Origin of the sequence: Nocardioides palaemonis (assembly GCF_018275325.1) — a bacterium.
Lineage (GTDB): Bacteria > Actinomycetota > Actinomycetes > Propionibacteriales > Nocardioidaceae > Nocardioides > Nocardioides palaemonis.
The window spans coordinates 1177291-1290616 of sequence record NZ_JAGVQR010000001.1; the positions used below are offsets into that span (position 1 = coordinate 1177291).

Here is a 113326-nt window from a genome sequence, read left to right on the forward strand (position 1 = left end):
GCCGCTCCGGTCGGGCGCTCACTGGATGCTCGCCACCGGGATTCGCTTCTCCGTGCCGTCCGACCAGGGAACTGAGGACCATGCGATCCGCAGGGTCGTGCCGGCGTCGATGGTTGCGGGATAGGACAGGTCCATGTCGCACAGGTGCAGGACGTCGATGGGGACGACCTCTGACTCCACGACGTCATCCTCGTGCACGGCGATGATGGCTTGGTGGGTGTCAGTGCTGTCCAACTTGTCGGCCAGCCCTGCGGCGCCGCGCCACCTGAACCCGAGCTCGTCTCTGATTGCCTTGGCCCCGGTGTACGCGCACACGATCACCACTCCGGAGACGTCGTGATCGTAGATGTCGGACAGGGCAAGCGTGTTCACCTCACTCGTCGACTCCATGAAGTCGTGCACCGACGTGCCCGCCTCCTCCTCACCACAAGCGGACACGATCGGGAGGAGTGCCGTCAGAGCCAGCCAGCTGATCGCCGATCCCCGCCGAGACGTCGACATCAGCATGTGTGGCACGAGGACAGTATGTAGTTGAGCATCCGCACACACCGCGTGGAGCGCGCGGATCTGGCACCCCTCTGTGTCAAGACGCAGCCGGTATTGGGGTTCTAGGGTTGGCGGTGACGGGTCCGGGAAGTGACTTGTCCGAAGAGCTGGTTCGGGGATGTGAGCCGGTCGCGCTGGATTCAGAGACGTTTCCCCGTTGTCCTCCCGGGCCTGTCCTCGGGCGTGCGGCGACGGCGTCGTTGAGCATCGTTTGGAACACGATGTCGGAGAGCCGACGTTTGACGCAGCGCATCGCTTCCATCGGAGCTTTCCCGTCGGCCTTCTTGCGGTCGTAGTACTCACGTCCAGGTGTCGGGTTGCGGAGCTGGACTCTGGCCATGGTGTGCAGGACCCGGTTGATCTGGCGGTTGCCTCGTCGTGAGAGTCGATGGCGGACGTTGTCGCCCGAGGAAGCGTCGATCGGTGCGGTGCCGTTCCAGGACGCGAAGTGCGCCTTGTTCGGGAACCGGGTGATGTCACCGACCTCGACCAACAACCGGGCAGCACCGGTGGGTCCGATGCCGTGGAGATCGAGCAGGGTCGTGCCGGTTTCGGTGACCAGTTCGGTGAGCTCTTTGTTCGCGGCCTTCTTGCGGGCGTAGATCTTCTCGAGGTCCGCGATGAGCTCGGCAGCGACCCGGCGGCGGGTCTTCCCGGCGATGTCGCGTGGCCGAACTCCTGCGAGCAGGGCTTTGGCCTGGGCCGCGGAGAGATCGCGCTTTGCCCCACCGGGGATGAGTTCCAGCAGCAGCTGGTGCAGTTGGGAGACCTTGCGGGTGTGCTCCTCGCCCAAGGACCTGCGTCGGTCGACCAGGAGCCGCAGGACCGCGAGCTGTTCGTCGTTGACGACCGGCCTTAGTCCGCTCATCCGGGTGCCGACCACCGCGACCGAGTGCGCGTCGGTCTCATCGGTCTTGCGTCCCTGGCCGGTGGAGAAGACCCGGGTCCGTGCCGACAGTTTCGGTGGGACATCGACCACCTGCTCGCCGTCGGCGAGGAGCCGGACCGCGATGTGTTTGCCGATGCCGGCGCAGCCCTCGACAGCCCAGACCCGGTCAGGCCACTGCCCGGCGTAGCGCAGCATCTGCGCATAGCCCTCGCTGTCGGTAGCGAACCGGCCGCCACCCAGAACCGCTTCGTCGGCTGTCATCACCTCGATCGTTGCCGACCTCTTGTGCGGGTCCATCCCGATCACTACTCGTGCTGGAACTGATGTGCTCACGCCTTCCTCCGATGCTCTGACCTATTCGGTTGGCGAGCCGGGAGGGCAACGCTGCTTCGAGCTGGGCAAACCCCTCTTGAGCCTCTCCGGGCCCTGACGACGCCCGGGCTGCGCAGGCCAGATGAGAGCCACACGACCAGCGTGGGCAGCCGAAATGAGAACGACAACCCGGGCGCCTGGACCGAGCCTCGCCAGGCACCAGTCCTAGGTCAATGGAACAAGCAGCCGAGATGCGGTCTCAGCGGCCGCGCTGAAAGAGTGGCAGCATCGGCGCATGGCTCCGGTATCGCGTCGACTCGCTCGACGGATCGAGCACGACTTCAACCCGGACGTCGCAGAAACCGTCACCCGGGTTGTCGTACGTGCCTCTCAGTCCGAGAGGGTGCAAGCAGCGATCGTGCTGGTCGCCGACGGCGACGCGCGCGAAGTCGCACGACAGGCCGAGCTGGCTCGGGTCGACTGGCGGGACGTCCTCGTCAACGCAGGTCTGGCGACCGAGAACTGGAAGACAGCCTTGGACCAGCAGCTGGGTCGATAGGCGCCCCCGGTCGCCGCGTTGCGCGGCGCATCTGCCGATGAGCGTGCGTCCACGGGGGTGATACTCGCACCGTGACCGAGGACGATCTGGTCGAGGCCGTCATGCTCTGGACCGGTCGCGGGACCCGATCGCGGCCTGGCCGCGACGACGCAGCGCTGGTTGAGGAGTTCGGGGAGGCCCGAGGGCTCGACTTGCTCACGACGCTCCGGTCCCTGCAGCCGACTTCTACCGCTTCGAGGCGCACCTGAGGGAATCGGACCTCAACGCGATGACAGACCGGGCCACCGAGGAGTTCAGGTCGCGGCACCCAGAGGCGCCGCCCGCTGTAGTCGACACCCTCGCGTGGTGATACTCGTTCGACTACAAGTAACGGCCCGGATCTGCCGGTGATGAGCTCACGGACCTGCCGATGAACGGTCTGTCGACGTGACTATCGGCCCGCGGCCACCTCGGCGGCTACGCGGGAGGACTCTGTCGGCATGTCGCCGCTGACCCGTCGCGCCGAGATGTCCGTCGCCAGTGCCTCCACCACTTCGTCATGAAAGGCGAGGAAGTAGTGGTTGAGGCCGTCCCACGTGGCGTCGGAGTGGTAGTCGTGGACCGAGTTGATTCGACGGTGCTCTTCGAGCCATGGCGAGTTGTGGACGACGTGGGCCTCGTCGAACGAGAGACCCCTTCCCCAGAACGGGTGTCCGTGCAGGACCTCGTCGTTCGGATGCCCCATCCGGACGTTCGAGCAGCCCTCGAAGCGGATCTCGATGACGTGCTCGTCCACACCCGTCGCCAAGGACTCGTAGCAGAGCACGATCGCGCTGCGGGCACCCGCGATGAGCATCGGCAACGGCGCACCGGCGTCCCACTTCACGCCCAGGTCGAGGACTTCCAGCTGGACTCGGCGCCTCATGGCGACAGGGTTCCACGGGTTTCAGCGGGTCACGCGGATACCGCTTCTACGCGCGATCAGGTCGTCCTAGCACGCAGATCGGCGGACGTCGCTCAGCGGTCCAGGTGTCCACAGACCAGCGGTGCACGTGCGGCCCCGGTGAGGCCGCGTCGTACACGTGTCCGAGATCCTGTCCTCGAGCTGCTGGACAGAGGGCGACAGGTCGGACACGTGTACCAGAACGGGCAGCTTGCCAACATCCGCTCGTGCCGCTGCTGGTGCGCACATGTACCGATGTCGGTCATCCGTTAGGACCTGTCCGACTGCCGTGAGAGTTTCGACGCATGTCTTCACTCGGGCGCGACTTCCGGTGGCTGTGGGCCGGGAACGCTGCGGGCAACATGGCCGACGGCGTGGCGTTCGTGGCGATCCCACTGGTTGCCACGACCATCACCACGAACCCGACCGCGATCGCCGGACTGGCGCTGGTGTACTCCGCGGTCCGGATCCTGTTGGTCGTGCCCGTCGGGGTCGTCGTCGACCGGGTGGATCGGCGGCTGCTCATGTGGCTGCCGAACGTGCTCAGGGGGTTGATCCTCCTCGCGCTGTCGCTGTCCTTTGCTGCCGGTGTCGAGTCGTTGCTGCTCCTCTACGTCGCGTTCGCCCTGGTCGGGATGATGGAGATCGCGGCTGACAACGCCGCCATCTCGGTCCTGCCGGACCTCGTCGGGCCGGACGACCTGGACCGTGCGAACGGCCGGATCGCCACCGCTCAGCTGGTGGCCGACGAGTTCGTCGGCCCTCCCTTCGGAGGCTTCCTGTTCGCTCTCGCAGTGGCCGCGCCTCTCGCTGCGACGGGGGGCTTGTACGCGGCGGCGGGGCTGCTGTTCCTGGCCATCCCGCGCCAGCCGCGCCCGGCAGCGGCCGAGGAGGCCGCGGCCGAGCGCCCGTCCATGTGGCGCGACGCGGCGGCAGGTGCCACGTGGATTCGCGGCCAGCAGCTGCTCCTCGGCCTGGCCGTCACCGGTGGCCTCGCGAGCGTCGCGTACATGATGACCTTCTCGATCATCGTCCTCTACGCCACCGACACCCTCGGTGTCACTCCTGCCGGCTACGGCCTGATCCTCGCCGTCTCGTCCCTCGGTGGCCTCCTCGCCTCCACCTCCACCGCCAGGATGAGGCAGGCACTCGGCTACCGACTCCTCGTGCCGGGGGCTCTCGCCCTCGGGGCGATCACCATGCTCGGTCTCTACGTCACCACCAGCCCCTATGTCGCCGCCCTCCTGCTGGCGGCGTACATCTTCCACGTGACGGTCTGGAACATCTGCGTGGTGTCACTGCGTCAGCGACTGGTCCCCGATGCCATGCGCGGACGGCAGAACAGCCTGTTCAAGCTCTCCGGACTCCTCGGTCTCGTCGTCGGAGCGGCCATCGCAGGCCCCATCGCCTCGGCCTCCGGGCTCGCCACACCCTTCGGGATCGCCGGACTCGTCTTCGTCGGATGTGCCGCCTACACGGCGTGGCTGCTGCGCACCGAGCCCGGTACTGGCGAGCCGTCCAGCAGTCGCCGACCCACCTCAGCGTCCGTACGCGCGGATCAACGCGCCAGGCGCATGCCCAGCGACCTCGGCGCCGTCTCGACGAAGCCCATCGACTCGTAGAGCCGGCGGCCCGGAGCATCGGCCATGAGCGTCACGTAGGGATCCGGCGGGGCGGCGTCGTCGATCTGCGCGAGGAGGTCGGCCAGCACCCGGCGGCCCAGCCCGCGGCCCTGGTGCTCGGGCAGCGTCGCCATGTCGGCGATGTGGAAGTACCACGCTCCGTCGCCGATCACGCGACCCATGGCGACGGCTCGTCCCTCGTGCTGCACGACGCTCCACCGCCAGCTCCCGGTCACCGCGCCCCTGCCCTGGGCCTCGGACCTCGGCGTGAGCCCGGAGGCGGCCCTGAGGTGCAGGTAGTCCGCCAGCGTCGGTGGCGTCCCGACGAGCTCGTCGGGAGTGGCAGTCACCCGGTCGAGGATAGGCGGGCGTCCCTCCAGCCGCGTACCCACGACCCCAGCACCGCGAGTCCCGCGAGCGGGGGCAGCGAGGCGGCGGTGGCGACACCGTGCACCGAGGTGAGCACCGACAGCACCAGGGTCACCAGCGCGAGCGGCAGGACGAGGAGCACGGCGGACACCACGAGCCGCAGGACCTCGCGAGGTCCCGGCTGCCTCGGTCCCAGGACGAACACGCCCGCGAGCGCGGCGAAGGACGCACCTGCCCACCAGAGCAACCACGCCCGACGCCATCTCTCGGGGTCCTCCAGCGTGCCGCACGGCGCGAGCTGGCACGCGCCGCCGGTGTCTATCAGCTCCGGCTGGAGCGGCGCCCACGCGCTGGCGACGACCATCGCCGCGAGCCCCGCCGCGCCCACCAGCACCCACGTCCCCCGCGCCATGGCGTCATCATGCCCGCCTCGTCCGCGACCCAGGCGATATACATGGCTCGTGGACCCACGACCGCCTGCGCACCGACTCGAGGTCGACGGAGAGGTCTTCGAGGTCCGGCCGAGCGAGCACCAGCAGGGGTTCGACGTCGACTGGGTCAGCGGACCCAACGCCGGCTACGGGTTCTCGTGCGGCGTCCAGGTCACCGCCTCGGCCGCCGACGAGGTGCCGAGGAAGGCGCCGGACATCGAGGACCACGACCTCGTTGCCAGCATCAGGTCGTTCCTCCGGCAGATCGACCCGCAGACCGGCTACATCGCGGACTGACGGACCACGTCCCACCACTCCCAGGTGCTGCCGTGGTCACCCCGGACGTGGCCTGCGGGCCGCAGCAGGACGGGGTGGCAACCCGGTGCCAGGGGGTCGCCGTCGAGGAACGACGGCGTGCCCAGGCCGCCGACCAGGGCGGGGAACGTGACCACGTGGAGCTCGTCGACGAGCCCGGCGCGCAGCAGCGCGCCGTTGATGCCGCCACCGCCATCGGCGACGACGGCGGTGGCACCGAACGTCGTCGCCAGGCGCTGGAGGGCGACCGCGAGGTCGACGGTCCGGTCGCCGACGACGAGGTGGGCGACGCCCCGCCGCTCGAGCTCGTCGAGGTACTCCGCGGGGGTGGCCCAGCAGACGAGGACCACCAGCGACGTCTCGTCGTCGCCCGTGTAGGACCAGTCGACGCGACCGCGACCGTCGACGACCGCGAAGACCCGCGGCGTGGACCTCGGGACGTGGTCGGGTCGCCCGGCGCCCGCCGGTGGGCCGCTCCACCGCGAGACGGCGTCGCGCGCGACGAACGTGCCGCTCCCCTCGAGGACGACGGTCGGCGCGTGGCGTTCGCGGATCCAGCGCTCCCGCTGCTCGAGCAGCGGCTCGACGTCGGGCGGCCACGCGTCGCGCCACCGCCGGGCGACGTCGGGCTGCAGCAGCCGCTCCGACGGCGACAGCGTCACCCGGCCGTCGACGCTCGCCGTGGTGGTCATCACGACCCGGGGCCGGTGCGGGCGAGGTGCGCTCATCGCTCGACCGTAGGGGCGGCGACCGACAGTCGAGCGGGCTACAGCGAGCCGGTGACGGGAGCGAGCCCGCGTTCCGCACGGGCGCGGTTGACGATGTCGGTCACGAACGCGGTCTTGCGGGCTGTGTAGTCGCCGGACTCCCACGCTCCGTCCTCAAGGAGGCGGGTCTTCAGCTGCTGGTAGGCGTCGCGGTCCGCCGGGTGGCGCCTCAGCCAGTCGGGGAACAGGCGTACGTGCGCCTCGTCCCACTGCTCGGCGGTGAACAGGTGGGCGATCGCGCGGCGCACCTCCCCTTCGAGAAGCAAGCTGGCGGTGTGGTCGCCGAGCGGCCGCGGCGCGGTCCAGCCCGCCGCGACGAACCGCGCGTCGTACGTCGGCACGTCAGCGTTCGCGGGGACCCGGATCGCGACGTCGATCACCGGTTTGGCGGCGAGTCCCGGCACTGACGTGGAGCCGACGTGCTCCAGCTCCCACGCCGGCCCCAGGTCGCGGCGGAGCCCGGCTGTCATCGTCGCGTAGTCCTCGGCCCATCGAGGGGTGAACGGCACCAGCCCGTCGGACGGGTAGCGCGCGGACCAGATCATCCGACGTCCTCGGAGGCACGGTCGTGGGCCGGCACCCCGACGGGGTGCTGCCGCCGCAGCAGCATCCGCTGCTGGACCTCCCGCTCGGCCGACCCGTCCTCGGTCCTGTCGTTGCCGTCCATCCCCACCAGCCACACCAGCCCGCGGCCGTGGCCGGGGTTCGCCCGCTCCCGCGCCTCGTCGTCGACGACCAGCGCCACGGCGTAGGTCAGCCGGTCCCCGGCCTGCTGCTGGGCCCAGTCGACGACCTGCATCACGTCGGCGCCGGTGACGTCGTAGGTGTCGGTGGACCCGTGGGTCGAGACCTCGCCGCTGTCGTGCAGGTAGACCCGGAACCGGGGTGCGGCGTCCTCCCACGAGCTGTCCCGCTCGTCGACCTGCCGCACCTCCATGTCCACCGCGTCACCGTAGCCAGCGGTCGGCGTCGAGGCGCGCACGTGCGGCGGATGTCGTCCCCGAAACGGCCGGACGAGGGCCACGACCGCCGCACGTGCGGGCGTACGCGGCGGGGCGCAGGGCGTCAGGCCCCCGCGCCACCCTCGAACGCGGCCTCCTCGGCCAGCCACTCGTCGACCGGCTGGTAGGTGCGCTTGAGCGCCAGCACGACCCGCTCGGCGGCGTGCCCGTCGCTGTGGACGTGCAGCGCGCGCCCCCACGACACGTAGGCCGGGTCGGGGGCGGAGCCGAGCGCCGCATCGATCGCAGGCAGGAGGCCTTCGGAGGAGACGGCCGGCAGCGGCACCTTCGCCGCGTCGTCCGCAGCCAGCATGCTGACCGCGGGGCGCGCGAGCACGGCCCAGTCGGCGAGGTCCGCCGCGGAGCCGGAGACGAGCACGTCCGCGAGGCGCCACGCGGTCTCGGGGTGCACCGGCTGGCGATTCCTGGCCGAGTCGGAGATCAGCTGCTCGTCGCCGAGGTCGAGCAGCGGCTCCGGAAGCGGGCTCGACTCGGAACCGGGGCGGCGTACGCCGACGGCGACCTCCGGGTGCTGTTGCGCCCAGTCGGCGAGGGAGGACAGGTGGACCGGTCGGTCCCACGGCTCGACCACGACCAGCCGTCGGCCGCCGAGCAGGTGGCGCAGCCGGCCGATCTCGCCGACGTGCTCCTTGGCGAGGCTCGCCTCCTCCCGCACCAGCAGGTCGATCCGCGGGGAGCCGAGGGCCCACACCCCGTCGGCGTCGACGCGCTCGAGGCCGGCGGCGGCGTCGGATCCTGCCGGGCCGGACGTCACCACGACGCGGGTGAGCTGGTCGTCCAGCCGCACCGCTGCGGGGTCGCGCAGGCCCCAGGTGTCGCCGCTGCCCGCGAGCCCGACGTCGGGCGCGGCCAGCCCGGCGGGCCGACCGAGCTGGGTGAAGCGGTGGTGGCGCGGTGACAGCGGGTGGTTGACGTCCGACCGGGGGCCGACGTGGGTCAGGATCGTGCCCATCCGCAGGCTGTACATCTGTCCGGGCGGGCTCTCCGTGGCGACCCGCACGACGTTCTGGCCGGACGCGTCGAGCGGGCGCGACCCCTCGAGCACGATCTTCTTCACCGAGGCGTCGTCGCGCACCGCGTCGAAGACCGCGCGCACCGCGCCCGACAGCAGCCCGGTGCGGGGGTCGGCGGGGAAGCCCCACCAGTGGTCGAACGACGGCACCCAGCGGTCCTCGTCGGCGAAGGTGTCCGACCCGAGCGGCTCGGGGAGGACGGCGGTGCCGTCGGGGCCCGACCGGATGGCGAAGCTGCGGTGCAGGCTCCAGGCCGGCGCGATCCGGCGCAGGTTGCGCTCCATCGACTCGACATCGGCGGCGGGCGCCTTCTCCAGCACCCGCGACTTCCAGTGCTTGAGGTCGGGCGCGGAGAAGGGGTTCTCGTAGAGGAACTGCCGCTTGAGCAGCGGGAACCCGTCGGCCAGCACGTCGAAGGCGGTCGCGCGGTAGACGGGGTGGTAGGGGAGGATCCCGTCGACGAACGTCGCGAGGTGGTAGCCCTCGAGGATGAGGTAGCGGGAGAAGCCGATCTCGTACTTGAGGATGATCGCGGTCTTGTCGCGCTGCTTGGCCACCGTGTCCAGCCGGCGTCGGAACTCCGGGTCCTGCAGCACCCGGCGGCGGTAGACGAGGAAGTACGAGCCGACGTGGATGAAGTCGGAGTAGCGCCACAGGTCCTGCTGGCGCATCTGGTCCTCGACCTCGCCGAGCGCCAGCGGCCGGCCGAGCCGCTCGAAGTCGGTGACGTCGAAGTCCTCGTAGGTCGCCTGGAGGCCCCACCAGTCGCAGGTCGTGGCGTCCATCTTGGCGAAGACCCGGTCGAGCGGCTGGACGAGCCAGGCCGAGTCGTTCGCGAGCATCATCTCGTCGTAGGTGTCGATGACGTCCCAGCCGACGAGCTCGGTGGCGAGCATCGAGTACGAGCCGAAGTCGTAGCGGCCGTGCCGGATCGCCCAGGCACCCTTGGTGTGGGGCGCGAGCTTCTCGAGCTCGCCCTCCTCGAGCTCGCAGTCGGCGAGGTAGTAGATGTCGGCGAACCGGCTCAGGTCCGCGAGGTAGGTCACGACCGTCGGGTCCACCACGCCGTCGACGTCGAAGCCCGCGAAGAGGCACACCCGCCGAGGCGCCTCACGGGGCGCCGCGGGCGCGGGCTTCTCGCGCACCGGCGGCAGGGTCGCGAGGTCGTGGCGCCGACCCTCGAGCGCGTAGTGGACGACGGGGTTGACTGCGTCGTCCTCGGGGTCGAGGTGCGCGTTGGTGTAGTACCAGAGGTCGAAGCCGGGGGACGGGTGGCGCATCTCGTGCCAGCCGCGCTCGGCGAAGTGGATCGCCTGCTCCGGGCCGTGGCACAGGTGCCAGCGCAGGTCGGGGTTGTGCCACATGTAGCCGAACTCGTCGAACACGCCGCTCGCACGGACGACCTCCACCTCGGCGGCGAGGACGGCGTCCGGGTCGACCGGATCGGGCGTCTCGGCGGCCGGCAGGCCGTCGCGCATCGCGTCGTCGAGCAGGCGCGTGCGCGCGGCGTCGTCGGCCTCGACCCAGCGGGCCACGAAGGCGTGCCAGCGGGTGGTGAACTCGGCGGCGGACAGCGCGGCGCCGGCCGGGGCGTCGCCCGTCACAGGTGGACGTCGTTGGCCGGGGACGCGGCGGCGTCCTGGTGGCTGGGCTCACCGAGGTTGCCGTGGCGGGTGGCGTGCAGCAGCGCCGGCAGCCCGTCGGCCGCGTCGGGGTGCCGCTCGAGGTAGTGGGCGGTGCTGAAGCGCGGGCCGGGGTCGAGGCGCTTGCGGTTGCCGTGGCGTACGTAGTGGAGCGCGGGGCTCAGCCCCGACGCGACCGCCTTGCGGTGGGAGCGGAGGTACCAGCCGCCGTCGAAGAGGTCGTTGGCCTCGACCTCGCGCACCAGCTCGGCCTCCGGGTCCGCGCCACCGCGACCGAGCAGCCGGCCCACACCCGACGCCGGCTCCTGGGCGGCCCAGTAGGAGGCGGACAGTGACGCGGCGAGCGCGTCGGACAGAGCGTCGACCTGGTCGCGCAGGCGGGCCCGCTGGCGACGCGCGCGCTGGAGGTCCTCGGCGGTGTGCTCGAGCTCGATCTGCCACCACTTGAGCTCGCGCCCCGACTGGCGCAGCGCCTTCTCGGCGCGTGCCAGCCGGAGGGCCTCGTCGCTCTGGTCTCCCCGCGTCTCCACGGTGCAGCACCCTACCCTCGGCCCCGGTCCGGGGGGCGTCCCGGCCCCGCGCCCCGCTGTCGTCGCGGCCGGTGCGGACTACCTATGCTGTCGCCGGACCTGACACCCACCGCTGGAGGACCCGGTGCCCGACACCTTTGACCACGTCGTCGTCGGCGGCGGCATCGTCGGCGCGGCGACCGCCTGGACGCTCAGCCAGCGCCACCCCGACCGCAGCGTGCTGCTGCTGGACAAGGAGTCGGAGTTCGGGCGGCACCAGACGGGGCACAACAGCGGGGTGATCCACTCGGGGATCTACTACCAGCCCGGCAGCCTCAAGGCCGAGCTGTGCCGCGCCGGCGCCGCCGCGACCGAGGCGTTCGCCGAGGAGCACGGCATCCCGTGGCGGCGCATCGGCAAGCTGCTCGTCGCCACCGACGAGCGCGAGCTCGCCGGGATGCGCGCGCTCGCCGAGCGGGCCGAGGTCAACCAGATCGACGCGACGGTGCTGTCCGCCGCCGAGCTGCGCGAGCGCGAGCCGCACGTGGCCGGCCTCGGCGCACTCTTCGTCTCCGCCACCGGCATCACCGACTACGGCATGATCAACCGCCGCCTCGCCGAGCTGGTCGAGGCCGCCGGCGGCACGCTGATGCGCGACACCCGGGTGCTCGGCATCCGGGAGACCGCGCAGGCGGTCGTCCTCACCACCAGCCGGGGCGAGGTCCGCGGCTCGCACGTGGTGTTCTGCGCCGGGGTGCAGGCCGACCGGGTCGCGGCGATGGCCGGCATCGAGGTCGACTTCGCGATGGTGCCGTTCCGTGGGGAGTACTACGACGTGCGCCCCGAGCGCGCCGACCTCGTCGACACCCTCGTCTACCCGATCCCCGACCCCGAGCTGCCGTTCCTCGGGGTCCACCTGACGCCGACCGTCGACGGCGGCCTCAACGTCGGCCCCAACGCCGTCCTCGGCCTCTCCCGCGAGGGCTACCCCAAGCTCTCCTTCGACCGCCGCGACTTCCGCGACATCGTCACCTTCCCCGGCATGTGGCACGTCGCGCGCGCCAACGTCCGCACCGGCGCGAGGGAGATGTGGAACTCGGTGTCCAAGCGCGGCTACCTGCGGCTGTGCCAGAAGTACTGCCCCGACCTGCGCCTCGACGACCTCACGCCGCGCGAGGCCGGGATCCGCGCTCAGGCGGTCATGCGCGACGGCTCGTTCGTCCACGACTTCCTGCTGCGCGACACCCCGCGCACCCTCCACGTGGTCAACGCACCGTCGCCGGCCGCGACGTCGGCGCTGCCGATCGCGGGGCTGATCGTCGACCGCGTCGACGGCATCGAGCGACCGGACCTCGCCGGGGCCTGAGCCCGGATCGAGCGGGGCCCTGGCGGGGCTCAGACCTCGTCGTCGTCGACGCCCTGGTCGTGCGGGATCGGGCCGAAGTGGCGCCGCTCCCACCACCCCAGGCCGGCCGCGGTCGCGGCCGTGACGACGTCGGCCAGGATGATCAGCACGCGGGAGACCGCGGCGAGGGCGATCGCCTCTCCCGACCCGATGGTGGGGGCGAGGGCGGTGACGATGACCAGCTCGCGGACCCCGGCCCCGGACGGGAGCAGGAAGAAGAAGAGCCCCGAGATCATCGCGATCGCCATCGTGCCGATGCACACGAGCAGGAACGACCCGCTGCCGTCGACGTCGGAGACGCCGCGGACCAGAAGCCACAGGTGCACGCCGAAGAAGCAGTAGGACGCCACGGCCGCCAGCAGGGACAGCGCGATCGCCCGCATCCGCACCGGGTGGTCGGGCTGCGGCCGGCGCAGCACCTTGAACCCCATCGACACGATCCACTGCAGGATCCGCGGGTGCAGGCACACGATGCCGATCGGCAGGAGCAGGTAGAGCCAGACGAGTCCGCGCAGCGCCTCGTAGTCCCGCACGAAGCCCGGGAGCACCAGCGAGCCGGCCAGCAGGGCGGCCACGACCGCGACGGCCAGGGAGAAGAGCGTGGCGGTGAAGATGCGCGCGCGGGCCAGGCCGGCGCGGCGGCCGAGCTCGATCTGCAGGAGGTAGGCCCACACCGAGCCGGGGAGGTACTTGCCCAGCTGACCCACGAGGAAGATCTGGGCACCGCGGGCGACGCCGATCGGCTCACCGAGCTCGTCGACGAGCAGCTGCCAGCTCCAGGTGGACAGCAGGATCGCGATCGGCAGCGCGACGAAGGACGGCAGCCAGTCGTGCCACGACAGCTCGGCGAGCGTCTCCTGCACGACCTCGTGGTTGGACCAGAGGGCGTAGCCGGCGGCGAGCACGACCGCGACCACGAGGAGGATGCGCGCCCAGTGGATGAGCCGGCCGCGCAGGGTGTGCGCGGGCTGGACTTCGGCGGACGTGGCGGATCCTTTCGTCGGGCGGCCGCTTCCCGAGGGCCACCGGTGGCGGACGCACGCGCGCGGATGGCGCCGTCCGGACCGCCATCTTGCCCCACGGGGTCGCGATGTGGTCAAAACGAGGGGCGTGGATAAGGTGCGGGCCATGTCTGGAGCACTGCGCATCGCCCTCGTCGGATCCGGGTCCATGGGACGCAACCACGCGCGCGTCATCGCCACCGGTCCCCGCACCGAGCTCGCGGCGGTCATCGACCCGCACGAGGAGAGCGGCCGGGCCGTGGCCGACCAGTACGGCTCCGCGTGGCAGCCCGACCTCGACGGCATCGGCGGCTTCGACGCCGTGGTCGTCGCCGCGGCCACCGAGGCCCACCACGACATCGCCGCCCAGGTCATCGACGCCGGACGGCCGCTGCTGGTCGAGAAGCCGCTGTGCCCCTCGCTCGAGCAGTCCGAGGACCTGGTGCGCGCCTCCGAGGCGGCAGGCACCCCGCTGATGTGCGGCTTCCTCGAGCGCTTCAACCCGGCGGTGATGACCGCGATGAGGATGATCGACGAGCCGGTCTACGTCCGCGCCCAGCGCCACTCGCCCTACGCGCCGCGCATCAAGACCGGCGTCGCCTGGGACCTGCTGGTCCACGACGTCGACCTGGTGGTCCGCGCGTTCGGCGAGCAGCAGCCCGAGTCGTTCGACGTCAGCGTCGGCCAGTTCCACCCGAGCAGCGTCCCGGGCGCCGAGGACGTCGTGGAGGCGGGCGTCCGGTTCACCGGAGGCGGCATCGCGTCGGTGTCGGCCAGCCGGCTCGGCCAGGTCAAGGTGCGCTCGATGGTCATCCAGGAGCTCGACCGGATGATCGAGATCGACCTGCTGCGCCGCGGGCTGACCAGCTATCGCCACTCCAGCATCGAGCCCGACGACGACTTCGTCGGCTTCCGCCAGTTCACCGAGATCGAGGTCCCCGAGATCGGGGGCGCCGAGCCGCTGGTGTCCCAGCTGGCCCACTTCGTCGAGCTGGTGGAGGGCCGGGTCGACGTCGACGCCGAGCGGGCCAGCATCCTGCCGGCCCACCGCGTGGTCGACGAGGTCCTCCGGACCCGGTGACTCAGGACCCGGTGACTCAGGACCCGGTGACGAACCTCGGGTCGGTCGGGTCGTCGAGGTCGACCCGACCGATCTGACGCGCCGGCACGCCGCCGACGATGGCCCGGGCGGGCACGTCGGCCGTGACGACGGCGCCCGCGCCCACCACGGCCTCGTCGCCGATCGTGACGCCCATGTTGACCACGGCGTTCGCGCCGATGAAGACGTGGTCGCCGATGGTCACCGGCGCCCGCTCCACCTCGGCGAAGCGGCGGCCCGAGACGCACCGCTTCGCCGAGGAGTGGGTGTAGATGTGCACGCCGGAGGAGATGTCGCACCCCCGGCCGATCGTGAGTCCGCCGGAGGCGTCGATCATCGTGAAGGCACCGATCCAGGTGCCCTCGCCGACGACGGGCTCGCCCACCACCCAGGCGTGCTCGTTCCAGGGGTTGGGCGGCAGTCCGGCGCTCACGCTCGGGTCACTGACCGCGGATGAGCTCGGTCATGCCGGTGCGCACGTCGATCGTCGGCTCGAAGCCGAGGACCTCCTTGGCCCGGGTGGTGTCGGCCGCGCGGCGGCTCACCAGCACGTCGCGGGGGTTGAACTGCGGCTCCACGTCGGCGCCGACGGCGTCGATGAGGATGCGGGCCAGGTCGGCGATCGAGGTGTCGATGCCGGTGCCGATGTTGACCGGCACGTTGGCCTGCTCCGACTCCAGCGCCAGCACGACCGAGCGCGCGATGTCGTGGACGTGGATGAAGTCCATCGACTGCTCGCCCTTGCCGTCGATGACCGGCGGCTCGCCGTTCTTGATCCGGTTGACGAAGTGGTTGATGACCGACGTGTAGTAGGCGGTGGTCTTCTGACCGGGGCCGTAGACGTTGAAGAAGCGCAGCGCGACCCACGACAGGTTCGCCCGACGCTGGTAGTAGGCCAGGAGGTCCTCGCCGGCGCGCTTGGCGATGCAGTAGGGGGTGATCGGGAGGAGCTTGTCGTCCTCGTGCATCGGCAGCCGCTCCGGGTCGCCGTAGACCGACGCGGAGGAGCAGTAGACGAGACGGTCCACGCCGTGGTCGGCCGCGGCCGCGAACACGTTGTGGTTGCCGATCATGTTGATGTCCATCGACTCGTACGGGTCGGCCTGGCTCTTGTTGATCGACACCGCGGCCGCGTGGATGACCTTGGAGCAGCCCTTCATCGCGGCGTGCACGGCACCGCCGTAGCGCACGTCCTGGTCGATGAGCTCGACGTCGTCACCGAGCTTCGCGACGGCGTCGCGGTCGCCGCGGAACATGTTGTCGAAGATCCGGACCTTGTAGTCCTTCTCGAGCAGCATGGGGACGACGTGCATGCCGATGAAGCCGGCACCGCCGGTGAAGAAGACGGTTTCCTTCGAGCTCATCTGATGGTTCTCCTCAGGTGGATGGTGCGGTGGGTACGGGGGAGTGCGGGGGTCAGCGGCCGGCCGAGGCGGGCGCCGGGGCGGCGGCGAGGCCCTCGAGGACCTCGAGGTGCTTGTCGAGCACCCGCTCGAGCGCGAAGTGCTCGTCGACGATCGCGGCCGCCTTCTCGCCGACCACGCGGGTCGCCTCGGGGTCGTCGAGGGCGAGGGTGATCCGCTCGGCCAGCCCGGACACGTCGCCGGGCGGACACATGAAGATGTCGTCGCCGTCGACCATCGGGACGCCGGGGAAGTTGTCGATGCGACCCCAGGCGACCACCGGCGTGCCGGCGGCCATCGACTCCAGGGTCGCCGTGCCGAGGCCGAGGCCCTGCTCGTGGGTCTCCACGGTCGCGGCCGCGAGCAGGTGCGGGATGTCGGCCTTGGGCATCGCCCCGAGGGCGGTCACCGCGTGCGCGACGCCGAGCTCCTCGGCGCGCTGCAGGAACAGGTCGTAGTAGACGCGCCCGACGACGACCAGGCGGGCGTCCGGGTGGCGCTCCAGGACGGCGGGCAGCGCCTCGACGACGCCGAGCCGGTCGCGGACCGGGATGACGTGGCCGATGGACAGGATGATCGGCGCGTCCGGGCCGACGCCCGCGAGCTCGCGGCCGCGGGCGGCGTCGCCGGCACGGACCCACGCGGGGTCGACGCCGACGGGGATGGCCACCAGGTCGCGGAAGCGGCCGGCGTAGCGCTCCTTGATGTAGTCGTCCATGTAGGAGTCCATGACGACCAGCGACGGGCGGTAGCGCCGCAGGCGCGGCGCGACGAGCGTGGCGTCGAGGAAGCGGAACGCGTGCCGGTAGGCGGCCGCGGGGTTCTCCAGGCGGGTGTGGATGCTGAGGAGCACCGGGATGTCGTTGCGTCGCGCGTAGGCGCCGGTGGCCCACGTCAGGTCCATGAACTGCCCGTGCTGGTGGATCACGTCGGGGCGGAAGTCGTCGAGCAGGCGGGCCAGGCGGCGGCGCAGGCTGGGCCGGGTGGCGAAGGAGATGTCGAACGACACCGCCAGCCGGCTTTCGGGGAGCACGAACGCCGGGAAGCGGACGACCCGGACACCGTCGCGCCACTCCTCCGCCGGCGCGTCCTGGTAGGCCGCGGTGACGACGAGCACCTCGTGCCCGCGGGCTGCGTAGCCACGCGCGAGGGCGTCGCTGAGGTGGGCGCTGCCTCCCACACGCGGCGGGTAGAAGTTGTTCACCACGACGATGCGCACTCAGGGACCCCGATCGATTTTGGCGCCGACAAACCCGCTCACCATAACGAGGTCGCACACCCACCTCCCAATCGATCGCGGGTCGTCGCGGAAGTCCGGACCGCAGGCGAGGTGCAGTAGCCTGACCGCCGCTCGGACCGCGACATGGGGAGGCCGTCATCACCAGCACGTCAGGGGAGTCGACGACTCTGCCCGAGCCCTCCACGGACCCGACCACCGTGACCGCGTCGACCACGGCGCGCAGCGCCGAGCGCGCGCCGGCGACCCCGGGCTGGCGCCTGCGGGGCACGTGGGCCGATCGGCTCGAGGTGCTGCTGCCGCTGCTGGCCTACGCGGTGATCACGCTCGGCGGCCTCACCACCTCCTCGCTCGGCCTGCTCTCGGTCGCCGGCGACGCCAGCGGCGCCGACCAGTGGGGCGACCCGCTGCCGATCCGCAGCGACGAGTGGCTGACCCAGGCGCCGATCGACCTGTCCGTCCTCGCCACGGGATCATCGACCGCGCCCGCGCTCTCCCAGGACCCCGACCTGATCTACCAGATCTCGTCCGGGCAGGTCGTGGAGTCCGTGCTGTTCCACGAGGGCAACCTGCTGCGGCTGGGGGAGTGGCTTCCCGACGCCATGCTCTTCGCCGCCTTCCGTGCCTGGCCGTGGCTGCTGCTCGTGCTCTCGCTGCCGCCGCTGCTGAGGCGCCTGGGCGCGAACCGGCCGTTGTCCTGGCTCGGGGTCGTCCTGGTCTTCCTCGCGCCCGCGTCGCTGTGGTGGTCGTTCATGCCGGTGCGGATCATGGCGTTCGCCGCTGCCGGCAGCTACCTGCTGTTCCTCGCGCGGGACCGGATGGTCGCCGGCCGTCGGGTCACGGCCGTGCTCCAGGCCGGGCTGGCCGGGATCATGCTGGCCCGCCTGGTGACCTACTACGTGCCCTGGTCGCTGACCCTCGGCGTGCCGCTGGTCGTCGCGACCGGCGTCTACCTCGTGGCCGACCGGACCACCCGGCGCCCGGCGCTGCTGACGATCGGTGCCGGCGCTCTCGTCTCGATCGCCGTGCTGGCCGGCACGCTGCTGGAGAACGCCGCCTCCCTGTCGGCCGAGCTCAACACGGTCTACCCGGGCCTGCGTCGGGTCACCGGCGCCACCCAGACACCCGCGCAGCTGTTCGGCGGTCCGGGGTTGTTCGAGATGGAGTCGTCCGACGGTCCGACCATCCTCAACCAGAGCGAGATCTCCTCGGCCTTCCTCGTGTGCGGGCTGTGGGCCGTCGTGATCTGGCGCCGGGCCTGGACCGGCGCGACGACCGCCCAGCGCGGCGCGATCGTCACCCTCGCCGTCGCCACCGGGCTGTGGAGCTCGTGGGCGATGGTCCCGTGGGGTGCCGTCGGCGAGCACCTGCCGCTGCTCAGCTCGGTGCTGCCGGTGCGCGCCGCGCAGACCGTCGGCTACCCCGCCGCCCTGCTCCTCGTCCTGCTGGCCTCCCGGCTCGAGGGCTCCACGGCCCGGCTCGCGACCGGTGCCGCCGCCGTGACCGCGGCCGTGACCGCCTTCGGGGTGGGCGACGTCCAGCGACTGATCCCGACCGTGCCGACCTGGCAGGTCTGGCTGTCCGTGCTCGCCACGACCGGCGTGGCCTACGCCGTCACCCGCTGGCCGACCCGGGCCTGGCCCGTCGCCGGGACGCTGGTGGTGTGCCTGCTCGCCGGGGCCGACACCAACCCGGTCGTCCACGGTGTCGGCCAGCTGCGCACCAGCCCCGCCGCCGACGCGGCTCGCTCGCTGGCCGACCGGGCAGAGACCGACGGCACCCTCGTCGCGACCAACTCGATGGCGGCGAACGCCCTGCTCATCGCGAACGGAGCACCGACGCTGACCGGCAACCAGGTCACCGGCCCGATCGTCTCGGAGTGGGAGAAGGTCGACCCCGACCACGAGTACGAGGAGGTCTGGAACCGGGGGGCGAGCTACCTCTACGTCGCCTTCGACGGCGAGCGGGACGCGCCGTGGGTCGAGGCTGCGGCCCCCGACGTCATCGTCATCCACGCGCACCCGTGCTGGCTGGCCGAGAGCGACCTCGACGTCGGCTACGTCGTCTCGACGCTCGAGATCCCCGGCCCGTGCGTCCGGCCGATGCGCACCTTCACGTGGAACGGTGGCTCCCAGTACGTCTACGCCCTGCGCGACCGCGGCTGACCACACCGCACCCTGCAGACGCAGAACGGCCGGCACCCCGGAGGGTGCCGGCCGCTCGTCCGTCGTGGCTCGGGCCTCAGGCGCCCGCGCGGACCGTGGTGTTGACCGCGGTCACGATCCGCTCGAGGTCGGCCTCGGTGAGCGAGGGGTGGACCGGGAGCGAGATGACCTCGCGCGCGACCTGCTGGGTCACCGGCAGCTCGAGGCCCTCGGCGTAGCGGGTGAGCGACGCGAGCTGGTGATTCGGGATCGGGTAGTAGACGCCCGAGCCGACCTGGTGCTCCTCGCGCATCGCGGCGACGATGCGGTCGCGCTCGTCGCCGTCGACCTTGATCGTGTACTGGTGGTAGACGTGCGTCGCGTCGGCGGCCACCGGCGGCACGACGACGCCCTCGAGGTGGCGGTCCAGGTAGGCGGCGTTGTCCTGGCGGACCTTGGTCCAGCCCTCGACCTTGGTGAGCTGGACGCGGCCGATGGCGGCGTGGATGTCGGTCATGCGGGCGTTGAAGCCGACGACCTCGTTGGCGTACTGGCGCTCCATGCCCTGGTTGCGCAGCAGGCGCACCATCCGCGCGATCTCCTCGGTGGCGCAGGAGACCATGCCGCCCTCGCCCGAGGTCATGTTCTTGGTCGGGTAGAGGCTGAACATCGCGAAGTCGCCGAAGGTGCCGACCTGGGCGCCCTTCCACGTCGCGAGGTGGGCCTGGGCGGCGTCCTCGAAGAGCCGCAGGTCGTGCTCGTCGGCGACCGCCTGCAGCGCGTCGACGTCGGCCGGGTGGCCGTAGAGGTGCACCGGCATGATCGCCGCGGTGCGCTCGGTGACGGCGGCGCGGACGCTGTCGGCGTCGAGGCAGAAGTAGTCGGCCTCGACGTCGGCGAAGACCGGGGTGGCGCCGGTGAGGGCGACGGAGTTGGCCGTGGCGGCGAAGGTGAACGACGGGACGATGACCTCGTCGCCCGGGCCGATCCCCGCGGCCAGCAGGCCGAGGTGCAGGGCCGAGGTGCCGGAGTTGACCGCGACGGCGGTGCGGCCGCCCGTGACCGCGGCGCCGAACTCCTGCTCGAAGGCGGCGACCTCGGGGCCCTGCGCGATCATGCCGGAGCGCATCACGCGGTCCACGGCAGCGCGCTCGTCGTCGCCGACGATCGGCTTGGCGGGCGGGATGAACGGGAGGGAGTCGGCGGACATGTGGTGCCTTTCGGTGCTGGCGTCTGCTGCTGGTGCTGGGGACTGGTGCGGGGGACTGGGGCCGGGGTCAGCCGGCGGTGCGCTCGAGCCAGGCCTCGACGGGGCCGCGCAGCGGGTCCTGCAGCGCGGAGGTGTCGCGCGAGCCCTCGAGCAGGACGGCCGCGAGGGGCGCGTGCTGCTCGGCCGGCACGCCGAGGCGGTCGAGGCGGTAGGTGTTGAGGCGGGCCGGTCGGGCCGGGACGCCCATGCTCACCACGAACGGCGGCAGCTCGCGGGTGACGGCGGACTGCATGCCGATCATCGAGCCCTCGGGGACGGTGAGCCGCTGGTGCACGACGGTGCCGAGGCCGAGGTTGGCGCCGTCGCCGATCCTCACGTGACCGGCCGCCACCACCATCGCGGAGATCGTGACCTCGTCGCCGATGCGGCAGTCGTGGTTGACGTGGGCCTTCGACATGAGGAACCCGTCGTCACCGACGGAGGTCTCGTGGGCCCAGCCGCCGCTGACCGTCACCATCTCCTTGAACACGTTGCGCGAGCCGATGACGACCGGGTTGCCGTCGAACGGCTCCTCCCACGACGCGGTCATGTCGTGGCCGCGGACCTCCGCGGCGCCGCCGATGACGACGTGGGAGGCGAGGTAGTTGCCGTCGCCGAGGGTGACCCGGCCCTGCAGCACGCAGAAGGGTCCGACGACGTTGTCCTCGCCGAGGGTGACCTCGGGGCCGATGACGGCGGTGGGGTGGATCCGGTTGCTCACGGGGCTGGTGCTCCTCTGCGCCGGGTCAGCGGCGGACGGCCGGGTCGGCGAGGACGGCGCGCAGCTGCTCGGCGACGTAGTCGAGGTCGTCCTGCACCAGGTTGGCGTGCATCGGGAGCGCGAACTGCGAGGTGAACAGGTGCGCCGACACCGGGCAGACGTCCGAGGTGCCGTAGACGGGCTGGACGTGGGAGGCGTACGTCCCGAAGTTGCTGCCGACGCCCCGCTCGCGCAGCGCCACCACGACGGCGTCGCGGTCGACGGAGTCGTGGGTGGTGACGAGGTAGGACTGGTAGGGGTGGGTGCGGTCCTCGCCGACGACGGGGAGGTCGATGCCCTCGACGTCGCCGAGCCGCTCGGCGTAGCCGGCGGCGGCGGCGGTGCGGGCCGCGACCAGGTCGGGGAGCCGCTTGAGCTGCACGCGCATCATCGCCGCCTGCACGTCCGACATCCGGTAGTTGTAGCCGGCGGTGTCGAAGGACGGGACGGCGAGGCCGGCGGAGCCCTCGCGGCTCACGGCGGGCGCGATGCCGTAGGTGTGCAGCTTGCGGGCGAGGTCCATCTTCTCGGTGTCGTCGCCGACCAGCGCGCCGCCCTCGCCGGCGGTGATCCCCTTGCGGCCGTGGAAGCTGAAGGCGGCCAGGTCGGCCAGGCTCCCGGCCGGGCGGCCCTTGTAGGTCGCGCCGGCGGAGCACGCGGCGTCCTCGACCACCCAGAGACCGTGGCGGCGAGCCAGCGCGTTGAGCTCGTCGTAGTCGGCTGGCTGGCCGACCATGTCGACCGCGATGATGCCGACGGTGCGCTCGTTGACCAGCGCGGCCGCGGCGTCGACGTCGATCGTGCCGGTGTCGGGGCGGACGTCGGCGAAGCGCGGGGTCGCGCCGGTCCACACGACCGAGTGACCGGTCGCGGGGAAGGTGTAGTCGGCCACGATGACCTCGTCGCCGGGGCCCGCGCCGAGCACCTGCAGCGCGAGGTGCAGCGACGAGCCGCAGTTCGACGTCGCCAGTGCGTGGGCCGTGCCGGCGCTCGCGGCGAGCTCGCCCTCGAAGGCCACGCAGGTCGGGCCGGCTCCGGAGAGCCAGCCGCTCGCGAACACCTCGCGCAGTGCCTCGATCTCCTCCTCGCCCACCGTGGGCTGACCGAGTGCGACCTGACGGGTGGCGTTCATACGAGACCTTCCGGATGTGTGGCCGCGGATGCGAGCCGGGTGTGGCGGACGATCCAACCTAGACGCTGGTGAGGAGGGATCGGAAAATGACAGGGGCTCACCACGCGGTCACGCACCAGGCGACGACGGCGACGGTGCTGACGGTCCCGAGCACGCGCGCGAACCACGGGTGGTCGCGCGCCAGGAGGAGGACCACGAGGACGAACAGCGGCGCGAGGGAGATCGAGTAGCGCGAGACGACCGGGAAGTCGATCCCCACGTTGATGGCGTTGAGCAGGCGCAGCAGGGGCGGGTAGGCGAGCAGGCCCAGCAGGGTCGAGGCGGCCGCCAGCTGGAGCACCCGCACCGGGGCCGCCGGCGTGGTCGCCGCGACTGGCCGGCGGGCGGGGGCGGGGTCGCGGCGCCGCAGCACCCCCGTGGCGGCGGCCACCAGGCCGCCGGTGACGATCGCGGTGACCAGCAGCGGCATGCCGACGCCGGCGGAGCGGATCCAGACCCGGACCGTGCCGAGGTCGGGGCGCACCAGGCTGCCGTCCTCGACCCACGGCAGGTGGGAGGCGAAGACCTCCGCCCAGACGCCGAGGGCGATCTTGTCCCAGCCGGTGGCGGCGTACGCGGCGTAGATCACGTCGTTGCCGACGGTCGCCCGGGCGCTGATGAAGACCCCGAACGCGAGGATCGGGACGACGAGGAGGGCGGCCAGCACCGCGGCGTGCCACCACTGGGGGTCCCAGGCGCTGTTGAAGCGGCGACCGCGTGCCTTCAGCACCAGCCCGAGCAGCACGGCGAGCAGGAACACGCCCGCCGGCAACGACGCCGTCACCGCGACCGCGGCGGCCACAGCGGTCGCGCCGGCCAGCCAGCCGAACCCGCGGCCGGTCATCATCCAGCGCAGGCCCGCACCGGCGACCAGGGCGCCGCACAGCACCGCGGCCGACATCGGGTTGACCATCGTGGAGTAGACGAGCACGGACGGTGCGGCGACCGGCGTGAAGGCGGCCGCCACCTGGCCGGCCGGGCCGAGCCCGAGGCGACGCGCCACCCAGGCGCAGAGTGCCATGCCGGCGGCTGCGACGACCGCGGCGAACTGCCGGTAGGTGTCGATGTCCCAGCGCGGGTCCGGCGTGACCAGGTCGACCGCGCGCCGGAACACCTCGCCGGCGACGAAGTAGGTCGGGTAGTGGATGTAGCCGGTCGTCAGGGGACCGGACGACATCGGCAGCCGGTCGGCGCGCGCCTTCGGTGAGTCGCACGCGGCCTTGAAGGTGATGGTCTGGTGGCCGGTGTAGCAGGTCCACGTGTCGACCAGCGGGCGCCCGAACTCGGCGCCGCGGTAGGGGTAGGTGCCGCGGTGCACCTTGAACGCGGTGTCGGCGTGCGCGACCTCGTCGACGGGGGAGAGCGGCTTGCCCTCGCTGGCGAGCCGCCAGGTCGTCACGAGGGTCAGCAGCAGCCCCGCGACGAGGACCCCGACACCCAAGGCCGACGCGGCCCTGGAGCGGAGCCGCCCGCGGGCGGCGGCCGTCGGCGTCCTCACCAGACCGCCAGCGTCACGCCGAGGACGCCGCCGACGCCCAGCAGCGCGAGTGCGCGGGCCAGGGCGGGGCGTCCCGGGGTGGACAGCAGCACCAGCCACACGAGCAGCGGGGTGAACGACATCGCGTAGCGAGCCACGACCGGGTAGTCGAAGCCGAGGTTCACGGCGTTGCTGACCCGCATGGCGGGTGGGAACAGCAGCAGCGCGACGAGTGAGGAGAGGACCAGCAGCGGCACGACGGCGATCGTACGAGCGTGGGTGCGCGGGTCGCGCGGCGCGGTCGCCCCGCGTGCAGCGGCGACCACGAGGCAGCCGAAGACCGCGATCGTCACCCAGAGCGGCACGCCCTGGACCGCCGAGCGCGCCAGGTGCTGCACGAGCGGGGCGTCCTGGCCGGCCGACAGGGACGACGTCTCGTACCACGGGGTGTGCAGGATCGAGAGCTCCCAGACCCCTCCCGACACGACGTTCCCGAGCCCGCCGAGCGGCGCGAAGGCGTAGAGCTCGGCGTTGCTGAGCGTGGCACGCGAGGAGATGAACGCGCCGTAGGCGATGACCGGCGCGACCACCAGGGCCGTCAGGAGCCCCAGCTGCCACCAGCGCGGCTGCCAGGCGCCGCCCACCTGCCAGCCGAGGCGACGCAGCACCAGCACGGCCGTCATCGCCACCATGAACGCCCCCGCGGGCAGCGAGTCGACCACCGCGACCGACGCGCCGAGCGCGGTCGCCGCGGCGAGCGGCCAGAACCCGCCCCGGTCGAGGGCCCACCGCAGGCCGGCCCACGCGATCAGCGCGCCGCTGAGCACCGCGGTGGACTGCGGGTTGGCGATCGTGCCGTAGAGCAGGATCCCGGCCGTCGCGGAGGGCACGAAGGTCGCCGCCACGAGCGCCGTGCCGCGGAACCCGAGGCGCCACCCGCCGAGCAGGCACAGCGCGACCCCCAGGACGCTCATCAGCGTGGCGAAGTGGCGGTAGGTGTCGACGAACGAGTCCGCGTCGTCGGTGTCGCTCACCGCGTCGACGACGGCCCGGTAGCCCTCGGCCGCGACGAAGTAGGTGGGGTAGTGGATGTAGCCGGAGCTGTAGATCCCGGACGGGAGCGAGTTCGGGCCCAGGTCGGGGTGGTCGCACGGCGCCATCGCCTCGCCGGACTCGTGCCCGACGCCGCAGGCCCACTCGCGCACGACGTCCATCGTCATCAGCGACCCGCGGTGGGGGAAGTCGCCCCGGTGCACGTGCGCGTGGGTGTCGAGGTGCATGTGCTCGTCGACGGCGCTCATCGGCCGGTTCGACCCGGCCTCGCGCCACAGTGCGGTCAGCAGGATCACCAAGGTCCCCGCCACCACCACCGGGACCAGCCATGGGCGCGACGGTGTGTCCTTGCGCACGGATCTCTCCCCCTTCAGCGTCCGGCGACGGTCAGCACCTAACCACAGACCGCGGGCGACTACCGTTTCCCCTCGTGCCCCAGCAGCAGCCCGAGCAGCAGGCCCCGCCCGTCCAGCGCCTCCGCGTGCGCTACGCCAAGCGCGGCCGGCTCCGCTTCACCAGCCACCGCGACTTCAGCCGCGCCTTCGAGCGCGCGGTCTTCCGCGCCCGGGTCCCGATGGCGTACTCGTCGGGCTTCAACCCGCACCCCCGGATCTCCTACGCCGGCGCGGCGCCCACCGGCTCCGCGAGCGAGGCGGAGTACCTCGAGCTCGCGCTCGCCGAGGTGGTCGACCCGGCCGCGATCCACGCCGTCCTCGACGAGGCGCTGCCGCCCGGCCTCGACGTGCTCGAGGTCGTCGAGTCGCCCGGCGGGTCGCTCGCCGACCTGCTCGAGGCCAGCCGCTGGCGCATCGACGTCGCGGCCGGTCCCGACGTCACGACCGCGGCCGTGGAGCGGTTCCTCGCCGCGGACGAGGCGCTGGTCGAGCGGATGACCAAGAAGGGGATGCGGGAGTTCGACGCCCGCGGCGCGGTGGTCGCGCTCAGCGTCCTGGCGGACGCCCCGGCGACCGGGCGTACGTCCCTCGACGTGGTGCTGCGCCACGGGACCCCGGCCGTCCGCCCCGACGACGTCCTGCGCGGCCTCGCCGCCGTGGCCGGGCTCGACGCGGGGGAGGCGCCGCTGATGACCCGCCTGGCGCAGGGGCCGCTGCTGGCCTCCGGCGAGGTCGGCGACCCGCTGGCGACTCGCGCATAGGGCCAGCCGGCCGCCCGTGTGCGATACTCGCCACGTTCGACGCCCTGACGACCGTCAGGATCCCGTCGAGCCGACGACGTTCTCGCCGGTCGCACCACGTGGCCGGCACCCCGGACGGGTGGACGTCACCGGACCGCGACGCGGCCTGAGGAGTCGGTGACAGCGACTCCCACTGGGCCCGGCGACCGCGGCGGGTGGCGGAAGGCCGCCGGAGACGCACCCGCGGAGGGGGTCGCCGCCACAGAATCTTTGCGTCCCCCGGGATCGCCGTGCGAGAGCGGTGGACGCCGTATCGGCACCCTCAGGTGCCCGAGGAGCACCGCATGCTCGATTCCGACCAGCCCGACACCACCACCGAGACCGCGAATGGCGAGGTGAGCGCGGCGTCGGAGACGCCCGCGGCGCCCGTCGTCACGCGCCGGACGCGCTCGTCGCGCACCGCGAAGAAGGCCGCCGCGGCACCCGAGGCGGCCGAGACGACCGAGGCGACCGAGGCGACCGCCGAGGCGCCGGCCGAGGCCGCGCCGGTGAAGAAGGCCGCCGCCAAGCGCGCACCCGCCAAGAAGACGGCTGCCAAGCGGACCACCAAGAAGGCCGCCGCGGCACCTGAGGCGTCCGAGACGACCGAGGCCCCTGAGGCCCCCGCCGCGGAGTCGCCCGAGGCCGTGCCGGCGAAGAAGGCCGCCGCCAAGCGCGCGCCGGCCAAGAAGGCCGCCGCCAAGCGGACCACGAAGAAGGCCGCTGCCACCCCTGCCGCCGACGAGGCGCCGGCGGCCGAGGCCACCGCGGCCCCCGACGCCCCCGCGACCGACGCCGACACCGGCCACGCCGTCCTGTTCCAGGCGCCGGTCGTCACCACCACGCGCCGCACCCGCACGAAGGCGGCGCCCGCAGCAGCCGCCGCCGCGACGGACGACGCGCCCGCCGGCCAGGCTGCCGACGTCGCTGCTGACGTCGCTGCCGACGCCGCGCCTGCCAGGAAGTCCGGCGCCAAGAAGTCCAGCAAGAAGTCGGGCGCCAGGAAGTCCGGCTCGGCGACGGACGCCGACACCGCCGTGGACCCTGCTGCCGCAGCAGCCGACGAGACCGCGGCCGAGGACACGGCTGCCGCCTCGTCGCCGGAGGCTGCGCCCACCACCCGCTCGCGCAGCCGCAAGCGCGGAGGCAAGAAGGCCGCCGAGGCGGTGCCCGCCGAGGTCGCCGAGGACGAGGACGCCGAGGCCGAGGCCGAGGCCACGCCGGACGAGGCGACGGCCGAGACCGCGTCCGACGACGCCGCTGCGGATGACGCCGAGCAGGCCGACTCCGACGCCGGGTCCGAGACCGACGACGAGCAGTCCGACGACGACGCCGAGGGCGGCGCGCCGCGTCGCCGCCGTCGCCGTGGCGGCCGCCGGCGCCGCAAGTCCTCCGACGCGTCCGCCGAGGGCGGGGAGGGCAGCGAGGGCGCCGAGGGTGACTCGTCGGCGGAGTCGACCGACGCGACCGACGCCGCCGAGGGCGGCTCGACCGGCCCCGACCAGTCCGACGCCGGCGACGACAGCGGGGGCTCCTCGCGACGCCGCCGTCGCCGCCGCCGCGCCGGTGACGACAGCGGGGGCGACGACGACGACCCGAACACCGTCACGCGGGTCCGCAAGGCACGCAGCGCCGAGGACCAGATCACCGCGGTGTCGGGGTCGACGCGCCTCGAGGCCAAGAAGCAGCGCCGCCGCGAGGGCCGCGAGGCCGGACGCCGGCGTGCGCCGATCGTGAGCGAGGCCGAGTTCCTGGCGCGCCGCGAGTCGGTCGACCGCGTGATGGTCATCCGCCAGCGTGAGGACCTCACCCAGATCGGCGTCCTCGAGGACCGCGTGCTCGTCGAGCACTACGTGGCCCGCGAGTCGCAGACCTCGCTCATCGGCAACGTCTACCTCGGCCGGGTGCAGAACGTGCTCCCCTCGATGGAGGCGGCGTTCATCGACATCGGCAAGGGCCGCAACGCGGTCCTCTACGCCGGCGAGGTCAACTGGTCCGCGCTGGGCCACAAGGACGGCCAGCCGCGCAAGATCGAGTCGGTCCTCACCAGCGGCCAGATGGTCCTGGTCCAGGTCACCAAGGACCCGGTCGGCCACAAGGGCGCCCGCCTCACCAGCCAGGTCAGCCTGGCCGGGCGGTTCCTCGTCTACGTCCCCGACGGCACCACCTCCGGCATCTCGCGCAAGCTCCCCGACACCGAGCGCAACCGCCTCAAGACCCTCCTCAAGGAGATCGTCCCCGACACGGCCGGCGTCATCGTGCGCACCGCGGCCGAGGGCGCAAGCGAGGAGGAGCTGACCCGCGACGTCGAGCGGCTCAAGGCGCGCTGGGAGGAGATCGAGAAGAAGGCGACCCACAAGGGCTCCGGCCCGCAGCTGCTCTACGGCGAGCCGGACCTCACCCTCAAGGTCGTCCGCGACCTGTTCACCGAGGACTTCTCCAAGCTCGTCATCGAGGGCGACGACGTCTGGGACACCGTCCGCGGCTACGTCGAGTCGGTCGCCCCCGACCTCGCCGATCGCGTGGAGAAGTACCAGCGCAACGGTGCCGGCGACGTGTTCTCGACCTACCGGATCGACGAGCAGATCAGCAAGGGCCTCGACCGCAAGGTCTGGCTGCCGTCCGGTGGCTCGCTGATCATCGACCGCACCGAGGCGATGACGGTCGTCGACGTCAACACCGGCAAGTTCACCGGCTCCGGCGGCAACCTCGAGGAGACCGTCACCAAGAACAACCTCGAGGCCGCGGAGGAGATCGTGCGCCAGCTCCGGCTGCGCGACATCGGCGGCATCATCGTCGTCGACTTCATCGACATGGTCCTCGAGTCCAACCGCGACCTGGTGGTGCGCCGCCTCGTCGAGTGCCTGGGCCGCGACCGCACCCGCCACCAGGTCGCCGAGGTGACCTCGCTCGGCCTGGTGCAGATGACCCGCAAGCGCATCGGTACCGGTCTGCTCGAGGCGTTCAGCGAGAACTGCGAGCACTGCCACGGCCGCGGCGTCGTCGTCCGCGACCAGCCGGTCGACCCGCACGCCAGGTCCGACGACGGCGAGGGTCGACGCGCCGGCCGCCGTCGCGGGCGGCGTGGGGCGAACGGCGAGAACGGCAGCGAGCAGCATCCGGCCGACCAGCCGGCCGCCGCCGCTCCCTCGCCCAAGGACGTGGCGGCCATGGCGCGCCACGACAAGCCGGCCGAGGAGATCGCCGAGGAGTCCGCCGAGGAGTCCGCCGAGGCTCCCGAGGAGACCACGGAGTCGAGCGTCGAGGCGACCGCCGACGAGACGGCCGTCGAGACCGCCGCCGCGCCTGTCGCCGAGCCCGAGCAGGCTCCGGAGGCCGAGGTGGCGCCCGAGCCCGAGCGGGCCCCCGAGCCCGAGCAGGCCCCCGAGGCCGACCAGGCTCCCGAGGCCGAGGTGGCGCCCGAGCCGGAGAAGCCGCGGGTGGTGACGCGTACGCGCCGTCGTTCCGCGAGCCGACCGGCCGGCCCGCCGTCCGCGCTGGCGTCGGCGACGACGAGCTCCGGGGTCGCGGGGACGCTGCCCGAGTCGGGTGCGGTCGAGCCCGGCACGGCGGGCGTCGAGCCCGGTGGTGCGGCCGCGAGCGACGGCGCGGAGGCGCCCGCCGCGGAGGCGTCGAGCGTCGAGCACGTCCCGATCAAGCGCAAGGGTTCGCGCAAGCGCTGACCCCGGGGAGGTGGCCGGGCCTCGTTTTGCCCGGTCGCCACCCCATCGCGTACTGTTGTTCCTCGGTGTTCGACACACCGATTCTGCGCGCCCGCCACGTGGCGTACTCGCCCGAAGTCCAGGCGGTGTCGTGCGCAGTCCCGCAATTTTCATCACCTGTAGTTCTGAGGAGAGTGACTCGCCGTGTACGCAGTCGTGCGCAGTGGCAGCAAGCAGCAGAAGGTTGCCGTCGGCGACGTCATCGAGATCGACGCGATGGCTGCCACCGGTGACACCATGACCCTTCCCGTGGTGATGGTCGTCGACGGCGACAAGGTCACCGCGACCGGCCTCGACAAGGCCAGCGTGACCGTCGAGGTCACCGGCCGCACCAAGGGCCCGAAGATCGTCATCCAGAAGTACAAGAACAAGACCGGCTACAAGAAGCGCCAGGGTCACCGCCAGAAGTACACCCAGGTCAAGGTCACCGACATCTCCCTCTGAGCCCTGCGCTCGAGGACGATCCCACTCTCCGAGAAGGACTGAACAATGGCTCACAAGAAGGGTGCCGCGAGCACCAAGAACGGTCGTGACTCCAACGCCCAGCGCCTCGGCGTGAAGCGCTTCGGCGGCCAGGTCGTCGGCGCCGGCGAGATCATCGTCCGCCAGCGCGGCACGCACTTCCACCCGGGCACCGGAGTGGGTCGCGGTGGCGACGACACGCTGTTCGCCCTGCAGGCCGGCGCCGTCGAGTTCGGCACCCGCCGCGGTCGCAAGGTCGTGAACATCGTTCCCGGCGAGTGACGCTCCCGCGACACTGAACGTCTTCACCGAAGGGCGCCCCTAGACTCGGGGCGCCCTTCGCCATTTCAGCAGCAGAAGGATCAGTCATGGCCATCCCCACGTTCGTCGACCAGGCCACGCTCCACCTCGCGGCCGGACGAGGTGGCAACGGCGTCGCCTCGGTCAAGCGGGAGAAGTTCAAGCCGCTCGGTGGCCCCGACGGCGGCAACGGCGGTCAGGGCGGCTCGATCATCCTGCAGGTCGACACGAGCGTGACGACGCTCGTCGACTACCACCACAGCCCCAAGCGCCGCGCCGACAACGGTGGCCAGGGCGCCGGCGACCACAAGAACGGTGGCAACGGCAAGGACCTCGTCCTCGCGGTCCCCGACGGCACGCTGGTCAAGGACCAGGACGGCACCGTGCTCGCCGACCTCGTCGGCCACGGCACCACGGTCGTGGTCGCGCAGGGCGGTCGAGGCGGTCTCGGCAACGCCGCGCTGGCCTCCTCCAAGCGCAAGGCCCCCGGCTTCGCGCTCCTCGGGGAGCCGGGCGACGAGCTCGTCGTGCGCCTCGAGCTGAAGGTCGTCGCCGACATCGGTCTCGTCGGGTTCCCCAGCGCCGGCAAGTCGTCGCTGATCGCGGCGATCTCCCGGGCGCGGCCGAAGATCGCGGACTACCCGTTCACGACGCTCATCCCCAACCTCGGGGTCGTCACCGCAGGCGAGACCACCTTCGTGGTCGCCGACGTCCCCGGGCTGATCGAGGGCGCGGCCGACGGTCGCGGCCTCGGGCACGACTTCCTGCGCCACGTGGAGCGGTGCGCGGCGATCGTCCACGTCGTCGACACGGCCTCGATCGAGCCGGGCCGCAACCCGCTCGACGACCTCGAGGTGATCGAGGGCGAGCTGGCGCGCTACGGCGGTCTCGAGGACCGCCCGCGGCTGGTCGCACTCAACAAGGTGGACGTCCCCGACGGCCAGGACATCGCGGACATGGTGGTCGAGGAGCTCCGCGCCCGCGACCTGCGGGTCTTCGAGGTCAGCGCGGCCTCCGGCGCCGGCCTGCGCGAGCTCACCTTCGCGATGGCCGAGATCGTCGTGGCGGCCCGCGCGGCCGTCCCGGCCGTCGAGCCCGAGCGGATCGTGATCCGCCCGCGCGCGGTCGACGGCGGCGACGACTTCGAGGTGGTCGCCACGGAGGAGGGCTGGCGGGTCCGGGGCACCAAGCCCGAGCGCTGGGTGCGCCAGACCGACTTCAGCAACGAGGAGGCCGTCGGGTTCCTCGCCGACCGGCTCAACCGGCTCGGCGTCGAGGTCAAGCTGGCCCAGATGGGCGCCCAGGAGGGCGACACCGTCATCATCGGCCCCGAGGCCAACTCGGTCGTCTTCGACTTCAAGCCGAGCATCGAGGCCGGCGCGGAGATGCTCGGCCGTCGCGGAGAGGACGAGCGGCTGCGCGAGGAGCGTCCGGCCCGCGGCCGTCGCCGCGACATCGCCGAGGGCATGGAGACCAAGGCCGAGGAGGAGGCGCGCGCCGACGTGGCCCGCCGCCTCGACGCCGAGCGCGCCAAGAAGGGCCCGAACCGGAGCACCGGCAGCTCCGGCGTGGGTCCGATGGCCTACGAGATCGGCAGCAAGGACGATCCCGACTGGGACGGCAGTGACGACTGAGACCCCGACCGCCCGGGCCGACCTCGTGTCGGCGGCGCGGCGGATCGTGGTCAAGGTCGGGTCGTCGTCGCTGACGACCGCGGCGGGCGGCATCGACCCGGCGCGCGTACGCCGCCTGGTGGAGGTGCTCGCCGCGGCGCGCGACGGCGGCGCGGAGGTCGTGCTGGTCTCGTCGGGCGCGATCGCGGCCGGCCTCGCGCCGCTCGGGCTGACCCGTCGGCCGACCGTGCTGGCCGCCCAGCAGGCGGCCGCGTCGGTCGGCCAGGGCCTGCTGGCCCACCGCTACCAGGAGGAGTTCGCCCGCCACGGCATCGTCACCGGCCAGGTGCTGCTGACCGTCGACGACGTGATGCGCCGGGCGAGCTATCGCAACGCCCACCAGACGTTCGCCAAGCTGCTCGAGCTCGGGGTGGTGCCGATCGTCAACGAGAACGACACCGTCGCCACCTCGGAGATCCGCTTCGGCGACAACGACCGGCTGGCGGCGCTCGTCGCCCACCTGGTCCACGCCGACCTGCTGGTCCTGCTCTCCGACGTCGACGGGCTCTACGACGGGCCGCCCAGCCGTCCCGGCGCCCGACTGGTCCCGGTGGTGCGCTCGGAGGAGGACCTCGCGGCGGTGACCGTCGGCGCGGCGGGGGCCGCAGGCGTCGGCACCGGTGGCATGGCCACCAAGGTCGACGCGGCGCGGATCGCGACCGGCGCGGGCATCGACGTCGTCCTCACCTCGGCCGACCAGGCCGCCGCCGCGCTGGCCGGCTCGGAGGTCGGCACGCTGTTCGAGGCGACCGGCAGGCGCCGCCCGACCCGGCTGCTGTGGCTCGCCCACGCCACGTCCGGCCAAGGCAACCTGACCCTCGACGCGGGAGCCGTGCGAGCGCTCGTCGAGCGGGGGGCGTCGCTGCTCCCGGCCGGCATCACCGGCGTCGAGGGCACCTTCGTGGCGGGCGACGCCGTCGACCTGCTCGGCCCGGACGGAGCCCTCGTGGGCCGCGGCCTGGTCAACTTCGACGCCGACGAGGTGCCGGCGCTCCTCGGCCGCACCACCGGCGAGCTCAAGGCCTCGCTCGGCGCGGCCTACGAGCGCGAGGTCGTGCACCGCGACGACCTCGTCCTGCTCTAGCGGGCACGCCGCTCAGTCCGCCTGCCCAGCTGCTCCACGCACTCAGCCACGCTCGGTAGTCCAGTGGCGAACCGTCGTCGGGACGACCGCACATCGACGTTTCGCCACTGGACTACCCCGGGTTCGGTCGGTCGGCCGGTCTGCCGGGGGGTCGTCTCGCCCGTTCCCGGGTCAGTCCTCCGCGGCGAGGGCGGCGTCCAGCTCGTCCATGGTCGAGGTGAAGGCCGCGGCGAGGTCGACGTCGTAGGCGTCGGCCAGGGTCATCACGCACCACAGGCAGTCGGCGAGCTCGTGGGCCAGCGCCTCGTCGAGATCCTCCCGCGGCCGCACGCCGGCCTTGCCCTGCACCAGCTTGGCCAGGTCGCCGACGTCGCCGAGGAACCCGAGCATCACCTCCTCGGTGGTCCACGACCGGCCGTAGGCGTCGGCCTCCACCTGGGCGTATCTGGCCCGGATGGCGCGTGCCCGCTCGCGCATCTGCTCGAAGTCCATGGCGGCACCCTCCCTCACAGGGCGGCGGAGGGCCACAGCTGGACGCCCGCGCCGCGTACGTCGGCGTGTCGTGGCGGGCGTGCGGCGTGTCGCGACGGGGTGCCGGGGAAAGCGGCCCCGGCTAGCCTGCCGGTGTGCACTGGACACCGAGCGAGGCAGACGAGGCGGAGCAGGCCGCCTTCGAGCGGCTGTGGGGCGAGTGGCGGGCGCTGGACCCCGCCGGGCTCGCCGCGTTCATGGCCGACTACGACCGCGAGTGGTGGGTGGTCGGCGGCTGGGCCGTCGACGCGTTCACCGGCCGGCACCGCCCGCACGAGGACATCGACGCGGTGATCTGGCTGCGCGACCTGCCCCGGTTCCTCGAGCTGGTGGGGGACCGGCACCACGTCTGGTCGGCCGGCAGCGGGATGATCCGGCCGGTCAACGCGCAGTGGCCCGAGCCGCACCCGGGGGCCGGTCAGGTGTGGCTGCGCGACCACGCGCAGGCGCCGTGGTTCCTCGACTGCCTGCTGTCCGAGGACCGCGACGGGCTGTGGGTGTCGCGCCGCGAGGACGACCACGTCGTGCCGCTCGAGGACGTCACGTGGGTGGCCGACGACGGCATCCGCTACATGCGGCCCGAGGTGGTGCTGCACCACAAGGCGCGGCACGCCCGCACGAAGGACACCGCCGACCTCGCGGTCGCCTGGCCGCTGCTCGGCGCGGCCGAGCAGGACTGGCTGCGCGAGGCCGTACGCCGTGAGCGCGCGGACCACCCGTGGCTGGAGCAGATGGCCTGACTCAGGCCGAGCGTGCCCAGGCGAGCGCCTCGGAGACGAGCTGCTCGGTCGACATGCCGACCTCGGCGCGGACCAGGTCCTCCACGTCACCGGGGAGCAGCGCCTCACGCCGACGGAAGCTCCGCACCAGGTCCCAGAGCGCGTCCTCGCCCCCGGTGCTGGCGAGGTAGGCGCAGGCGAGGTGCGCGAGGTCGTAGTTGACCCGAGGGTCGCGCTGGTAGAAGTCGCGTCCGGTGGCGAGGCTGCGGGGCGTGACGCCGGCGAGGGCGCCGGCGAGGATCCGGCGCCGGGTGACCTCGTCGTACGCGGCGGCGTACGCGACGTGCTCCGCCGCGCCCTCGGTCAGCCAGGTCGGGCTGCGGTCGTCGGCGTCGCCGAGGGCGACGTGGACCAGCTCGTGACGGAACAGGATGCCGCGCCACGCCCCGCCGGCCGTGTGGACCGGGTTGACGGCGAACCGGTAGGCCACGGACCGCCGGCTGCCCGGCCGGCGGGTCACCGGGAAGGCGACACCGCCGGTGTCGTCCACGGTCATCGCGCTCATCTCGTCGATGGCGTCGACGTCGGAGATGTCGTAGGCCACGACCCTGCCGGACCAGGGCGGGAGGAGGGGGCGGATCGCATCGCGTGCGGCCACGATGTCGGCGTGCACCCGGTCGGCGTCGGCCCGCGTCCCGTCGTCGAAGACGGCGAGCACGCCGTCGGACTCCTCGACCGTGATCGCGGTGACGTCCCAGGGCGCCGGGACCCAGCCGGTGAAGGCGTCGCTCTGGAGGTTGCGGTCGCTGGTGAGGTGCACCTCGTCGGCGTCGCCGACGAACGTGTAGACCAGCGGCTGCGTGACAGCGCCCTCGTCGTAGCCGTCGAGGCGCATGGTGAAGTCGACCGGCAGCTGGAGGTCGCCGGCGCCCGCCACGCGGGTCATCACGTCCTCGTCCCCGAGGTCGAGCGCGAAGTCGCTCGCCGGGAGCTGGGCCACGTTGTCCCACCAGCGTGCCTGGCTGCGGGCGAAGGCGTCGGCCGCCGGGTCGATGGTGGCGAGGAAGGCCTCGCGGTCGCCGTCGACCAAAGCCTGCTCGCGGGCCTCGACGAGGGCCAGCGCGGCGTCGCGCAACGACTCGTTCATGCCCGCGGGCGCGGTGCGCTCGGGGAGGACGGCCTCGCCGTCGCGGCCGCCCCCGTCGTCCTGGCACCCGGCGAGCGGCAGCAGCAGGAGGGAGGCGAGCCAGGCCCGGGACGCACGCATGGGCCGGAGCCTAGGTGCACGACGGGGCACGCGGGGCAGGATCGCCGATGCCGTCCGCGTAGGCTTGGCAGGTCATGAGCGAGCGCATCGTCTACCTCGACCACGCCGCGACCACGCCGATGCTGCCGGTCGCGGTCGAGGCCATGACGCGCCACCTCTCCGGTGTCGGCAACGCCAGCTCGCTGCACGCCTCGGGCCGCGGCGCCCGTCGGGTGGTCGAGGAGTCGCGCGAGGCGATCGCGGGCGTGGTCGGGGCGCGGCCGGGCGACATCGTCTTCACCTCCGGCGGCACCGAGTCCGACAACCTCGCGCTCAAGGGGATCTTCTGGGCGCGCCGCGCCGAGGACCCCCGCCGCACCCGCATCCTGTCCACCTCCGTCGAGCACCACGCGGTGCTCGACCCGCTGCACTGGCTGGCCGACAACGACGACGCCGAGGTCGAGCTGCTGCCGGTCTCGAGCGAGGGCGTGCTCGACGTCGACGCGCTGCGGGCCTCGATCGAGCACGACCCGGAGTCGGTCGCGCTCGTCTCGGTGATGTGGGCCAACAACGAGGTCGGCTCGCTCCAGCCGCTCGACGAGGTGGTCGCCCTCGCCGCCGAGCACCGCATCCCGGTCCACACCGACGCGGTGCAGGCACTCGGCCAGGTGCCGGTCGACTTCGGCGCCTCGGGCGTCGACGCGCTGACCTTCACCGGCCACAAGGTCGGCGGCCCCTACGGCGTCGGCGCGCTCGTCGTGCGCCGCGACCTGCCGGTGAGCGCGCTGGTGCACGGCGGCGGCCAGGAGCGCGACATCCGCAGCGGCACCCTCGACGTGCCCGCCATCGCCGGCCTGGCGGCCGCGGTGGAGGCGTCGGTCAAGGGCCAGCACGACCACGCCGTGCGGGTCGCCGCGCTGCGCGACGACCTGGTGAGGCGGGTGCTGGACGTCGTGCCCGACGCCCACCTGCACGGTGCTCCGGTCGGCCCGCTGCGTCTGCCCGGCAACGCCCACATCGGCTTCCCGGGCTGCGAGGGCGACTCGCTGCTGATGCTGCTCGACGCCCGGGGCATCGAGTGCTCCACCGGGTCGGCGTGCTCGGCCGGCGTCCCGCAGCCCTCCCACGTGCTGCTCGCGATGGGGTGCGACCCCGACCAGGCGCGCCACTCGCTGCGCTTCTCGCTCGGCCACACCACCACCCCCGCCGACGTCGACGCCCTCGTCGAGGCCATCGGGCCCGTCGTCGAGCGCGCCCGCGCCGCGCGGGCCCGCTGAGGGGACGTCGCACCGATGAGGGTGGTCGCCGCCATGTCCGGCGGGGTGGACTCGGCCGTCGCCGCCGCGCGCGCCGTCGAGGCCGGGCACGACGTGACCGGCGTGCACCTCGCGCTCAGCCGCAACCCGGCGTCGTACCGCACGGGCGCCCGCGGCTGCTGCACCATCGAGGACAGCAACGACGCCCGTCGGGCCGCCGACGTCATCGGCATCCCGTTCTACGTCTGGGACCTGTCCGACCGCTTCCACGAGGACGTCGTGGAGGACTTCATGGACGAGTACGCCGCCGGCCGCACGCCCAACCCGTGCCTGCGCTGCAACGAGAAGATCAAGTTCGCCGCGGTGCTCGACCGGGCGCTGGCGCTGGGCTTCGACGCCGTGGCGACCGGTCACTACGCGCAGCTGCGGACCGGGGCCGACGGGCTGATCGAGATGCACCGCGCCGTCGACCACGGCAAGGACCAGTCCTACGTCCTCGGCGTCCTCGACCAGTCGCAGCTGCGGCACTCGCTGTTCCCGCTCGGTGACACCGACAAGCCGACCGTACGGCGCGAGGCCGAGGCCCGGGGGCTGCTGGTCGCTGACAAGCCCGACTCCCACGACATCTGCTTCGTCGCCGACGGCGACAACGCCGGCTGGCTGCGCGAGAAGCTCGGCGACCGGGCGCCCAACCACGGCGGCGACATCGTCGACGCGACGACGGGGGAGACCGTCGGCTCCCACCCCGGCACCTACGGCTTCACCATCGGCCAGCGCCGCGGGCTGCGGCTCGGCGTCCCGGCCGCGGACGGCAAGCCCCGCTTCGTGCTCGACATCGAGCCGGTCAGCGGCACCGTCACCGTCGGTCCGCGCGAGCGGCTCGCGGTCGACCAGGTCGTCGGGATCCGCCCGCGCTGGTGCGGCACCGTCCCCGAGCGGGTCGAGGGCACCGTCCAGCTCCGCGCCCACGGCGCCGAGCACCGCGCCGTCGTCACCGTCGACGGCGACCGCGTCGAGATCGAGCTGCTCGACCCGGCCGAGGGCATCGCACCCGGCCAGGCGGCGGTCGTCTACGACGGCACCCGCGTGGTCGGGTCGGCCACCATCGCCTCGACCCGGGCGGTGGGCGCCGCGTGAGCCTGGCGACCGGGGTCGGGTCGATGCCCGGCACGACGGACGCCGACCACGCCGAGGCCGTACGCCTCGTGCTGGGCGAGCTGCCGGACCTGCCGTTCGTGCCCGAGGTCCCGGGGCGCGGCGTGGCCGCCGGCATGACCGGCCGGGCGCTCGCGGTCGTCGACGGGCTCGGCGCCGACCTGCAGCCCGCCGGATGGCGGCTCACCGACACCAGCGGGGTCGACCACCGCAGGGCCCGCTCCCTGCTCGCCCAGGACCTCGACACCGTCGAGGAGCTCGCCCAGGGCTACGCGGGCGCGTTCAAGACCCAGGTCGCCGGCCCGTGGACCCTCGCCGCGACGGTCGAGAAGCCGCGGGGCGACAAGGTGCTGAGCGACCACGGGGCCCGCCGCGAGCTCGCCCAGGCGCTGGCCGAGGGGCTGCGCACCCACGTCGCCGACCTGCGGCGCCGGCTCCCGGACGTCGACCGCCTCGTGGTCCAGGTCGACGAGCCGGCGCTCGCCGCAGTGGTGGGCGGCCAGGTCCCCACGGCGAGCGGCTACGGACGCCACCGCAGCGTCGACCTGCCGGAGGCGTCGGCCCACCTCGAGTGGGTGGTGTCGGCCGTGACCGACGCGGGTGCCGAGGCCTGGGTGCACTCGTGCGCGCCGCAGACGCCGTGGTCGCTGGTCGTCGGGACCGGCGTGTCCGGGCTGTCGGCCGACCTGGCGATGCTCGGGCCCGCCGACCTCGACACCTTCGCCGAGGCGCTCGAGCAGGGCCGCACGGCGGCGCTCGGCGTCGTGCCGTCGACCGACCCGGCCGCCGTGGTCTCCGACGCCCGCGTGGTCGAGCGGGTGCAGCGCTGGCTCGACATGCTCGGCCTCGACCCCGAGGAGGTCGGTGACCGGCTCGTGGTCACCCCGACCTGCGGGCTGGCGGGCGCGTCGGGCGGATGGGCCCGCGAGGCGCTGCAGGTCCTGCGGCGCGGCGCTGACGGCCTGTCTGGTCGCTGAGCCTCAGCGGTCGCCGGACGGGACCGCGGCGCCGAGCACGTCGAGGGTGAGCCCGACCGCCACGTCGTGCCAGCGCTGCGAGCCGGACAGCATGTAGTGGCCGAGGGCTCCCATGTCGCGCAGCTCGACGCTGTCGGCGACGGCGCGGGCGCGCTCGACGTAGCGCGTGGTCTCCCTGAACGACGTGATCCGGTCACGCCGTCCGTGTGCCGCGCGCAGCGTCCGCCCGGCCAGGGTCGCGACGGGGTCCTCGGCCGACCACCACGGCGCCAGGCCGACGACGCCGACCACCGACGGGTCGTCGGCCACGTGGACCGCCACCCGGGCGCCCATCGAGTGGCCGAGCAGGACGACCGGGACGTCGCCGTGGGCGGCGCGCAGCTCGTCGAGCGCCTGTCGGGCGTCCGCCACCCGGTCGGCGCCGCCGTTCCAGCCGCGCTGGTCGTAGCGGACCAGCCAGACGCCCGCACCCGCGTCGGCGGCACGTGGCGCCACCGACCGCGCCAGCCAGGCGGCCCGGCGCCACGACGCGCTGCGTCCGTCGACGGACTGGCGCGAGCGGGGCTTGCCGCCGTGCAGGACGAGCACCATCGCGGTCGGGTGCGCGGGGACGTCGTAGGTGGTCACGTGGAGGTCGGGCACGTCGGTCCTTCGGAGCCGGGGTGGTCGTGGATGGGCTGGGCTGGCCGCGGATGTGCCGGGGGATGGCGCGAGGGAGGACCCCCGGGTCACCGGAGATCCTCCCTCGCCGCTGGTCGTGGGTCGGTGTCAGTGGACGCCGACACCCTCGGGGGCGTCCTCGGTGGCGAGCTCCTCGTGCTTGACGTCGAGGAACAGCCAGGTGATGGCCGACGCGACGAGCATCATCGCGAAGCCGACGAGGAATGCGTGGGTCGCGCCCTCGGAGAAGCCCGACAGGTAGGCGAACTGCCCGACCTGCTCCTGGGTCAGCGCCCCCTGGGCCGCTGCGCCGATCTGCGGAGCGATCTCCTCGGTGCGGGCGTTGGTGAAGTGGAGCGCGACCGTGCTGAGGGTGGCGAGGCCGAGGGCGCCGCCGACCTGCTGCATGGTGTTGAGCACGCCCGAGCCGATGCCGGAGTCCTGGGCCCGCAGGCGGTGGACCGCCACGAGGGTCAGCGGCACGAAGTTGAGTCCCATGCCGAAGGCCATCAGCACGATGAAGGGCAGGACGTGCGTCCAGTAGTTGACGCCGTCGCCGAGGTGGCCGGTGGTCGTGATCGTCTCGATGATGCCCGACGCGCTCTGCGGCACGTCGAGGCGGCTGAACCCGAAGAGCGCGGCTGCGGAGAGCAGCGTGCCGACACCGGACAGGAAGCGCGGGTCGACCGTGCTGACCAGCTTGGAGGCAGCGGTGGCGGAGATGATCATCGCGATCGAGAACGGCAGGAACGCGAAGCCCGTGTGCAGCGGGGAGTAGCCGACGACCAGCTGGATGAACAGCGACAGGAAGAAGAACATCGCGAACATCGCGGCCGGGACGATCATCATCACCGCGAACGCGGTGGCGCGGTTCTTGCTGGCGAAGATCCGGAACGGCAGCAGCGGGTGGGCGACGCGCGACTCGATCAGCACGAACACGCCGAGCAGGGCCACGCCCGCGACGAGGCTGACGATCGTGCTGGTGGCGTCCCAGCCGTAGTCCTCCTGGCCGGCGCGGCTCAGGCCGAACACGATGGCGAGCAGGCCGGCGGTGCCGGTGATGGCGCCCGGGACGTCGAGCTCACCGGCGTGGCGCTCGGACTCGTCGAAGAAGCGGGGCGCGAACAGCGCGGCACCGAGCCCGATCGGGACGACGATCAGGAAGGTGTAGCGCCACCCCTCGATGCCGAGGGGGGAGTCGAGGCCGGTGAGCCAGCCACCGAGGATCAGGCCCACGGCGGCGCCGACGCCGGCCATCGCGGCGTAGACCGCGAACGCGCGGTTGCGCTCCTTGCCGGCCGGGAAGGTGGTGGCGATCAGGGCGAGGGCGGCGGGGGAGGCCATCGCCGCGCCGAGGCCCTGGAAGGCCCGGGCACCGAGCAGCATGGCCTCGTTCTGGGCGGCGCCGCCGACGAGGGAGGCGACGGCGAAGAGCAGCACGCCGGCCATGAAGATCCGGCGCCGTCCCATCAGGTCGGCGAGGCGGCCGCCGAGGAGCAGGAAGCCGCCGAAGGTCAGGGCGTAGCCGGTGACGATCCACTGCAGGTTGGCCTGGTCGATCGACAGGTCGCGGCCGATGAACGGCAGCGCGATGTTGGCGATGGTGGAGTCGAGCACCACCATCAGCTGGGCGAGCGAGATGAGCACGAGCGCCCAGCGCAGGCGCTTGTGCTGCTCGGGGGTCACCTCGTCGGTGGCCGGAGCGAGGTCGGTCATGTGCGGGTCCTTCGTGACGTGGGTCTGGGTCGAGTGGAGCAGAGGGGTCTGACAGTCAGGCCCTGGAGGGGCGCGGCCGGGCCGGGCCGGCCGGTCCGTGGAGCGCAGCGGGCAGGATCACCTCGTCGAGCACGCGCCCGACCAGGTCGGTGGTGACCTGCTCGCCGAGGAGGAACGCGCGATGCAGCACGATCCCGGCGAGCGAGGGGGCGAGCACGTCGAGGTCGACGTCGGGGTGCACCTCGCCGCGGGCCCGGGCACGCTCGTAGAGCACCCGGGAAGCCGCGACCTTGGGCCCGATGAACTCGCGGCGGTAGACCTCGGCGAACTCGGGGTCGCGGCCCATCGCGGTCACGACGGCGGCGAGCACCGACTGCGCGAGCGGGTCGTCGATCCCGCCGGCGCCGCAGTAGGCCGCCAGCAGGTCGCCGCGCAGGGTGCCGGTGTCAGGGGTGGTGGCCTCGCCCTTGCGGGCCGTGATCGCCGCGACCACGAGCTCGGGCTTGCCGCGCCAGCGGCGGTAGAGCGTGGCCTTGGACGCCTTCGCGCGGGTGGCGACGGCGTCCATGGTGAGCAGGTCGTAGCCCACGTCCGCGAGCACGTCGAGCGTCGCGTCGAGGATCTCCATCTCGCGCTCGCCCACCACGCGGGGGCGGGTGCCGGTCTCGGTCGGGGTCATGCGGCCTCTCACAGATGATGAAACGAAACGGTTTCGTTTCGACCAACCGCAAGGGTCGCACGCCCATTCCCGCCGCACCGGATCTTTTCCGGACCGGTCCAGACCACTGGCGCGGGCACCGGTGTCGGCGGCGACCGGCAGACTGTGCCCATGAGCACGACCGACGGGCCGCCCTCCACGTCCTCCTCCTCCGCCACCACCTCCGGCGACCTCGCGCCCGCGCCGCCCGAGGCGCGCGAGCGCCACCGCGAGCTGAGCGAGCAGGTCGAGGACGCGCGCTGGCGCTACTACGTGCTCGACGACCCGACGCTCTCCGACGCCGACTTCGACGTCCGGCTGCGCGAGATCGAGGGTCTGGAGGAGCAGTTCCCCGAGCTCCGCACGCCCGACTCACCGACGCAGAAGGTCGGCGGTGCGGTCTCGACCGAGTTCACCGCGGTCGACCACCTCCAGCGCATGGAGTCGCTCGACAACGCGTTCTCCTTCGAGGAGCTCGGCGCGTGGTACGCCCGGATCCTGCGCGAGGGCATCGAGGCGCCCGCGCTGCTGTGCGAGCTCAAGGTCGACGGCCTCGCGATCAACCTGCTCTACGAGGACGGCCGCCTGGTCCGCGCGCTCACCCGCGGCGACGGGCGCACCGGTGAGGACGTGACCCCCAACGTCAAGACCATCGCCTCGGTCCCGCACCGGCTCACCGGCACCGACGAGCACCCGGTGCCCGCGCTGGTCGAGGTGCGCGGCGAGGTCTTCTTGACCACCGACGCCTTCGAGCGGCTCAACGCCTCCATGGTCGACGCCGGCAAGCCGATGTTCGCCAACCCGCGCAACGCCGCCGCCGGGTCGCTGCGCCAGAAGGACCCGCGGGTCACCGCGACCCGCGACCTCGGCATGGTCTGCCACGGCATCGGTGCCCGCGAGGGCTTCGACCCGCCCGCCCAGAGCGCGGCCTACGCGGCCCTGCGCGCGTGGGGACTGCCGACCTCCGACGAGGTCCGGGTCGTGGACACGATCGCGGAGGTCGAGGCGCGCATCGAGCACGTCGGCGAGCACCGTCACACGATCGTCGGCCACGAGATCGACGGCCTGGTCGTGAAGGTCGACGACGTCTCCCTGCAGCGCCGGCTCGGCTCCACCAGCCGGGCGCCGCGCTGGGCGATCGCCTTCAAGTACCCGCCGGAGGAGGTCAACACCCTCCTCAAGTCGATCGAGGTCAACGTCGGCCGCACCGGCCGGGTGACCCCCTACGGCGTGATGGAGCCGACCAAGGTCGCCGGCTCGACGGTGGAGAACGCGACGCTCCACAACGCCCACGAGGTGAAGCGCAAGGACGTCCGTCCCGGCGACACGGTCATCCTGCGCAAGGCGGGGGACGTGATCCCCGAGATCCTCGGCCCGGTCCTCGCGCTGCGTCCCGAGGGGCTCGCGGAGTGGGTGATGCCCACCGAGTGCCCGGCCTGCGGCACGCCGCTGGCCCAGCAGAAGGAGGGCGACAAGGACCTGCGCTGCCCCAACCACGAGCAGTGCCCCGCCCAGGTCCGCGAGCGGGTCTTCCACGTCGCCGGCCGCGGTGCGTTCGACATCGAGGGACTCGGCTACGAGGCGGCGGTCGCGCTGCTCGAGGCCGGGGTGATCACCAACGAGGGCGACCTGTTCGACCTCGACGAGGCGGCGCTGCTGCAGGCGCCGCTCTTCACCCGCGCGCCGAAGAAGGACGAGACCGGCCCCCAGCTCAGCGCCAACGGGGTCCGCCTGCTCGCCAACCTCCACGAGCGCAAGGCGAAGGTCCCGCTGTGGCGGGTGCTGGTCGCGCTCTCGATCCGCCACGTCGGCCCGACCGCCGCGCGCGCCCTCGCCACCGAGCTCGGCTCGATGCAGGCGGTCCGCGAGGCCGACGAGGAGACGCTCGCGGCCACCGAGGGCGTCGGCCCGACGATCGCGGCGTCGGTGCGCGAGTGGTTCCACGGCGCGAGCGAGGGCGACGCCGACACCGAGGAGATCGGCGACAACGCGGCCTGGCACACCGAGATCGTGGAGAAGTGGGCGGCCGCCGGCGTCGCGATGGCCGACGAGCGCGACGACTCGGTGCCCCGGACGCTGGAGGGACTGACCGTCGTCGCGACCGGCTCGCTGGAGGGCTTCACCCGCGACTCGGTCAAGGAGGCGATCATCTCCCGCGGCGGCAAGGCGGCCGGGTCGGTGTCGAAGAAGACCGACTACGTGGTGGTCGGGGACAACGCGGGGTCGAAGGCCGACAAGGCCGAGCAGCTCGGTGTCCCGGTCCTCGACGAGGCGCAGTTCGTGCGGCTCCTCGAGGGCGGCCCGGACGCCCTCGCCTGACGCGCCACGTCGACGTGCGAGGCGGTCAGCTGTCGTAGCTGCGACCCCCGAGGACGAGGTGGTTCGCGGAGCGGTCGCTGCGGTCTGGCGCCCCGGTGTGTACGCCTGCGCGGAACGGGTAGGGGAGGAGGAGGGACGGGCCTTCGACAACCAACCGGCCGCGGGCGTGGTCCCACTCCTGAGGTGCCGTCTCGGGCACTCACCAGCGAAAGGTCGTCCGATGTCCCCCAGCTCTCGCAGGTTCCTCGCCGCCGCGGCCGCCGCGGTCGTCCTCACCCCGCTCTCCGGGACGGTGCTCGTGCCCGCCGAGGCGGCTCGCCCGACCTGCGGCGGCCTGAAGGCGACGATGGTCGGGAACGACAAGGCCAACACGATCACCGGCACGCCCAAGCGCGACGTCATCGTCGCCCGCGGCGGCAACGACACCATCCGCGGTCTCGGCGGCAACGACGTCATCTGCGGTGGCGACGGGGCCGACACGATCTTCGGCGGCGACGGCAACGACCGGCTCGACGGCGGAGCCGACCTGGTGCGGCTCGACCGGTTCGGTCGGGTGGTGAAGAAGGGCGACACCCTCATCGGTGGCGCCGGCAACGACACCATCGAGCTCGGCTACGACCCGCGGCCCGCGACCGAGGGCACCGCCTCCGTCCTCGACGGCGTCTCCTACCGCGACGCGCCGGCCCCGATGGTCGTCGACTTCAGCTCGGGACAGACCGTCGCGATCGCGGCCGACGGCAGCGACACGGTGTCCGGTGTGCTCGGCGGCATCCGCGTCATCGGCACCGCGTTCGGCGACACCGTCAAGGGCACCAACAAGGCCGACGTCATCCTCGCTCGCGGCGGCGACGACACGATCTTCGGCCGTGGCGGTGACGACACGATCGCCGCCGACTCCTCCGGTGCGCCCGGCAACGACCGGCTCTACGGCGACGCGGGAGACGACAGGATCACCGGCAGCCTGGGCTCTGACCTCTTCGTCGGCGGCAGCGGCAGCGACGTGCTGACCTCGTCGTCCGAGATCCACCAGCAGCTCCGCGGCGGCAGCGGCTCGGACACGATCACCTTCCCGCTCCCGGTGGACTCCGGGTTCGTCGCCAAGGGCTTCGGCGGGCAGGACCGGCTGCGGCTGCTGCCCAGCTCGAACCCGGCGCTCAAGCCGACGCTGCGCATCGACCAGCTGAAGAAGACCACGATCCGCGGCCTCCAGCCCTACACGCTCGAGGGCAAGGTCAGCGGGTTCAACGACGTCCAGCTGCCGGCCCGGGCGAAGTCGGTCTTCAAGGGCAGCAACGAGTCCGAGATCGTGGCCGCCAACCCCGACTACCGCGTCGAGCTCTACGGACGCGGCGGCGCCGACGTGCTGATCGGCTCCGACGAGCCCGACCGGCTCGACGGCGGCAAGGGCTTCGACATCGTCCGCGGGCGCGGCGGCAACGACACCTGCAAGAACGCGGAGAAGCGCTCCAGCTGCTGAGCCGTCGGTGCCGCGTCGGAGGAGGTCCCGGGACTCTCCTAGGATCACCCCATGCCTGAGATCTCCCGGGAGGAAGTGGCCCACCTCGCCACCCTCGCCCGCATCGACCTCTCCGACGCCGAGCTCGACCACCTCGCGCCCCAGCTGAGCGTGATCCTCGAGTCCGTCGCGTCCATCAACGGAGTCGCCGGTGACGACGTGCCGCCCACCTCGCACGCCATCCCGCTGACCAACGTCTTCCGCGAGGACGTCGTGGTGCCGGGCCTGACCGCCGAGGAGGCGCTGTCGGGCGCCCCGGCGGTGGAGGAGCAGCGCTTCTCCGTCCCGCGGATCCTGGGTGAGGAGGCCTGATGAGCGACCTGACCCGGCGCACCGCCGCCGACCTCGCGGACGCGCTCGCCTCCGGCGACGTCACCTCGGTCGAGCTCACCGAGGCCCACCTGGACCGCATCGGGGCCGTCGACACCGACGTCCACGCCTTCCTGCACGTCGACCGCGACGGTGCGCTCGCCGACGCCGCCGACTCCGACGCCCGCCGCGCCCGCGGCGAGGCCCGCGGCGCCCTCGACGGCGTACCGATCGCGGTCAAGGACGTGCTCGCGACCCGGGGCCTGCCGACCACCTGCGGCTCGAAGATCCTCGAGGGCTGGGTGCCGCCCTACGACGCCACCGTCGTCACGCGGCTGCGCGAGGCCGGCCTCCCGATCCTCGGCAAGACCAACATGGACGAGTTCGCGATGGGCTCCTCCACCGAGCACTCCGCCTACGGCCCGACCCGCAACCCGTGGGACCTGGACCGGATCCCCGGCGGCTCCGGCGGTGGCTCGGCCGCGGCCGTGGCCGCCTTCGAGGCGCCGCTGGCCATCGGCACCGACACCGGTGGCTCGATCCGCCAGCCCGGCGCGGTCACCGGCACCGTGGGCGTCAAGCCCACCTACGGCGGCGTCTCGCGCTACGGCCTGGTCGCGCTCGCCAACAGCCTCGACCAGGCGGGCCCCGTGACCCGCACCGTCCTCGACGCGGCGATGCTGCACGACGTGATCGGCGGGCACGACCCGCGCGACTCCACCTCGATCGCGCAGGACTGGCCGTCGTTCACCGGGGCCGCCCGCACCGGGTCCACCGGCGACCTGACCGGCGTCAGGGTCGGCGTCATCACCGAGCTGGCCGGCGAGGGCTGGCAGTCCGGTGTGATGGCTCGCTTCCAGGAGTCCGTCGACCTGATGGTCGCCGCGGGCGCCGAGGTCGTCGAGGTGTCGTGCCCCTCGTTCGTGCACGCGCTGGCCGCCTACTACCTGATCCTGCCGGCCGAGGCGTCGAGCAACCTCGCGAAGTTCGACGCGATGCGCTACGGCCTGCGGGTCACGCCCGACGGCGACCCGTCGGCCGAGGAGGTCATGCGGGCCACCCGCGACGCCGGCTTCGGCGACGAGGTCAAGCGCCGGATCATCCTCGGCACCTACGCCCTGTCCAGCGGCTACTACGACGCCTACTACGGCCAGGCGCAGAAGATCCGCACGCTCATCAGTCGCGACTTCGACGCCGCCTTCGCCCGGGTAGACGTGCTGGTCTCGCCGACCGCGCCGACGACGGCGTTCCGGCTGGGGGAGAAGCTCGACGACCCGATGGCGATGTACCTCAACGACCTCGCCACCATCCCCGCCAACCTGGCCGGCGTCCCGGGCATCTCGGTGCCCAACGGCCTCGCCGAGGAGGACGGCCTGCCCGTCGGCCTCCAGGTCCTGGCCCCGGCGCTCGCCGACGACCGCGTCTACCGCGTCGGCGCCGCACTGGAGACGCTGCACGAGAAGACGTGGGGAGCGCCCCTCATCGAGAAGGCGCCCGCCCTGCCCACGAAGGAGTCGGACCGATGACCTCCACCACCGACACGGCCCTCGTGCCGTTCGACGACGTGCTCGCGTCCTACGACCCCGCGCTGGGCCTCGAGGTGCACGTCGAGCTCAACACCGCCTCGAAGATGTTCTGCGGCTGCCCGGCCGTCTTCGGCGGCGAGCCCAACGCCGGCGTGTGCCCGACCTGCCTCGGCCTGCCCGGCGCGATGCCGGTGGTCAACGGCAAGGCGGTGGAGTCGGCCATCCGGATCGGCCTCGCGCTCAACTGCGACATCGCCGAGTGGTGCCGGTTCGCCCGGAAGAACTACTTCTACCCGGACATGCCGAAGAACTTCCAGACCTCGCAGTACGACGAGCCGATTGCCTTCGACGGCTACATGGACGTCACGGTGCCGGTCGAGGGGGGCGATGACGAGACCTACCGCGTCGAGATCGAGCGCGCCCACATGGAGGAGGACACCGGCAAGTCGCTGCACGTCGGTGGCGCCACCGGCCGCATCCACGGCGCCGACCACTCGCTGGTCGACTACAACCGCGCCGGCATCCCGCTCATCGAGATCGTCACCCGGCCGATCCTCGGCGCGGGCGCGAAGGCACCCGAGGTCGCGAAGGCGTACGTCGCCCAGCTGCGCGAGCTGATCGTCGCGCTCGGCGTCTCCGAGGCCCGGATGGACCAGGGCAACCTGCGCGCCGACGTCAACCTCTCGCTGTCGCCCAAGGGCAGCGGCGTGCTCGGCACCCGCACCGAGACCAAGAACGTCAACTCGTTCCGCTCCGTGGAGCGGGCCGTGCGCTACGAGATGCAGCGCCACGCCGCGATCCTCGACGGCGGCGGCTCGATCCTGCAGGAGACCCGTCACTGGCACGAGGACACCGGCATCACGACCAGCGGCCGGGAGAAGTCGGACGCCGAGGACTACCGCTACTTCCCCGAGCCCGACCTGGTGCCGGTCGCTCCGAGTCGCGAGTGGGTCGAGGAGCTGCGCGCCACGCTCCCGGAGAACCCGACCGCGAAGCGCGCCCGGCTGCAGGCCGAGTGGGGCTTCAGCGACATGGAGATGCGCGACACCATCGGTGCCGGCGCACTCGGCCTGGTCGAGGAGACCATCGCCGAGGGCACCGCCCCGCAGGCCGCCCGCAAGTGGTGGCTCGGCGAGCTCGCCCGGCGCAGCAACGAGGACGGCGTCGACCTCGTCGACCTGCCGATCACCCCCGCGCAGGTCGCGCGGATCCAGGCGCTCGTGGACGAGAAGGTCGTCAACGACAAGCTGGCGCGGCAGGTCTTCGAGGGCGTGCTGGCGGGCGAGGGGTCGCCCGACGAGGTCGTCGAGAAGCGCGGCCTCGCGGTCGTGTCCGACGACGGGGCGCTCGGCGTGGCGGTCGACAACGCCATCGCGGCCAACCCCGACGTCGCCGACAAGATCCGCGACGGCAAGGTCGCGGCGGCCGGTGCGCTCATCGGTGCGGTGATGAAGGAGATGCGTGGACAGGCCGACGCCGGACGGGTCCGCGAGCTGATCCTGGAAAAGTTGGCTGTCTAGACAACTTGTTAGGGTGCGAGCGAGTCACACAGGTCACATCACCAACCAACGCTCGCACCACGTGGGGGAGCGCAGGGGCCGGACCCGGCGCCTGCTCCCGGCGGGCGGGAAGGAAAGCATGCTTCATCGCAACCGACCTCTCCGGACGGCCACCGCCGTCCTCGCGACCGCCGCCCTGGGCGCCGGCGTCCTCGGCGCGGCCCCCGCCTCGGCGGACCCGTCCCCGGCGCTGCGCTCGGCCAAGGCCGCGGTCAGCACCGACAGCACGCCGTCGACCATCGCCGCCGAGTGGATGGCCGGTGAGCTCGAGAACGGCCTGCTCATCAGCGGGACCAACCCTGACTTCGGCCTCACCATCGACACCGGCATGGCGCTGTCGACCATCGCCAGCCAGGGCGGCACCGTCACGGCGATCAACAACACCCTCGAGCCCCGCATCGCCGAGTACGTCGGCAACGGGACCGAGGAGTCGTACGCCGGTCCGCTGGCCAAGGCAGCGACCTTCGCCCGGATCGCCAAGAAGAACCCGACGAGCTACGGGGGGATCAACCTGATCACCCGCCTCGAGGAGCGCACCGCCGACGTCCCGGCCGACCCGGCCGCGGAGCCGCAGAAGGCCGCCATCGCCGGCCGGATCTTCGACAAGTCCGCGTCGGGCAACTACGCCAACGTGGTCGGCCAGTCCTACGCCGTGCGCGCCCTCACGCTCGCGCAGTCGACCGAGGCGGCCGCCGCCCGCGACTTCCTGCTCAAGCAGCAGTGCGCGTCCGGCGCCTTCCGCGTCGACTTCGCCAACGCCGACCAGCCCGTCCAGGCCTGCACCGACGGTGCGGCCGGCAGCGAGGCCGACCCGGACGCCACCGCGTTCGCGGTGATCAACCTCGTCGAGTCGGGCGACAAGTCCGCGGCCGTCGTCGGCGCGCTCGCCAAGGCCGGCACCTGGCTGGCCGCCCGCCAGCGCAACAGCGGGGCGTTCCGCGCCGCCGCGCCGGTGAGCCAGATCAACACCAACACCACGGCCATCGCGGGCTACGCCCTCGGCCTGCTGAAGAACCGCGACGCGTCGCAGAAGGCCGCCCTGTGGGTGCGCAAGAACCAGCCGGTCGACAAGTACAAGTGCCGCACCGCGCTGACCAAGGACACGGGTGCCGTGGCCTACCGCAAGGACCGGGTCAAGGCCTCGACGACCAGCGGCATCCCGGCGGACGCCCGCAGCGAGTGGCGCCGTGCCACCTCGCAGGCGATCCTCGGCCTGCAGTTCGCCCCCGCGAGCAAGGACAAGCTGCGCATCGTCTCGGTGCGCAAGCAGGCCCGCTCGGGCGAGCGCGTGCAGTTCCGCGTCTTCGGCCTCGCGCCGAGCGAGAGCGCCTGCATGCAGGTCAAGGGTGACTTCCTGCGCGTGAAGGGCAAGAAGTCGGGCGACAAGATCGTGCGCAAGCTCCAGCTGCCCGCCGGCAACCAGCGCCGCGTCGGCCTGGTGAAGACCTCGGACGACGAGGCCCGCACCTCGCTGCGCGTGCGCAACTGACGCACCTGCGCCACCCGCACGACCCCGCACCACCTCGTACGACCACCCCGGCCCGGCGTCTCGGACGCCGGGCCGGGGTGCGTCCGGGCCCGGGTGGGGGTTACGCTTCGCGAGCCGCGCCCGACCGGGCCGGCACCACACACGCCCGAGGTGGGGAAAGCCGGTCCGAAGCCGGCGCTGACCCGCAACCGTGGGCACGGGAGCGATCCCGTGCGAGCCGGAACACCCGCCCCGACGCGTCTTGACCACCATCGCTGTCGAGGAATGCAGCGGGGGCGAACCCGGCGCGTGCCGTCTTCCTTCCCGTTGTCGCAGCGAGGAAGGAACCATGAAGCTCTCCCTGTCCCGCAGCGTCGTGCTCGGGGTGGCGGTGTCGCTCGGCACGTCCGTGCTCGCGCAGCCGCTGCTGACCGCTCCCGCCACGGCCGCGGCCACCGATCCGGCGTCGTCCGCGGCCCGCTCCGGCACCGGCTGGCTGGCCACCCAGCTCACCGACGGCGTCATCCACAACCCGAACTTCGGCGGCTTCGACGACTACGGCCTCACCGTCGACATCGCGCTGAGCATGGACGAGGTCGGCGGGGACCAGGCGCTCGTGCGCCAGGTCCGCCAGGCCATGTCCACCCGCGTGGCCAGCTATGCCACCGGCGTCGACTACGGCGTGCCGGACGACCTCTACTCCGGCTCCTTCGCCAAGGCCCTCGTCTTCGCCGAGGTCTCCGGTGCCGACCCGCGGGCCTACGGCGGCTTCGACCTCGTCCAGCAGGTCGAGGACCGGGTCATCACGTCCGGCCCGACGGCGGGCCGCCTCGCCGACCAGGTCGACGGCGGCGCCGACTACGCCAACACCTTCGGCCAGGCGTTCGCTGCCCGTGGCCTCTCGGCCGCCGGGTCCGCGCAGGCCGCCCCGGTGACCGACTTCCTGCTGCGCCAGCAGTGCTCCTCGGGCTACTTCCGGGTCTTCTTCAGCGCCGCCGACGCGGCCGAGCAGTCGTGCGTCGACGGGACCGACCCGACCGACACCGACACCACCGCGCTCGTGGTCTCGCAGCTCGCCGCGATCTCGCCGCGACCGGCGAAGGTGCAGGGCGCGATCGACCGCGCGGTCGCGTGGCTGGCCTCGACCCAGCGCACCGACGGCTCGTTCGTCGGCAGCGAGTTCACCCCCGACCCCAACTCCAACAGCACCGGCCTCGCCGCCGCGGCGCTGGCCTGGGGCGGACGCTGCGAGCAGGCCGGCCGGGCCGCCGAGTGGGTCGAGGGGCGCCAGGTCGCTCCCGGCGCCACCGCGCCGCTCGCCGGCGAGGACGGCGCGATCGCCTACTCCGACGACGCGCTCACCACCGCCCGCGCCGACGGCATCACCGACGCGACGCGCGACCAGTGGTGGCGCGCGACGGTCCAGGCCGTCGCCGGCCTGACCCAGGCCCGCGGCACCGTCGCCGGCGTCACGCTGGGCGCGACCCCCGCCGAGTCCGGCGCGACGTCCACCGTCACGGTGGCCGGCGGCCGCACCGGTGACCGCTTCTGCCTCTCCGGTCCGGGCATCACCGGCACCCGCACCCTCGTCGTCGGTGCCGACGGGACCGCGACCGCCCGCGTCACCGTGCCCGCCTCGGGACAGCCCACCTGGACGGTGAGCGGCCGCGACGGTTCCCGCACGGCGAAGGCCGGCTCCGCCCGCGGTGCCATCACCGGCGTGACGCTGTCCGGTCCGTCCGGCTTCCAGCGGGCGCGCGGGCGGGTCTCGCTCGACGTCGCCGGCGCCACCGCAGGTGCCGGCTTCGTGCTCGAGGGTCCCGGACTGGCCGGCGTGACCGTCTACGCCGGCTCCGACGGCACGCTCACCCGCACCGTCACCCTGCCGAAGGGCACCGGCACCGCCACCTGGACGCTCGTCGGGGCCGACGGTCGCGTCTCCGCCGAGACCAGCGTGCTCGGCAAGCGCCGCCTGAAGGTCACCACGCCGAAGGGGAAGGGTGCCAAGGCGCGGGTCCTGGTCCGCCGGCTGGTCGCCGGTGAGAAGGTCCGCCTGCGCGTCGCCGGCCGGACCGTCGCCAAGGGCCGCGCCAACGCCAAGGGTCGCTTCGTCGGCCGGGTCGCCCTCCCGGAGGGGCGGTCGAAGGTCCGCGTGCGCGCCGTCGGCCAGTTCGCCGACCTGCGCACCGGCTCGACCGTGCTGCGGGCACGATGACCTCCGGACGTCTCGTACGCCGCCTCGCCGCGGCACTCGCCGTCCTGGTGGCCGGTCCGGGGCTCGCCCTCGGGCCGGCCCCGGCCGCGTCCGCCGCGACCTGTACCTCCGCCGGCGGGGTCAGCGTCGTCGTGGACTACCGCGAGCTCGGGGGCAGCACCGTCACGGCGTGCGCCGCCGACGGCGGCGGCAAGAGCGCCGCCGCGATCTTCGCGTCGGTCGGCGTCTCGATCACCTACGCCACCCGCCAGCCCGGCTTCGTGTGCCGGGTCAACGGCGTCCCGACCAGCGACCCGTGCGTCAACACCTCCCCGGCCAACGCCTACTGGGGCCTGTGGTGGGCCGACGGGAGCCGCGGGTCGTGGACCTACTCCAGCTCCGGCGTCGGCACGCTGACGGTGCCGGCCGGTGGCTCGGTCGGCTGGTCGTGGCAGCAGGACCGCACCGCCGGCACGAGCGTGCCCCCGGCCGTCGCGCCGCCGGTCACCCGGTCGGCCACGCCGAGCCCGACGCCCACCCCGTCCTCGACCCCCACGTCGTCGCCGACCGCCACGCCGTCGTCCGGCGGTGGCACGACCGGCGGCTCGGGCGGTGGCTCGGGCGGTGGCTCGGGCACGGGCTCCGGGACCGGGTCCGGCAACGGGTCGGGCAACGGGTCCGGCAACGGGTCCGGCGGCAGCACGGGCGGCGGCGCCGGCAACGGCTCGACCGGCAGCCCGGGCGGGTCGTCCCCCCAGCCGAGCCCGTCCGCCACGCCGTCGTCCGGCTCGTCCGCGACGCCGTCCGCGTCCGCGAGCCCGTCGGAGCCCGCCTCCGGTGCGAACGACGCGCGCCGGAAGACCGGGTCGCGGGAGCGCGGCTCCGCCGGGGGCAGTGGCCGCAAGGGCGGCTCCGGTGGCTCCGCAGACGACCCGTCCGAGGAGTCGTCGCCGATCCCCTCGGACGAGGCGTCCGCGACCGTCGACCCCGACGCGCCGTCGCCCGACGCGCAGGCCGCCGCCACGCCGGAGCGCGTGCCCGCCGCCGTGACGTGGGGCGTCGTCGGCCTGCTCGCCGTGGCGCTCGCGGGTGCCGCCCTGGTCGCGCGTCGCAGACGGGGGGTCTGACGCGCTGTGACCGGACCGGCCCTGCCGCGTGACCTGCACCCGATCGCCTGGTGGACCTGGGCGATCGGGCTGGCCACCGCGGCGTCGCTCACCACCAACCCGCTGCTGCTCCTCCTCGTGATGGGCACGGCGTCGGTGGTGGTCGTGGCACGCCGGTCCGGTCACCCCTTCGGCCGCTCGTTCCGCCTCTACGTCTCGCTCGCCGTCCTGACGGTCGTGCTGCGCGTCGTCTTCCGGATCGTCTTCGGCGGCCAGGAGGTCGGTCACGTGCTGCTCGACCTTCCCGAGGTGCCGCTGCCGGACTGGGCGGCCGGCGTCCGGCTGCTCGGCCCGGTCACCAGCGAGGCGCTGCTCGCGGGCCTCTACGACGGCATGCGCCTCGCCGCGATCATCATCTGCGTCGGCGCCGCCAACTCGCTCGCCAACCCCAAGCGGCTGCTGGCCTCGGTGCCGCCGGCGCTCTACGAGATCGGCACCGCGCTCGTCGTCGCGGTGACGATCTTCCCCCAGCTCGCCGACAGCGCCCGCCGGGTGCGCGCGGCGCAGGCCCTGCGCGGGGGAGCGACGAAGGGCGTGGGTCGGCTGCGGCGGTTCCTCGTGCCCGTCCTCGAGGACGCGCTGGAGCGTTCGCTCGCGCTCGCCGCGGGCATGGACACCCGCGGCTACGGCCGGTCGGGCGGCGCCACGCCCCGCCAGCGCCGGACCACCGGCGCCCTGCTCATGCTCGCCCTCGCCGGCATCTGCGTCGGGACCTACGCCTGGCTCGACCCGACCGCGCCCCGGGTGCTCGCGCTGCCGATGCTCGGCGCCGGAGCCGTGGTCGCGGTGGTCGGGCTGGTCAGCGCCGGTCGGCGGGTCGAGCGCACCCGCTACCGCCCCGACCCGTGGAACCCGCCCGAGCTGCTCACGGTCGCCGTCGGCGTCGCGGTCGCGGCGCTCGGCTGGCACCTCGGTCGCACGCAGGTGGTGGTCGCCTACCCGACGGTCGACGTGATGCCCTACCTCTCCCCGCTGGCCCTCGCCGTCGGCCTGCTCGGTGTCGTCCCGGCGGTCGCGACACCGCTCCCCGCGACCACGCCCGTACGGACCGCGCAGGAGCCCGAGGCCGTGCCGACCCACGACCACGCCGACCAGGAGGTGGCCGCATGATCGGGCGCGACGTGGTCGAGCTGCGCGGGATCGGGCTGCGCTACGACCGCCACCACGTGCTGCGCGACGTCGACCTCACCCTCGAGGAGGGCGAGCTCGTCGTCGTCTCGGGCCGCACCGGCGTGGGGAAGTCGTCCCTCCTCGGCGTCGTGACCGGGCTGGTGCCGCGCTTCACCGGCGGCGAGCTGACCGGCGACGTGCTGCTCGACGGCCGCAGCATCCTCGACCAGCCGCCGCGCGAGCGCGCGCACCGGGTCGGCTACGTCGGCCAGGACCCGCTCGCCGGGTTCGTGACCGACACGGTCGAGGAGGAGCTCGCCTACGGGATGGAGCAGCTCGGCGTGCCGGCCGAGACGATGCGCCGCCGGGTCGAGGAGACCCTCGACCTGCTCGGCATCGCCGACCTGCGCGCCCGCGACCTCCGGACCCTGTCGGGCGGGCAGCAGCAGCGCGTCGCGATCGGCTCCGTGCTCACGACCCACCCGCGGGTCCTCGTGCTGGACGAGCCCACGTCGGCGCTCGACCCGACGGCCGCCGAGGACGTCCTGGCCACCATCACCCGACTGGTCCACGACCTCGGGCTGACCGTGCTGCTCGCCGAGCACCGCCTCGAGCGGGTCGTGCCGTTCGCCGATCGGATCTGCCTGGTGACCGGCGACGGCGGGATCCGTACGGCCGCGCCCGAGGTCGTCCTGGCCGACTCGCCGGTGGCCCCGCCGCTGGTCGACCTCGGCCGCCTCGCCGGCTGGGACCCGCTGCCGCTCACGGTGCGCGACGCCCGTCGGCACGCCCGGTCGTTGCCGGACCTCCGGCCGCCCACGGACCCCGTGCTGACCGCCGCCGAGCCCCTGGTCGAGGCGCGTGGCGTCACCGTCGTGCACGGCCGCACCGTGGCGGTGCGCGAGGTCGACCTGACCCTCTCCGCCGGTCGGGTGACGGTCCTGATGGGCCGCAACGGCTCGGGCAAGTCCAGCCTGATCTGGACCCTCCAGGGGTCCGGGAAGCGTCGGTCGGGCACGCTGTCGGTGGGCGGCGACGACCCCGCCTCGCTGTCGGCCGCCGAGCGCCGCGCCCACGTCGGGCTGGTCCCGCAGACGGCCGCCGACCTGCTCTACCTCGAGTCGGTCGCCGACGAGTGCGCCGCCGCGGACTCCGGCGCCGAGGCGCGCCCCGACACCTGCCGCGGGCTGCTCGACCGGCTGGCGCCGGGCATCGACCCCGCGACCCACCCCCGCGACCTCTCGGAGGGCCAGCGCCTCGCCCTGGCGCTCGCGATCGTGCTGACCGCGCGTCCGCCGGTCGTCCTGCTCGACGAGCCGACCCGCGGCCTCGACTACGCCGGCAAGGCCGAGCTGGCGCGGATCGTGGCCGACCTCGCCGCCGACGGCCACGCCGTCCTGCTCGCCACCCACGACGTGGAGTTCGCCGCGCACGTGGCCGACGACGTCGTCGTGATGGCCGAGGGCGAGGTGGTCTCCAGCGGGCCGCCGCGGCGCGTGCTCGCCGAGTCGCCGTCGTTCGCCCCGCAGGTCACCAAGGTCCTCGGTGCGCCGTGGCTCGTGGTGGAGGAAGTGGCCGACGCGCTGGCGGGGGTGACGGCGCGATGAGCCTCCTCGACCGGGCAGCACCCGCCCGCGACGACCGCCGCGACGAGCACCCCGGTGTGGCGCTGCCGATCGGCCCGCGCACGGCCGCCGTGCTCGTCCTCGCGTCGCTCGCCGGACTGATGATGCTGTGCTGGCCGCTGCTCCTCGAGGCCCAGCCCGGCCAGCGGGTCGAGCCGCCGTTCCTCTTCCTCGCCCTGCTGCCGCTGGTGATGGTCGTCGTCCTGGCCGAGATGGGCGAGGGCGGGATGGACTCCCGGGTGCTGGCCGTGCTCGGCGTGCTCTCGGCCATCAACGCGGTGATGCGCGGCCTCGGCGCCGGGACGGCCGGCATCGAGATGGTGTTCTTCCTCCTCGTGCTGGGGGGCCGGGTGTTCGGCGCCGGCTTCGGCTTCGTGCTCGGCTGCACCTCGCTCTTCGCCTCGGCGCTGCTCACCGCCGGCGTCGGGCCGTGGCTGCCGTTCCAGATGATCTGCGCCGCGTGGGTGGGGATGGGCGCCGGGATGCTGCCGCGGCGGGTCGGTGGCCGCGCCGAGATCGCGATGCTCGTCGGCTACGCGGTCGTCGCGTCCTACCTCTACGGCCTGCTGATGAACCTCAGCTACTGGCCCTTCACCCTCGGCATCGTGGTCCCCGGCCACGAGGGCTCGCTGGCCTACGTCGCGGGCGCGCCGGTGCTGGAGAACGCCCACCGCTTCGGTGTCTACACCCTGCTCACCTCGACCGGCGGCTGGGACACCGGGCGCGCGATCACCACGGGCGTGGCGATCGTGGTGCTCGGGCCGGCGATCCTCACCACCCTGCGCCGTGCGGCTCGCCGCGCGGTGGTCAGGGGCGCAGCACGATGATCCGGTCGTCGGCCGGGGTCGGCTGACCGCGACCGTCCCGGTTCGACGTGGTCAGCCAGAGCCGCCCGTCGGGGGCGGTGACGACGGTGCGCAGCCGGCCGTAGTCGCCGGTGAGGAACGCCTTCGGGGCCGACGCCGTGCCGTCGGCGGAGACGTCGATGCGCCACAGCCGCTGACCGCGCAGGCCCGCCATCCACAGGTGGCCGTCGGCCCACGCCAGTCCGCTGGGGGAGGCCTCCTCGACCGGCCAGACCAGCTGCGGGTCGATGAACCGGCGTCCGCCGCCGGCACCCTCGACCTCGGGCCAGCCGTAGTTGCCGCCCTTCTCGACCAGGTTGAGCTCGTCCCACTCGGAGTCGCCGAACTCGGAGGCCCACAGGCGGCCCTCGTCGTCCCAGGCGAGGCCCTGCACGTTGCGGTGCCCGAGCGACCACACCGGTGACGCCGGGTCGGGATTGCCGGGCGCGGGGTCGCCGTCGGCGGTGATCCGCAGGATCTTGCCCGCCAGGCTGTCGGGGTCCTGCGCGAGCTCCGGGTCGCCGGTCTCGCCGGTGGTGACGTAGAGGTAGCCGTCCGGCCCGAACGCGATCCGGCCGCCGTCGTGGATGAAGCCGCGCGGGATGCCCTGCAGCACCACCTGCGGCTCGCCGAGCGTCGTGCCGTCGAGCCGCGCGCGCACGACCCGGTTGTCGGTGCCGGTCGTGACGTAGAGGAAGAGCGTCCGGTCGCGGGTGAAGTCGGGGGAGACGGCGACGCCGAGCAGCCCCGCCTCGCCCTCGGGGACCGTCGCGGCCACACCGCCGAGCCGGGTCAGCGCGCCGTCCGCGTCGACCCCGAGGACCCGGCCGCTGATCCGCTCGGTGACGACAGCGCTGCCGTCGGGGAGGAAGTCCACCCCCCACGGCACCTCGAGCTGGTCGACCAGCGTGCGGACCACGCGAGGCGAGCGCTGTCCCCCCGAGCCGCCGGTCGAGCCGCCGGTCGAGCCGCCGTCGTCCCCGTCGGGGCCGGCGGTCGGCTGGCTGGGGAGGTCGGTGGGCTGGGTGACCCGCGGGATCGGCTGCTGCTCGTTGCCCGCGCACCCGGTGGCGGCACCCAGCACGACCGCCAGCGAGGTGAGGGCGAGGCGCGATCTCATGTCGCGATTGTGCCGGGTGCGTCCTGACGGGCGCCGGTGCGCGTGGCGCCGACCGACGCGGCGACGACGCACGCCACGGCCAGCCACTGGACGGGCGACAGGGTCTCGTGGAGCACCGCGATCGCCGCCAGGGCCGCGGCTGCGGGCTCGAGGCTCATCAGGATGCCGAAGACGGCCGGGCGCAGCGAGCGCAGCGCGACCAGCTCGCAGCTGTAGGGGATCACCGAGCTCAGCAGGCCGACGAGCGCGCCGAGCAGCAGCACCCGCCCGTCCCACAGGTCCGAGCCGGCGGTGAGCAGCGCGGGGAGGGTCATCGCCGTGGCGGCGACCAGGCTGGCGACGGCGAGGCCGTCGAACCCGGCCCAGCGGCGCCCGGTGCCGGCGCTCAGCAGGATGTAGGCCGCCCACGCGGCGCCGGCGAGCAGGGCGAACAGCACGCCCGCGAGGTCGAGGTCGGTGCGCTCGAACCCGAGCAGGAGCACGCCGACGCCGGCGAGGAGCACCCAGGCCAGGTCGCGGGCCCGGCGCGAGCCGAGCACGGCGAGCGTGAGCGGGCCGATGAACTCGATGGTCACCGCGATGCCCAGCGGGATCCGGGCGAAGGACTGGTAGATCGCCCAGTTCATCGTCGCCAGGCTCGCGCCGAAGCCGACGACCACCAGCCAGTCCTCCCGGGAACGCCCACGCAGGCGGGGCCGGGCGAGCGCCACCAGCACGACCGCGCTGGTGACCAGGCGCAGCCAGACCATCGCGGTCGGCGAGACGACGTCGAACAGCGCCTTCGCGATCGCCGCGCCCAGCTGCACCGACGCGATGCCGACGAGGACGAGACCGACGGGTCCGAGCGCGGCGCGGCTCGGTCGGTCGGTCACCGGCCCACCCTATGCAGGGGGCGGCCCCGCGCCGGGCGTGGTCCCGTGCTCGGACAGGCTGTCGAGCGCGCGGCGGGTGTGGCGCTGCTCGGCGGCGAAGTAGTCGAGGCCCCAGTCCGCGACGATCGAGGGGAACCGGAAGGCGTCGCCCGGCTCGTCGGCCCCGCGGAGGCTCTCGCGCACCTGCGTCAGGTCGGCCAGCGCGGTGTCGAGCTCGTCGAGGTAGTCGCGCAGCATCCGGCGGGTGTGGTCGGGCTCGGTGGCGTGGCCGACGAGCAGGCGCAGCAGCACCGTGTGCTTCAGCACCGGGAAGCCGGCCGGCGTGGCGTCCATCCAGGTCCGGAGCGCCTGCTGGCCCGCCTCGGTGATGGCGTACGTCGTCACCTCGCGCCCGCCGTCGGGGCGGGTCGACGGCCGCACCAGCCCGTGGTCGGTGAGGCGGCGCAGCTCGGTGTAGACCTGGCTCATCGCGGGGGACACCCAGTAGAAGCGCAGCGTGACGTCGGCGCGCTGCTTGACCTCGTAGCCGGTCAGCTCGTCGCCGAACGTGAGCAGCCCGAGGATCGCGTAGCCCGTGACGGGAAGGTCTTGACTCATCTCCCGACCAGAGTAGTGTTCCTAATCGGAATAGTCACGGAGGGGGACCCGGAGTGTCAGGGGAGCACGCGATCGAGGCCGAGGGCCTCGTCAAGCAGTTCGGCGAGACGCTGGCGGTCGACGACGTCAGCTTCGTGGTGCCACGGGGCTCGGTGCTGGGCCTGCTGGGCCCCAACGGCGCCGGCAAGACGACGACGGTGCGCATGATGACCACGCTGACCCGCCCGACCCGCGGGACGGCTCGCGTGGCCGGCCACGACGTGCTCGAGGACCCGGCTGCGGTCCGCCGCTCGATGGGGCTCACTGGCCAGTCCGCCACGGTCGACGAGCTGCTGACCGGGCGCGAGAACCTCTGGCTGGTCGGCAGCCTCTACGGCCTCGACCGGCGCACCATCGCCCGGGTCAGCGACGAGCTGCTCGAGCGGTTCTCCCTCACCGACGCGGCGGGACGCGTGGTGAAGACGTACTCCGGTGGCATGCGCCGGCGCCTCGACCTGGCGGTGAGCCTGGTCGCCACGCCGCCCGTGCTGTTCCTCGACGAGCCGACGACTGGCCTCGACCCCCGCAGCCGCGTCGAGCTGTGGGAGGTGCTGCGCGACCTCGTCGACGACGGCACCACGCTGCTGCTCACCACGCAGTACCTCGAGGAGGCCGACCAGCTCGCCGACGACATCGTCGTCATCGACCGCGGCACGGTGATCGCCCAGGGCACGCCGCTGGAGCTCAAGGACGCCTCGGGCAGGGCGTCGCTCGTGGTCACCGTCTCGCGTGCCGACGACCTCGCTGCCGCGGCCGAGCGGATCCGCGGCGCCGGGCTCGAGACCCACGTCGAGACCTCCGCCCGGCGGATCACCGCCCCGGCCGAGGGCCTGTCCGACGTCACCCGGATCGCGGCGATCTTCGACGGCAGCGGCATCGAGATCGACGACCTCGGGCTCCAGCGCCCCAGCCTCGACGACGTGTTCCTCAACCTCACCGGCCACCGCGCCGAGGACGGCCCCGACGCCGATGCGGACCCCGACGACGACACGACCCTCGCGGAGGTGCGGGCATGAGCCTGACGGAGCAGACCCACCGGGCCGGAGCGCTGGAGCGGCCCGAGATCCGGCACACGTCCCTGTGGCACCAGTCGGTCACGATCTTCCGGCGCAACCTGATCCACATCAAGCGGATGCCGGAGATGCTGCTCGACGTCACCATCCAGCCGGTGATGTTCGTGCTGCTCTTCGCCTTCGTCTTCGGCGGCGCGATCACCGTGTCGTCGGCCACCGGCTACCGCGAGTGGCTGCTCGGCGGGATCATGGGCCAGACCATCGCCTTCGCCTCGTTCATCGTCGCCATCGGGCTCACCGCCGACATCGACAAGGGCATCGTCGACCGGTTCCGGTCGCTGCCGATCAACCCCGCCGCGATCCTCGTCGGGCGCAGCATGTCGAGCATCACCCACTCGTTCATCGGCATCGTCGTGATGTCGCTGACCGGCCTGGTCGTCGGGTGGCGGATCCGCGGGTCGGTCCTCGACGCGCTCGCCGCCTACGGGCTGCTGCTGCTCTGGGGCTTCGCGATGATCTGGGTCGGCATCCTCGTCGGCTCGGCGATGCGCTCGGTCGAGGCGGTCAACGGCGTCATGTTCACCACGATGTTCCCGCTGACCTTCCTCTCCAACGCCTTCGCGCCGTCGGAGGCGATGAGCCCGGTCCTGCGCGCGATCGCGGAGTGGAACCCGATCTCCGCGCTCGTCCAGGCCGTCCGCGAGCTGTGGGGCAACACCGGGCCGGCGCCGGCCGACTCGCACCTGCCGATGCACCACCCGGTGCTCTTCACGGTGCTGTGGACCGTCGCGATCACGGCTGTCGTCGCGCCGCTCGCGCTCAGGGTCTTCCGCAACCGCACGATGCAGTGACCAGCACGGTCAGCCCAGAAGTCGATCCAGGGTCGTCCCAGGAGGAGAGAACATGTCGCGCACGCTGTTGATGGTCGGCACCCGCAAGGGCCTGTGGCTCGGGACCTCCGACGAGGCCCGGACCGCCTGGGACTGGACGGGTCCGCACTTCCCGATGGAGGAGGTCTACTCCGTCATGCTCGACACGCGCGGCGACACCCCGCGGCTGCTGGCCGGCGCGTCGTCGAGCTGGCTGGGGCCGCAGGTGTGGCGCTCCGACGACCTGGGCACCACGTGGGACGAGACCCCCAACGGCGCGGCCCGCTTCCCCGAGGACACGGGCGCGACCCTCGCCCGCGTGTGGCAGCTCCAGCCGGGTTTCGAGGACGGAGTGGTCTGGGCCGGGACCGAGCCGGGGGCGATCTTCCGCTCGACCGACCGCGGCGAGACCTTCTCCCTGGTGCGCGGCCTGTGGGACCACCCGCACCGCCCCGAGTGGAACGCGGGCTTCGGCGGACAGGCCTTCCACACGATCCTCCCCGACCCGCGCGACGGCGAGCACGTGCTGGCGGCCCTCTCGACCGGCGGGGTCTACGTCACCGCCGACGGGGGATCGTCCTGGTCGCCCTCCAACACCGGCGTGAAGGCCGAGTTCTTCCCCGGCGAGCGCAACTACCCGGAGTTCGGGCAGTGCGTCCACAAGGTCGCCCGCGACGCCGAGGACCCCGACCGGCTCTACCTGCAGAACCACGGCGGCGTCTACCGCTCGGACGACGGCGGCGCGTCCTGGCAGGACATCGCGCCGGGCCTCCCGACCGAGTTCGGGTTCGCCATGGTGGCGCACCCCCACCGGGCCGGCACGGCGTACAACTTCCCGATCACCGGCGCCGAGGCGCGCTGGCCGGTCGACGGCAAGGCCCGGGTCTACCGCACGCACGACGCCGGCGCCTCGTGGGAGCCGCTCGGCGAGGGCGCGCTGCCCGACGGCTACTTCACCGCGGTGATGCGCGACGCGATGTGCGTCGACGACCACGACCTGCCCGGCCTCTACTTCGGTGGCCGCAACGGCGGCGTGTGGGCCTCGCCCGACGAGGGGTCGACCTGGGCGGAGATCCACAAGGACCTGCCCGACGTGCTGGTCGTCCGCGCCGCCCGGATCGACTGAACCGAGCCGGGGACGACGGCACGTCGTCAGGTCTAGGGTGCCGCCATGGCCCGCTTCTCGCTCTCCCGCACCACCCGTGTCGAGGCCGGACCGGTCCGCGTCCACGCCCTCGTCGACGACTTCCGCGAGTGGCAGAAGTGGTCGCCCTGGGAGGACGTCGACCCCGCCCTGCACCGCGAGTACACCGGGCCCGACCACGGGGTCGGAGCGACCTACCGCTGGTCGGGCAACAAGAAGGCCGGGGAGGGCCGGATGACGATCACCGGGTCGACGCCGACGTCCGTGGTCGTCGACCTGGAGTTCCTCAAGCCGTTCAGGGCCACCAACGTCACCACGTTCGACCTCGCGCCGGTCGGCGACGCCACCGAGGTCACGTGGACGATGACGGGGGAGCGCAACGCCGCGATGTCGCTGCTCGGCCGGCTCTTCTTCGACACGGCGTTCGGCCGGGACTTCGAGAAGGGGCTGGCCTCCCTGAAGGCCGAGGCCGAGCGGCCGTGAGACGTCGTGCGGGCGGCGTCGGGGCGCGGACTAGCCTGCAGCCATGACCCATGCAGCCGACGGACCCGACATCAAGCCCCGCAGCCGCGACGTCACGGACGGCCTCGAGAAGGCCGCCGCCCGCGGCATGCTCCGTGCGGTCGGCATGGGGGACGACGACTGGGTCAAGCCGCAGATCGGCGTCGCGTCGAGTTGGAACGAGATCACGCCCTGCAACCTGTCGCTCGACCGGCTCGCCAAGGCGGTCAAGAACGGCGTGCACGCGGCGGGCGGCTACCCGCTGGAGTTCGGCACCATCTCGGTCTCCGACGGGATCTCGATGGGCCACGAGGGCATGCACTTCTCCCTCGTCAGCCGCGAGGTGATCGCCGACTCGGTCGAGACGGTGATGATGGCCGAGCGGCTCGACGGCTCGGTGCTGCTGGCCGGCTGCGACAAGTCGCTGCCCGGCATGCTGATGGCCGCGGCCCGGCTCGACCTGGCCAGCGTGTTCCTCTACGCCGGCTCGACGATGCCCGGGCAGGTCGACGGCCAGGACGTCACCATCATCGACGCCTTCGAGGCAGTCGGCGCGTGCCTCGCCGGCCGGATCACCGAGGACGAGGTGACCCGCATCGAGAAGGCGATCTGCCCCGGCGAGGGCGCCTGCGGCGGCATGTACACCGCCAACACGATGGCGAGCGTCGCCGAGGCGCTCGGCATGAGCCTGCCCGGCTCGGCCGCCCCGCCGGCGGTCGACCGGCGCCGCGACGGCTTCGCGCACCGCTCCGGCGAGGCCGTCGTCGGGATGCTGCGCCACGGCATCACCGCACGCCAGGTCATGACCAAGCCGGCCTTCGAGAACGCGATCGCCGTGGTCATGGCCCTCGGCGGCTCCACCAACGCGGTGCTCCACCTGCTCGCGATCGCCCGCGAGGCCGAGGTCGACCTCACCCTCGACGACTTCAACCGGATCGGCGAGAAGGTGCCGCACATCGGCGACCTCAAGCCGTTCGGCCGCTACGTGATGAACGACGTCGACAAGATCGGCGGCATCCCGGTGGTCATGAAGGCGCTGCTCGACGCCGGCCTGATGCACGGCGACACCCTCACCGTCACCGGTCGCACGATGGCCGAGAACCTCGAGGCGCTCGCGCCGCAGCACGTCGACGGCGACGTGCTGCGCCACCTCGACGCCCCGATCCACGCCACCGGCGGCCTCACCATCCTCAAGGGCTCGCTCGCCCCCGAGGGTGCGGTGGTCAAGAGCGCCGGCTTCGACGACTCCACCTTCACCGGCACCGCGCGGGTCTTCGACGGCGAGCGCAAGGCGCTCGACGCGCTCGCCGAGGGCGCGATCACCGCCGGCGACGTCGTCGTGATCCGCTACGAGGGCCCCAAGGGCGGCCCGGGCATGCGCGAGATGCTCGCCATCACCGGCGCGATCAAGGGCGCCGGGCTCGGCAAGGACGTGCTGCTGATCACCGACGGTCGCTTCTCCGGCGGCACGACCGGCCTCTGCGTGGGCCACATCGCCCCCGAGGCCGTCGACGCCGGCCCGATCGCGTTCGTCCGCGACGGTGACCCGATCACCCTCGACGTGGCCAACCGGACGCTGTCGATCGACGTCGACCCCGCCGAGCTCGAGGCCCGCGCGGAGGGCTGGGAGCCGCTGGCGCCGAAGTACACCCGCGGCGTGCTCGGCAAGTACGCCAAGGTCGTGCAGTCCGCGGCCCACGGCGCGGTCTGCGGCTGACGGGTAGGTTGCGGTCGTGACGACCGCAGCCGACCTCGACGCCGCCGACCCTCTGGCCCACCTCCGCGACCGCTTCGTCGGCGCCACCACCGACCTCGTCTACTTCGACGGCAACTCGCTCGGCCGCCCGCTCGTGGCCACCGCCGAGCGGGTGCGGTCGTTCGTCGAGGACGAGTGGGGCGGGCGGCTGATCCGGGGCTGGGACGAGCGGTGGTACGACCAGCCGCTGGTGCTCGGCGACGAGATCGCCCGCGTCTGCCTGGGCGCCGCGCCGGGACAGACGTTCGTCGGCGACTCGACGACGGTCCTGCTCTACAAGCTGATCCGCGCGGCCGTCGACGGTGCGCCGGCGGGCCGCGACGAGATCGTCATCGACGACGACAGCTTCCCCACCGACCGCTACCTCGTCGAGGGCATCGCCGCGGAGCGCGGACTGACCGTCCGCTGGCTCGAGGTCGACCGCGACAGCGGCCCGTCGCCGGAGGCCGTCGCCGCGGTCGTGGGCGAGCGGACCGCGGTCGTCGTGCTGTGCCACGTCGCGTACCGCTCCGGCTTCCTCGCCGACGTGCCGGCGATCACCCGCGTCGTCCACGACGCCGGCGGTCTCGTGCTGTGGGACCTGTGCCACTCCGCGGGCTCGGTGCCGACCGAGCTCGACGCGTGGGACGTCGACCTCGCGGTCGGCTGCACCTACAAGTACCTCAACGGCGGCCCCGGCTCGCCGGCGTTCGGCTACGTCGCCACCCGCCACCAGCACCTGCGCCAGCCCGTGCAGGGGTGGATGGGCCACGCCGACCCGTTCCTCATGGGCCCGGGCTACACGCCGGCCGAGGGCGTCCGGCGCTACATCTCCGGCACCCCGCCGATCAGCGCGATGCTCGCGATGGCCGACATGGTGGCGCTCGTCGACGAGGCCGGGATCGACGCGGTCCGGGCCAAGTCGGTCGCCCTGACGTCGTACGCGATCGACCTGGCCGACGAGCTGCTCGCCGACCACGGCGTGACCGTCGCCTCGCCGCGCGACCCCGAGCGGCGCGGCGGCCACGTGACGCTCCACCACCCGCGGATGAAGGAGGTCGTCGCGGCGCTCTGGGAGCGCGACGTGATCCCCGACTACCGCGACCCCGGCGGCCTGCGGGTCGGGCTCTCGCCGCTGTCGACGTCGTTCGACGAGGTGCGCCGCGGGATGGAGGCGATCCGGGACGCGCTCACCGGCTGAGCGATCGGGTGCTCGTAGGGTGGCCCGCGTGACCGTGAACCTCCCCTTCCCGAGCGCCCAGCGCCAGACCCCGCACGGCCAGCGCATCGGTCGCGCCGTCGACTGGCACGGCGCGGCCGCGCCCGCGAAGGGCACGCTGCTCGAGGGCAAGGGCGTGCGGCTCGAACCGATCGGCCCGCAGCACGTCGACGACCTGTATGCCGCGCTGTGCCGCGAGTCCGACGACGCGCTGTGGACCTACCTCTTCTGGGACCGGCCGCGCGAGCGGGACGAGATGGCGGCGATCGTGGAGCACGGCGCCACCGACCCGGGACAGGTGATGTTCGCCGTGGTGCCGGTCGAGACCGGGACCGCTGCGGGCTTCTGCTCGTTCATGCGGATCGACGCCGCCATGGGCTCGGTCGAGGTCGGCGGCATCCTGCTGGGCCGGCAGCTCCAGCGCAGCCGGGGCGCCACCGAGGCGATGGCCCTGATGCTGCGCCACGCGTTCGACGACCTCGGCTTCCGTCGCTACGAGTGGAAGTGCGACAGCCTCAACGCGCCCTCGCGGCGCGCGGCGGTCAGGCTCGGCTTCATCTGGGAGGGTCGCTTCCGCAACGCCGTGGTCTACAAGGGCCGCAACCGCGACACCGACTGGTTCTCCATCACCGACCGGGAGTGGCCGCGGGTGCGACGCGCGCTCGACGACTGGCTCGACGACGCCAACTTCGACGACCACGGGCGCCAGCGCACGCGGCTGGCCGCCCGGCCACCCGCCGACCCGGCGACGTCCTCCCAGGGGCAGTGACATGGACCAGCGCGTCAGCTTCATCACCCTCGTCGTCACCGACCTCGGCGCCACCCGGGACTTCTACGTCGACGGTCTCGGCTGGGAGCCGGAGCTGCACGTCGTGGGGGAGGTGCTGATGTTCCGGGTCGCCGAGAAGGTCGTGCTGAGCTTCTGGGCCGAGGCCGGGTTCGTCGCGGAGGTCGGCCACGCGCCCACCCGCGGCGGCGTCCCGCCGATCACCCTGTCGCACAACCTCGCCACCACCGACGGCGTCGACACCGTGCTCGAGCAGGCGCGGGTCGCCGGGGCCACCGACGTGGGTGCCGCCGAGCAGCGCGCGTGGGGCGGCTACTCCGGCTACTTCGCCGACCCCGACGGCTTCCGCTGGGAAGTCGCCCACAACCCCGGTGAGATCGGGCAGTCTGTGCTCCCGTGAGCACCGACCTCCCGTCCGTCCCGTCGTGGGACGACTACTTCCTCGGCATCGCCACCGCCGTCGCCGCGCGCGCCAAGTGCACCCGGCGCCGGGTCGGGGCCGTGCTCACCATCGACCACCGGATCATCGCCACCGGCTACAACGGCGCCGCGCCCGGTGAGGACGACTGCCTGATGGGCGCGTGCCCGCGGGGCCAGCTCGGCTACGACGAGGTGCCCGGGCTCGGGGACTACGACCGGCCCGGCGCCCCCGGCTTCTGCATCGCGATCCACGCTGAGGTCAACGCGCTCCTCTTCGCCACCCGCGACACCAAGGGTGCGACGGCCTACATCACCGACCCGCCCTGCCCCGGCTGCCGCAAGGCGCTCGCCGCGGCCGGCGTCGTCCGGGCCGTGTGGCCCGACGGCGAGCACGACCGGGTGGGGCTCACGGCCTGGTGACGGTCAGCGGTCGGCGGCCTGCTCCTCGGTGGCCTGCTCCTCGGCCGCCCGCTCCTCGGCCGCCTGCTGCTCCGCGCGGCGCCGCCGCCGCACCTCGCCGCGCGCGACGACGTAGGCGATGACGACCGGCACGGCGACCTTCGCCGTCGGCTCCACCCACGCCGGCAGGTCCGGCAGGTCCGGCAGGTCCGGAAGGTCCGGCCAGGGGATCGACGGCAGGTGGATGTCGGGCCACGGGATCGCCGGCAGGTCGGGCCAGGGGATCGACGGGAGGTCGGGCCAGGGGATCGACGGGAGGTCGACGTCGGGCCACGGCACCCGTGCGAGGAGCCACAGCAGCAGCACCGGCACCAGGACGCCGGCGGCCGCGGCCGCGGTGCGGCGCGCCGTGTGGAGGCGAGGGTGGGCGCCGATCCACTCGGCCCGGGCGGCGGCCCGCGAGCCCGGCTCGGGCTCGAGGTCCGTGCCACCGAGGCCGGTGTGCGCCTCGGCCTCCGTGCCGTGCAGCGTGACGCGGTGCGCCGGACCGACGAACCCGAAGACCAGGCGCAGGGCTCCCTCGGCCCCCCGCGGAGCCACGACGAACTTCTCGTCGGAGGTCTTCCTCCTCCCGACCTCGACGCCGTCGCGGTGCCACACCACGGTCCGGGTCAGCGCACCCTGCTCGACCACCACCTCGTGGTCGACACCGTCCACGCTGCGGTGCCATCGTTCGGTCTCGCCCATGCGTGCAATACTAGAGCGCATACTCCATTAATGAAAGGTGGCCATGGCGCGCACCGTCGACCCCGAGCGTCACCTCGCCCGGCGCCTGCAGATCATCGACGCGGCGATCACCTGCTTCGCGGCCAGTGGCTACGCCGGCGCGACGACCGCCGCGATCTGCCGCGAGGCGGGGATCGGGTCGGGCACGTTCTTCCACTACTTCCCGACCAAGCAGGACCTGCTGGTGGGCATCCTCGCGCTCGGCACGCAGGAGACCCGCGCGTGGTTCGCCGGGCGGCCCGCCGACGCCGACCCGCTCGGGGTCGTCGAGGCCTACGTGGCCCACGCGGCCGACGAGATGGCCGACCCGCGGATGGCGGGGTTCGTACGTGCGGTCGGCGCGGTGATGGGCGAGCCCGTCGTGGAGGCGGCGCTGGCCGACGACACCCGCGCGATCGAGGAGGGCCTGGCTCCGTGGGTCCAGCGCGCCCGGGTCGCGGGCCAGGTCCGTGACGACGTGCCGGCGGCCGACCTCACCCAGTGGGTGATCGCGGTCGTCGACGGGTTCCTCGGCCGGCTGGCCGTCGAGGAGCGCTTCACCGCGACCGGCCAGCGCGCGATGCTGCTCGACGTGGTGCGCCGGCTGCTCGCGCCGGCGCCCGCCTGAGCGCCCGGCGACCCCTCAGTGCGGGCGGACCCAGACCAGCTCGTCGGCCTCCCACTTCTCCAGCGCCACCGGCACCAGCCGGCCCACCAGGTCTCCGGGGGAGAGGCCGGCGAGGTCGGTGGCGTGCTCGGCGCCGAAGGCCTGCCCGACCCGGTTGTTGTGCTGGTCGACCTCGGAGTCGCGACGGTTCGGGCTGCCGACCTCCTGCTCCGCGGCGATCGCGCGGGCGGCGTCGAGGCCGAACCGCGCGGTCAGGGCGGCCTGCCACGCGAAGTGGCGCACCGCGTTGGTGCGGCCGGGCACCCCGCGGCCGTGGGTCGCCGCCGCGGCCAGCGCGGCCTGCGAGATGCGCAGCACCTCGAACGCCTCGGTGGGCGAGAGCCCCGCCCGCGTCGCCGCGACCCAGAGCCGCGGCACGCCGGTCCCGGCGTGGATCGCCTGGCGGGTGAGGTGAGCAAAACCCATGGACACACCCTGACAGACTCGCCCGCATGACCTCGCCCGTCCGCTACCCGCGACCGCTCCGACCCGGTGACCGGATCGGCGTGACCTCGCCGTCGGCCGGGGTCGTCGGCGCCGGTGCCGAGCGGATCGACTTCAGCGCCGACTGGCTGCGCGGTCGTGGCTACGACGTCGTGGTGGGCGAGTGCATGGACGGCTCCGGCCTCACCTCGGCCCCGGCCGAGGTGCGTGCGGCCGAGCTGACCGCGATGCTGGCCGACCCGGAGATCGCCTGCGTCGTCCCGCCGTGGGGCGGCGAGACCGCGATCGACCTCGTCGACCTGCTCGACTGGGACCTCCTGGCCGCGAGCGAGCCGACCTGGCTGGTCGGCTTCTCCGACCTCTCGACCGTGCTGCTCCCGATCACCACCCGTCTGGGCTGGGCGACGGTCCACGGCGACAACCTCGCCGACACGCCGTACGCCGTGCCCGAGGGCCTGCTGCACTGGCTCGACCTGGTCGGCGGACCCGGACCCTTCGTGCAGCGCGACGCGAGGATCGTCACCGACTGGTGGCGCTTCGAGGAGGACACCCGTGCCACCACCTGGAAGCACGTCGGCGCGGGCGGCTGGGAGCTGCGTGGCGGCGGCACGCTCGACGTCACCGGCCGGCTGGTCGGCGGGTGCATCGAGACGGTCGGGCCGCTCGCCGGGACGCCGTACGGCGACGTCCGCGCGTGGGCGGAGCGGTTCGAGGAGCCGACGATCGTCTACGTCGAGGCCTGCGAGTCCGAGGCCGTCGACATCTGCCGTCACCTCCACTCGATGCGGCTCGCCGGTTGGTTCGACCGCGCCGCCGCCGTGCTCGTCGGCAGCACGCGGGCCCCCGACCACCCCGACCTGACCCAGCGCGGAGCCGTCGAGGACGCCCTCGGCCGCCTCGACGTGCCGATCGTGTGGGACCTCGAGATCGGCCACGTCCCGCCGCACCTCCCGCTGGTCAACGGGGCGCTGGCGCGGGTGGTCGTCGACGGCGACCGGCACGAGGTCACCCAGACCCTGGCGTGAGCCCCTCACCCGTTCGGAGTGGCCGGTGTCGGTGGGTGGTGGCAGGGTCGGTCCCATGAGCGACGCAGCCGCAGACCCGAAGAGGAAGCTCTCCGCCGACGAGGTCCGCGAGGCTCCCGGCCTCGACGACTGGCGGTTCCTGGCGAGCGGGATCCGGGCCCGCTTCCGCACCGGCGACTTCGCCGCCGGCCTCGCGCTGGTCGACCGGATCGGTGCGGCGGCCGAGGAGGCCGACCACCACCCGGACGTCTCGCTGACCTACCCGGCGGTGGTCGTGACGCTGGTCAGCCACGACGTCGGCGGCATCACCAGCCGCGACGTCGACCTCGCCCGGCGGATCAGCGGGTTCGCCGCCGAGGCCGGTGTCGAGGCGGACGTCTCGGGCCTCACCGAGATCGAGCCGGCGCTCGACTCCGCCGCCCCGCAGCACGTCGCCGACTTCTACGCCGCCCTGCTCGGCAGCGAGGTCGAGGACAACGGCGAGTGGGTGGCTGCGACCGACCAGGTGCCGAGCCTCTGGTTCCAGACGCCGCCCGGCCCCGACGAGGAGCACGGCGCCGAGCTGCCCCCGCAGGACCCCGAGCAGCGCTGGCACCTCGACGTCTGGGTGGCCCACGACGAGGCCGAGCAGCGCCTGCAGGCCGTGCTCGACGCCGGCGGCACGCTGGTCAGCGACGCCGAGGCCCCGTCCTTCTGGGTGGTCGCCGACGCCGACGGCAACCGGTCCTGCATCTGCACCCGCGCCGGGCGCTGAGATTCGTGGACCTCGCCGGCGTGGACGACCGCACCCCACTCACCTTCACCCAGGTGCAGGCCGAGGAAGGCCTCGACGACTGGCGGATGATGTTCCAGACCCTCGAGACCCGCTTCGCCACCGGCGGCCTCGAGGCGGGGCTCGCGCTGGTCGCGCGCATCGGCGACGCGGCCGCACGGGTCGGGCACGTCCCCGAGCTCGACCTCCGTGCGGCCACCCTTCACGTCCGGCTGATCAGTCGCGACGTCTTCGGGGTCACCCGCCGTGACCTCGCGCTCGCCCGCGAGATCAGCGCCGCCGCCGCGGAGGTGGGCGCCACGGCCGACCCGGCGGCGGTGCAGGTCGTCGAGATCGCCCTCGACACCGCCGACCACGGCGAGGTCAAGGCGTTCTGGCGCGCGGTCCTCGGCTACGAGGACCACCCGCTCCACGACGGCGAGGTCCGCGACCTCGCCGGCACCGGGCCTGCGCTGTGGTTCCAGGGCACCGACCCCCACGAGCTGCCCCGGCAGCGCTTCCACCTCGACGTCCGGGTGCCACCCGAGGTCGTCGCCCCGCGGGTCGAGGCGGCCCTCGCCGCGGGTGGCCGACTGGTGAGCGACGCCCACGCGCCGGCCTTCACCGTGCTCGCCGACCCGCAGGGCAACCAGGTGTGCCTCACGACCGGCCTCGGCCGCGACTGAGCGCCGTTCCCTGCCCACCGGCGGCCACATCGCGAGACTTCGGTTCCACATGTTGGGACGAGTGTCACACTTGCTTGACGCCGGCAGGCCCCGGCGACGACGGTTGTCGCATGCGCACCGAGATTCTTGTACGCACGCGACGCGTGGACTGAGGCCGACCGGCCGCAGGCACACGCGTCATCCCCTCGTCGCCCACCGGGCCGGGGGGTTTTTTGTTGGGCAGGCACCGCACGCTGGGAAGAGCAGGGAAGAGACGGACATGACGGAGCAGGGCGCACAGGTCGGCGGCACGGTCACGGGAGCCCAGAGCCTCGTGACGTCCCTCGAGGCAGCCGGCGTCACGGACATCTTCGGCATCCCGGGCGGCGCGATCCTCCCGGCCTACGACCCGCTGATGGACTCCACGCGGATCCGGCACATCCTGGTGCGCCACGAGCAGGCGGCCGGGCACGCCGCCCAGGGCTACGCCGCCGCGACCGGCCGGGTGGGTGTCTGCATGGCGACCTCGGGGCCGGGTGCGACCAACCTGGTCACCCCGATCGCCGACGCCCACATGGACTCGGTGCCGATGGTCGCCGTGACCGGTCAGGTCGGCGCCTCGATGATCGGCACCGACGCCTTCCAGGAGGCCGACATCCGCGGCATCACGATGCCGATCACCAAGCACAACTTTCTCGTCACCGACGCGGCCGACATCCCGCGCACCATCGCCGAGGCGTTCCACATCGCCTCCACAGGCCGGCCCGGCCCCGTGCTCGTCGACGTCGCCAAGTCCGCGCTGCAGGCCCAGACCACCTTCGCGTGGCCGAGCGAGCTGCACCTGCCGGGCTACCGCCCCGTCACCACGCCGCACAGCAAGCAGATCAAGGAGGCCGTGCGCCTGATCCGCGACGCGAAGCGTCCGGTGCTCTACGTCGGCGGCGGCGTGATCCGCGCCGGCGCGTCCCGCGAGCTGGCCCGGCTCGCGGCCCTCACCGGCATCCCGGTCGTGACCACGCTGATGGCCCGCGGCGCCTTCCCCGACAGCAACCCGCAGCACCTCGGCATGCCGGGCATGCACGGCACCGTCGCCGCGGTCGCCGGCCTGCAGAAGAGCGACCTGATCATCAGCCTCGGCGCCCGCTTCGACGACCGCGTGACCGGCAACCTCGACTCGTTCGCCCCGAACGCGCTGGTCATCCACGCCGACATCGACCCGGCGGAGATCGGCAAGAACCGCCACGCCGACGTCCCGATCGTGGGCGACGCCAAGGAGGTCATCGCCCAGCTCGTCGCGCGGCTCGAGGCCGAGGGCGCGGACGGTGACTACGAGTCGTGGGTGGCGTTCCTGGCGGGGCTGAAGAAGACCTACCCGCTGGGCTACGACACGCCCGCCGACGGCTCGCTCGCCCCGCAGTACGTCATCGAGCGGCTGAGCGCGATCGCCGGCCCCGAGGCGATCTACTGCTCGGGCGTGGGCCAGCACCAGATGTGGGCCGCGCACTTCGTCGACTACGAGCACCCCCAGACCTGGATCAACTCCGGCGGCCTCGGCACGATGGGCTTCTCGGTCCCGGCGGCGATGGGCGCCAAGGTCGGCAAGCCGGACAGCACCGTGTGGTCGATCGACGGCGACGGGTGCTTCCAGATGACCAACCAGGAGCTCGCCACCTGCGCGATCAACGACATCCCGATCAAGGTCGCGGTCATCAACAACGAGTCGCTCGGCATGGTGCGGCAGTGGCAGACGCTCTTCTACAACGAGCGCTACTCCAACACCGACCTGCACTCCAAGCGGATCCCCGACTTCGTCAAGCTCGCCGACGCCTACGGCTGCGTGGGCCTGGCCTGTGAGTCGCCCGACGAGGTGGACGCCACGATCGAGAAGGCGATGGCGATCGACGACCAGCCGGTCGTGGTCGACTTCCGGGTCCACCGCGACGCGATGGTGTGGCCGATGGTCGCCGCCGGCTCGAGCAACGACGAGATCAAGTACGCGCGCGACCTCGCGCCCCAGTTCGACGAGGACGACATCTGATGACCGCCAGCTCGCACAAGCACACCCTCTCGGTCCTGGTCGAGAACAAGCCGGGTGTCCTGGCTCGGATCGCCGGGCTGTTCTCCCGGCGCGGGTTCAACATCGACAGCCTCGCCGTCGGCCCGACCGAGCACCCCGAGGTCTCCCGGATGACCATCGTGGTCAACGTCGAGGAGTCCCCGCTCGAGCAGGTCACCAAGCAGCTCAACAAGCTCGTCGAGGTGATCAAGATCGTCGAGCTCGACGGACCGGGCTCGGTCAACCGCGAGCTGCTGCTGGTCAAGGTGCGCGCCGATGCCGCCAGCCGCGGCGCCGTCCTCGACGCCGTGCAGCTCTTCCGCGCCAAGGTCGTCGACGTCGCCCCCGACGCGATCACCGTCCAGGCCGTCGGCAACTCCGACAAGCTGGCCGACCTGCTGCGCGTGCTCGAGCCCTTCGGCATCCGCGAGCTCGTCCAGTCCGGCATGGTCGCCATCGGGCGCGGCTCGCGCTCGATCAGCGAGCGCCCGCAGCGTCTGGTGACGGTGCCCGCGCCGCCGTCGGCCATCGCCTGACCCACCCACCCATCCACAGATTTCCGCAGCACCAACCATGAAGGAGAGCCCCCGTGGCTGAGATGTTCTACGACGACGACGCCGACCTGAGCCTGATCCAGGGCAAGAACGTCGCGGTGATCGGCTACGGCAGCCAGGGCCACGCCCACGCGCTGTCGCTGCGCGACTCCGGTGTCGACGTCCGCATCGGCCTGCAGCCCGGCTCGAAGAGCCGCGACAAGGCCGAGGCCGAGGGCCTGCGCGTCCTCACCCCCCGCGAGGCGGCGGAGGAGTCCGACCTGATCGTGATCCTCGCCCCCGACCAGCACCAGAGGAAGCTCTACGCCGAGGAGATCGAGCCGGCGCTCACGCCCGGCGACACCCTCGTCTTCGGCCACGGCTTCAACATCCGCTTCGGCTACATCACCCCGCCCGACGGCGTCGACGTCTTCATGGTCGCCCCGAAGGGCCCCGGCCACCTCGTGCGCCGCGAGTACGTCGACGGCCGTGGCGTGCCGGTCCTCGTCGCGGTGGAGAAGGACGAGTCCGGCAAGGCCTGGGACCTCGCGCTCTCCTACGCCAAGGCGATCGGCGGCCTGCGTGCCGGCGGCATCAAGACCACCTTCACCGAGGAGACCGAGACCGACCTGTTCGGCGAGCAGGCCGTGCTCTGCGGCGGTGCCTCCCAGCTCGTCCAGTACGGCTTCGAGGTCCTCACCGAGGCCGGCTACCAGCCCGAGGTGGCCTACTTCGAGTGCCTCCACGAGCTCAAGCTGATCGTCGACCTGATGTACGAGGGCGGCATCGCCAAGCAGCGCTGGTCGGTCTCCGACACCGCCGAGTTCGGCGACTACGTCTCCGGCCCCCGCGTCATCACGCCGGACGTCAAGAAGAACATGGAGGACGTGCTCGCCGACATCAAGAACGGCGCGTTCGCCGAGCGCTTCATCACCGACATGGACAACGGCTCGCCGGAGTTCACCGAGTTCCGCAAGAAGGCGGAGTCGCACCCCATCGAGCAGACCGGTCGCGAGCTGCGCAAGCTGATGGCGTGGGTGAAGTCCCACGACACCGACTACGTCGAGGGCTCCTCGGCCCGCTGACGCGCCCGGCGCACCCGACCTCAAGGACGGCCTCGACGTGACGACGTACACCCACGGTCACGCCGAGGCCGTCCTGCGCTCCCACCGCTGGCGCACCGCCGCCAACTCCGCGGCACACCTCCTGCCGCACCTGCGCGAGGGGCAGCGGCTGCTCGACGTCGGGTCGGGGCCCGGCACCCTCACCGCCGACCTCGCCCGCGCGGTGGGCACGACCGGCGAGGTCGTCGCCCTCGAGGTGACCGAGGAGGCCGCCGACCTGACGCGCGCCGAGCTCGACCGGCAGGGGATCACCGCGCGGGTGCTGGTGGGAGACATCCACGCCCTCGACCTCGACGCGCTCGGCGGACCCTTCGACGTGGTCCATGCCCACCAGGTGCTCCAGCACGTCGCCGACCCGGTCGGCGCGCTGCGCGAGATGCTCCGCGTGACCCGTCCGGGCGGGCTCGTGTCCGCGCGCGACAGCGACTACGGCCACTTCTCGTGGCACCCCGCCTCCCCGGGGCTCGACCGGTGGCTCGCGCTCTACGCGGCCGCCGCCCGCGCCAACGGCGGGGAGCCCGACGCCGGGCGGATGCTCCTGGCGTGGGCGCACGCCGCCGGCGCCACGGACGTCGAGGCGTCGTCGTCGACCTGGTGCTTCGCGACGCCCGTGGACCGCGCCTGGTGGGGCGGCATGTGGGCCGACCGGATCACCTCCACCGCCCTCGCCCGCCAGCTCGTCGCCGAGGGCCGCGCGACCGAGGCCGAGCTCGCGGAGGTCGCGGACGCCTGGCGTGCCTGGGCCGACCACCCTGACGGCTGGCTCTCGGTGCTCCACGGCGAGATCCTCGTCCGCGCGTGAGCGGTGGCCCACCCACACTTTCCGCGCGCGGAAGGTGGCTGGCGCACCGCTCGTCCGCGCGCCGGCGTACGCCGCGGCCCCCGGCGGTGGCCCACCCACAGTTCCGGTCCGCGGAAGGTGGCTGGGACACCGCTGCCCCGGGTGACTCTGTCCGCGCTCACCCGCGCGGTGCTTGGTGCGGGGCCGGTCGTGCGCGACGATGCGGGTATGACACAGCAGCAGACGCTCGAGCAGACCCGCAGGCTCGGCGTCGAGACCACGGGCATCGAGATCATCGAGGAGTCGGCGCGCACCGCGAGCCCGCGCGACCTGTTCTGGCCGTGGTTCGCGGCCAACGTGTCCGTCTTCGGCATCAGCTACGGCTCGTTCGTCCTCGGCTTCGGCATCTCCTTCCGCCAGGCGCTCGTCGTCTCGGTCGTCGGGATCGTCGTCTCGTTCGCGCTCTGCGGGGTCATCGCGATCGCCGGCAAGCGCGGGTCGGCGCCGACGATGGTGCTCAGCCGCGCGGCGTTCGGCGTCAACGGGCAGAAGCTGCCCGGCGTGATCTCGTGGCTGGTCTCGATCGGTTGGGAGACCTTCCTCGCGATCCTCGCGGTCCTCGCGACGGCGACCATCTTCGACCAGCTCGGGTGGGCTGCCGGCACCGCGACCAAGGTCGTGGCGACGCTGGTCGTCGCCGCCCTGATCGTCTCGGCGAGCGTCGCGGGCTACCACGTCATCATGCGGCTGCAGTCCTGGCTCACCTGGATCACCGGCATCGCGACCATCGTCTACGTCGCGCTCACCCTCGACGAGATCGACTGGTCGGCGGTCGGCTCGGTGCCCGACGGCAGCGTGCAGCAGATGGTCGGCGCGCTGGTCATGGTGATGACCGGCTTCGGCCTCGGCTGGATCAACATCGCCGCCGACTGGTCGCGCTACCAGCGCCGTGACGCCAGCGGGTCGGCGATCGTCGGCTGGAACACCTTCGGCGGTGCGGTCGCGCCGGTCCTGCTCGTGGTGTTCGGCCTGCTGCTGGCCGGCTCGTCGCAGACGCTCTCGGCGGGCATCGTCGCCGACCCGATCGGGATGCTCGGCACCCTGCTCCCGACCTGGTTCCTCGTGCCGTTCCTGCTGGCCGCGATCCTCGCGCTGGTCAGCGGCGCCGTCCTCGGCATCTACTCCTCGGGCCTGACGCTGCTCTCGCTCGGCGTCCGGGTGCCGCGGCCGGCCGCGGCCGGGATCGACGGCACGATCCTCACCCTCGGCACGATCTGGGTGGTCTTCTTCGCCCAGGACTTCCTCGGCCCCTTCCAGAGCTTCCTGATCACCCTCGGCGTCCCGCTCGCCGCGTGGGCCGGGATCATGATCGCCGACATCGCGCTGCGCAAGCGGGACTACGACGAGGAGGCGCTCTTCGACCCCGCCGGGCGCTACGGCTCGGTCGACGTCACGTCGGTCGCGACGATGGTCGGGGCGTCCGTCCTCGGCTGGGGGCTGGTGGTCAACAACTTCGCCGCCGACGCTGCGTGGAACAACTGGCAGGGCTTCCTCATCGAGCCGCTCGGGCTCGGCACCTACGTCGACGACCCGCTGGGGGCCTACTGGGAGGGTCCGTGGGCCTACGCCAACCTCGGCGTCCTGCTCGCCCTCGTCCTCGGCTTCGGCGTCACCTACCTCGCGCGCCGCGGCACCGTGCGCCGCCAGGAGTCCTGAGGCGGGAACACCGGGCCGCGCACCGGTGTTGGGGCGCACGTGAAGATCGAGATCTGGTCCGACGTCCTCTGCCCCTGGTGCTACATCGGCAAGCGCCGCATCGAGGAGGCGCTGGCCGCCTTCCCGCACGCCGACGAGGTGGAGGTGCACTGGCGCTCCTACCAGCTCGACCCGGGCGCGCCCACCGAGCCCACCACCGGCACCGCGGAGATGCTGGCGAAGAAGTACGGCCAGTCGCCGGCCGGCGTGCAGCAGATGCAGGACCGGGTCGAGGCGGTCGCGGCCGAGGTGGGCCTGGTCTACCGGCTCTCCGAGACCCTCCACCTCAACACCGTCGACGCGCACAGGCTGATCCACCTCGCCCACGAGCAGGGCGGCAACGAGCTGCAGGGCCGGGTCAAGGAGGCGCTGCTCGCGGCCTACTTCACCGAGGCCCGCAACGTCGCCGACCACGCGGTGCTCCGCGACGTCGCGGTCACGGCCGGGCTCGACGCCGACCGGGTCGACGCGGTGCTCGCGAGCCGCGAGTACGCCGACGCGGTGCAGGCCGACATCGACCAGGCGCAGGCCTACGGCGCCGGCGGCGTCCCGTTCTTCGTCGTGGACCAGAAGTACGGCGTCTCCGGCGCGCAGCCGACCGAGGTCTTCACCCAGGTGCTGGACAAGGCCTGGTCGGACTCGCACCCCTCGATCCAGGTGCTCGCCACCGGCGACGCCGGCGAGGTGTGCGGGCCCGACGGCTGCGCGATCTGACGCCTACCGCGCCTTCTCGCCCCGCGCGGCCTGCTCGGCACTGGCGAGCACCCGCGCGGCGCGGGTCTCGGGCCGCTTGGCGAGCACGATCCACGTCAGGATCATCTTCTGCGCCGACGGCGACCACGAGTCCCAGTGCTCCCGGGATCCGGGGTGGGCGCGGAACGCGGCAGCGAGGTCGGCGGGCACGACGCAGTCCTCGACGTCGTCCATCAGCGTCCACGTGCCGGTGTCCTTCGCGAGCGCCACGGCGGCGGCGCCCGCGGGCTCCATCAGGCCGGCCTCCTCGAGCCGGGCGACGCGGCCCTTGTTGATCCGGGTCCACATGCTGCCGCGCCGCCGGGGCGCGAACCACATCATGGTCCGGTGCTCGTCGACCGGTCGCACCGTGGAGTCGACCCACCCGAAGCGCAGCGCCTCGAGCACCGCGTCGTCGTAGGAGAAGGGCCGGTCGGCGGCGCGGCGAGGACTGACCAGCCAGGCTCCGGTGGGCCGGGCGTGATGCTCGCGCAGCCAGTCGCTCCACTCCCGGACGGTCGTCGGCTCGAGCCGCTCCGCGTCGTCCATCACGCCCATGGCACGAGGCTAGGCCCCACCGCCGACATCGCGCGCGTCCCACATGCGGGGACCGCGCCCGGTCCCCGTGACCCGCGGGTACAGTGGGCGGCGCACAGCGTCGTGCAGTCCCGGACACATCCCCAGAACTTCTCGAGGACCCCGCTGTGAACGCACCTGTCAAGCCTGTCGTGCTCATCGCCGAAGAGCTCAGCCCCGCCACCATCGAGGCGCTCGGCCCCGACTTCGAGATCCGGCACTGCAACGGCGCCGACCGCGCCGAGCTGCTCCCGGCGATCGCCGACGTCGACGCGATCCTCGTCCGCTCGGCGACCAAGGTCGACGGCGAGGCGCTCGCGGCGGCGCAGCGGCTCAAGGTCGTCGCCCGCGCGGGCGTCGGGCTCGACAACGTCGACGTCAAGGCTGCCACGCAGGCCGGCGTGATGGTGGTCAACGCGCCCACCTCCAACATCGTCAGCGCCGCCGAGCTCGCCGTCGCGCTGATGCTCGCCGCCGCCCGCCACATCAGCCCGGCCCACGCCGCGCTGCGGGGCGGGGAGTGGAAGCGCTCGAAGTACACCGGCATCGAGCTCTACGAGAAGACCGTCGGCATCGTCGGCCTGGGTCGTATCGGCGTGCTCGTGGCCCAGCGGCTCAGCGCGTTCGGCATGAAGGTCATCGCCTACGACCCCTACGTCCAGGCCGGCCGCGCCGCGCAGATGGGCGTGCGCCTCGTCGACCTCGACACGCTGCTCGCCGAGTCCGACTTCATGAGCGTCCACCTGCCCAAGACCCCGGAGACGGTCGGCCTGATCGGCGCCGACGAGCTCGAGAAGGCCAAGCAGAGCCTGGTGCTCGTCAACGCCGCCCGCGGCGGCATCGTCGACGAGGCGGCGCTCTACGACGCGCTCAAGAACGGCCAGATCGCGGCCGCCGGCCTCGACGTGTTCGCCAGCGAGCCGTGCACCGACAGCCCGCTCTTCGAGCTCGAGAACGTGGTGGCGACGCCCCACCTCGGCGCGTCGACCGACGAGGCGCAGGAGAAGGCCGGCATCGCGGTCGCGCGCTCGGTCCGCCTGGCGCTGAGCGGCGAGCTGGTCCCCGACGCGGTCAACGTCCAGGGCGGCGTGATCGCCGAGGACGTGCGCCCCGGCATCCCGCTCACCGAGAAGCTCGGCCGGGTCTTCACCGCCCTCGCCGGCGAGGTCGCGAGCGCGCTCGACGTCGAGGTGCGCGGCGAGATCACCGAGTACGACGTCAAGGTGCTCGAGCTCGCGGCCCTCAAGGGCGTCTTCGCCGACATCGTCGAGGAGCAGGTGTCCTACGTGAACGCGCCGCTGCTCGCCGCCGAGCGCGGGACGGAGGTGCGACTGGTGACCGAGGCGGAGAGCCCCGACCACCGCAACCTGATCACCCTGCGCGGCACCCTGGCCGACGGCACCCAGGTCTCGGTCAGCGGCACGCTCATCGGCATCGCGCAGAAGGAGCGCCTCGTCGAGGTCAACGGCTTCGACGTCGACATCGAGCCCACCACCCACCTCGCGTTCCTCACCTACGAGGACCGCCCCGGCATGGTCGGCACGGTCGGCGGCATCCTCGGCGACGCGCAGGTCAACATCGCCGGCATGCAGGTCTCGCGGCGCGAGCAGGGCGGCGCGGCGCTGGTGGCGCTCAGCGTCGACTCCGGCATCCCCGCCGACACGCTCGCCGAGATCGAGGCCGCGATGAAGGCCTCGGTGCGCGCGGTCGACCTGACCTGACCCGACCTCGCCCGTCTGACGCGGCCGTCAGGCCACGACCACCCGGCCGGTGCCGGTCGACCCCCGTCGACCCGGCACCGGCCGGTCCGCGTCGCGCACGTGGTCCCAGGCCGCGGCGAGGCGGCGGACCGCCTCGGTGAGCGCCTCGGGCGACGCCGTCCACGGGATCCGGACGAACCGGTCGAGGCCGCCCTCGACGGCGAAGACGGGACCGGGTGCGAGCACCACCCCGCGCCGGGCGGCCTCCTCGGTCACGGCGGTGCCCAGCGGCTCGGGCAGCTCGCACCACAGCGCGAGCCCGCCCTCCGGGACCCGGAAGCGCCACGACGGCAGGTGCTCGCGGACCGCGGCGACCACCGCGTCGCGTCCGGCCGCCAGGCGCGCCCGGTGGACCGGCAGCACCTCGTCGGCGTGGTCGAGCAGGTCGGCCAGCACGAGCTGCTCGAACACCGGTGCGCCGAGGTCGATCCCGACCCGGGCGCGCAGCAGCCGGTCGACCTGGTCGAGCGGCGCGCGCACCCACCCGAGCCGCAGGCCGCCCCAGAACGACTTGCTGGCGCTGCCGATGGTGATCGCGTCGCGGGCGAACGCTGCGAGCGGGCGCGGCATCGACGCGGCGAGCGCGGGGTCGTGGGCGAGCGCCTGGTGCGCCTCGTCGGCCACCGCCAGGGTGCGGGTCCGGGCCAGGGCCGCGGCCAGCTCCTCGCGCTGGGTGTCGTCCATCAGGTGCCCGGTGGGGTTCTGGAAGTCGGGGATCAGGTACGCCAGGCGCGGCGCCGTCTGCCGGACGGTGGCGGCGAGCGCGTCGACGTCCCACCCGTCCGGGTCGACGGCGGCCGGGACCAGCCGCGCTCCGGAGCCGCGGATCGCCTCCGTGGCGTTGGGGTAGGTCGGGGACTCGACCAGCGCCCGGTCGCCGGCGGCGGTGAACGCGCGCGCCACGACGGCCGCCGCGGCCAGGGCGCCCGCGGTGACCATGACCTGCTCCGGCGCGGTCGGCAGCCCACGGGCGTCGTAGGTCGCGGCGATCCTCGCCTGCAGGGCCGGCATGCCGAGCGGGAAGTAGCCCGGCCCGCCGAGGTAGGCCGGCAGCTGCTCGGTGGCCCGCTGGTAGGCCTCGGCCAGCCCGGGCGGCGCGGAGTGGGCCGCGCAGTTGAGGTCGATCACGTCGTCGCCGCCGGTGCCCGGCATCAGCGCCCGGTCGTGGGCGCGACGCCGCCCGCCCGGCACCCGGGTGAACGTCCCGGACCCGCGGCGCGCCTCGGCGTACCCGCTCTCGCGCAGCACGTCGTAGGCGCGGGTCACCGTGGTGCGTGAGACGTCGAGCGCGGTCGTGAGCTCGCGCTCGCTGGGCAGGCGCACACCGAGCCCGATCCGGCCGTCGCCGACGAGCACGCGCAGCCGGTCGGCGAGCCCGGCGTAGGCGGGGGAGCGCGGGAAGTCCCCGACCAGGGTGGCCACGCGCTGGGCGCTGACGGTGGGACTCACGGTGGCCACTCTCGCACGATTGGCTATGTCGGACAATGCCAATCGACGTCACACTGGAGGCATGACCCGCTCCACGTCCTCCCGCACCACCCTCGACGCCGGCGCCCCGCGCGGCGTGCTCGTCGACCTCGGCCCGATCGCCCAGCTGCGCGCGGGCCGCCTCGGTCGGCGGCTGCCGCAGCTCTACGTCGGGCTGTTCCTCTACGGGGTGTCGCTGGCGATGATGGTGCGCGGCGCGCTCGGGCTGGCGCCGTGGGACGTGCTCCACTCCGGCTTCATCCGGCACGTCCCGATGACGCTCGGCCAGGCGGTCGTGCTGTTCAGCTTCGTCGTGCTCCTGCTCTGGATCCCGCTGCGCGAGATGCCGGGGCTCGGCACGATCAGCAACGCCGTGGTGGTCGGCCTGTCCGCCGACGCCACCCTCGCGGTCCTCGAGCGCCCCGACGCCCTCGGCCTGCGCCTCGCGCTCATGGTGGGCGGGGTGGTGCTGTGCGGGCTCGCGAGCGCGCTCTACATCGGCGCCCAGCTCGGGCGAGGACCGCGCGACGGCCTGATGACCGGCCTCTCCCGCCGCACCGGGCTGTCGCTCCGGCTGGTCCGCACCGGCCTCGAGGTCGCGGTCGTGGTGATCGGCCTCGTCCTCGGCGGCGTCATCGGGGTCGGCACGGTCGTCTACGCGCTCGCCATCGGCCCGCTGACCCAGCTCATGCTGCCGTGGTTCACCGTCGACGTGATGGCGCCCGACGTGCAGTGAGCCTCATCGCGCCCCGGACGACGGGGCGGGTGGCTGCTGGAGCCCCTCGGAGGTCAGGAAGGCGATCACGCCGACGCTGAGGATCGACGAGACGAGCATGCCGCCCTGGCCGAACATCAGCGGCAGGGCGGTCACCGCCCACACGTCGAAGCCGCGTGCCACGCTGAGGATCACGCCGGTCGGGGCGCCGCCGGCGGGGGTGCTCACCATCGGCGCCGCGTAGTTCGGCGGCTTGCCGGTGATCCACCGCACGGTCGCCGCGATCGAGGAGAGGCCGCACGCGATCGCCAGGTTGACCGCCCCGCCGCCGGGGGCCTCCCGCACGAGCGTGGGCGTGGTCGCCAGCGCGAAGAGCATCAGCGCGGTGCCCGGCACGACGAGGTGGGCGAGCAGCAGCCGCTGCCGGCTGAACGGCATCATCCGGGCCAGCCCGTCGGTCCGCACGACGACCCGCAGCCCCGAGCAGAGCGCCGGCCCGCCGAGCAGCCCGGCGAGGGTCGTCGCCAGCACGACCGCGCGTCCGGCGTCCGCCTCCGCGGCGGCGTAGGGCACCAGCACCAGCCCGGCGAGCAGGACGTACGGCTGGGGAGCGCGGCGCGCCCGCAGCAGGTCGCGGTGGACGAGCGCCTGCCACCCGACCGGGCCGCCGCGGTGGGTGCGCACGTGCGCCCCGCGCCCCCAGCGCCGGGCCAGCAGCACGTCGTACATCAGGCCGAGGTCGACCGACGACAGCGCGCCGGACAGGCTGGGGGAGAGGTGCTCGGTCTGGCCGAGGACGCGCCGCGAGACCGAGCCGACCGCGACCGTCGAGCGCCACACGACCAGGACGGCCACGACCGCCAGGGCGACCGCGACCGCCACCACCGCACCCGCCGGCACGGCAGGCACCCGGTCGAGCCGGTGGGTCGCGGCGAGGCCGAGCGCGGCCCACAGCGCCAGGGTGACCACCCAGGTGAGCCAGCGGGAGGCGTGGCCCTCGCGCACCTGCGACAGGGCGGCCACCCCGACGCACGCGAGCGCGGTGGTGCTCCCCACGACGAGGTAGACGACCGCCTCGTGCCAGGCGAAGCCGCCGAGCACGGCGGGCGCGAGCAGCAGCAGGGCGGCCCCGACGACCGTGAGGGCGCTGGTCCGCAGCCACCCCGGACGCAGCAGCGCCCCACGGTCGACGGGCGACGTCAGCACCCACGCGTTGGCGGCGGGCGGGCTGAAGACGGGCCCGAGGAGGCGAGCCAGGCCGAGCGCGACCAGGGCCACGGCGAGCGCGGCCAGCCAGGGGGCGGCGGAGCGGACCTCGCCGCAGCTCGCGGCGCAGGTCTCGTCGGCCAGGCGGCGGAGCTCGAGGACCACGTTGCCCGCCATCGCGCCGACCATCACGACGCAGAAGAGCCCGACGTAGGCGTCGGAGAGGGCCTCGCCCCACTTCAGCTCCGCGCGCCCGCGGCGCCAGTCGCGGATCTCCTGGCGCACCTCCCGCGCGGTGGCGACCTCGGTGCGGTCGGCTGCCTCAGTGGTCATCGGGCGTCCCCGCAGCGGTGCCGAGGCGGACGACGCGGTCGCACACGCGGGTCACGAGGTCCGCGTCGTGGCTCACGAGCAGGACCCCGCGACCGGCCCGCTTCTCCGCCACGAGCCGGTCGCCGAGCCAGGCGACGCCGTCCACGTCGAGCCGGGCCTCGGGCTCGTCGAGCACGAGGAGCCGGCGCGGCCGGACGAACGCGCTGGCCAGAGCCAGACGTCGCCGCTGGCCCGACGACAGCGTCGACGGCAGCTGGCCGGAGACCTCCATCAGCCCCACCTCGTCGAGCACCGCGTTGACGACCTCCTCGGCGTCGGGCGTCGAGTGGGCCCGTGCGACGAGGTCGAGGTGCTCGACCACGGAGAGGTCGGGGAAGAAGTCGATGTCGTCCATGACGATGGCCAGGTCGGCGCGGATCTCCGGCCGGCGCTCGTCGAGCACGGTGCCCGCGAGGGTCGACTCGCCCGCGTCGGCCTCGTCGGCGCCGACGATGCAGCGCAGGAGGGTGGACTTGCCGCTGCCGTTGGGCCCGACCACGCCGACCGCCTCGCCGGCGCGGACGTCGAGGTCGACACCGTCGAGGATCGTGCGGTCACCGAAGGACCGGGTGATGCCACGGACCGCGAGCAGCGCCGGCTTCGCCGGGGCCGCCTTCTTCTTGGCCATGCACCCATCCAAGCAGCCGCCCGGCGGGTCAGCCCACGACCCGGCCGACACCTTCGCGCCGCGGGTCGGCGACGGCCTCGAGGGTGCCGTCCGCCCGCACGAGGGCAGCGCCGACGCCGCCGAAGTACATCGACGGCTCCTCCTCGACCCGCACGTCCTCGTCGGGCAGGCCGGCGCGGTGCACGTGGACGCGCGGATGGGCGACGGCGTCGGTGAGGTCGAGTCCGCCGAGGAAGCCGGCCAGCGCGCCGGCGACCGCGGTGGTGATCCGGTCGGCGCCCGGCGAGCCGATCGCCAGGGTGTCGCCGTCGTCGTGCCGCCCGACCGTCGGTGCCATGTTGGACAGCAGTCGCTGGCCCGGGGCGACCGACCTCCCGGGCGGGTTGAGCTCCTGCTCGCCGAGGCAGTTGTTGAGCCAGATGCCCGTGCCGGCGGCGATCATGCCCGCTCCGTAGCCCGAGGACACCGTGACCGAGCACGCGGCACCGTCCGCGTCGGTGACCGACACGTGGGCGGTCGAGCCCGACTCGAGGACGGCGCGGTGGTCGGCGTCGACCCGGTCGAGCCACGCGCGCGAGGCGGCGTCGAGGTCGGCGGCGGTCTCGAGGACCTCGCGCCGGTGGCCGAGCACGGCGCGCTGGACCCGGACCAGGTGCGCGACGTCGTCGGCGTCCCAGGTCCCGCGGGGGCGGCCGTCGAGCAGGCGCAGCATCGAGGCCACGACCACGCCGCCCACCGACGGCGGGGGAGTCGTGGCGAGGCGCCAGGGCCCGACCCGGGTGGTCAGCGGTGCACGCACCACCGCCTCGTAGGCCGCGAGGTCGGCGGCCGACAGCGCGCCGCCGCGGGCCCGGACGTCGTCGGCGACGAGCCGGGCGAGGTCGCCCTCGTGCAGCGCGCGGGGACCGGCGGCCGCGACGTGCTCGAGGGTCGCGGCGAGGTCGGGCACGACCACCCGGTCCTCGGTCACCCGCCCGTCGGCGTCGTGGAGCGCGGCGCGGCTCGCGTCGTCCCAGCCGAAGATCGTCTCGTGGACGTGGCGCAGGTAGTAGCGCGACGCCGACCCGAGCGCGAACCCGTCGCGGGCCACCGCGAGCGCAGGTGCGACCAGCTCGCGCCACGGCAGCCGGCCGTCGCGCGCGTGCGCCTCGCCGAACGCGGCCAGCGACCCGTGGGTGGCGACCGAGCCCGGCCCGACGGTGATCGTCACGCCGCCGCCGTAGTCCGTGGTGACGTCCCACGTCCGCGGCGCGGGTGCGTCCGCGTCGCGGCCGCGCCCGGGGCGGTCCATCCACCCGTCGACGGTGTAGGCGTCGCCGCGCGCGGGCTGGACGGCGACGAAGCCGCCGGAGCTCAGCGAGACGAGGCCGACCTCGTTGACCATCGCCACGAGCGCCGCGGCGATGGCGGCGTCGACCGCCGAGCCGCCCGCGAGGGCGACCTGCTCGGCGGCGTCGGCCGCGGCCGGGCTGGGCGCGGCGACGGCGAGCGCGGTCACCGGGCGCCTCGCGTCGTCAACGCCGGGTGGCGATCACGGCGGACGCGTCGGTCGCGACCATCACCTCGACGGCGGTGAACCGCTCGTCGGTGAGCCACTGCTCGCGCAGCGTGTCGACCCGGCCGTAGGTGATCGGGGGCCACGACTCGCAGGGCGCGAAGTCGTCGAGGACCACGATGCCGCCCGGCTCGACGAGGTCGATGATGGTGTCGACGCCGACCTCCGACGGGCTGCCGGAGTCGAGGAACAGCAGGGAGAACGGGCCGCGGTCGCGCAGCACGTTCCAGTCGGCCGCGAGCACCTCGACCTTGTCGTCGGTCTCGAAGATCCGCGAGGCCGCGCCGGCCAGCGACTCGTCGAGCTCGGCGGTGAGGATGCGCGCGCCGTTGCGCACGCCGCTGCGCAGCCACGCGGTGCCGACGCCGCAGCCGGTGCCGAACTCGGCCATCGTGCCGCCGCGGGTGGCAGCGAGGGTGGCGAGCAGGCGGCCGGTCTCGTTGCGGCAGAAGGCGACGTAGCCGGCCTGGCGGCACACGTCGAAGGCGCGCTGGACGACGTCGGGGAGATCCGGGGGAGCAGACATGAGGTCGCCGAGTCTGTCACCCCGAGCCGCAGATCCCAGTCGCTGGTCCGACATCTCACGATCTGACACGTTCGGCGAAATCGGCTGCGGGACGCCCGTGTGCGGTCGTACAGTCGATCCACCATGCGGACCGTCTTCGTACTTATCGATCGCCGCGGCGAGGCCTGACAGAGAGGCCACCTCGTCGCGGTGTTCGGCGTTGACGAGGTGAGACGCCCCCGGCCTTTCGACTCGCATCCTGGGTTGACCCAGGTGCTCGAAGTCGCCGCCTCCGTGGCGGGTCCTCGCAGTCACTGCGCGATCCGCACACGCCAGGCCGGGAGCCGGACCGGGTGACCCCCGCACTCCTCGCTCCTCCACCCGCCGCGGTGTCGGTGGCTTCGGGCAGCACCACCCGACCACCACCGTCTCGTCACCCGAGGAGTGATCTCGATGTACGACCTGTATCCCGACAGCTGGGGCCCCGCCGCGCACGACCCGGAGAACCCGCGCAGCGCCGAGAACGTCACCGCCGCCCTGCAGACCGCGCTTGACCTGCGAGACAACGGCGCGCAGCGTCCGGACGACAACTAGCCTCGCCGGCATGTCCGACACCCAGCAGCACGCGTCCGCACCGGCCTCCGGAGCCCAGAGCCTCGCCGTCATCCCCGGCGACGGCATCGGCCCGGAGGTGACCGCCGAGGCCTTCAAGGTCCTGGAGGTCGCCTCGCCGGTGAAGCTCGAGCCCACGCGCTACGACCTCGGCGCGGAGCGCTACCTCGCCACCGGCGAGGTGCTCCCGGACTCGGTGCTCGCGGAGATCCGCGGGCACGACGCGATCCTGCTCGGGGCGGTCGGCGGCAAGCCCAACGACCCGAACCTGCCGCCGGGCATCCTCGAGCGCGGGCTGCTGCTGCGGCTGCGCTTCGAGCTCGACCACTACGTCAACCTCCGTCCGTCGCGCCTGTTCCCCGGCACGGCCTCACCCCTGGCCGACGACGTGCTGGCGAAGGGCGACATCGACTTCGTGGTGGTCCGCGAGGGCACCGAGGGCCCCTACACCGGCAACGGCGGCGCGCTGCGCGTCGGAACGCCGGCCGAGATCGCCACCGAGGTGTCGGTCAACACCGCCTACGGCGTGGAGCGCGTGATCCGCGACGCCTTCGCCCGCGCCGAGAAGCGCCCGCGCAGGAAGGTCACGCTGGTCCACAAGACCAACGTGCTCGTCAACGCCGGGTCGCTGTGGTGGCGGCTGTTCGAGCAGGTCGCCGCGGAGCACCCCGACGTGACCACCGACTACATCCACATCGACGCGGCCATGATCTTCATGGTCACCGACCCCGCCCGCTTCGACGTCGTCGTCACCGACAACCTCTTCGGCGACATCGTCACCGACCTCGCCGCCGCCATCACCGGCGGCATCGGCCTGGCCGCCTCCGGCAACGTCAACCCCGACCGGACGGCCCCCTCGATGTTCGAGCCGGTCCACGGCTCCGCGCCCGACATCGCCGGCCAGCAGAAGGCCGACCCGACCGCTGCGATCCTCTCCGGAGCGCTGCTCCTCGACCACCTCGGCCACGCGGACGCCGCCGCCGCGATCGAGGAGGCGGTGCTCGCCGACCTCCGCGAGCGCACGCCGGGCACGACCCGTCGTACGAGCGAGGTCGGCGACGCGATCGCGGCCCGCCTCTAGCCTGCTCACGTGGACGACTGGCGGCAGGTCGAGCTCGACGGAGCGACCATCACGGGCCTGCTGGTCGGGCACGTCGAGCAGGCGGTGGCCTACGGCTCCCGTGGCGACCGCCCCCTGGCCGTCCTGCTGGACGCGTCCGGGGTGAAGAAGGCCATCACGCCGCTGGGCAGCGGGCCGGTGACCTCGGCCTGCCACTACAGCGGGATGTACGACGTCGTGGTGGGCCGCGCCCACCCGGTGCTGACCACCCACGAGTTCTTCGGCGAGCACCTGCCCGGCTGCGGGTGCCACGGCCGCATCGAGGACTCCACCACCGAGGGTGCGGTCCGCCTGTGGACGGTCTGCGACAGCGACGAGAACGTGCTCGTGCTGACCATCCGCGCCGACGGCTGGTTGGTCCAGGGCGAGTCCGTCGACGGGAGCCAGGACCCCGGGCGGGGACTGCGCGTCGTCGGCGACGTCGAGGACGTGGACCTGTGGGTCAGCCCGTACAGCTTCGACGAGATGCTGGTCTCGGGACCGCTCGTGGGCGGCGACGGCCGCACCAGCCTGGTGTGGAGGAGCGGCGCTGCCGGGTGGGTCCCTCATGAGACGCCGCGCGCGATGGACGCCGTGACCAGCAACGGCACCCGTCACCTCGCCGGTCACCACGACCTCCACCCGGTGATCTCGGGCGTGGGTCCGGCCTCGGCACCTGACGTGGACCTCGACCCCGACTGGCCCCACGTCACCCAGCTCGACCACCACCTCGTCGCGCTGCAGGGCGCCGCCGGTCCCCAGCTCTGGTCGTGGGCCGAGGACGCCTGGATCCCCGAAGCCCTGCCTCCGGGTCGGCTCAGCGGCGGCGTACGAGCCCAGCCCTGGGACGACGAGTGGCCCGGCGAGACGGTCGAGGCCGACGACCGGCTCTTCGTGATCATCGACGGCCAGATCTGGCACCGCCCCTACCGGATAGGTTGACCCCCATGCAGATCAGCACCACCGCCAACCCCACGCCCGTCGACGACGCCCGGCTCGCCGAGATCCTCGCCAACCCCGGCTTCGGGACCCACTTCACCGACCACATGCTCACGGTGGAGTGGACGCCCGACGCGGGCTGGCACGCCGCGCGGATCACGCCCTACGGGCCGCTGACCCTCGACCCGGCCACGGCGGTCCTGCACTACGCCCAGGAGACCTTCGAGGGGATGAAGGCCTACCGCCACGAGGACGGCTCGGTCTGGACGTTCCGTCCCGAGCAGAACGCCGCCCGCATGGTGCGGTCCTCCCAGCGCCTGGCCTTCCCCGAGCTGCCGGTCGACGACTTCGTGGCGTGCGTCGATGCGCTCGTGGAGGCCGACCAGCGCTGGGTGCCCGACAACGCCGCGTCCGGCGGCGGCGAGAAGTCGCTCTACCTGCGCCCGTTCATGTTCGCGTCCGAGACCTTCCTCGGCGTGCGCCCCGCCCAGCACGTGACGTTCATGGTGATCGCCTCGCCCGCGGGTGCGTACTTCAAGGGCGGCATCAAGCCGGTCAACCTCTGGCTGTCGGAGACCTTCACCCGCGCCGGGCGTGGCGGCATGGGCGCGGCCAAGACCGGCGGCAACTACGCCGCGTCGCTGGCCGCGCAGCGCGAGGCGATCGAGCAGGGCTGCGACCAGGTCGTCTTCCTCGACGACCAGGAGTTCCGCTACATCGAGGAGCTCGGCGGCATGAACCTGTTCTTCGTGCACCGCGACGGCCACGTCGTGACGCCCGAGACCGGGACCATCCTCGAGGGCATCACCCGCGCCTCGATCATCGAGCTCGCCGGCAAGCTCGGCCACGCGGTCGAGGAGCGCAAGGTCTCCATCGACGAGTGGCGCGACGGCGTCGCCTCCGGCGACATCACCGAGGTCTTCGCCTGCGGCACCGCCGCCGTAGTCACCCCCGTCGGCGAGCTGCGCTCCCCGAACGGCGTCACCCCGGCCCCGGCCAGCACCGACCTGACCATGCGGATCCGCGAGGCGCTCGTCGGCATGCAGTTCGGCCGCAGCGAGGACACCTTCGGCTGGATGCACAAGGTCTGCTGATCCGCCGACCTCGGCCGATCGGCCGAGGAGGACCGGCCCGCGGGCCGATCCGGTGGGCGCCGCGCACCGCGAGGCTCGTCCCCATGACGACGACCGCGCCCGCCACCGCCCAGCCGACCACCCGTCCCCGCCGGGACTGGTGGATCCCGGCGCTCCTGCTGCTGCTCGCCCTCGTGCCGTCCGCGGGCGGCGTCTTCCGGGTGATCGACCTCTCGGGCGGCCGCACCGCGGAGAACGCCCGCTTCTTCGACCTGCCGGCGCCGATCCTCGTGCACATCCTCGGGGCCACGACGTTCCTGGTCCTGGGCGCGCTGCAGGTGTGGCCGTCCTTCCGGCGCCGGCGACCGGCGTGGCACCGCTGGAGCGGCCGGGTGCTGGTGCCCGCGGGCATCGCCGGCGGCCTGAGCGGGATGTGGATGGCGGCGTTCTCCGACGTGCCGGCGCACGACAACACCGCCCTGATGTGGCTGCGGCTGCTCTTCGGCGCCGTCATGGTCGCCGGGCTGGTGCTCGGGCTGGTCGCGATCCGGCGTCGTGACGTCCGCACCCACCAGCGCTGGATGGCGCGGGCGTACGCCGTGGCGCAGGGAGCCGGCACGCAGGCGCTGTTCCTGGGACCGTGGGTCGCGGTCGTCGGCCAGCCCTCGGGCAACCCGAAGGCGGTCGTGATGGGCGCCGCCTGGGCGGTCAACCTCGCCGTCGCGGAGTGGCTGGTGCGCCGCTCCGAGCGGCGTCAGTCGAGCCGACGGGTCTGATAGGCCCAGAGCGCGAGCTCGACCCGGTTGCGCACGCCGAGCTTGACCATCAGCGACCCGAGGTGGGTCTTCACGGTGCTCAGCGAGACGTGCAGCTCGGCGGCGATCTCGTGGTTGGTCAGCCCCTGCGCGACGACGAGCAGCACGTCCTCCTCGCGCTCGGTCAGCGGCGAGCCCGGCGCGCGCGGCGCGTCGCGGGTGGCGTACGCGCGGAGCAGCCGGGTCGTCACCGACGGCGCGACGAGCGAGCCGCCGTCCGCCGCGGCCCGCACGGCGTGGGCGAGCACCTGCGGCCCGCAGTCCTTGAGCAGGAAGCCGCGCGCTCCGGCCTGGAGCGCGCCGTAGACGTACTCGTCGAGGTCGAAGGTGGTGACCACCACGACGGCCATCGGGTCGGCGACCGCTGGGCCGGCCAGCAGCCGGGTCGCCTCGATGCCGTCCATCCGCGGCATCCGGACGTCGAGCAGGCACACGTCGGGCCGCAGCCGCCGGGCCTGCTCGACGGCGTCGCGGCCGTCGACCGCCTCGGCGACGACCTCGATGTCGTCCTGGGCGCCGAGGATCGTGGCCAGCCCGGTGCGGACGATCTCCTGGTCGTCGGCGACCAGCACGCGCAGCGTCACCAGGCGTCCTCCGCCCGCTCGGGCAGCACCGCGCGGACGGTCCACCCGCCGCCGGTCGCGGGGCCGGCGACGAGGGTGCCGCCGAGCAGCGCCGCGCGCTCGGTCATGCCGACGATCCCGAAGCCCGCGCCCTGCGGGGGCCGGCCGCGGCCGTCGTCGTGCACGGTCAGCTCGACGTCGGTGCCGCGGCGGACGACCCGCACGTCCACCCGGGTCGGGTCGAGCGCGTGCCGCCGGGCGTTGGACACCGCCTCCTGCGCGATCCGGTGGAGGGCCGCTGCGGTCGTGGGGGAGAGGCCGTCGACGTCGTCGAGGCGGACGTCGACAGCCGGTCCGCCGTCGCCCGCGCCGGCCAGCCCGGCCAGGTCGTCGAGCGGGCGTTCGGGGACGTCGCCCTCCTCGCGGAGCGCGCGGACGACGGTGCGCGTCTCCGCGAGCGTCCGGCTGGCCTCCTCGTCGATGCGCCGCAGCGCCCTCTTGGCCGCCTCCGGGTCGGTGTCGGCGACCGCGAGGCCCGCCTGCGCACTGATCGCGATGGCGGTGAGGTGGTGGGCGACCGTGTCGTGCAGGTCGCGGGCCAGCCGCTCGCGCTCGTCGCGGCGTACGTCGCCGAGCTCGCGCACCTGCAGCACCGCCCGCGACCGGAAGACCGCACCGAGCGCCACCGAGGCGACGACGACGGCGAGGCCGCCGACCCGGTCGCCGGTCGAGGTCGTCTGGGTGACCAGCGCGATGCCGGCGACCGCCGCGAAGAGGCCGATCCCGACGACGGCGTCGCGCCCGCGCGCCCAGCGGGCGAGCGCGAACGGGATCATCAGGGCGGCCACCCCCGCCGTGAGGTCGGCCGGCTGCCTCCCGGAGGCGACCCCGACGGCGAGCTGGACGACCGCCATCGCCGAGAAGACCGTGATGGGCACGAGGGTGTGGGTGCGGCGCACGAGCAGCGTGGGCAGCCACACCAGGAAGGTGGCGAGCGCCACCCACCGCCAGGCTCGGTCGTCCGGGCCGACGACCGTCTCCAGGATGCCGTGGACGGCGAAGTAGACGACGAGCCCGACGTCGACCTGCGTGCGTCCGCGCGCGCCCGGAGCCGCGGGCAGGTGCCAGAGCTGGCGCAGGAAGGGAGGCACGCCTGAACCGTAGTGGCGGGCGAGGTGGTCGCGTATCGGCCGGATGACCGAGACGGGTGGGTCATCGCGCGACGTCGAGCTGCATCCTTGCTCGGAAGGCCGTGAGGCCTTGCAGGAACTCCCGCGCAGCCTCCTCGGAGACTGCGGACGGCGGAAGCGCCGAGAGCCACTCGCACAGGCGCCTTCCGTCCACGAAGTGCACCCCGTCGGCCTGGAAGCCCTCCGGCACACCGTGGCGAGCGGGTCCCCACAGGACGATGCAGGACGTCACCGACACGCTGGTGCGATTCGCTCGCCGTCGACCGTGGGCCTCGGGCTTGAGGAGCGTGCGGGCGAGCGCCTCGGTGCGGACACGCGCTCGCGCAGCCGACGCAGTCATCGCCGCCACGCTCGCGGTGGTGACCGACGTGTGGAACTTCGAGTCGAGGACGACCACGCCACCGTTGCGGGTGATGACCACGTGGTCCAGGTCGCCAGCCCGGAGCGTGATGCTGTCGACCCATCCCCAGACCAGCTTCTTCTTCCTCGCAGCCTCCAGCTCCGAGCGGGTGTTGTCCTCGCCCCAGCTCCCACGCAGGTGGTGGATCGCGCGCGGCTCGTGGGCGAGGACGGCCGTGTTGAGGAGGTGGAGGAAGGCGGCTGCCACCGCTGCGTGTGCGAGTCCGATCGCGTACCAGGCGGCTGAGCTCCCGAACCGCACGGCAGCCCATGAGGTGAGCAGCACGAACACAGAGAGGGCCGAGACCACCAGCAGGACGGGGACTGGGTTGCGTCTGAGCCACGATCGACGCAACCGGCCGAGCTCGCGCTTCGGATAGGACGTGGTTCCGCCCATCGATCCCCCGATCAGTCGTCTGCCGACCGATCTCACCACGCATCCAGCTCAGCCGGACGGAATTGACCCAACTCGAGTCTCCTCACGTCCGCCTGGCGAACCTGACGTCGCCGTTGGCAAGCCTCTCGGTCGAGAAGGCGGGGTCGTGGGCGCGATGGTGGTGGTGGGAGCAGAGCAGGACGCCGTTGGCGAGGTCGGTGGGGCCGTCGGCCGACCACGGCACCCAGTGGTGGGCCTCGGACCACGTGCCGGGGATGTCGCAGCCCTCGGCCCGGCAGGTGCGGTCGCGCAGCAGCAGCGCGCGGCGCTGGGCGGCGGTGAAGAGGCGCTGCGCGCGGCCGAGGTCGAGGACCTCGGAGGCGCCGCCGAGCACGGCGGGGAGGATCCGGGCGTTGCAGGCGAGCCGCCGGACCTCGCCCGCGCTCAGGTGCTCGCCCGCGCACGGGTCGTGGTGGGCGTCGCTCGGAACTGTCCCGGCGCCGAGCAGGTCACCGGCACCGATCCCGGACCTGAGCGCGTCGAGGTCGATGGTGATGACGATCGTGGTCGCGTCGCCGCCGTGGACCGGGAGCCGACCGGGGTCCAGGCACTCGAGCAGCTGGCAGAACGCCTCGCCGAGCCGCCGGGGGTAGGGGAGGCGGGCGACCGGGTCGTGCGCGGTCGCCCCGTCGTCGGGGTCGGGGTCGACGCGGGGGTCGCGGTCGACGCCCGCAGCGCCGAAGGGGGAGTCGTCGCAGCGCGGGTTGGCGAAGGCCTCGAGGTAGTGGGCGAGCCGCGTGGCAATGGCGTCGGGAAGCAGCGCCGACAGGCGGGTCGTGCCGTCGCCCTGGCGGCGCAGCGAGACGCGGGTGCGGCGTCGCGCCTCCTGCTCCTGCGCGGCGAGGCGCTGCGCCTCGGCCTCGTCGGCGACGTGCGGGGCCACGACCGACAGGATGTGGCGCCCGATGCGGGCGAGCTGCTTCGGGGCGAAGCGCGCCGCGTGTCCCACCAGGACCCGCTCCGCCTCGTCGACGACCTCCGCGGGCACCACGGCTGGCAGGTCCTCGAGGGCGCGGACGACGACGCGCGCCTGCGCCGGCGTCACGTCGCCCGCCCGCAGGGCAGCGCCCGCCTCGGGGCGACCGCGGTCGAGGGCGGTGGCGAGCCGCAGGTCGGCGCGCGCGTCCTCCGGGCGGAGGCGGGTCTCGTGGGCCAGCCAGTCCGCCGCGTCGCGCGCGCCGGTCTCCGCGGCGACGTCGGCGGCGTCGGCCATGACACGCAGGCGCAGCTCGGTGACGCGCGACTCGAGCCGCACGAGCTCACGCAGGGCGTCGGCCTTCTCGGTCGTCGACATGAACGTCGGGTTGGCGTCGACGACCGCTTTGAGCGCGTCGTCGATGAGGCCCGCGGTGGTGATGATCGGGTGGGTCACTGCGGCCTCCTCTCGACGACGGTCGATCGTGCGCGTGCACGGTCGAATCACGGTCGTCGCTCCTGGAGGCCCCCAGCTGGGGAGGCAATTACATGACCCTCGCGGCTCGCCTCCCCCCACCCCGGCATTCGACTACCCGGAAGTCTCGGAGACGTGAGGACCACGCTACGCCACTCACACACTTTTCGCAAGGGTGTTCGTAGCCTGTGCAGAGAGTGGCGCAGGCCAACGAGGCCCACGAGGCCCACGCTCGCGTCGCGATGACCGCTGCCGACCTAACCCTGGCGCCAGGGCGTCAGGTCGAGGCCCGGGTAGCGCTGCGCGACGCCCTCGAGCGTCTCGTCCGTCCAGTACGCGTGCCCCGGCTCGGGGAACCCGAGGAGAGCCAGCTCGCGGGGACCGGCCTGGTCGACGAAGGCGTACCAGTGGTCGTCGTGGCTGCGGTCGGCCCAGGCGTGGCGCTGCGCCCACTCCGCGGCAGCGGGCCGATAGCTGACGTGCATGGTGAACCGCGCGCCCCGGGGCTGCGTGATCGCCGATCCGCGGTGCACGGTCTGCGGCTGGAACGCCACGACCGTCCCGGGCGGCCCGGTCGCCGGGACCTCGAGCTCGTAGAGGTCCGGCCGTCCCGTCGAGACGAAGGCGTCGGCGTCGGCGTCGGCGTCGGCAGGGTCGGAGCGCGGGAAGAAGTTCGGCCGCGCCGGGAGCGCGTCGGTGACCTCCGAGCGGCGCACCATCCGCGGCGCCCCGAGCTCGACGGTCACCTCCGAGAGGAAGACGAAGACCTCGAGCTGGCGGAACTGCGGTGCGCTCGACGGCGTGAGGATCGTGTGGTTGAGGTAGTCGCGGTGCAGGTCCTGGTCGTAGTCGGCCGCACCCTCGTACTTCCCCCAGGCCTCGGCCGAGTAGAGGCGGACGTCCGGGGTGGCGAGCAGGGTCGTCGCGAGCTCGCGCATCGCCTCGCTGACGGGCACCCGGCTGACCGCGAGGCTGGCGAACGGGAAGGCGTCGATGCCGTCGAACCCGTCGCCGACGAAGCGCGCGTTGCGCTCCGGGTCGACGCCGTCGTGGAAGTCGTCCGCCGACGGGAAGAGGTCGCCGAGCCCGGCGACGGCCGGCTCGAGGACCTCGGGCGGGAGGTACGCCGGCAGCACCACGTAGCCGTCGTCGATCCAGGTCTGCCGCGCGCGGTCGAGGTCCATGCGTCGGTTCTACGCGCGCGGCGCGGGCGTGCGCACCCGAATTGTGGCCGTCGTCCTTGACAGGCAAGTGAGCACTTGCCTAACGTTCCGGCGTGGCCGACATCTACAAGGCGCTCGCCGACGGCACGCGCCGGGCCCTGCTCGACGAGCTGGTCGAGCGCGACGAGCAGACGCTGTTCGAGCTCTGCTCCCGCCTGGCGATGAAGCACGACCTGACCCCGACGCGCCAGGCGGTGTCGCAGCACCTCGACGTCCTCGAGTCGGCAGGGCTCGTCACGGTGGAGCGACGGGGTCGCTACAAGCTCCACACCATCGACACCACCCCGCTCGCCGAGATCGCCGAGCGGTGGCCCACCCGGAAGGCAGGCACGTGAAGCTCCAGACCATCAGCATCTTCGTCGACGACCAGCAGCAGGCGCTCGACTTCTACGCCGGCACCCTCGGCTTCGAGGTCACCGCGGACGTCCCGCTGGGTGAGCACCGCTGGCTCACGGTCCGGCTGGGGGACAGCGACGCCGCCACCGAGGTCTCGCTCGAGCCCAAGGGCCACCCCGCGGTGGCGCCGTTCACCGACGCGCTCGCCGCCGACGGCATCCCCTGGTGCGTGCTCGGGGTCGACGACATCGACGCCGAGCACCAGCGCCTCACCGCGCTCGGCGTCACCTTCACCCAGCCGCCGACCGACGTGGGCCCGGTCATCGTCGCGGTCCTCGACGACACGTGCGGCAACCTGCTCCAGCTGGCGCAGCGCACCGGCTGACCGGGCCAGGTCAGGTCGCCCGCTGGGAGCTCCCTGCCACCCCTGCGGCGATCAGCCCCTGCCCGGCCGTGTAGGTCGCCATCACGAACGCGTCGATCGCCGGCCGTGGTCGCGCCAGCACGAACGCCTGGGTCGCGAGCACGGTGTCCGAGACCACGAAGAGCGCGGTGCCGGCCCGCAGCGCCCGCTGCGAGGAGCGGGGGAGCGACCGGTCGACCAGCCGGGACGCGGCGAACATCGCGCTGAGGACCGTGGCGTACGCCGTGACCGGCGCGCGCAGCGACGGGTCCTGCCGCCCGGCCGCGAGTCCCATCACCGGCGCCGCGGCGGCCCACAGCGCGAGCGGGAGCCGGAGGTCGGACCAGCCAGGCTCGGGGTCGCGCACCGAGAGGAAGCCGGCGACGTAGGCCACGTGCGCGCCGAAGAACGACCCGACGCCGGCGAGGAACGCCCGCTCGCCGTCGCCGAGCAGGGCGACGTCGCCGCCCCACGACAGCCACTGCGCGGCCGTCGTCCTCCGCGCCAGCTGCGAGCCGTCGGCGTGCTCGGCGGACGCCCACGCCAGCGCAGGCATCAGCGCGGGCTTGAGGACGTACCTCAGGCGTCGCGCGGTCGGCCCGCGGCCGGCGGCGATGGTGTCGGCCACGGCGAGGGCGACGTAGGCGGCGGGGCGGACGAGGGCGCGGGCGCTGGGCACGGCGCCATCATGGGGCCGGACGCGGCGCGGGGCCAGACGCGCGGGTGCGGGGGATGCCGCAGCCGCGCCCGTACCATCGTCCCGTGACGACGTCCCCGAAGGCGCCGCCGCCCGGTCTGACCGTCGGCGGCTACGCGCTGCGCGCCCGCCTCGGCGAGGGCGGCATGGGCGTGGTCCACCTCGGCCAGAAGCCGGGGGAGCGACCGGTCGCGATCAAGGTGCTGCGCCCGCACGTGGTCGGCGACGACGAGGCGCGCCGTCGGCTGGCCCGCGAGGTGAGCTCGCTGAGCCGGATCCGCAGCCGCCGGATCGCGGAGATCGTCGACGCCGACCCGTGGGGCGAGATCCCGTTCGTCGCCACCCGCTACGTCCCGGGGCTCTCGCTGCACGACCACGTGCAGGAGGAGGGTCCGCTCGAGGGCGACGACCTGCTGTGGTTCGCCGACTGCCTCGCCGAGGCGCTGGACGCGGTCCACTCCGTCGGCGTCCTGCACCGCGACATCAAGCCGTCCAACGTGATCATGGAGGGCCGCACGCCGATCCTGATCGACTTCGGGCTGGCCCGCGTCGCGGAGGACTCGCGCATCACCATGAACGGCTGGCTGCTCGGCACGCCGGGCTACCTCGCTCCCGAGATCCTCCACGGCGAGGACGCCACCGCCGCGTCCGACGTGCACGCCTGGGCCGCCACGGTGGCCTACGCCGGCACCGGTCGCGCACCGTTCGGCCGGGGCCCGTCGGTGGCGATCATGGACCGCGTCCGCCGCGGCGAGCACGACCTGTCCGACCTCGACCCGGTCGTCCTGCCGCTCGTCGAGGACGCCCTCGCGCCCGACGCGGCCGACCGGCCGACGCTCGACGAGGTCCGCGACTGGCTCGACGAGCTGCGCCACGGCGACGCGCCGCGACCCCCGCGCACCGCGGCCCACCCGGTGACGCTGCCCTACGTCGCGGCCGCCCACCAGGCCGCCGCCGCGCCCACCGACGTCGCCACCCGCGCTCCCGGCGCCTCCACGCCGGTCCCGCCCGTCGTGCCTGCGGCGCCGCCCGGGGTCGTGGACGAGCCGGTGCACTGGTCGTCGGACTGGGACGAGCCGGACGTCCGGGACGACCCCTACGGTCCGCCCACCCAGGGGTGGGGCGAGGCCGGCACGCTGCCGCACCGGCAGACCCGCGTGCTGCCCGACGGCTCGACCGAGTGGGTCACCGACTACGGCGCACCGGAACCGGTCCCGGCCGGGGAGCGGCTGCGCCGCGGGCTGTCGCTGCTCGCGCTCGGCGGCGTGGTCGCCGGCGGCATCACCTACGCCCCCTACGTCGCGCTCGCGGTGCTGTTCGTCACCGCGTGGCTGCTGCGCAGCGGCTCGCTGGCGGCGAGCTCGGTCGGCAACCGGCGCAGCCGGCGCGGGGCGAAGTGGTACGACGGCATCCAGCTGCTGCTCGCGGCGCCCTGGCACGTCGTCGCCGGCCTCGGCGGCACGGTGCTGCTCCTCTTCTGGTGCGTCGGCATCACCGCGGCCGTCGGCCTGATCTGCTTCGCCGCGTCGGTCTCGCTGACCACCTCGCTCGGCGTCGTCGGTGCGGCCTTCGCGGTCGGGCTGTGGTGGGGGCCGGGCTCGGAGCGGCTGCGCTCACCGGTCCACCGGGTCGTCGACCCGCTCGCGCGGCGTGGCGTGGCCTGGCTGCTGGTCACGCTGCTCGTCGGCGCCCTCGGCTCCGGGCTGGCCGCGGCGGCCGCGGCGCAGGGACCGCGCTGGACGCCGTACGACGACGCGCCGCTCTCCGACGTCCAGCTGCCGCGCTGGTTCTGATCGGTCAGGGCTGGCGCCTGCCCGCGCACGCGATGCAGGTCCGCGCCGCCGGCAGCGCGTCGAGGCGCGTGTCGCCGATCGGCCGGCCGCACGCCTCGCACGTGCCGTAGGTGCCGGCGTCGACGCGGTCGAGCGCGGCGTCGAGCTCGGCGAGGTGGTGGCGCACCTGCGTGACGATCGCGCCGATCTGGGAGCGCTCGAAGGCGATCGTGTGGCCCTCGGGGTCGTGCTCGTCGTCGGCGTTGGAGTCCAGTGACGCGGCGACCACGGCGTCGAAGTCGCCGGTCAGGCTCGCCAGCCGGGCGAGCGCGTCGTCGCGCTCGGCACGCAGCCGCTCGCGCGCCGACTCGGGGTCGCGGGTGTCCACGACACCATCATGGGGCGGCCCACCGACAGTGGACCGTCCCACGGGCACGACGCGCCCGGCCTCAGGCCGGGTCGGACGCGAGGTGCGGGTAGTAGTCGCGGCTGCGACCGTCGCGGTCGAGCAGCGTCGCCAGCCGCAGGCCGGCCGCCTCGACGGTCTTCGAGCTGACCCACGCGAGAGCGATCGTCGGGATCGCGACCAGCACCGCGAGAGCGAGGAACGCCGGTCCCTGCTGCGGCTCCGGCGCCAGGCCGAGGTGCTTGACCAGGCGCAGCACCGGCTCGTGGATCAGGTAGATGCCGTAGCCGAGGCCACCGAGCCACGCGAGCGTCGGCTCGCTCAGCACGCGCGCCCACGGGCCGCGGTGCAGGACGATCGCGGCGAGCGCGACGCCCAGCGCGACGGCGTACATCGTCGGCCACCAGTGCGTGACCGCGGTCTCCGGGCGGGCGACGACCAGCGCGAGCAGCGCGGCGATGCCAACCGACGCCGTCATCCGGCGTGCGACGATGGACAACGTGATCTCGCGGGCGCTCAGCACCGCGAGGAACATGCCGACCGCGAAGCTGCCGGCCCGCGAGGCGGGGGAGAACCACGCGGACCAGTCGGTCATGTCGGGGTGGACGACGTGGATCATCAGCGCGTTGTAGGCCAGGCCCACGACGGCGAGCAGGGTCGGCGGGAGCACCAGCACCGCGGTGCGCGCCTGCGGCCAGCGACGCAGCGCCCACCGGATCACCGGGAACGACAGCGCGACCAGCAGGTAGAAGTGGAACTCCACGGCGAGGCTCCAGGCAGGCCCCGCGGTCCAGAAGATGTAGTCGTCGCTGTAGACGTGGGTGAACGTCAGGTGCAGGAGCAGGTCCTGCCAGTGGCCGGGGACCCGGTAGTTGGTCAGCGACCACACCACCAGCACCACCGTCAGGTAGAGCGGCAGCAGCCGGGCGGTCCGTCGCAGCAGCATCGCGCGACCCGACCGGGTCTCGCCGCCGGCGGCGACGGCCCGGGCGACCGGCAGCCAGAGCACCAGGCCCGAGAGCACGAAGAACATCTCGACGAACAGGTCGGTGCCGGTCATCAGCCGGTGGGCGAGGCCGTCCCACGGCCACGCGGAGTCGGATCCGCTGCGCATCGACTGGTAGGCGTGGAAGGTCACGACGCTCAGCGCCGCGAGGGCGCGGAGGGTGGTGAGGGGGAAGACCCGCCGGTCGTTCGACGCGGACCCCGACCCGGTGGGGCCGGTGTCGCGCTCGGGGGCGGGACGCGGACGTACGGTCAGGGTGCTCATGCGGCCACCTCCGGGGTGTCGGCAGAGGTCGAGGGGGAGGTCGAGGAGTCGTCGGCGGACGACGAGCCGGTGCTCGAGGCGGTCCGCGGGGTGACGACCCACTGGTGCTCGCCGCGCAGCTGCTTGAGGTGCGCGACGCGGTTCACCAGGTTCTTCGCCTCGGTGTAGACGAGCAGGTTGAGGATCGCGGCGGTGACGAACCAGCGCTTGTGCCGGCGCACGCTGGGCTCCGCCAGGCGGTACGCCGCGAGCGTCTGCAGCGGGCCGGACACCGTCACGAACAGGGTGATCAGGACGAACAGCGGCGTCGACATGTCGAGCCCGCCGTCGCGCCAGGCGAGGAAGCCGAGCAGCGGCCACGCGGCCAGCGAGACCCACGGGTAGACCTCGCGCCAGCCGAGCAGGTAGGTCAGGCCGAGGCGCTGGCGCACCGACAGCTGCGGGTTGCGCAGCAGGGTCCACAGGTGGCGGACCGAGACCTGGAACCAGCCCTGCGCCCAGCGCATCCGCTGCTTCCACAGCGCGCCGACGCGGTCGGGGGCCAGCTCGTAGGACACGAGCCCGGGGTCGTTGACGATGCTGCCGCCGGCGTCGAGGGTCCGCATGGACGCCTCGATGTCCTCGGTGAGGAACGAGCCGCGCAGCCGGATCCGCTCGAGGGCGGTGGCGCGCCAGTAGCCGTTGGAGCCGCCGAAGATGCCGAAGCCGTGCAGCGCGGCGCGGCCCGGGTGGGAGACGGCGTAGACCTGCTCGAACTCGACCGCGACCAGGCGGGCGAGCGCGGAGTCCTCGCCGTTGCGGATCACGCAGTGGCCCTGGACCACGTCGTGGCCGTCGGCGATCCAGCGCCAGGCCCGCTCGAAGGAGCCGTCGGCCGGGTGGTGGTCGGCGTCGAAGATGCCGATCAGCTCACCGGTCGCGACGCGCAGCGCGGCGTTGACGTTCTGCGCCTTGGAGGTCGAGTCGGGGACCCGCAGCACGACGAGGTCGTCGTGGCGCTCCTCGAGCGCGGCCAGCTCGGCCTCGACCGGCAGGTCGACCGGGGTGTTGTAGGCCAGCACGACCTGCAGCCCACCCTCGTACTCGTGGGCGACGAAGTGCTCGACCGTCTCGAGGATGGTGTCGCTCTCGTTGGGCAGGTACGCCGCGATCACCGCGGTCGCCCGGGGCGCCGGGCCCTCGGGCCGGGCGGGGAGCTTGGGCGGGGTGAAGGCGTGCGACACCTCGGCCCAGATCGTCAGCGCGGTGATGCCGAGCGCGACGACGAGGGTCCAGTAGAGCGGGGTGCTGACGTCGATGCCGACGCGGTAGAGCGCGACCATCGCGAGGAACGGCAGCGCGATGCTGCCGACGGTGGCCCAGACGCCCTGGCGCCAGGCGGTCCAGCCGGAGATGCGCGGGTTGCGGGCCTTGACGTGGGCGCCGTCCTGGCGCGGCTGGAGGTCGCGCTGGCGCAGCGACTCGGTGGCCGCCTCGGCGGCCGCCTTCGCGGCGGCCTCCGGGTCCTGCTTGCGGGTGATCGGCGACCAGCCGACGCCGAGGTCGACGACGCCGTCGGTGCGGTGGAGCCGGTCGAGCACCTCGAGCGCGAAGTACGCCATCTCCTGCAGGCGCACCGGTCGCGCGGCGCGGTCCTCACGGCGCAGCTGCAGCAGCAGCCGGCCGTTGGGCGTCGCCGAGATCAGCTCGCCCGGCTTGAGGCGGGCGGTGAGCAGCTCGGCGGCGCGCTCGATGACCTCGCGCGGGGCGCGCGTGTGGTCGGTCGGGTCGTCGGTGTCGGTGCTCCAGACCGGGTCGATCACCGCGACGATGCGGCGCCGGGTGGCCCGGTCCAGACGGGAGGGCGGGGTCAGGATCTCGCGCCGCCCGACGACGGCGCCCGTGGTGCGGGGCCGGTCGAACGGCGTGCTCGGAAGACTGCGGGGGAGGGTGGTCACGGAAGTCCTTCTCATCGAGATGTGGTCGGTGAGTGCGTCTGCGTGAGCCGCGGGTCCGGTCGGGATCCCGGGTGGGGATCCGCCGAACGAAGCCCTCGACTGTTCCGAAGTCGGTGGCGTGATCGCAACTCGAGGACCGCGTTCCGGCGGTGAGCCGGGTCACGGGCGCGATAGCCGGACGGAGACGTCCGACAGGCAGGCGTGAGGACGGGCTGGGCGACCGGATCGCGAGATCCGCGTCTCATCCCCGGTGACTGGTGGCACCATCGGTGTCGTGAGCACCACCTCGATCTCCACGATCATCATTCGCTAGCGCGACGGGACCACCCGCCGCGCCGACCTCCTGCACCCCAGGAGGTCTTTTCGTTTCCGCACCACCCGACCCGGACAGACACGAGAGAAGACCGATGGACCTCCACGGCGCGTTCCACGTCTACGACACGACCCTGCGCGACGGCGCCCAGCAGGAGGGCCTCAACCTGTCCGTCGCCGACAAGCTGGCCATCGCGCGCCAGCTCGACGGCCTCGGCGTCGGCTACATCGAGGGCGGCTGGCCGGGCGCGAACCCCAAGGACACCGAGTTCTTCCGGCGCGCCGCCGAGGAGCTCGACCTGCGCCACGCGCGGCTCGCGGCGTTCGGCGCCACCCGTCGCGCGGGCGTACGCGCCGCCGACGACCCGCTCGTCGCCGCGCTGCGCGACTCCGGCGCCGGAGTCGTCACCCTCGTCGCCAAGTCGCACGACCGGCACGTCGAGCTCGCGCTGCGCACCACGCTGGAGGAGAACCTCGCGATGGTGCGCGACACCGTCACGCACCTGCGCGAGGAGGGGCAGACGGTGTTCCTCGACGCCGAGCACTTCTTCGACGGCTACCGCGCCAACCGGGCGTACGCGCTCGAGGTGCTGCGGACCGCAGCCGAGGCCGGTGCCGAGGTGGTGGCGCTGTGCGACACCAACGGCGGGATGCTGCCCGACTGGGTCTCCGACGTGGTGCTCGACGTCATCGAGACCACCGGGACCCGCGTCGGGATCCACGCCCACAACGACTCCGGCTGCGCGGTCGCGAACTCGCTGGCCGCGGTCGCCGCCGGCGCGAGCCACGTCCAGGGCTGCATCAACGGCTACGGCGAGCGCACCGGCAACGCCGACCTGGTGACCGTCGTCGCCAACCTCGAGACCAAGCTCGACCGCTCGGTCCTGCCCGAGGGCCTGCTGCGCGAGGCGACCCGCATCGCGCACGCCGTCGCGGAGGTCACCAACGTGCCGCCCGCCTCGCGCCAGCCCTACGTCGGCACGTCGGCCTTCGCCCACAAGGCGGGGCTGCACGCCAGCGCGATCAAGGTCGACCCCGACCTCTACCAGCACCTCGACCCGCTGGTCGTCGGCAACGACATGCGCCTGCTCGTCTCCGACATGGCCGGTCGGGCGTCGATCGAGCTCAAGGGCCGCGAGCTCGGCTACGACCTGTCCGACGACAGGGAGCTCGTCACCCGCGTCACCGACCGGGTCAAGGCGATGGAGCAGCGCGGCTACACCTTCGAGGCCGCCGACGCGTCCTTCGAGCTGCTCCTCGCCGAGGAGGTCGAGGGCGCGCGCCCCTCCTACTTCGACGTCGAGTCGTGGCGGGTGATCACCGAGACTCGCACCGATGGCGAGGCGATCTCCGAGGCGACGGTGAAGTTGCGAGCTCCTGGCGCGGAGCTAGCGAGGCGACAGGAAGAGGCGAGCAGGTTGAGGGGGCTCGGCTCGGACGCGCCAGCGGACGAGCGACCCGTCTCGAAACCGGTGGCGGAGGGCGTGCGCTACGTCGTCACCGGGGAGGGCAACGGCCCGGTCAACGCGCTCGACGCCGCGCTGCGCGAGGCGATCGGGCAGGCGTTCCCGGAGGTCGCGAAGTTCGAGCTGATCGACTACAAGGTCCGCATCCTCGACCCCTCGCTGCCCGGCGGTCACGGCACCGACGCCATCACCCGCGTGCTGATCGAGACCAGCGACGGCGAGTCGTCGTGGGTCACCGTCGGGGTCGGCGCCAACGTGATCGAGGCGTCCTGGGGCGCGCTGGTCGACGGGCTCACCTTCGGATTGCGCCGCCACCACCGCTGACCTCGTCTATCTTTCGGGCGTGAGCGACTCCTCGTACGCCCCGGCAACCCGGTCCGTGGGCCCGGCCGACCGGGTGGTGACGGTCCTGCTGATGCTCGGCCTCGCCGTGCTCGTCTTCATCGGCTCGGTCTTCGGGCTGCTGACCGCGATGGCATCCGACGGCTGCACGACCGACACCTGCAACGACACGCTCATCGGCGTGGGCGTGTTCACGTCCGCCGGGGCGCCGGTCGTGGCGTTCCTCGTCGCGCTGGTCTGGATGATCGTGCGGTGGGCGCGCGGGCGGCGGACGTGGTGGGTGCCGCTGGCGGGTTTGGTGCTCGGGATCGCCGGCTGGTTCGCCGGCGCGATGATCACCTTCAGCGCCGTCGGCTGAGCCTCACCCCTCGACGACGCGCCGCACCAGGTCGTCCCAGCCCGCCTCGATCCGCTCCAGCGGCAGGTGCTCGTGGGTGACCTGCTGGTCGAGCACGACCATCTCCAGCGGCGCGAGCAGCGCCGTGGCGAGCATCAGCAGGTCGCCGCGCACGCCGAGCTCGCCGAGCAGGTGGCGCACGTGCATGTTGACGAACGACACCGCGGCCGTCGAGCGCGCGCCGGGGCGCCCGGCCGCCGCGATCAGGTCGGCGTGGGTCAGATTGGTCCGCAGCCGCGAGTGGCCGAAGGCCAGCAGCCGCTCGAGCGGCGGAGCGCCGGGGCCCAGCGGCGGCGGACCGGAGATCACGCTGGCCTGCCAGGCCGTCTCTGACTCGTTGAGCACCGCGGCCATCAGTCCCTCGCGGGTCTCGAAGCGGCGGAAGACCGTGCCCTTGCCGACACCGGCCTCGGCGGCGACCGTGTCCATCGTCACGCAGCCGACTCCCCGGGTCTCCACCAGCCGGAGCGCGGCTGCGAGGATGGCCTCGCGGTTGCGGGCCGCGTCGGCGCGCTCCGGGGCCGGCTCGTCGGCCAGCGGGAGCAGTCGGGTCACGCGCCCCACCCTAGGCGCGGAAAAAGTTCCGCGGCACGGGAATAGAAGCGGACCACGGTCCGTTTAGCCGGTCATGACTACTGACAAGCAGACCCGTGTCGCCGTCCTCCTCGGCTCCACCCGCGCCGGTTCGCTCAACCGCCGCATCGCCGAGCACCTGCGCGACAACGCCCCCGCGGGTGTCACCGTCGACGTCGTCGAGGGCCTCGACGCCGTTCCGTTCTACAACGAGGAGATCGACGGCGACACCGTGCCCGCCAGCGCCTCTTCGCTGCGCCAGGCCGTCGCGTCGGCCGACCGCGTCCTCGCCATCACCCCGGAGTACAACGGCACCATGCCGGCGATCCTCAACAACGCCATCGACTGGCTCTCGCGGCCCTACGGCCAGGGTGCGATCGTGGGCAAGCCGTTCGCCGCGATCGGCGCGACGCCCACGCCCTACGGCGGCAAGTGGTCGCACGAGCACGCCCGCCACTCGGCGTCCATCGCCGGTGCCGTGGTCGTCGACGGCATCGTCGTCGACGTCGCCGCGGTCGAGGGTGACCCGCTGACCGACGAGGCGAAGGTCGAGGAGCTGCTCGGCGCGCTCGACGCGCTCGTGGCGCACGAGGCCGAGGTCGCCGCCTGACGGTAGCGTCGGCAGCATGGTGCTGCACGACCTGACCGCGCTCGAGCAGGGCGACGCCGTACGCCGCGGCGAGGTGTCGCCGCTCGAGCTGGTCGAGCACTACGCGACGCGCGCCACTGATCCGACTCGTGACGACGTGGGCGCGTTCGTCACCACCACCCACGAGCAGGCGCGCGACCACGCACGCCGACTCACCGAGGCGGGCCGGCCCGACGGGGCCGGCCCGCTCTGGGGCGTCCCGACCGGCATCAAGGACCTCCACCCCACGGCCGGCGTCCGCACCACGTTCGGCTCGGCGGCCTACGACGACTTCGTCCCCGACGAGTCCGACGAGCTGGTCCGCACCGTCGAGGCCGCCGGGATGCCGAGCCTGGGCAAGACCAGCACGCCCGAGTTCGGATCGCCCTGCTACACCGAGCCCGACGTCGCGCCGCCGTCGGTGACGCCGTGGGACACCACGCGGACGGCGGGCGGGTCGTCCGGGGGAGCGGGCGCCGCGGTCGCCGCGGGCCTGCTGCCGCTCGCGCCGGGGTCCGACGGCGGCGGCTCGATCCGGATCCCGGCCTCGTGCTGCGGCCTGGTCGGGTTGAAGCCCACCCGTGGCCGGGTGAGCGGAGCGCCGATGTACGGCGACCCGACCGGTCTCGCCACGCCCGGCACCCTCGCCCGCACCGTCCGCGACGCGGCCGCCCTCCTCGACGTGCTGGAGGGCCGACGCGTCGGCGACCCGTTCTGGGCACCGGCCCCGACCACGTCGTTCTTCGACGCCTGCGACCGCGAGCCGGGCCGGCTGCGCGTGGCCCGGTTCGTCACGCCGGTCATCGCCGACGTCGACGTCCACCCGTCGTCGGTGGCCGCGTGGGAGGACGCCTCGCGGCTGCTCGCGTCGCTCGGCCACGAGATCGAGGACGTCCCCGTGCCGATCCCGCGCGACGCGGTGGCCGACTTCGAGACCTGCTGGGCCGTCCTCACCGCCCTCTCGCCCGCACCTCCGGGCCGCGAGGACCGGTTGCGCCCGCTCACCCGCTGGCTCGGCGACCTCGGCCGCCAGGTCAGCGGACCGGAGTTCGGCCTGGCCATCGGCCGGATGCGCCGCCACGCGGCGGCCGCGCTCACGGCGCTGGCGGCCTACGACGTGGTCCTCACGCCGACCCTCGCCCGGCCGCCCGCGCTGGTCGGCGAGCTGCGCGACGACGCGGACCCCGCGCGCGACTTCGCGAACCAGAAGGCGTTCACCCCGTGGACCAGCGCATGGAACGTCACCGGCATGCCGGCCGTCTCGCTGCCGCTCCACTGGACCGACGACGGGCTGCCCGTCGGTGTCATGCTCGCCGCGCGGCCGGCCGAGGAGGAGCTGCTCCTCTCCGTGGCCGCCCAGGTCGAGCAGGCCGCTCCGTGGGTGGACAGGCACCCGCCCGGCTGGTGATCGATCAGTCGCCGATCCCGCGTGCGTGCAGCGCGTCGCCGGACTCGTGCGCGCGGGCGACGACCCGGATCACGAAGGGGGAGAGGTAGGCCCGCGGGTTGCGCTCCAGTCCGCGCGCGCGGGCCGCGTCGCGCGTCTCGTGGGCGATGGCGATCGTGCCCGGCAGCGCGCCGATCGTGAGCGCGACCGCGAGGGCGACCCGGTCGGGGTCGACGCCGACCACCCGCAGGGGGCGGGCCCAGCGGGCGAGGGCGTCGACCATCTCGTTGACCGACGTCGTCGCGGTGAGCGAGAGCGCCGCGAGGCCGAGGCTGAGCAGGTCGAGGAACGTCTCGGCTGCCTTGGCGCCGCCGTACCACCACCACTGGAACGCGCTCGCGACCGCGGCGAGCACCAGCACCCCGCGCGCCGCGCGCCAGACCGACCGCAGCGGCACCCGTGCGAGCGCGGCGAGGAGCAGCGTGACGGCCAGGAAGACCGGTGCGGCTCGCACGTCGCGGACCACCACGATCGCCAGGCTCAGCGCGGCGAGCCCGAGCACCTTGGCGCCGACCGGCGCGCGGTGCAGGACGGTGTCGCCCGGCTGGTGGAGCCCGGCCATCAGGTCGCTCATCGGGCGTCGACCAGGTCGGTGTAGTGCACGATCGCGTCGTCGGGGGTCCCGTCCGCGACCACCCGACCGCCGTCGACCACGAGCACCCGGTCACAGCGCGCGGCGAGGTCGAGGTCGTGGGTGACCAGCACCAGCTGCTGCTCGAGGCCGAGCAGCGTGTCGCCGATGCGGCGGGTGTTGGACCGGTCGAGCAGCGTCGTCGGCTCGTCGGCGACCACCACCGCCGGCGAGGTCGCCAGCACCCCGGCGATGGCCAGCAGCTGGCGCTGGCCGCCGGAGAGCGAGTGGACCGAGTCGTGCGCGTGGTCGGCGAGGCCGTGCGCGGCGAGGACCTCCATCGCCCGCTCGCGCCGCTCGGCCGCGTCCGGGACCGAGCGCCGCAGCGACAGCTCGACGTCCTCCACGCAGGTCGGCATGACCAGCTGGGCGGCCGGATCGGTGAAGCAGAAGCCGACCCGCCGCCTGACGGCTGCGCCGTCACGGACCACGTCGAGGTCGTCGACCAGGACGCGCCCCGACGAGGGCCGGACCAGCCCGTTGACCATGCGCGCGAGCGTGGACTTCCCGGAGCCGTTCGCGCCGATGACGCCGATGCGCCACTCGGTGAGGTCGAGCGTGGTCGGGGCGAGCACCTCGCGCTCGCCGCGGCCGGGCAGCGGGACGCGGAGTCCCGCCGCCTCGAAGCGGATCGCGGTCACCTCAGTCGCGGTGCAGGAGCTGCGGGAACGCGCGGTGCACCTCGGCGGCGATCATCGCGACCAGCGACGTCTTGACCAGGTCGCCGATCCAGAACGGCATGTCCCACGACGCCGCCTGGCGCCAGGACACGTCGGCGTAGAGCTTCATGCCGGCGATGCCCAGGGTGTGGATCACCAGCACGCTCGCGGCGAGCGAGCAGAAGAACACGACGATCGCGCGGGTGCGGCGCTCGCGGGCGACGTACTGGACGAGAAACCCGCCGAGGGCGGCCGCCAGCGGGAAGGACAGGAGGTAGCCGCCGCTGATGCCGGTGAAGACGCCGATGCCCGACGAGTGCTCCGCGAAGACCGGGAGGCCGACGGCGCCGAGGGCGAGGTAGAGCACCACGGCCGAGAAGCCGCGCACCGGGCCGAGCACGCAGCCGGCCAGCATCACGGTGAGCGTCTGGAGGGTGATCGGCACGCCGGCGCTGCCGATCGGGATCGCCCCGACGTAGGCGCTGGCGGAGATGAGCGCCGCGAAGGCGGCCACCAGGGCGATGTCGCGCGACGGCGACGACGACCCGCCGCGGGCGGAGGCACCGGTTCCGGGCGACGTCTCGGACTGGGTGGTGGCGGTCATCGGCATTCCTCGCGGGGGATCGGACCTGAACGCCGTTCAGGCTGAACGGTGTTCAGGTTAGGGTGGGCGCGAACGCCGCGTCAACGCGGTCCGAGGAGCGGGAGGGTGTGGCGTGGCCCACAGGCGCCGGGACGTGCTCGACCACGCGGTGGCGCTGCTCGACAACCACGGACTCGCCGCGCTCACCATGCGTCGCCTCGGCTCCGAGCTCGGGGTCCAGCCGAGCGCGATCTACCACCACTTCGCGAGCAAGCAGGCGCTGCTCGCCGCCGTCGCCGACGAGGTGCTCGCCCGCGGCGCCCGCCCGCGTACGGCGGTCGCGTGGGACGACCGGCTGCGCGAGGTCTGCACCGAGCTGCGCCTCGCCATGCTCGCCTGCACCGACGGCGCCGACGTGGTCGCGACCGTGTGGGCCTTCGGCCTCGGTGCGGCCGGTCCGGTGACCGAGCTCGAGAAGGTGCTCACCGACGCCGGCGCGTCCGAGGAGCTCGCGGCGGTCGCGGCCCGGACGCTCCTGCACTACGTCTTCGGCCACGCCTTCGAGGAGCAGACCGCCCGGCAGGCGGTGGGGCTCGGCGCGGTGGAGCGCTCGCTGGAGTCGCTGCCCGACTTCGACCTCGGGCTCGACCTGGTCGTCGACGGCCTCCGCTCCCGCCTCGCCTGAACCTGTCCTCGATCCGCCCGTCGGCTGGGTATCTGGGGACGTTCTGGGGGTTCGGAAAGCCCTGTCGCCCACCAGAACGTCCCCAGATACCGGGCTCGGTCAGGCGGACGGGTCGACGTCGGCCCCGTGCAGCTCGGCGAGCAGGACCGCGCCGGCCACGTCGAGCCGGGTCCTCTTCAGCCTCGCGGCGGCCAGGTCGACGCCGTCGAGGCTGGCGCCGCGGAGGTCCGTACGGTCGAGGGTGGCGTCGCGCAGCACGGCCCGGTCGAGCCGGGCGTCGGCGAGCACGGTGAGGGTGAGGTCGGTCATCGACAGGTCG

General features: G+C 73.3%; 110 protein-coding genes (1 of these 110 cut by a window edge). 61 read left to right on the plus strand and 49 right to left on the minus strand.

What is annotated here, in order from left to right:
* Positions 1 to 18: 18 nt before the first annotated feature.
* Positions 19 to 516, minus strand: coding sequence for a hypothetical protein (locus KDN32_RS05745; RefSeq protein WP_211731101.1), 498 nt, complete (start codon positions 514 to 516; stop codon positions 19 to 21).
* A gap of 67 nt (positions 517 to 583) precedes the next feature.
* Positions 584 to 1732: an IS110 family RNA-guided transposase gene (locus tag KDN32_RS05750; RefSeq protein WP_211731102.1), complete on the minus strand. Its 1149-nt coding sequence runs from the start codon at positions 1730 to 1732 to the stop codon at positions 584 to 586.
* Between the two features lie 310 nt (positions 1733 to 2042).
* Here KDN32_RS05750 and KDN32_RS05755 point away from each other — a divergent pair, with 310 nt between their 5' ends.
* Positions 2043 to 2306, plus strand: a complete 264-nt coding sequence (locus KDN32_RS05755; protein WP_211731103.1) for a hypothetical protein — start codon at positions 2043 to 2045, stop codon at positions 2304 to 2306.
* 430 nt (positions 2307 to 2736) lie between these two features.
* Here KDN32_RS05755 and KDN32_RS05760 read toward each other — a convergent pair whose 3' ends face one another.
* Complete coding sequence (locus tag KDN32_RS05760) at positions 2737 to 3171, minus strand: hypothetical protein (protein ID WP_211731104.1); 435 nt, start codon at positions 3169 to 3171, stop codon at positions 2737 to 2739.
* 362 nt (positions 3172 to 3533) lie between these two features.
* On the opposite strand from KDN32_RS05760, the gene KDN32_RS05765 reads away from it, so the two are divergent.
* The gene (locus tag KDN32_RS05765; protein WP_211731105.1) at positions 3534 to 4850 is read left to right on the plus strand and encodes an MFS transporter; all 1317 of its coding nucleotides are present in this window, start codon (positions 3534 to 3536) and stop codon (positions 4848 to 4850) included.
* Here the strand turns inward: KDN32_RS05765 and KDN32_RS23215 are convergent.
* Both KDN32_RS23215 and KDN32_RS05775 read right to left on the minus strand, forming a co-directional pair.
* Positions 4787 to 5200: a GNAT family N-acetyltransferase gene (locus KDN32_RS23215; RefSeq protein WP_211731106.1), complete on the minus strand. Its 414-nt coding sequence runs from the start codon at positions 5198 to 5200 to the stop codon at positions 4787 to 4789. The two genes, KDN32_RS05765 and KDN32_RS23215, sit on opposite strands and share 64 nt — an antisense overlap.
* Positions 5197 to 5631: a hypothetical protein gene (locus KDN32_RS05775; RefSeq protein ID WP_211731107.1), complete on the minus strand. Its 435-nt coding sequence runs from the start codon at positions 5629 to 5631 to the stop codon at positions 5197 to 5199. The genes KDN32_RS23215 and KDN32_RS05775 overlap by 4 nt, the downstream gene beginning before the upstream one ends.
* A gap of 49 nt (positions 5632 to 5680) precedes the next feature.
* Here KDN32_RS05775 and KDN32_RS05780 point away from each other — a divergent pair, with 49 nt between their 5' ends.
* Positions 5681 to 5947, plus strand: a complete 267-nt coding sequence (locus KDN32_RS05780; RefSeq protein ID WP_211731108.1) for a hypothetical protein — start codon at positions 5681 to 5683, stop codon at positions 5945 to 5947.
* On the opposite strand, the gene KDN32_RS05785 is transcribed toward KDN32_RS05780, so the two are convergent.
* The 5 genes from KDN32_RS05785 to KDN32_RS05805 all read right to left on the minus strand — a co-directional run bounded on the left by KDN32_RS05785 (position 5932) and on the right by KDN32_RS05805 (position 10940).
* Positions 5932 to 6693, minus strand: a complete 762-nt coding sequence (locus KDN32_RS05785; protein ID WP_211731109.1) for a RibD family protein — start codon at positions 6691 to 6693, stop codon at positions 5932 to 5934. The two genes, KDN32_RS05780 and KDN32_RS05785, sit on opposite strands and share 16 nt — an antisense overlap.
* 38 nt (positions 6694 to 6731) lie before the next feature.
* The gene (locus KDN32_RS05790; RefSeq protein WP_211731110.1) at positions 6732 to 7277 is read right to left on the minus strand and encodes a GrpB family protein; all 546 of its coding nucleotides are present in this window, start codon (positions 7275 to 7277) and stop codon (positions 6732 to 6734) included.
* Positions 7274 to 7675: a hypothetical protein gene (locus KDN32_RS05795; protein ID WP_211731111.1), complete on the minus strand. Its 402-nt coding sequence runs from the start codon at positions 7673 to 7675 to the stop codon at positions 7274 to 7276. Before KDN32_RS05795 ends, KDN32_RS05790 begins: the two co-directional genes overlap by 4 nt.
* Before the next feature lie 122 nt (positions 7676 to 7797).
* Entirely contained in the window at positions 7798 to 10371 is a 2574-nt protein-coding gene (locus KDN32_RS05800) for a rhamnan synthesis F family protein (RefSeq protein ID WP_211731112.1), read from the minus strand.
* Positions 10368 to 10940: a hypothetical protein gene (locus KDN32_RS05805; protein ID WP_211731113.1), complete on the minus strand. Its 573-nt coding sequence runs from the start codon at positions 10938 to 10940 to the stop codon at positions 10368 to 10370. The genes KDN32_RS05800 and KDN32_RS05805 overlap by 4 nt, the downstream gene beginning before the upstream one ends.
* 124 nt (positions 10941 to 11064) lie before the next feature.
* On the opposite strand from KDN32_RS05805, the gene lhgD reads away from it, so the two are divergent.
* Positions 11065 to 12285: an L-2-hydroxyglutarate dehydrogenase gene (gene lhgD, locus KDN32_RS05810; RefSeq protein WP_307853757.1), complete on the plus strand. Its 1221-nt coding sequence runs from the start codon at positions 11065 to 11067 to the stop codon at positions 12283 to 12285.
* A gap of 29 nt (positions 12286 to 12314) precedes the next feature.
* On the opposite strand, the gene KDN32_RS05815 is transcribed toward lhgD, so the two are convergent.
* Positions 12315 to 13241 carry a lysylphosphatidylglycerol synthase domain-containing protein gene (locus KDN32_RS05815; RefSeq protein ID WP_211731114.1) on the minus strand — a complete coding sequence of 309 codons (927 nt, stop codon included), beginning with the start codon at positions 13239 to 13241 and terminating at the stop codon, positions 12315 to 12317.
* A 211-nt stretch (positions 13242 to 13452) separates the two neighbouring features.
* Here KDN32_RS05815 and KDN32_RS05820 point away from each other — a divergent pair, with 211 nt between their 5' ends.
* Positions 13453 to 14406, plus strand: coding sequence for a Gfo/Idh/MocA family protein (locus KDN32_RS05820; protein ID WP_211731115.1), 954 nt, complete (start codon positions 13453 to 13455; stop codon positions 14404 to 14406).
* 16 nt (positions 14407 to 14422) lie between these two features.
* On the opposite strand, the gene KDN32_RS22805 is transcribed toward KDN32_RS05820, so the two are convergent.
* Genes KDN32_RS22805 through KDN32_RS23220 form a run of 3 tightly spaced genes read right to left on the minus strand, consistent with a single transcriptional unit; the run spans position 14423 to position 17046 of the window.
* A complete protein-coding gene (locus KDN32_RS22805) occupies positions 14423 to 14857 on the minus strand; it encodes an acyltransferase (protein ID WP_307853758.1) in 435 nt (144 codons plus the stop codon).
* 7 nt (positions 14858 to 14864) lie between these two features.
* Positions 14865 to 15788, minus strand: a complete 924-nt coding sequence (locus KDN32_RS05830; RefSeq protein ID WP_211731116.1) for an NAD-dependent epimerase/dehydratase family protein — start codon at positions 15786 to 15788, stop codon at positions 14865 to 14867.
* Between the two features lie 52 nt (positions 15789 to 15840).
* The gene (locus tag KDN32_RS23220) at positions 15841 to 17046 is read right to left on the minus strand and encodes a glycosyltransferase family 4 protein (protein WP_211731117.1); all 1206 of its coding nucleotides are present in this window, start codon (positions 17044 to 17046) and stop codon (positions 15841 to 15843) included.
* 218 nt (positions 17047 to 17264) lie between these two features.
* Here KDN32_RS23220 and KDN32_RS05840 point away from each other — a divergent pair, with 218 nt between their 5' ends.
* Positions 17265 to 19229: a DUF7657 domain-containing protein gene (locus KDN32_RS05840; protein ID WP_211731118.1), complete on the plus strand. Its 1965-nt coding sequence runs from the start codon at positions 17265 to 17267 to the stop codon at positions 19227 to 19229.
* A gap of 76 nt (positions 19230 to 19305) precedes the next feature.
* On the opposite strand, the gene KDN32_RS05845 is transcribed toward KDN32_RS05840, so the two are convergent.
* The 5 genes from KDN32_RS05845 to KDN32_RS05865 all read right to left on the minus strand — a co-directional run bounded on the left by KDN32_RS05845 (position 19306) and on the right by KDN32_RS05865 (position 25274).
* Positions 19306 to 20418 carry a DegT/DnrJ/EryC1/StrS family aminotransferase gene (locus KDN32_RS05845; protein ID WP_211731119.1) on the minus strand — a complete coding sequence of 371 codons (1113 nt, stop codon included), beginning with the start codon at positions 20416 to 20418 and terminating at the stop codon, positions 19306 to 19308.
* Positions 20419 to 20485: 67 nt separating this feature from the next.
* A complete protein-coding gene (locus KDN32_RS23225; RefSeq protein WP_211731120.1) occupies positions 20486 to 21178 on the minus strand; it encodes an acyl-ACP--UDP-N-acetylglucosamine O-acyltransferase family protein in 693 nt (230 codons plus the stop codon).
* Between the two features lie 25 nt (positions 21179 to 21203).
* Positions 21204 to 22349, minus strand: coding sequence for a DegT/DnrJ/EryC1/StrS family aminotransferase (locus KDN32_RS05855; RefSeq protein ID WP_211731121.1), 1146 nt, complete (start codon positions 22347 to 22349; stop codon positions 21204 to 21206).
* A gap of 97 nt (positions 22350 to 22446) precedes the next feature.
* Entirely contained in the window at positions 22447 to 23886 is a 1440-nt protein-coding gene (locus tag KDN32_RS05860) for a hypothetical protein (protein ID WP_211731122.1), read from the minus strand.
* Entirely contained in the window at positions 23883 to 25274 is a 1392-nt protein-coding gene (locus KDN32_RS05865) for a glycosyltransferase family protein (protein ID WP_211731123.1), read from the minus strand. The genes KDN32_RS05860 and KDN32_RS05865 overlap by 4 nt, the downstream gene beginning before the upstream one ends.
* Before the next feature lie 74 nt (positions 25275 to 25348).
* Here KDN32_RS05865 and KDN32_RS05870 point away from each other — a divergent pair, with 74 nt between their 5' ends.
* From KDN32_RS05870 to proB, 6 genes are all read left to right on the plus strand, one after another.
* Entirely contained in the window at positions 25349 to 26074 is a 726-nt protein-coding gene (locus KDN32_RS05870) for a TIGR03936 family radical SAM-associated protein (protein WP_307853760.1), read from the plus strand.
* 323 nt (positions 26075 to 26397) lie between these two features.
* Entirely contained in the window at positions 26398 to 29775 is a 3378-nt protein-coding gene (locus KDN32_RS05875) for an Rne/Rng family ribonuclease (protein ID WP_211731125.1), read from the plus strand.
* A gap of 183 nt (positions 29776 to 29958) precedes the next feature.
* Positions 29959 to 30258 carry a 50S ribosomal protein L21 gene (gene rplU / locus KDN32_RS05880; protein ID WP_211731126.1) on the plus strand — a complete coding sequence of 100 codons (300 nt, stop codon included), beginning with the start codon at positions 29959 to 29961 and terminating at the stop codon, positions 30256 to 30258.
* A gap of 45 nt (positions 30259 to 30303) precedes the next feature.
* Positions 30304 to 30558: a 50S ribosomal protein L27 gene (gene rpmA / locus KDN32_RS05885; protein ID WP_056602771.1), complete on the plus strand. Its 255-nt coding sequence runs from the start codon at positions 30304 to 30306 to the stop codon at positions 30556 to 30558.
* 86 nt (positions 30559 to 30644) lie between these two features.
* Complete coding sequence (gene obgE / locus KDN32_RS05890; protein ID WP_211731127.1) at positions 30645 to 32210, plus strand: GTPase ObgE; 1566 nt, start codon at positions 30645 to 30647, stop codon at positions 32208 to 32210.
* Positions 32200 to 33333, plus strand: a complete 1134-nt coding sequence (proB, locus tag KDN32_RS05895) for a glutamate 5-kinase (protein ID WP_211731128.1) — start codon at positions 32200 to 32202, stop codon at positions 33331 to 33333. Before obgE ends, proB begins: the two co-directional genes overlap by 11 nt.
* Positions 33334 to 33504: 171 nt before the next feature.
* On the opposite strand, the gene KDN32_RS05900 is transcribed toward proB, so the two are convergent.
* Positions 33505 to 33825 carry a nucleoside triphosphate pyrophosphohydrolase family protein gene (locus KDN32_RS05900; RefSeq protein WP_211731129.1) on the minus strand — a complete coding sequence of 107 codons (321 nt, stop codon included), beginning with the start codon at positions 33823 to 33825 and terminating at the stop codon, positions 33505 to 33507.
* A gap of 134 nt (positions 33826 to 33959) precedes the next feature.
* Between KDN32_RS05900 and KDN32_RS05905 the strand changes: the two genes are divergently transcribed.
* Positions 33960 to 34604: a nucleotidyltransferase domain-containing protein gene (locus KDN32_RS05905; RefSeq protein WP_211731130.1), complete on the plus strand. Its 645-nt coding sequence runs from the start codon at positions 33960 to 33962 to the stop codon at positions 34602 to 34604.
* 1 nt (position 34605) lies between these two features.
* Here KDN32_RS05905 and KDN32_RS05910 read toward each other — a convergent pair whose 3' ends face one another.
* The gene (locus tag KDN32_RS05910) at positions 34606 to 35850 is read right to left on the minus strand and encodes a hypothetical protein (protein ID WP_211731131.1); all 1245 of its coding nucleotides are present in this window, start codon (positions 35848 to 35850) and stop codon (positions 34606 to 34608) included.
* A gap of 74 nt (positions 35851 to 35924) precedes the next feature.
* On the opposite strand from KDN32_RS05910, the gene KDN32_RS05915 reads away from it, so the two are divergent.
* Genes KDN32_RS05915 through KDN32_RS05925 form a run of 3 tightly spaced genes read left to right on the plus strand, consistent with a single transcriptional unit; the run spans position 35925 to position 39217 of the window.
* Positions 35925 to 37106, plus strand: a complete 1182-nt coding sequence (locus KDN32_RS05915) for a cysteine desulfurase family protein (protein ID WP_211731132.1) — start codon at positions 35925 to 35927, stop codon at positions 37104 to 37106.
* Between the two features lie 15 nt (positions 37107 to 37121).
* Positions 37122 to 38222, plus strand: a complete 1101-nt coding sequence (mnmA, locus tag KDN32_RS05920) for a tRNA 2-thiouridine(34) synthase MnmA (RefSeq protein WP_211731133.1) — start codon at positions 37122 to 37124, stop codon at positions 38220 to 38222.
* 23 nt (positions 38223 to 38245) lie between these two features.
* Positions 38246 to 39217 (plus strand): uroporphyrinogen decarboxylase/cobalamine-independent methonine synthase family protein, encoded by a 972-nt coding sequence (locus tag KDN32_RS05925; protein ID WP_211731134.1) that lies wholly within the window; start codon positions 38246 to 38248, stop codon positions 39215 to 39217.
* Positions 39218 to 39220: 3 nt separating this feature from the next.
* Here the strand turns inward: KDN32_RS05925 and KDN32_RS05930 are convergent, their stop codons facing one another.
* The 3 genes from KDN32_RS05930 to KDN32_RS05940 all read right to left on the minus strand — a co-directional run bounded on the left by KDN32_RS05930 (position 39221) and on the right by KDN32_RS05940 (position 42272).
* Positions 39221 to 39859, minus strand: coding sequence for an alpha/beta hydrolase (locus tag KDN32_RS05930; RefSeq protein ID WP_211731135.1), 639 nt, complete (start codon positions 39857 to 39859; stop codon positions 39221 to 39223).
* 126 nt (positions 39860 to 39985) lie between these two features.
* A complete protein-coding gene (locus tag KDN32_RS05935) occupies positions 39986 to 41593 on the minus strand; it encodes a DHA2 family efflux MFS transporter permease subunit (protein WP_211731136.1) in 1608 nt (535 codons plus the stop codon).
* A 55-nt stretch (positions 41594 to 41648) separates the two neighbouring features.
* Positions 41649 to 42272 carry a TetR/AcrR family transcriptional regulator gene (locus KDN32_RS05940; RefSeq protein WP_211731137.1) on the minus strand — a complete coding sequence of 208 codons (624 nt, stop codon included), beginning with the start codon at positions 42270 to 42272 and terminating at the stop codon, positions 41649 to 41651.
* Between the two features lie 150 nt (positions 42273 to 42422).
* On the opposite strand from KDN32_RS05940, the gene ligA reads away from it, so the two are divergent.
* The 11 genes from ligA to KDN32_RS05995 all read left to right on the plus strand — a co-directional run bounded on the left by ligA (position 42423) and on the right by KDN32_RS05995 (position 57909).
* Positions 42423 to 44609, plus strand: a complete 2187-nt coding sequence (gene ligA, locus KDN32_RS05945; protein WP_211731138.1) for an NAD-dependent DNA ligase LigA — start codon at positions 42423 to 42425, stop codon at positions 44607 to 44609.
* Between the two features lie 220 nt (positions 44610 to 44829).
* Positions 44830 to 46086, plus strand: coding sequence for a calcium-binding protein (locus KDN32_RS05950; protein ID WP_211731139.1), 1257 nt, complete (start codon positions 44830 to 44832; stop codon positions 46084 to 46086).
* A 51-nt stretch (positions 46087 to 46137) separates the two neighbouring features.
* Positions 46138 to 46437: an Asp-tRNA(Asn)/Glu-tRNA(Gln) amidotransferase subunit GatC gene (gene gatC, locus KDN32_RS05955; protein WP_129400616.1), complete on the plus strand. Its 300-nt coding sequence runs from the start codon at positions 46138 to 46140 to the stop codon at positions 46435 to 46437.
* The gene (gene gatA / locus KDN32_RS05960) at positions 46437 to 47960 is read left to right on the plus strand and encodes an Asp-tRNA(Asn)/Glu-tRNA(Gln) amidotransferase subunit GatA (RefSeq protein WP_211731140.1); all 1524 of its coding nucleotides are present in this window, start codon (positions 46437 to 46439) and stop codon (positions 47958 to 47960) included. Before gatC ends, gatA begins: the two co-directional genes overlap by 1 nt.
* Positions 47957 to 49480 carry an Asp-tRNA(Asn)/Glu-tRNA(Gln) amidotransferase subunit GatB gene (gene gatB, locus KDN32_RS05965; RefSeq protein WP_211731141.1) on the plus strand — a complete coding sequence of 508 codons (1524 nt, stop codon included), beginning with the start codon at positions 47957 to 47959 and terminating at the stop codon, positions 49478 to 49480. The genes gatA and gatB overlap by 4 nt, the downstream gene beginning before the upstream one ends.
* Positions 49481 to 49598: 118 nt before the next feature.
* Entirely contained in the window at positions 49599 to 51008 is a 1410-nt protein-coding gene (locus KDN32_RS05970) for a prenyltransferase/squalene oxidase repeat-containing protein (RefSeq protein ID WP_211731142.1), read from the plus strand.
* 328 nt (positions 51009 to 51336) lie between these two features.
* A complete protein-coding gene (locus tag KDN32_RS05975; protein ID WP_211731143.1) occupies positions 51337 to 53202 on the plus strand; it encodes a hypothetical protein in 1866 nt (621 codons plus the stop codon).
* Positions 53199 to 54308 (plus strand): hypothetical protein, encoded by a 1110-nt coding sequence (locus tag KDN32_RS05980; RefSeq protein WP_211731144.1) that lies wholly within the window; start codon positions 53199 to 53201, stop codon positions 54306 to 54308. Before KDN32_RS05975 ends, KDN32_RS05980 begins: the two co-directional genes overlap by 4 nt.
* A 6-nt stretch (positions 54309 to 54314) precedes the next feature.
* A complete protein-coding gene (locus tag KDN32_RS05985) occupies positions 54315 to 55457 on the plus strand; it encodes an energy-coupling factor transporter transmembrane component T (protein ID WP_211731145.1) in 1143 nt (380 codons plus the stop codon).
* Positions 55454 to 57064 carry an ABC transporter ATP-binding protein gene (locus KDN32_RS05990; RefSeq protein WP_211731146.1) on the plus strand — a complete coding sequence of 537 codons (1611 nt, stop codon included), beginning with the start codon at positions 55454 to 55456 and terminating at the stop codon, positions 57062 to 57064. Before KDN32_RS05985 ends, KDN32_RS05990 begins: the two co-directional genes overlap by 4 nt.
* Positions 57061 to 57909 (plus strand): ECF transporter S component, encoded by an 849-nt coding sequence (locus KDN32_RS05995; protein ID WP_211731147.1) that lies wholly within the window; start codon positions 57061 to 57063, stop codon positions 57907 to 57909. Before KDN32_RS05990 ends, KDN32_RS05995 begins: the two co-directional genes overlap by 4 nt.
* On the opposite strand, the gene KDN32_RS06000 is transcribed toward KDN32_RS05995, so the two are convergent.
* The 3 genes from KDN32_RS06000 to KDN32_RS06010 are packed head-to-tail and all read right to left on the minus strand — an operon-like array spanning position 57890 to position 60516.
* Positions 57890 to 59047 carry a PQQ-dependent sugar dehydrogenase gene (locus KDN32_RS06000; protein WP_211731148.1) on the minus strand — a complete coding sequence of 386 codons (1158 nt, stop codon included), beginning with the start codon at positions 59045 to 59047 and terminating at the stop codon, positions 57890 to 57892. The two genes, KDN32_RS05995 and KDN32_RS06000, sit on opposite strands and share 20 nt — an antisense overlap.
* Positions 59044 to 59919 (minus strand): EamA family transporter, encoded by an 876-nt coding sequence (locus tag KDN32_RS06005; protein WP_307853761.1) that lies wholly within the window; start codon positions 59917 to 59919, stop codon positions 59044 to 59046. The genes KDN32_RS06000 and KDN32_RS06005 overlap by 4 nt, the downstream gene beginning before the upstream one ends.
* A 9-nt stretch (positions 59920 to 59928) precedes the next feature.
* Positions 59929 to 60516 carry a PadR family transcriptional regulator gene (locus KDN32_RS06010; protein ID WP_211731149.1) on the minus strand — a complete coding sequence of 196 codons (588 nt, stop codon included), beginning with the start codon at positions 60514 to 60516 and terminating at the stop codon, positions 59929 to 59931.
* Positions 60517 to 60569: 53 nt separating this feature from the next.
* On the opposite strand from KDN32_RS06010, the gene KDN32_RS06015 reads away from it, so the two are divergent.
* From KDN32_RS06015 to KDN32_RS06055, 9 genes are read left to right on the plus strand one after another with little or no spacing between them, the layout of a single operon-like run.
* The gene (locus KDN32_RS06015; RefSeq protein ID WP_211731150.1) at positions 60570 to 61571 is read left to right on the plus strand and encodes an ATP-binding cassette domain-containing protein; all 1002 of its coding nucleotides are present in this window, start codon (positions 60570 to 60572) and stop codon (positions 61569 to 61571) included.
* A complete protein-coding gene (locus KDN32_RS06020; protein WP_211731151.1) occupies positions 61568 to 62419 on the plus strand; it encodes an ABC transporter permease in 852 nt (283 codons plus the stop codon). The genes KDN32_RS06015 and KDN32_RS06020 overlap by 4 nt, the downstream gene beginning before the upstream one ends.
* Before the next feature lie 52 nt (positions 62420 to 62471).
* Positions 62472 to 63563, plus strand: coding sequence for a WD40/YVTN/BNR-like repeat-containing protein (locus tag KDN32_RS06025; protein ID WP_211731152.1), 1092 nt, complete (start codon positions 62472 to 62474; stop codon positions 63561 to 63563).
* Positions 63564 to 63608: 45 nt separating this feature from the next.
* Positions 63609 to 64064, plus strand: coding sequence for an SRPBCC family protein (locus KDN32_RS06030; protein ID WP_211731153.1), 456 nt, complete (start codon positions 63609 to 63611; stop codon positions 64062 to 64064).
* A gap of 43 nt (positions 64065 to 64107) precedes the next feature.
* Positions 64108 to 65799 (plus strand): dihydroxy-acid dehydratase, encoded by a 1692-nt coding sequence (ilvD, locus tag KDN32_RS06035; protein WP_211731154.1) that lies wholly within the window; start codon positions 64108 to 64110, stop codon positions 65797 to 65799.
* A gap of 16 nt (positions 65800 to 65815) precedes the next feature.
* On the plus strand, positions 65816 to 67018 hold the full coding sequence (locus KDN32_RS06040; RefSeq protein WP_211731155.1) for a kynureninase: 1203 nt from the start codon (positions 65816 to 65818) through the stop codon (positions 67016 to 67018).
* A gap of 28 nt (positions 67019 to 67046) precedes the next feature.
* Positions 67047 to 67805: a GNAT family N-acetyltransferase gene (locus tag KDN32_RS06045; protein ID WP_307853762.1), complete on the plus strand. Its 759-nt coding sequence runs from the start codon at positions 67047 to 67049 to the stop codon at positions 67803 to 67805.
* 1 nt (position 67806) lies between these two features.
* Complete coding sequence (locus tag KDN32_RS06050) at positions 67807 to 68223, plus strand: VOC family protein (protein WP_211731156.1); 417 nt, start codon at positions 67807 to 67809, stop codon at positions 68221 to 68223.
* Positions 68220 to 68663: a deoxycytidylate deaminase gene (locus KDN32_RS06055; protein ID WP_211731157.1), complete on the plus strand. Its 444-nt coding sequence runs from the start codon at positions 68220 to 68222 to the stop codon at positions 68661 to 68663. The genes KDN32_RS06050 and KDN32_RS06055 overlap by 4 nt, the downstream gene beginning before the upstream one ends.
* 3 nt (positions 68664 to 68666) lie before the next feature.
* Here KDN32_RS06055 and KDN32_RS06060 read toward each other — a convergent pair whose 3' ends face one another.
* The gene (locus tag KDN32_RS06060; RefSeq protein WP_211731158.1) at positions 68667 to 69389 is read right to left on the minus strand and encodes a hypothetical protein; all 723 of its coding nucleotides are present in this window, start codon (positions 69387 to 69389) and stop codon (positions 68667 to 68669) included.
* A 43-nt stretch (positions 69390 to 69432) separates the two neighbouring features.
* Between KDN32_RS06060 and KDN32_RS06065 the strand changes: the two genes are divergently transcribed.
* Entirely contained in the window at positions 69433 to 70035 is a 603-nt protein-coding gene (locus KDN32_RS06065; RefSeq protein WP_211731159.1) for a TetR/AcrR family transcriptional regulator, read from the plus strand.
* Positions 70036 to 70050: 15 nt separating this feature from the next.
* Here the strand turns inward: KDN32_RS06065 and KDN32_RS06070 are convergent, their stop codons facing one another.
* Positions 70051 to 70500, minus strand: coding sequence for a DUF6973 domain-containing protein (locus KDN32_RS06070; RefSeq protein ID WP_211731160.1), 450 nt, complete (start codon positions 70498 to 70500; stop codon positions 70051 to 70053).
* 26 nt (positions 70501 to 70526) lie between these two features.
* On the opposite strand from KDN32_RS06070, the gene KDN32_RS06075 reads away from it, so the two are divergent.
* The 9 genes from KDN32_RS06075 to KDN32_RS06115 all read left to right on the plus strand — a co-directional run bounded on the left by KDN32_RS06075 (position 70527) and on the right by KDN32_RS06115 (position 79922).
* A complete protein-coding gene (locus KDN32_RS06075; protein ID WP_211731161.1) occupies positions 70527 to 71543 on the plus strand; it encodes a S66 family peptidase in 1017 nt (338 codons plus the stop codon).
* Between the two features lie 55 nt (positions 71544 to 71598).
* Entirely contained in the window at positions 71599 to 72297 is a 699-nt protein-coding gene (locus tag KDN32_RS06080; RefSeq protein ID WP_211731162.1) for a 4a-hydroxytetrahydrobiopterin dehydratase, read from the plus strand.
* Positions 72298 to 72317: 20 nt separating this feature from the next.
* Positions 72318 to 72980 (plus strand): 4a-hydroxytetrahydrobiopterin dehydratase, encoded by a 663-nt coding sequence (locus tag KDN32_RS06085; RefSeq protein WP_307853764.1) that lies wholly within the window; start codon positions 72318 to 72320, stop codon positions 72978 to 72980.
* Positions 72981 to 73239: 259 nt separating this feature from the next.
* A complete protein-coding gene (locus tag KDN32_RS06090) occupies positions 73240 to 74997 on the plus strand; it encodes an acetolactate synthase large subunit (RefSeq protein WP_211731163.1) in 1758 nt (585 codons plus the stop codon).
* Positions 74997 to 75551 (plus strand): acetolactate synthase small subunit, encoded by a 555-nt coding sequence (gene ilvN, locus KDN32_RS06095; protein ID WP_211731164.1) that lies wholly within the window; start codon positions 74997 to 74999, stop codon positions 75549 to 75551. The genes KDN32_RS06090 and ilvN overlap by 1 nt, the downstream gene beginning before the upstream one ends.
* A 53-nt stretch (positions 75552 to 75604) precedes the next feature.
* Entirely contained in the window at positions 75605 to 76633 is a 1029-nt protein-coding gene (gene ilvC / locus KDN32_RS06100) for a ketol-acid reductoisomerase (RefSeq protein WP_307853765.1), read from the plus strand.
* Between the two features lie 37 nt (positions 76634 to 76670).
* On the plus strand, positions 76671 to 77474 hold the full coding sequence (locus KDN32_RS06105; protein ID WP_211731165.1) for a methyltransferase domain-containing protein: 804 nt from the start codon (positions 76671 to 76673) through the stop codon (positions 77472 to 77474).
* Positions 77475 to 77681: 207 nt separating this feature from the next.
* Entirely contained in the window at positions 77682 to 79169 is a 1488-nt protein-coding gene (locus KDN32_RS06110; protein WP_211731166.1) for a purine-cytosine permease family protein, read from the plus strand.
* Positions 79170 to 79208: 39 nt separating this feature from the next.
* The gene (locus tag KDN32_RS06115; RefSeq protein WP_211731167.1) at positions 79209 to 79922 is read left to right on the plus strand and encodes a DsbA family oxidoreductase; all 714 of its coding nucleotides are present in this window, start codon (positions 79209 to 79211) and stop codon (positions 79920 to 79922) included.
* 3 nt (positions 79923 to 79925) lie between these two features.
* On the opposite strand, the gene KDN32_RS06120 is transcribed toward KDN32_RS06115, so the two are convergent.
* On the minus strand, positions 79926 to 80498 hold the full coding sequence (locus tag KDN32_RS06120; protein ID WP_211731168.1) for a YdeI/OmpD-associated family protein: 573 nt from the start codon (positions 80496 to 80498) through the stop codon (positions 79926 to 79928).
* A 146-nt stretch (positions 80499 to 80644) separates the two neighbouring features.
* Here KDN32_RS06120 and serA point away from each other — a divergent pair, with 146 nt between their 5' ends.
* On the plus strand, positions 80645 to 82237 hold the full coding sequence (serA, locus tag KDN32_RS06125) for a phosphoglycerate dehydrogenase (RefSeq protein ID WP_211731169.1): 1593 nt from the start codon (positions 80645 to 80647) through the stop codon (positions 82235 to 82237).
* Positions 82238 to 82264: 27 nt separating this feature from the next.
* Here the strand turns inward: serA and yczR are convergent, their stop codons facing one another.
* On the minus strand, positions 82265 to 83725 hold the full coding sequence (gene yczR / locus KDN32_RS06130; protein ID WP_211731170.1) for a MocR-like transcription factor YczR: 1461 nt from the start codon (positions 83723 to 83725) through the stop codon (positions 82265 to 82267).
* Positions 83726 to 83786: 61 nt separating this feature from the next.
* Here yczR and yczE point away from each other — a divergent pair, with 61 nt between their 5' ends.
* On the plus strand, positions 83787 to 84479 hold the full coding sequence (gene yczE, locus KDN32_RS06135; RefSeq protein WP_249216368.1) for a membrane protein YczE: 693 nt from the start codon (positions 83787 to 83789) through the stop codon (positions 84477 to 84479).
* A 3-nt stretch (positions 84480 to 84482) separates the two neighbouring features.
* Here the strand turns inward: yczE and KDN32_RS06140 are convergent, their stop codons facing one another.
* Genes KDN32_RS06140 through KDN32_RS06155 form a run of 4 tightly spaced genes read right to left on the minus strand, consistent with a single transcriptional unit; the run spans position 84483 to position 88745 of the window.
* Entirely contained in the window at positions 84483 to 85997 is a 1515-nt protein-coding gene (locus KDN32_RS06140; protein ID WP_211731171.1) for a DUF6297 family protein, read from the minus strand.
* Complete coding sequence (locus KDN32_RS06145; protein WP_211731172.1) at positions 85987 to 86664, minus strand: ABC transporter ATP-binding protein; 678 nt, start codon at positions 86662 to 86664, stop codon at positions 85987 to 85989. Before KDN32_RS06145 ends, KDN32_RS06140 begins: the two co-directional genes overlap by 11 nt.
* Before the next feature lie 28 nt (positions 86665 to 86692).
* A complete protein-coding gene (locus tag KDN32_RS06150; RefSeq protein ID WP_211731173.1) occupies positions 86693 to 88162 on the minus strand; it encodes a gamma-glutamyltransferase in 1470 nt (489 codons plus the stop codon).
* 16 nt (positions 88163 to 88178) lie between these two features.
* Entirely contained in the window at positions 88179 to 88745 is a 567-nt protein-coding gene (locus KDN32_RS06155) for an O-methyltransferase (RefSeq protein WP_211731174.1), read from the minus strand.
* Positions 88746 to 89177: 432 nt separating this feature from the next.
* Here KDN32_RS06155 and KDN32_RS06160 point away from each other — a divergent pair, with 432 nt between their 5' ends.
* The 5 genes from KDN32_RS06160 to KDN32_RS06180 all read left to right on the plus strand — a co-directional run bounded on the left by KDN32_RS06160 (position 89178) and on the right by KDN32_RS06180 (position 93223).
* Positions 89178 to 89318 (plus strand): hypothetical protein, encoded by a 141-nt coding sequence (locus KDN32_RS06160; RefSeq protein ID WP_211731175.1) that lies wholly within the window; start codon positions 89178 to 89180, stop codon positions 89316 to 89318.
* A 10-nt stretch (positions 89319 to 89328) separates the two neighbouring features.
* Positions 89329 to 90417 (plus strand): 3-isopropylmalate dehydrogenase, encoded by a 1089-nt coding sequence (locus tag KDN32_RS06165; protein ID WP_211731176.1) that lies wholly within the window; start codon positions 89329 to 89331, stop codon positions 90415 to 90417.
* Between the two features lie 9 nt (positions 90418 to 90426).
* Positions 90427 to 91377 (plus strand): hypothetical protein, encoded by a 951-nt coding sequence (locus tag KDN32_RS06170; protein ID WP_211731177.1) that lies wholly within the window; start codon positions 90427 to 90429, stop codon positions 91375 to 91377.
* Between the two features lie 5 nt (positions 91378 to 91382).
* On the plus strand, positions 91383 to 92468 hold the full coding sequence (locus tag KDN32_RS06175) for a branched-chain amino acid aminotransferase (RefSeq protein WP_211731178.1): 1086 nt from the start codon (positions 91383 to 91385) through the stop codon (positions 92466 to 92468).
* A gap of 83 nt (positions 92469 to 92551) precedes the next feature.
* Entirely contained in the window at positions 92552 to 93223 is a 672-nt protein-coding gene (locus KDN32_RS06180; RefSeq protein WP_211731179.1) for a DUF2306 domain-containing protein, read from the plus strand.
* Here the strand turns inward: KDN32_RS06180 and KDN32_RS06185 are convergent.
* From KDN32_RS06185 to KDN32_RS06205, 5 genes are all read right to left on the minus strand, one after another.
* The gene (locus KDN32_RS06185; RefSeq protein ID WP_211731180.1) at positions 93202 to 93846 is read right to left on the minus strand and encodes a response regulator; all 645 of its coding nucleotides are present in this window, start codon (positions 93844 to 93846) and stop codon (positions 93202 to 93204) included. The two genes, KDN32_RS06180 and KDN32_RS06185, sit on opposite strands and share 22 nt — an antisense overlap.
* A complete protein-coding gene (locus tag KDN32_RS06190; RefSeq protein WP_211731181.1) occupies positions 93843 to 94976 on the minus strand; it encodes a sensor histidine kinase in 1134 nt (377 codons plus the stop codon). Before KDN32_RS06190 ends, KDN32_RS06185 begins: the two co-directional genes overlap by 4 nt.
* A gap of 61 nt (positions 94977 to 95037) precedes the next feature.
* The gene (locus KDN32_RS06195; protein WP_211731182.1) at positions 95038 to 95622 is read right to left on the minus strand and encodes an NERD domain-containing protein; all 585 of its coding nucleotides are present in this window, start codon (positions 95620 to 95622) and stop codon (positions 95038 to 95040) included.
* A gap of 271 nt (positions 95623 to 95893) precedes the next feature.
* Entirely contained in the window at positions 95894 to 97222 is a 1329-nt protein-coding gene (locus tag KDN32_RS06200; RefSeq protein ID WP_307853768.1) for an HNH endonuclease signature motif containing protein, read from the minus strand.
* A 275-nt stretch (positions 97223 to 97497) separates the two neighbouring features.
* On the minus strand, positions 97498 to 98424 hold the full coding sequence (locus KDN32_RS06205; protein WP_211731183.1) for a phytanoyl-CoA dioxygenase family protein: 927 nt from the start codon (positions 98422 to 98424) through the stop codon (positions 97498 to 97500).
* A 92-nt stretch (positions 98425 to 98516) separates the two neighbouring features.
* Here KDN32_RS06205 and KDN32_RS06210 point away from each other — a divergent pair, with 92 nt between their 5' ends.
* Positions 98517 to 98798, plus strand: coding sequence for an ArsR/SmtB family transcription factor (locus tag KDN32_RS06210; RefSeq protein ID WP_211731184.1), 282 nt, complete (start codon positions 98517 to 98519; stop codon positions 98796 to 98798).
* The gene (locus tag KDN32_RS06215) at positions 98795 to 99184 is read left to right on the plus strand and encodes a VOC family protein (RefSeq protein WP_307853769.1); all 390 of its coding nucleotides are present in this window, start codon (positions 98795 to 98797) and stop codon (positions 99182 to 99184) included. The genes KDN32_RS06210 and KDN32_RS06215 overlap by 4 nt, the downstream gene beginning before the upstream one ends.
* Before the next feature lie 10 nt (positions 99185 to 99194).
* Here the strand turns inward: KDN32_RS06215 and KDN32_RS06220 are convergent, their stop codons facing one another.
* Positions 99195 to 99881 carry a lysoplasmalogenase gene (locus KDN32_RS06220; protein ID WP_211731185.1) on the minus strand — a complete coding sequence of 229 codons (687 nt, stop codon included), beginning with the start codon at positions 99879 to 99881 and terminating at the stop codon, positions 99195 to 99197.
* 83 nt (positions 99882 to 99964) lie between these two features.
* On the opposite strand from KDN32_RS06220, the gene KDN32_RS06225 reads away from it, so the two are divergent.
* The gene (locus KDN32_RS06225) at positions 99965 to 101692 is read left to right on the plus strand and encodes a serine/threonine protein kinase (protein WP_211731186.1); all 1728 of its coding nucleotides are present in this window, start codon (positions 99965 to 99967) and stop codon (positions 101690 to 101692) included.
* Between the two features lie 4 nt (positions 101693 to 101696).
* Here the strand turns inward: KDN32_RS06225 and KDN32_RS06230 are convergent, their stop codons facing one another.
* The 3 genes from KDN32_RS06230 to KDN32_RS06240 all read right to left on the minus strand — a co-directional run bounded on the left by KDN32_RS06230 (position 101697) and on the right by KDN32_RS06240 (position 105284).
* Positions 101697 to 102059, minus strand: a complete 363-nt coding sequence (locus KDN32_RS06230) for a TraR/DksA family transcriptional regulator (protein ID WP_211731187.1) — start codon at positions 102057 to 102059, stop codon at positions 101697 to 101699.
* A gap of 61 nt (positions 102060 to 102120) precedes the next feature.
* On the minus strand, positions 102121 to 103347 hold the full coding sequence (locus tag KDN32_RS06235; protein WP_211731188.1) for an acyltransferase family protein: 1227 nt from the start codon (positions 103345 to 103347) through the stop codon (positions 102121 to 102123).
* Positions 103344 to 105284 carry a glycosyltransferase family 2 protein gene (locus KDN32_RS06240; RefSeq protein ID WP_211731189.1) on the minus strand — a complete coding sequence of 647 codons (1941 nt, stop codon included), beginning with the start codon at positions 105282 to 105284 and terminating at the stop codon, positions 103344 to 103346. The genes KDN32_RS06235 and KDN32_RS06240 overlap by 4 nt, the downstream gene beginning before the upstream one ends.
* Positions 105285 to 105691: 407 nt before the next feature.
* Here KDN32_RS06240 and cimA point away from each other — a divergent pair, with 407 nt between their 5' ends.
* The gene (cimA, locus tag KDN32_RS06245; RefSeq protein WP_211731190.1) at positions 105692 to 107386 is read left to right on the plus strand and encodes a citramalate synthase; all 1695 of its coding nucleotides are present in this window, start codon (positions 105692 to 105694) and stop codon (positions 107384 to 107386) included.
* Between the two features lie 19 nt (positions 107387 to 107405).
* Positions 107406 to 107762 (plus strand): DUF6264 family protein, encoded by a 357-nt coding sequence (locus KDN32_RS06250; RefSeq protein WP_211731191.1) that lies wholly within the window; start codon positions 107406 to 107408, stop codon positions 107760 to 107762.
* Between the two features lie 3 nt (positions 107763 to 107765).
* Here KDN32_RS06250 and KDN32_RS06255 read toward each other — a convergent pair whose 3' ends face one another.
* The gene (locus tag KDN32_RS06255) at positions 107766 to 108356 is read right to left on the minus strand and encodes a TetR/AcrR family transcriptional regulator (RefSeq protein ID WP_307853771.1); all 591 of its coding nucleotides are present in this window, start codon (positions 108354 to 108356) and stop codon (positions 107766 to 107768) included.
* Positions 108357 to 108429: 73 nt separating this feature from the next.
* Here KDN32_RS06255 and KDN32_RS06260 point away from each other — a divergent pair, with 73 nt between their 5' ends.
* Both KDN32_RS06260 and KDN32_RS06265 read left to right on the plus strand, forming a co-directional pair.
* A complete protein-coding gene (locus KDN32_RS06260) occupies positions 108430 to 108984 on the plus strand; it encodes an NADPH-dependent FMN reductase (RefSeq protein WP_211731193.1) in 555 nt (184 codons plus the stop codon).
* A gap of 16 nt (positions 108985 to 109000) precedes the next feature.
* Positions 109001 to 110410 (plus strand): amidase, encoded by a 1410-nt coding sequence (locus KDN32_RS06265; protein WP_211731194.1) that lies wholly within the window; start codon positions 109001 to 109003, stop codon positions 110408 to 110410.
* Between the two features lie 4 nt (positions 110411 to 110414).
* Here KDN32_RS06265 and KDN32_RS06270 read toward each other — a convergent pair whose 3' ends face one another.
* Genes KDN32_RS06270 through KDN32_RS06280 form a run of 3 tightly spaced genes read right to left on the minus strand, consistent with a single transcriptional unit; the run spans position 110415 to position 112343 of the window.
* Entirely contained in the window at positions 110415 to 111023 is a 609-nt protein-coding gene (locus tag KDN32_RS06270) for an energy-coupling factor transporter transmembrane component T family protein (RefSeq protein ID WP_211731195.1), read from the minus strand.
* Complete coding sequence (locus KDN32_RS06275; protein WP_211731196.1) at positions 111020 to 111721, minus strand: energy-coupling factor ABC transporter ATP-binding protein; 702 nt, start codon at positions 111719 to 111721, stop codon at positions 111020 to 111022. Before KDN32_RS06275 ends, KDN32_RS06270 begins: the two co-directional genes overlap by 4 nt.
* Position 111722: 1 nt before the next feature.
* On the minus strand, positions 111723 to 112343 hold the full coding sequence (locus tag KDN32_RS06280) for a biotin transporter BioY (protein ID WP_249216369.1): 621 nt from the start codon (positions 112341 to 112343) through the stop codon (positions 111723 to 111725).
* Between the two features lie 112 nt (positions 112344 to 112455).
* On the opposite strand from KDN32_RS06280, the gene KDN32_RS06285 reads away from it, so the two are divergent.
* On the plus strand, positions 112456 to 113007 hold the full coding sequence (locus tag KDN32_RS06285) for a TetR family transcriptional regulator (protein ID WP_211731198.1): 552 nt from the start codon (positions 112456 to 112458) through the stop codon (positions 113005 to 113007).
* A 99-nt stretch (positions 113008 to 113106) separates the two neighbouring features.
* Here KDN32_RS06285 and KDN32_RS23230 read toward each other — a convergent pair whose 3' ends face one another.
* On the minus strand, positions 113107 to 113326 hold the 3' end of the coding sequence (locus tag KDN32_RS23230; RefSeq protein ID WP_211731199.1) for a pentapeptide repeat-containing protein. 389 nt of this gene lie beyond the right edge of the window; 220 of the gene's 609 nt are visible here — the last part of the coding sequence; the start codon falls outside the window, past its right edge; the stop codon is at positions 113107 to 113109.

Excerpts from the sequence above, each read along its gene's own strand:
- KDN32_RS05750 (WP_211731102.1), bottom strand. The coding sequence starts at position 1,732 with ATGGACCCGCACAAGAGGTCGGCAACGATCGAGGTGATGACAGCCGAC.
- KDN32_RS05755 (WP_211731103.1), top strand. The coding sequence starts at position 2,043 with ATGGCTCCGGTATCGCGTCGACTCGCTCGACGGATCGAGCACGACTTC.
- KDN32_RS05765 (WP_211731105.1), top strand. The coding sequence starts at position 3,534 with ATGTCTTCACTCGGGCGCGACTTCCGGTGGCTGTGGGCCGGGAACGCT.
- KDN32_RS05775 (WP_211731107.1), bottom strand. The coding sequence starts at position 5,631 with ATGGCGCGGGGGACGTGGGTGCTGGTGGGCGCGGCGGGGCTCGCGGCG.
- KDN32_RS05785 (WP_211731109.1), bottom strand. The coding sequence starts at position 6,693 with ATGAGCGCACCTCGCCCGCACCGGCCCCGGGTCGTGATGACCACCACG.
- KDN32_RS05790 (WP_211731110.1), bottom strand. The coding sequence starts at position 7,277 with ATGATCTGGTCCGCGCGCTACCCGTCCGACGGGCTGGTGCCGTTCACC.
- KDN32_RS05820 (WP_211731115.1), top strand. The coding sequence starts at position 13,453 with ATGTCTGGAGCACTGCGCATCGCCCTCGTCGGATCCGGGTCCATGGGA.
- KDN32_RS05830 (WP_211731116.1), bottom strand. The coding sequence starts at position 15,788 with ATGAGCTCGAAGGAAACCGTCTTCTTCACCGGCGGTGCCGGCTTCATC.
- KDN32_RS05845 (WP_211731119.1), bottom strand. The coding sequence starts at position 20,418 with ATGTCCGCCGACTCCCTCCCGTTCATCCCGCCCGCCAAGCCGATCGTC.
- KDN32_RS05855 (WP_211731121.1), bottom strand. The coding sequence starts at position 22,349 with ATGAACGCCACCCGTCAGGTCGCACTCGGTCAGCCCACGGTGGGCGAG.
- KDN32_RS05875 (WP_211731125.1), top strand. The coding sequence starts at position 26,398 with ATGCTCGATTCCGACCAGCCCGACACCACCACCGAGACCGCGAATGGC.
- rpmA (WP_056602771.1), top strand. The coding sequence starts at position 30,304 with ATGGCTCACAAGAAGGGTGCCGCGAGCACCAAGAACGGTCGTGACTCC.
- obgE (WP_211731127.1), top strand. The coding sequence starts at position 30,645 with ATGGCCATCCCCACGTTCGTCGACCAGGCCACGCTCCACCTCGCGGCC.
- KDN32_RS05900 (WP_211731129.1), bottom strand. The coding sequence starts at position 33,825 with ATGGACTTCGAGCAGATGCGCGAGCGGGCACGCGCCATCCGGGCCAGA.
- KDN32_RS05910 (WP_211731131.1), bottom strand. The coding sequence starts at position 35,850 with ATGCGTGCGTCCCGGGCCTGGCTCGCCTCCCTCCTGCTGCTGCCGCTC.
- KDN32_RS05915 (WP_211731132.1), top strand. The coding sequence starts at position 35,925 with ATGAGCGAGCGCATCGTCTACCTCGACCACGCCGCGACCACGCCGATG.
- mnmA (WP_211731133.1), top strand. The coding sequence starts at position 37,122 with ATGAGGGTGGTCGCCGCCATGTCCGGCGGGGTGGACTCGGCCGTCGCC.
- KDN32_RS05925 (WP_211731134.1), top strand. The coding sequence starts at position 38,246 with ATGCCCGGCACGACGGACGCCGACCACGCCGAGGCCGTACGCCTCGTG.
- KDN32_RS05935 (WP_211731136.1), bottom strand. The coding sequence starts at position 41,593 with ATGACCGACCTCGCTCCGGCCACCGACGAGGTGACCCCCGAGCAGCAC.
- KDN32_RS05940 (WP_211731137.1), bottom strand. The coding sequence starts at position 42,272 with ATGACCCCGACCGAGACCGGCACCCGCCCCCGCGTGGTGGGCGAGCGC.
- ligA (WP_211731138.1), top strand. The coding sequence starts at position 42,423 with ATGAGCACGACCGACGGGCCGCCCTCCACGTCCTCCTCCTCCGCCACC.
- KDN32_RS05950 (WP_211731139.1), top strand. The coding sequence starts at position 44,830 with ATGTCCCCCAGCTCTCGCAGGTTCCTCGCCGCCGCGGCCGCCGCGGTC.
- gatC (WP_129400616.1), top strand. The coding sequence starts at position 46,138 with ATGCCTGAGATCTCCCGGGAGGAAGTGGCCCACCTCGCCACCCTCGCC.
- gatA (WP_211731140.1), top strand. The coding sequence starts at position 46,437 with ATGAGCGACCTGACCCGGCGCACCGCCGCCGACCTCGCGGACGCGCTC.
- gatB (WP_211731141.1), top strand. The coding sequence starts at position 47,957 with ATGACCTCCACCACCGACACGGCCCTCGTGCCGTTCGACGACGTGCTC.
- KDN32_RS05970 (WP_211731142.1), top strand. The coding sequence starts at position 49,599 with ATGCTTCATCGCAACCGACCTCTCCGGACGGCCACCGCCGTCCTCGCG.
- KDN32_RS05975 (WP_211731143.1), top strand. The coding sequence starts at position 51,337 with ATGAAGCTCTCCCTGTCCCGCAGCGTCGTGCTCGGGGTGGCGGTGTCG.
- KDN32_RS05980 (WP_211731144.1), top strand. The coding sequence starts at position 53,199 with ATGACCTCCGGACGTCTCGTACGCCGCCTCGCCGCGGCACTCGCCGTC.
- KDN32_RS05990 (WP_211731146.1), top strand. The coding sequence starts at position 55,454 with ATGATCGGGCGCGACGTGGTCGAGCTGCGCGGGATCGGGCTGCGCTAC.
- KDN32_RS05995 (WP_211731147.1), top strand. The coding sequence starts at position 57,061 with ATGAGCCTCCTCGACCGGGCAGCACCCGCCCGCGACGACCGCCGCGAC.
- KDN32_RS06000 (WP_211731148.1), bottom strand. The coding sequence starts at position 59,047 with ATGAGATCGCGCCTCGCCCTCACCTCGCTGGCGGTCGTGCTGGGTGCC.
- KDN32_RS06010 (WP_211731149.1), bottom strand. The coding sequence starts at position 60,516 with ATGAGTCAAGACCTTCCCGTCACGGGCTACGCGATCCTCGGGCTGCTC.
- KDN32_RS06020 (WP_211731151.1), top strand. The coding sequence starts at position 61,568 with ATGAGCCTGACGGAGCAGACCCACCGGGCCGGAGCGCTGGAGCGGCCC.
- KDN32_RS06025 (WP_211731152.1), top strand. The coding sequence starts at position 62,472 with ATGTCGCGCACGCTGTTGATGGTCGGCACCCGCAAGGGCCTGTGGCTC.
- KDN32_RS06030 (WP_211731153.1), top strand. The coding sequence starts at position 63,609 with ATGGCCCGCTTCTCGCTCTCCCGCACCACCCGTGTCGAGGCCGGACCG.
- ilvD (WP_211731154.1), top strand. The coding sequence starts at position 64,108 with ATGACCCATGCAGCCGACGGACCCGACATCAAGCCCCGCAGCCGCGAC.
- KDN32_RS06050 (WP_211731156.1), top strand. The coding sequence starts at position 67,807 with ATGGACCAGCGCGTCAGCTTCATCACCCTCGTCGTCACCGACCTCGGC.
- KDN32_RS06060 (WP_211731158.1), bottom strand. The coding sequence starts at position 69,389 with ATGGGCGAGACCGAACGATGGCACCGCAGCGTGGACGGTGTCGACCAC.
- KDN32_RS06065 (WP_211731159.1), top strand. The coding sequence starts at position 69,433 with ATGGCGCGCACCGTCGACCCCGAGCGTCACCTCGCCCGGCGCCTGCAG.
- KDN32_RS06070 (WP_211731160.1), bottom strand. The coding sequence starts at position 70,500 with ATGGGTTTTGCTCACCTCACCCGCCAGGCGATCCACGCCGGGACCGGC.
- KDN32_RS06075 (WP_211731161.1), top strand. The coding sequence starts at position 70,527 with ATGACCTCGCCCGTCCGCTACCCGCGACCGCTCCGACCCGGTGACCGG.
- KDN32_RS06080 (WP_211731162.1), top strand. The coding sequence starts at position 71,599 with ATGAGCGACGCAGCCGCAGACCCGAAGAGGAAGCTCTCCGCCGACGAG.
- KDN32_RS06090 (WP_211731163.1), top strand. The coding sequence starts at position 73,240 with ATGACGGAGCAGGGCGCACAGGTCGGCGGCACGGTCACGGGAGCCCAG.
- ilvN (WP_211731164.1), top strand. The coding sequence starts at position 74,997 with ATGACCGCCAGCTCGCACAAGCACACCCTCTCGGTCCTGGTCGAGAAC.
- KDN32_RS06110 (WP_211731166.1), top strand. The coding sequence starts at position 77,682 with ATGACACAGCAGCAGACGCTCGAGCAGACCCGCAGGCTCGGCGTCGAG.
- KDN32_RS06120 (WP_211731168.1), bottom strand. The coding sequence starts at position 80,498 with ATGGGCGTGATGGACGACGCGGAGCGGCTCGAGCCGACGACCGTCCGG.
- yczE (WP_249216368.1), top strand. The coding sequence starts at position 83,787 with ATGACCCGCTCCACGTCCTCCCGCACCACCCTCGACGCCGGCGCCCCG.
- KDN32_RS06140 (WP_211731171.1), bottom strand. The coding sequence starts at position 85,997 with ATGACCACTGAGGCAGCCGACCGCACCGAGGTCGCCACCGCGCGGGAG.
- KDN32_RS06145 (WP_211731172.1), bottom strand. The coding sequence starts at position 86,664 with ATGGCCAAGAAGAAGGCGGCCCCGGCGAAGCCGGCGCTGCTCGCGGTC.
- KDN32_RS06155 (WP_211731174.1), bottom strand. The coding sequence starts at position 88,745 with ATGTCTGCTCCCCCGGATCTCCCCGACGTCGTCCAGCGCGCCTTCGAC.
- KDN32_RS06160 (WP_211731175.1), top strand. The coding sequence starts at position 89,178 with ATGTACGACCTGTATCCCGACAGCTGGGGCCCCGCCGCGCACGACCCG.
- KDN32_RS06165 (WP_211731176.1), top strand. The coding sequence starts at position 89,329 with ATGTCCGACACCCAGCAGCACGCGTCCGCACCGGCCTCCGGAGCCCAG.
- KDN32_RS06175 (WP_211731178.1), top strand. The coding sequence starts at position 91,383 with ATGCAGATCAGCACCACCGCCAACCCCACGCCCGTCGACGACGCCCGG.
- KDN32_RS06180 (WP_211731179.1), top strand. The coding sequence starts at position 92,552 with ATGACGACGACCGCGCCCGCCACCGCCCAGCCGACCACCCGTCCCCGC.
- KDN32_RS06205 (WP_211731183.1), bottom strand. The coding sequence starts at position 98,424 with ATGGACCTCGACCGCGCGCGGCAGACCTGGATCGACGACGGCTACGTG.
- KDN32_RS06235 (WP_211731188.1), bottom strand. The coding sequence starts at position 103,347 with ATGAGCACCCTGACCGTACGTCCGCGTCCCGCCCCCGAGCGCGACACC.
- cimA (WP_211731190.1), top strand. The coding sequence starts at position 105,692 with ATGGACCTCCACGGCGCGTTCCACGTCTACGACACGACCCTGCGCGAC.
- KDN32_RS06260 (WP_211731193.1), top strand. The coding sequence starts at position 108,430 with ATGACTACTGACAAGCAGACCCGTGTCGCCGTCCTCCTCGGCTCCACC.
- KDN32_RS06265 (WP_211731194.1), top strand. The coding sequence starts at position 109,001 with ATGGTGCTGCACGACCTGACCGCGCTCGAGCAGGGCGACGCCGTACGC.
- KDN32_RS06270 (WP_211731195.1), bottom strand. The coding sequence starts at position 111,023 with ATGAGCGACCTGATGGCCGGGCTCCACCAGCCGGGCGACACCGTCCTG.
- KDN32_RS06280 (WP_249216369.1), bottom strand. The coding sequence starts at position 112,343 with ATGACCGCCACCACCCAGTCCGAGACGTCGCCCGGAACCGGTGCCTCC.